The sequence below is a fragment of the Psychroflexus torquis ATCC 700755 genome, from assembly GCF_000153485.2.
GTDB classification, from domain to species: domain Bacteria; phylum Bacteroidota; class Bacteroidia; order Flavobacteriales; family Flavobacteriaceae; genus Psychroflexus; species Psychroflexus torquis.
On the sequence record NC_018721.1, the window covers coordinates 3,113,693 to 3,229,035 of the forward strand.

At 34.0% G+C, this 115,343-nt stretch carries 107 protein-coding genes and 8 pseudogenes (2 of these 115 running past the window's edge); 50 read left to right on the forward strand and 65 right to left on the reverse strand.

All coding sequences use genetic code 11. The features are described 5' to 3' along the window. From gltB to trxA, 5 genes are all read left to right on the forward strand, one after another. Nucleotides 1–579 carry the 3' portion of a glutamate synthase large subunit gene (gene gltB / locus P700755_RS13350; RefSeq protein WP_015025181.1) on the forward strand. Its footprint begins 3,939 nt before the window's first position, so only the last 579 of its 4,518 coding nucleotides appear in the window; the start codon falls outside the window, past its left edge; it ends in the stop codon at nucleotides 577–579. Beyond that, the gene (locus P700755_RS13355; protein ID WP_015025182.1) at nucleotides 579–2,036 is read left to right on the forward strand and encodes a glutamate synthase subunit beta; all 1,458 of its coding nucleotides are present in this window, start codon (nucleotides 579–581) and stop codon (nucleotides 2,034–2,036) included. Before gltB ends, P700755_RS13355 begins: the two co-directional genes overlap by 1 nt. A 23-nt stretch (nucleotides 2,037–2,059) precedes the next feature. Continuing rightward, nucleotides 2,060–2,449, forward strand: a complete 390-nt coding sequence (locus tag P700755_RS13360) for a hypothetical protein (RefSeq protein ID WP_015025183.1) — start codon at nucleotides 2,060–2,062, stop codon at nucleotides 2,447–2,449. Nucleotides 2,450–2,520: 71 nt separating this feature from the next. Next, the gene (locus P700755_RS13365; RefSeq protein WP_015025184.1) at nucleotides 2,521–3,804 is read left to right on the forward strand and encodes an acetyl-CoA hydrolase/transferase family protein; all 1,284 of its coding nucleotides are present in this window, start codon (nucleotides 2,521–2,523) and stop codon (nucleotides 3,802–3,804) included. A 44-nt stretch (nucleotides 3,805–3,848) separates the two neighbouring features. Beyond that, a complete protein-coding gene (gene trxA / locus P700755_RS13370; protein WP_015025185.1) occupies nucleotides 3,849–4,148 on the forward strand; it encodes a thioredoxin in 300 nt (99 codons plus the stop codon). A gap of 30 nt (nucleotides 4,149–4,178) precedes the next feature. Here the strand turns inward: trxA and P700755_RS13375 are convergent, their stop codons facing one another. From P700755_RS13375 to P700755_RS13385, 3 genes are all read right to left on the reverse strand, one after another. Then, nucleotides 4,179–4,811: a hypothetical protein gene (locus tag P700755_RS13375; RefSeq protein WP_015025186.1), complete on the reverse strand. Its 633-nt coding sequence runs from the start codon at nucleotides 4,809–4,811 to the stop codon at nucleotides 4,179–4,181. Nucleotides 4,812–4,974: 163 nt separating this feature from the next. Next, on the reverse strand, nucleotides 4,975–5,391 hold the full coding sequence (locus P700755_RS13380; RefSeq protein WP_015025187.1) for a hypothetical protein: 417 nt from the start codon (nucleotides 5,389–5,391) through the stop codon (nucleotides 4,975–4,977). A gap of 35 nt (nucleotides 5,392–5,426) precedes the next feature. Next, nucleotides 5,427–6,260: a universal stress protein gene (locus P700755_RS13385; protein ID WP_015025188.1), complete on the reverse strand. Its 834-nt coding sequence runs from the start codon at nucleotides 6,258–6,260 to the stop codon at nucleotides 5,427–5,429. A gap of 245 nt (nucleotides 6,261–6,505) precedes the next feature. Here P700755_RS13385 and P700755_RS13390 point away from each other — a divergent pair, with 245 nt between their 5' ends. Then, a complete protein-coding gene (locus P700755_RS13390) occupies nucleotides 6,506–6,961 on the forward strand; it encodes a methyltransferase family protein (protein ID WP_015025189.1) in 456 nt (151 codons plus the stop codon). A 49-nt stretch (nucleotides 6,962–7,010) separates the two neighbouring features. Next, nucleotides 7,011–7,880: a sterol desaturase family protein gene (locus tag P700755_RS13395; protein WP_015025190.1), complete on the forward strand. Its 870-nt coding sequence runs from the start codon at nucleotides 7,011–7,013 to the stop codon at nucleotides 7,878–7,880. Nucleotides 7,881–7,886: 6 nt separating this feature from the next. Here the strand turns inward: P700755_RS13395 and P700755_RS13400 are convergent, their stop codons facing one another. The 11 genes from P700755_RS13400 to mnmH form a co-directional block, all read right to left on the reverse strand. Beyond that, nucleotides 7,887–8,111 carry a DUF6095 family protein gene (locus P700755_RS13400; RefSeq protein WP_015025191.1) on the reverse strand — a complete coding sequence of 75 codons (225 nt, stop codon included), beginning with the start codon at nucleotides 8,109–8,111 and terminating at the stop codon, nucleotides 7,887–7,889. Next, nucleotides 8,095–8,916 (reverse strand): N-acetylmuramic acid 6-phosphate etherase, encoded by an 822-nt coding sequence (murQ, locus tag P700755_RS13405; RefSeq protein ID WP_015025192.1) that lies wholly within the window; start codon nucleotides 8,914–8,916, stop codon nucleotides 8,095–8,097. The genes P700755_RS13400 and murQ overlap by 17 nt, the downstream gene beginning before the upstream one ends. Continuing rightward, nucleotides 8,913–9,725 (reverse strand): DUF4249 domain-containing protein, encoded by an 813-nt coding sequence (locus P700755_RS13410; protein ID WP_015025193.1) that lies wholly within the window; start codon nucleotides 9,723–9,725, stop codon nucleotides 8,913–8,915. The genes murQ and P700755_RS13410 overlap by 4 nt, the downstream gene beginning before the upstream one ends. Before the next feature lie 2 nt (nucleotides 9,726–9,727). Then, a complete protein-coding gene (locus tag P700755_RS13415) occupies nucleotides 9,728–12,106 on the reverse strand; it encodes a TonB-dependent receptor (RefSeq protein ID WP_015025194.1) in 2,379 nt (792 codons plus the stop codon). Between the two features lie 71 nt (nucleotides 12,107–12,177). Continuing rightward, nucleotides 12,178–12,819 (reverse strand): O-methyltransferase, encoded by a 642-nt coding sequence (locus P700755_RS13420; protein ID WP_015025195.1) that lies wholly within the window; start codon nucleotides 12,817–12,819, stop codon nucleotides 12,178–12,180. Continuing rightward, entirely contained in the window at nucleotides 12,819–13,904 is a 1,086-nt protein-coding gene (locus P700755_RS13425; protein ID WP_015025196.1) for an amidohydrolase family protein, read from the reverse strand. The genes P700755_RS13420 and P700755_RS13425 overlap by 1 nt, the downstream gene beginning before the upstream one ends. Before the next feature lie 181 nt (nucleotides 13,905–14,085). Further along, on the reverse strand, nucleotides 14,086–15,477 hold the full coding sequence (locus P700755_RS13430; RefSeq protein WP_015025197.1) for an FAD-dependent oxidoreductase: 1,392 nt from the start codon (nucleotides 15,475–15,477) through the stop codon (nucleotides 14,086–14,088). Then, nucleotides 15,470–16,738 carry a kynureninase gene (kynU, locus tag P700755_RS13435; RefSeq protein ID WP_015025198.1) on the reverse strand — a complete coding sequence of 423 codons (1,269 nt, stop codon included), beginning with the start codon at nucleotides 16,736–16,738 and terminating at the stop codon, nucleotides 15,470–15,472. Before kynU ends, P700755_RS13430 begins: the two co-directional genes overlap by 8 nt. Nucleotides 16,739–16,741: 3 nt before the next feature. Beyond that, nucleotides 16,742–17,434 (reverse strand): hypothetical protein, encoded by a 693-nt coding sequence (locus P700755_RS13440; protein ID WP_015025199.1) that lies wholly within the window; start codon nucleotides 17,432–17,434, stop codon nucleotides 16,742–16,744. A 358-nt stretch (nucleotides 17,435–17,792) separates the two neighbouring features. Next, nucleotides 17,793–18,836, reverse strand: a complete 1,044-nt coding sequence (selD, locus tag P700755_RS13445) for a selenide, water dikinase SelD (RefSeq protein WP_015025200.1) — start codon at nucleotides 18,834–18,836, stop codon at nucleotides 17,793–17,795. A gap of 4 nt (nucleotides 18,837–18,840) precedes the next feature. Then, entirely contained in the window at nucleotides 18,841–19,863 is a 1,023-nt protein-coding gene (mnmH, locus tag P700755_RS13450) for a tRNA 2-selenouridine(34) synthase MnmH (protein ID WP_015025201.1), read from the reverse strand. A gap of 1,003 nt (nucleotides 19,864–20,866) precedes the next feature. Here mnmH and P700755_RS20065 point away from each other — a divergent pair. The 3 genes from P700755_RS20065 (at nucleotide 20,867) to P700755_RS13460 (ending at nucleotide 25,310) form a co-directional block, all read left to right on the forward strand. Then, nucleotides 20,867–21,028 (forward strand): hypothetical protein, encoded by a 162-nt coding sequence (locus P700755_RS20065; protein ID WP_015025202.1) that lies wholly within the window; start codon nucleotides 20,867–20,869, stop codon nucleotides 21,026–21,028. A 1,785-nt stretch (nucleotides 21,029–22,813) separates the two neighbouring features. Next, on the forward strand, nucleotides 22,814–24,097 hold the full coding sequence (locus P700755_RS13455) for an agmatine deiminase family protein (protein WP_015025203.1): 1,284 nt from the start codon (nucleotides 22,814–22,816) through the stop codon (nucleotides 24,095–24,097). Between the two features lie 649 nt (nucleotides 24,098–24,746). Continuing rightward, nucleotides 24,747–25,310, forward strand: coding sequence for a DUF6642 family protein (locus tag P700755_RS13460; RefSeq protein ID WP_015025204.1), 564 nt, complete (start codon nucleotides 24,747–24,749; stop codon nucleotides 25,308–25,310). Here the strand turns inward: P700755_RS13460 and lplA are convergent. The 8 genes and pseudogenes from lplA to P700755_RS13495 all read right to left on the reverse strand — a co-directional run bounded on the left by lplA (nucleotide 25,307) and on the right by P700755_RS13495 (nucleotide 31,464). Further along, on the reverse strand, nucleotides 25,307–26,296 hold the full coding sequence (gene lplA / locus P700755_RS13465; RefSeq protein WP_015025205.1) for a lipoate--protein ligase: 990 nt from the start codon (nucleotides 26,294–26,296) through the stop codon (nucleotides 25,307–25,309). The genes P700755_RS13460 and lplA overlap by 4 nt on opposite strands. A 377-nt stretch (nucleotides 26,297–26,673) precedes the next feature. Then, nucleotides 26,674–27,378: a TMEM175 family protein gene (locus P700755_RS13470; protein WP_015025206.1), complete on the reverse strand. Its 705-nt coding sequence runs from the start codon at nucleotides 27,376–27,378 to the stop codon at nucleotides 26,674–26,676. A 320-nt stretch (nucleotides 27,379–27,698) separates the two neighbouring features. Further along, on the reverse strand, nucleotides 27,699–27,938 hold the full coding sequence (locus P700755_RS21360) for a PH domain-containing protein (RefSeq protein ID WP_051007971.1): 240 nt from the start codon (nucleotides 27,936–27,938) through the stop codon (nucleotides 27,699–27,701). Between the two features lie 171 nt (nucleotides 27,939–28,109). Then, nucleotides 28,110–28,817 carry a ZIP family metal transporter gene (locus P700755_RS13480; protein WP_015025207.1) on the reverse strand — a complete coding sequence of 236 codons (708 nt, stop codon included), beginning with the start codon at nucleotides 28,815–28,817 and terminating at the stop codon, nucleotides 28,110–28,112. A gap of 609 nt (nucleotides 28,818–29,426) precedes the next feature. Beyond that, on the reverse strand, nucleotides 29,427–30,143 hold the full coding sequence (locus tag P700755_RS13485) for a hypothetical protein (RefSeq protein WP_041758377.1): 717 nt from the start codon (nucleotides 30,141–30,143) through the stop codon (nucleotides 29,427–29,429). Further along, a pseudogene (locus P700755_RS21365) lies at nucleotides 30,116–30,265 on the reverse strand (hypothetical protein); the annotation flags it as partial. The gene P700755_RS13485 and the pseudogene P700755_RS21365, both read right to left, overlap by 28 nt. Nucleotides 30,266–30,638: 373 nt before the next feature. Then, nucleotides 30,639–31,034, reverse strand: coding sequence for a hypothetical protein (locus P700755_RS13490; RefSeq protein WP_015025209.1), 396 nt, complete (start codon nucleotides 31,032–31,034; stop codon nucleotides 30,639–30,641). Next, nucleotides 31,027–31,464, reverse strand: coding sequence for a UPF0158 family protein (locus tag P700755_RS13495; protein ID WP_015025210.1), 438 nt, complete (start codon nucleotides 31,462–31,464; stop codon nucleotides 31,027–31,029). The genes P700755_RS13490 and P700755_RS13495 overlap by 8 nt, the downstream gene beginning before the upstream one ends. 411 nt (nucleotides 31,465–31,875) lie before the next feature. On the opposite strand from P700755_RS13495, the pseudogene P700755_RS13500 reads away from it, so the two are divergent. Then, nucleotides 31,876–32,844 (forward strand): annotated as a pseudogene (locus P700755_RS13500) (IS110 family RNA-guided transposase). A 127-nt stretch (nucleotides 32,845–32,971) separates the two neighbouring features. On the opposite strand, the gene P700755_RS13505 reads toward P700755_RS13500, so the two are convergent. Together P700755_RS13505 and P700755_RS13510 are read right to left on the reverse strand one after the other, a co-directional pair. Beyond that, entirely contained in the window at nucleotides 32,972–33,463 is a 492-nt protein-coding gene (locus tag P700755_RS13505; RefSeq protein WP_157609304.1) for a hypothetical protein, read from the reverse strand. A gap of 230 nt (nucleotides 33,464–33,693) precedes the next feature. Beyond that, nucleotides 33,694–34,962, reverse strand: a complete 1,269-nt coding sequence (locus P700755_RS13510; RefSeq protein ID WP_015025212.1) for a serine hydrolase domain-containing protein — start codon at nucleotides 34,960–34,962, stop codon at nucleotides 33,694–33,696. A 425-nt stretch (nucleotides 34,963–35,387) separates the two neighbouring features. Between P700755_RS13510 and P700755_RS13515 the strand changes: the two are divergent. Together P700755_RS13515 and P700755_RS13520 are read left to right on the forward strand one after the other, a co-directional pair. Continuing rightward, nucleotides 35,388–35,981 (forward strand): annotated as a pseudogene (locus P700755_RS13515) (IS110 family transposase); the annotation flags it as partial. 211 nt (nucleotides 35,982–36,192) lie between these two features. Further along, nucleotides 36,193–36,573: pseudogene (locus P700755_RS13520) on the forward strand (transposase); the annotation flags it as partial. Nucleotides 36,574–36,577: 4 nt separating this feature from the next. Here the strand turns inward: P700755_RS13520 and lgt are convergent. The 9 genes from lgt to P700755_RS13565 all read right to left on the reverse strand — a co-directional run bounded on the left by lgt (nucleotide 36,578) and on the right by P700755_RS13565 (nucleotide 44,027). Further along, on the reverse strand, nucleotides 36,578–37,423 hold the full coding sequence (gene lgt, locus P700755_RS13525) for a prolipoprotein diacylglyceryl transferase (protein ID WP_015025214.1): 846 nt from the start codon (nucleotides 37,421–37,423) through the stop codon (nucleotides 36,578–36,580). A gap of 169 nt (nucleotides 37,424–37,592) precedes the next feature. Continuing rightward, nucleotides 37,593–38,153 (reverse strand): hypothetical protein, encoded by a 561-nt coding sequence (locus P700755_RS13530; protein WP_015025215.1) that lies wholly within the window; start codon nucleotides 38,151–38,153, stop codon nucleotides 37,593–37,595. 208 nt (nucleotides 38,154–38,361) lie between these two features. Next, nucleotides 38,362–38,550, reverse strand: a complete 189-nt coding sequence (locus P700755_RS13535) for a hypothetical protein (protein WP_041758381.1) — start codon at nucleotides 38,548–38,550, stop codon at nucleotides 38,362–38,364. A gap of 74 nt (nucleotides 38,551–38,624) precedes the next feature. Further along, nucleotides 38,625–39,787, reverse strand: a protein-coding gene (locus tag P700755_RS13540; RefSeq protein ID WP_086000788.1) for an IS3-like element ISPto4 family transposase whose coding sequence is annotated in 2 segments (ribosomal slippage) — nucleotides 38,625–39,550 and nucleotides 39,550–39,787 — 1,164 coding nt in all. Because the reading frame shifts where the segments join, the coding sequence is not laid out codon by codon here. Between the two features lie 16 nt (nucleotides 39,788–39,803). Beyond that, the gene (locus P700755_RS13550; protein ID WP_015025216.1) at nucleotides 39,804–40,313 is read right to left on the reverse strand and encodes a hypothetical protein; all 510 of its coding nucleotides are present in this window, start codon (nucleotides 40,311–40,313) and stop codon (nucleotides 39,804–39,806) included. An 86-nt stretch (nucleotides 40,314–40,399) separates the two neighbouring features. After that, a complete protein-coding gene (locus P700755_RS13555; protein ID WP_015025217.1) occupies nucleotides 40,400–41,890 on the reverse strand; it encodes an RNA-binding domain-containing protein in 1,491 nt (496 codons plus the stop codon). Next, complete coding sequence (locus P700755_RS13560; protein ID WP_157609305.1) at nucleotides 41,887–42,444, reverse strand: DUF4062 domain-containing protein; 558 nt, start codon at nucleotides 42,442–42,444, stop codon at nucleotides 41,887–41,889. The genes P700755_RS13555 and P700755_RS13560 overlap by 4 nt, the downstream gene beginning before the upstream one ends. A 207-nt stretch (nucleotides 42,445–42,651) precedes the next feature. Continuing rightward, on the reverse strand, nucleotides 42,652–43,413 hold the full coding sequence (locus P700755_RS21030) for a reverse transcriptase domain-containing protein (protein WP_281013725.1): 762 nt from the start codon (nucleotides 43,411–43,413) through the stop codon (nucleotides 42,652–42,654). Further along, complete coding sequence (locus P700755_RS13565; RefSeq protein ID WP_281013727.1) at nucleotides 43,407–44,027, reverse strand: reverse transcriptase domain-containing protein; 621 nt, start codon at nucleotides 44,025–44,027, stop codon at nucleotides 43,407–43,409. The genes P700755_RS21030 and P700755_RS13565 overlap by 7 nt, the downstream gene beginning before the upstream one ends. Before the next feature lie 243 nt (nucleotides 44,028–44,270). Here P700755_RS13565 and P700755_RS20070 point away from each other — a divergent pair, with 243 nt between their 5' ends. Further along, complete coding sequence (locus P700755_RS20070; protein WP_157609306.1) at nucleotides 44,271–44,432, forward strand: hypothetical protein; 162 nt, start codon at nucleotides 44,271–44,273, stop codon at nucleotides 44,430–44,432. A 123-nt stretch (nucleotides 44,433–44,555) separates the two neighbouring features. On the opposite strand, the gene P700755_RS13570 is transcribed toward P700755_RS20070, so the two are convergent. The 3 genes from P700755_RS13570 to P700755_RS13580 all read right to left on the reverse strand — a co-directional run bounded on the left by P700755_RS13570 (nucleotide 44,556) and on the right by P700755_RS13580 (nucleotide 46,065). Further along, complete coding sequence (locus tag P700755_RS13570; RefSeq protein WP_015025219.1) at nucleotides 44,556–44,978, reverse strand: hypothetical protein; 423 nt, start codon at nucleotides 44,976–44,978, stop codon at nucleotides 44,556–44,558. A 147-nt stretch (nucleotides 44,979–45,125) separates the two neighbouring features. Further along, a complete protein-coding gene (locus tag P700755_RS13575; RefSeq protein WP_015025220.1) occupies nucleotides 45,126–45,728 on the reverse strand; it encodes a hypothetical protein in 603 nt (200 codons plus the stop codon). A gap of 82 nt (nucleotides 45,729–45,810) precedes the next feature. Continuing rightward, nucleotides 45,811–46,065 carry a tyrosine-type recombinase/integrase gene (locus tag P700755_RS13580; RefSeq protein ID WP_051007973.1) on the reverse strand — a complete coding sequence of 85 codons (255 nt, stop codon included), beginning with the start codon at nucleotides 46,063–46,065 and terminating at the stop codon, nucleotides 45,811–45,813. Between the two features lie 225 nt (nucleotides 46,066–46,290). On the opposite strand from P700755_RS13580, the pseudogene P700755_RS19470 reads away from it, so the two are divergent. Continuing rightward, a pseudogene (locus tag P700755_RS19470) lies at nucleotides 46,291–46,614 on the forward strand (transposase); the annotation flags it as partial. A 268-nt stretch (nucleotides 46,615–46,882) separates the two neighbouring features. On the opposite strand, the gene P700755_RS13585 reads toward P700755_RS19470, so the two are convergent. From P700755_RS13585 to P700755_RS13615, 6 genes are all read right to left on the reverse strand, one after another. Then, entirely contained in the window at nucleotides 46,883–48,205 is a 1,323-nt protein-coding gene (locus tag P700755_RS13585; protein WP_041758855.1) for an agmatine deiminase family protein, read from the reverse strand. A 249-nt stretch (nucleotides 48,206–48,454) separates the two neighbouring features. Further along, entirely contained in the window at nucleotides 48,455–51,733 is a 3,279-nt protein-coding gene (locus P700755_RS13590; protein WP_015025223.1) for a DEAD/DEAH box helicase family protein, read from the reverse strand. A gap of 9 nt (nucleotides 51,734–51,742) precedes the next feature. After that, nucleotides 51,743–52,783 carry an Abi family protein gene (locus P700755_RS13595; protein WP_015025224.1) on the reverse strand — a complete coding sequence of 347 codons (1,041 nt, stop codon included), beginning with the start codon at nucleotides 52,781–52,783 and terminating at the stop codon, nucleotides 51,743–51,745. A 201-nt stretch (nucleotides 52,784–52,984) separates the two neighbouring features. Next, nucleotides 52,985–54,265: a restriction endonuclease subunit S gene (locus P700755_RS18830; protein WP_015025226.1), complete on the reverse strand. Its 1,281-nt coding sequence runs from the start codon at nucleotides 54,263–54,265 to the stop codon at nucleotides 52,985–52,987. After that, nucleotides 54,262–56,343 carry an HsdM family class I SAM-dependent methyltransferase gene (locus P700755_RS13610; RefSeq protein WP_015025227.1) on the reverse strand — a complete coding sequence of 694 codons (2,082 nt, stop codon included), beginning with the start codon at nucleotides 56,341–56,343 and terminating at the stop codon, nucleotides 54,262–54,264. Before P700755_RS13610 ends, P700755_RS18830 begins: the two co-directional genes overlap by 4 nt. Continuing rightward, complete coding sequence (locus tag P700755_RS13615) at nucleotides 56,343–56,642, reverse strand: helix-turn-helix domain-containing protein (RefSeq protein ID WP_015025228.1); 300 nt, start codon at nucleotides 56,640–56,642, stop codon at nucleotides 56,343–56,345. Before P700755_RS13615 ends, P700755_RS13610 begins: the two co-directional genes overlap by 1 nt. 1,002 nt (nucleotides 56,643–57,644) lie before the next feature. On the opposite strand from P700755_RS13615, the pseudogene P700755_RS20840 reads away from it, so the two are divergent. Continuing rightward, nucleotides 57,645–57,854 (forward strand): annotated as a pseudogene (locus tag P700755_RS20840) (IS110 family transposase); the annotation flags it as partial. A 103-nt stretch (nucleotides 57,855–57,957) separates the two neighbouring features. Here P700755_RS20840 and P700755_RS13620 read toward each other — a convergent pair. From P700755_RS13620 to P700755_RS13635, 4 genes are all read right to left on the reverse strand, one after another. Beyond that, a complete protein-coding gene (locus P700755_RS13620; RefSeq protein WP_015025229.1) occupies nucleotides 57,958–58,725 on the reverse strand; it encodes a hypothetical protein in 768 nt (255 codons plus the stop codon). A 119-nt stretch (nucleotides 58,726–58,844) separates the two neighbouring features. Then, complete coding sequence (locus tag P700755_RS13625) at nucleotides 58,845–59,384, reverse strand: hypothetical protein (RefSeq protein ID WP_015025230.1); 540 nt, start codon at nucleotides 59,382–59,384, stop codon at nucleotides 58,845–58,847. Nucleotides 59,385–59,722: 338 nt separating this feature from the next. Next, the gene (locus tag P700755_RS13630) at nucleotides 59,723–60,079 is read right to left on the reverse strand and encodes a hypothetical protein (RefSeq protein ID WP_015025232.1); all 357 of its coding nucleotides are present in this window, start codon (nucleotides 60,077–60,079) and stop codon (nucleotides 59,723–59,725) included. A gap of 176 nt (nucleotides 60,080–60,255) precedes the next feature. Further along, nucleotides 60,256–60,723 carry a DUF695 domain-containing protein gene (locus P700755_RS13635; protein WP_041758382.1) on the reverse strand — a complete coding sequence of 156 codons (468 nt, stop codon included), beginning with the start codon at nucleotides 60,721–60,723 and terminating at the stop codon, nucleotides 60,256–60,258. Nucleotides 60,724–60,970: 247 nt separating this feature from the next. Between P700755_RS13635 and P700755_RS13640 the strand changes: the two are divergent. Then, a pseudogene (locus tag P700755_RS13640) lies at nucleotides 60,971–61,252 on the forward strand (hypothetical protein); the annotation flags it as partial. On the opposite strand, the gene P700755_RS13645 reads toward P700755_RS13640, so the two are convergent. Beyond that, on the reverse strand, nucleotides 61,245–61,742 hold the full coding sequence (locus P700755_RS13645; protein ID WP_015025235.1) for a hypothetical protein: 498 nt from the start codon (nucleotides 61,740–61,742) through the stop codon (nucleotides 61,245–61,247). The pseudogene P700755_RS13640 and the gene P700755_RS13645 sit on opposite strands and share 8 nt — an antisense overlap. Before the next feature lie 395 nt (nucleotides 61,743–62,137). Then, nucleotides 62,138–62,800: a hypothetical protein gene (locus P700755_RS13650; protein ID WP_015025236.1), complete on the reverse strand. Its 663-nt coding sequence runs from the start codon at nucleotides 62,798–62,800 to the stop codon at nucleotides 62,138–62,140. 518 nt (nucleotides 62,801–63,318) lie between these two features. Here P700755_RS13650 and P700755_RS20845 point away from each other — a divergent pair. The 3 genes from P700755_RS20845 (at nucleotide 63,319) to P700755_RS13660 (ending at nucleotide 66,141) form a co-directional block, all read left to right on the forward strand. Beyond that, nucleotides 63,319–63,567, forward strand: coding sequence for an SOS response-associated peptidase family protein (locus P700755_RS20845; protein WP_245535943.1), 249 nt, complete (start codon nucleotides 63,319–63,321; stop codon nucleotides 63,565–63,567). Nucleotides 63,568–63,632: 65 nt separating this feature from the next. After that, on the forward strand, nucleotides 63,633–64,052 hold the full coding sequence (locus tag P700755_RS20850; RefSeq protein WP_245536057.1) for an SOS response-associated peptidase: 420 nt from the start codon (nucleotides 63,633–63,635) through the stop codon (nucleotides 64,050–64,052). Nucleotides 64,053–64,599: 547 nt separating this feature from the next. Beyond that, on the forward strand, nucleotides 64,600–66,141 hold the full coding sequence (locus P700755_RS13660) for a DUF4842 domain-containing protein (RefSeq protein ID WP_015025237.1): 1,542 nt from the start codon (nucleotides 64,600–64,602) through the stop codon (nucleotides 66,139–66,141). 447 nt (nucleotides 66,142–66,588) lie between these two features. Here the strand turns inward: P700755_RS13660 and P700755_RS13665 are convergent, their stop codons facing one another. Further along, the gene (locus P700755_RS13665) at nucleotides 66,589–66,945 is read right to left on the reverse strand and encodes a WG repeat-containing protein (RefSeq protein ID WP_245535944.1); all 357 of its coding nucleotides are present in this window, start codon (nucleotides 66,943–66,945) and stop codon (nucleotides 66,589–66,591) included. Between the two features lie 257 nt (nucleotides 66,946–67,202). Between P700755_RS13665 and P700755_RS20080 the strand changes: the two genes are divergently transcribed. After that, on the forward strand, nucleotides 67,203–67,343 hold the full coding sequence (locus tag P700755_RS20080; protein WP_157609308.1) for a hypothetical protein: 141 nt from the start codon (nucleotides 67,203–67,205) through the stop codon (nucleotides 67,341–67,343). Nucleotides 67,344–67,671: 328 nt separating this feature from the next. Further along, a complete protein-coding gene (locus tag P700755_RS13670) occupies nucleotides 67,672–68,484 on the forward strand; it encodes a T9SS type A sorting domain-containing protein (RefSeq protein WP_015025238.1) in 813 nt (270 codons plus the stop codon). 867 nt (nucleotides 68,485–69,351) lie between these two features. Here the strand turns inward: P700755_RS13670 and P700755_RS13675 are convergent. The 3 genes from P700755_RS13675 to P700755_RS21035 form a co-directional block, all read right to left on the reverse strand. Then, nucleotides 69,352–69,888 carry a 1-acyl-sn-glycerol-3-phosphate acyltransferase gene (locus P700755_RS13675; protein WP_015025239.1) on the reverse strand — a complete coding sequence of 179 codons (537 nt, stop codon included), beginning with the start codon at nucleotides 69,886–69,888 and terminating at the stop codon, nucleotides 69,352–69,354. A gap of 466 nt (nucleotides 69,889–70,354) precedes the next feature. Continuing rightward, the gene (locus P700755_RS20310; RefSeq protein ID WP_015025240.1) at nucleotides 70,355–70,528 is read right to left on the reverse strand and encodes a hypothetical protein; all 174 of its coding nucleotides are present in this window, start codon (nucleotides 70,526–70,528) and stop codon (nucleotides 70,355–70,357) included. Between the two features lie 410 nt (nucleotides 70,529–70,938). Further along, nucleotides 70,939–71,061: a hypothetical protein gene (locus P700755_RS21035; RefSeq protein WP_281013744.1), complete on the reverse strand. Its 123-nt coding sequence runs from the start codon at nucleotides 71,059–71,061 to the stop codon at nucleotides 70,939–70,941. A 156-nt stretch (nucleotides 71,062–71,217) separates the two neighbouring features. Here P700755_RS21035 and P700755_RS13680 point away from each other — a divergent pair, with 156 nt between their 5' ends. The 4 genes from P700755_RS13680 (at nucleotide 71,218) to P700755_RS13695 (ending at nucleotide 76,817) form a co-directional block, all read left to right on the forward strand. Next, nucleotides 71,218–73,242, forward strand: a complete 2,025-nt coding sequence (locus P700755_RS13680; protein WP_015025241.1) for a lectin-like domain-containing protein — start codon at nucleotides 71,218–71,220, stop codon at nucleotides 73,240–73,242. A gap of 118 nt (nucleotides 73,243–73,360) precedes the next feature. Next, complete coding sequence (gene yjjX / locus P700755_RS13685) at nucleotides 73,361–73,888, forward strand: inosine/xanthosine triphosphatase (RefSeq protein WP_015025242.1); 528 nt, start codon at nucleotides 73,361–73,363, stop codon at nucleotides 73,886–73,888. Nucleotides 73,889–74,101: 213 nt separating this feature from the next. Next, nucleotides 74,102–75,595: a sodium/proline symporter gene (locus P700755_RS13690; protein ID WP_015025243.1), complete on the forward strand. Its 1,494-nt coding sequence runs from the start codon at nucleotides 74,102–74,104 to the stop codon at nucleotides 75,593–75,595. Between the two features lie 175 nt (nucleotides 75,596–75,770). Then, the gene (locus tag P700755_RS13695; protein WP_015025244.1) at nucleotides 75,771–76,817 is read left to right on the forward strand and encodes a glycoside hydrolase family 26 protein; all 1,047 of its coding nucleotides are present in this window, start codon (nucleotides 75,771–75,773) and stop codon (nucleotides 76,815–76,817) included. Nucleotides 76,818–76,881: 64 nt separating this feature from the next. Here the strand turns inward: P700755_RS13695 and P700755_RS13700 are convergent, their stop codons facing one another. Continuing rightward, nucleotides 76,882–77,724: a mechanosensitive ion channel family protein gene (locus tag P700755_RS13700; RefSeq protein ID WP_015025245.1), complete on the reverse strand. Its 843-nt coding sequence runs from the start codon at nucleotides 77,722–77,724 to the stop codon at nucleotides 76,882–76,884. Between the two features lie 58 nt (nucleotides 77,725–77,782). Here P700755_RS13700 and P700755_RS13705 point away from each other — a divergent pair, with 58 nt between their 5' ends. From P700755_RS13705 to P700755_RS13725, 5 genes are all read left to right on the forward strand, one after another. After that, nucleotides 77,783–78,127, forward strand: a complete 345-nt coding sequence (locus P700755_RS13705; RefSeq protein ID WP_211206084.1) for a hypothetical protein — start codon at nucleotides 77,783–77,785, stop codon at nucleotides 78,125–78,127. Further along, nucleotides 78,128–78,397, forward strand: a complete 270-nt coding sequence (locus P700755_RS13710; RefSeq protein WP_211206085.1) for a group III truncated hemoglobin — start codon at nucleotides 78,128–78,130, stop codon at nucleotides 78,395–78,397. Between the two features lie 274 nt (nucleotides 78,398–78,671). Beyond that, nucleotides 78,672–79,013, forward strand: a complete 342-nt coding sequence (locus P700755_RS13715) for a cupin domain-containing protein (protein WP_015025246.1) — start codon at nucleotides 78,672–78,674, stop codon at nucleotides 79,011–79,013. Nucleotides 79,014–79,025: 12 nt separating this feature from the next. Beyond that, nucleotides 79,026–79,403 (forward strand): hypothetical protein, encoded by a 378-nt coding sequence (locus P700755_RS13720; protein ID WP_051007974.1) that lies wholly within the window; start codon nucleotides 79,026–79,028, stop codon nucleotides 79,401–79,403. A gap of 647 nt (nucleotides 79,404–80,050) precedes the next feature. Beyond that, the gene (locus tag P700755_RS13725; RefSeq protein ID WP_015025247.1) at nucleotides 80,051–80,833 is read left to right on the forward strand and encodes a DNA-formamidopyrimidine glycosylase family protein; all 783 of its coding nucleotides are present in this window, start codon (nucleotides 80,051–80,053) and stop codon (nucleotides 80,831–80,833) included. Between the two features lie 620 nt (nucleotides 80,834–81,453). Here the strand turns inward: P700755_RS13725 and P700755_RS13735 are convergent. The 3 genes from P700755_RS13735 to P700755_RS13745 form a co-directional block, all read right to left on the reverse strand. Then, nucleotides 81,454–82,164: a hypothetical protein gene (locus P700755_RS13735; protein ID WP_015025248.1), complete on the reverse strand. Its 711-nt coding sequence runs from the start codon at nucleotides 82,162–82,164 to the stop codon at nucleotides 81,454–81,456. 1,350 nt (nucleotides 82,165–83,514) lie between these two features. Beyond that, complete coding sequence (locus P700755_RS20085) at nucleotides 83,515–83,670, reverse strand: hypothetical protein (RefSeq protein ID WP_015025249.1); 156 nt, start codon at nucleotides 83,668–83,670, stop codon at nucleotides 83,515–83,517. 157 nt (nucleotides 83,671–83,827) lie between these two features. Continuing rightward, nucleotides 83,828–84,943, reverse strand: coding sequence for an ISAs1-like element ISPto5 family transposase (locus P700755_RS13745; protein ID WP_083858537.1), 1,116 nt, complete (start codon nucleotides 84,941–84,943; stop codon nucleotides 83,828–83,830). Nucleotides 84,944–85,450: 507 nt separating this feature from the next. Between P700755_RS13745 and P700755_RS13750 the strand changes: the two genes are divergently transcribed. The 10 genes from P700755_RS13750 (at nucleotide 85,451) to P700755_RS13795 (ending at nucleotide 95,652) form a co-directional block, all read left to right on the forward strand. After that, nucleotides 85,451–86,239, forward strand: a complete 789-nt coding sequence (locus tag P700755_RS13750; RefSeq protein ID WP_015025250.1) for an MlaE family ABC transporter permease — start codon at nucleotides 85,451–85,453, stop codon at nucleotides 86,237–86,239. Beyond that, nucleotides 86,236–86,973 (forward strand): ABC transporter ATP-binding protein, encoded by a 738-nt coding sequence (locus P700755_RS13755; RefSeq protein ID WP_015025251.1) that lies wholly within the window; start codon nucleotides 86,236–86,238, stop codon nucleotides 86,971–86,973. Before P700755_RS13750 ends, P700755_RS13755 begins: the two co-directional genes overlap by 4 nt. A gap of 5 nt (nucleotides 86,974–86,978) precedes the next feature. Beyond that, on the forward strand, nucleotides 86,979–87,968 hold the full coding sequence (locus tag P700755_RS13760; protein WP_015025252.1) for an MlaD family protein: 990 nt from the start codon (nucleotides 86,979–86,981) through the stop codon (nucleotides 87,966–87,968). Between the two features lie 491 nt (nucleotides 87,969–88,459). Continuing rightward, complete coding sequence (hpf, locus tag P700755_RS13765) at nucleotides 88,460–88,771, forward strand: ribosome hibernation-promoting factor, HPF/YfiA family (RefSeq protein ID WP_015025253.1); 312 nt, start codon at nucleotides 88,460–88,462, stop codon at nucleotides 88,769–88,771. Nucleotides 88,772–89,670: 899 nt separating this feature from the next. Next, complete coding sequence (locus P700755_RS13770; protein ID WP_015025254.1) at nucleotides 89,671–91,179, forward strand: sensor histidine kinase; 1,509 nt, start codon at nucleotides 89,671–89,673, stop codon at nucleotides 91,177–91,179. A 9-nt stretch (nucleotides 91,180–91,188) separates the two neighbouring features. Then, nucleotides 91,189–92,238 (forward strand): response regulator, encoded by a 1,050-nt coding sequence (locus P700755_RS13775; RefSeq protein ID WP_015025255.1) that lies wholly within the window; start codon nucleotides 91,189–91,191, stop codon nucleotides 92,236–92,238. Nucleotides 92,239–92,304: 66 nt separating this feature from the next. Beyond that, nucleotides 92,305–93,138 (forward strand): universal stress protein, encoded by an 834-nt coding sequence (locus tag P700755_RS13780; RefSeq protein ID WP_015025256.1) that lies wholly within the window; start codon nucleotides 92,305–92,307, stop codon nucleotides 93,136–93,138. Nucleotides 93,139–93,341: 203 nt separating this feature from the next. Further along, entirely contained in the window at nucleotides 93,342–94,187 is an 846-nt protein-coding gene (locus P700755_RS13785) for a universal stress protein (RefSeq protein ID WP_015025257.1), read from the forward strand. Between the two features lie 16 nt (nucleotides 94,188–94,203). Then, nucleotides 94,204–95,052: a universal stress protein gene (locus tag P700755_RS13790; protein WP_015025258.1), complete on the forward strand. Its 849-nt coding sequence runs from the start codon at nucleotides 94,204–94,206 to the stop codon at nucleotides 95,050–95,052. A gap of 129 nt (nucleotides 95,053–95,181) precedes the next feature. Further along, nucleotides 95,182–95,652, forward strand: a complete 471-nt coding sequence (locus P700755_RS13795; RefSeq protein ID WP_281015281.1) for an NAD(P)-dependent oxidoreductase — start codon at nucleotides 95,182–95,184, stop codon at nucleotides 95,650–95,652. On the opposite strand, the gene P700755_RS13800 is transcribed toward P700755_RS13795, so the two are convergent. From P700755_RS13800 to P700755_RS13815, 4 genes are all read right to left on the reverse strand, one after another. Continuing rightward, nucleotides 95,649–96,491, reverse strand: a complete 843-nt coding sequence (locus P700755_RS13800; protein ID WP_245535946.1) for a universal stress protein — start codon at nucleotides 96,489–96,491, stop codon at nucleotides 95,649–95,651. The genes P700755_RS13795 and P700755_RS13800 overlap by 4 nt on opposite strands. Nucleotides 96,492–96,944: 453 nt before the next feature. Beyond that, nucleotides 96,945–99,278 carry a DUF2309 domain-containing protein gene (locus tag P700755_RS13805; RefSeq protein WP_015025260.1) on the reverse strand — a complete coding sequence of 778 codons (2,334 nt, stop codon included), beginning with the start codon at nucleotides 99,276–99,278 and terminating at the stop codon, nucleotides 96,945–96,947. After that, complete coding sequence (locus P700755_RS13810; protein WP_015025261.1) at nucleotides 99,275–100,762, reverse strand: proton-conducting transporter transmembrane domain-containing protein; 1,488 nt, start codon at nucleotides 100,760–100,762, stop codon at nucleotides 99,275–99,277. The genes P700755_RS13805 and P700755_RS13810 overlap by 4 nt, the downstream gene beginning before the upstream one ends. Before the next feature lie 69 nt (nucleotides 100,763–100,831). Continuing rightward, nucleotides 100,832–101,140 (reverse strand): hypothetical protein, encoded by a 309-nt coding sequence (locus P700755_RS13815; RefSeq protein WP_041758387.1) that lies wholly within the window; start codon nucleotides 101,138–101,140, stop codon nucleotides 100,832–100,834. 91 nt (nucleotides 101,141–101,231) lie between these two features. On the opposite strand from P700755_RS13815, the gene P700755_RS13820 reads away from it, so the two are divergent. Together P700755_RS13820 and P700755_RS20455 are read left to right on the forward strand one after the other, a co-directional pair. Beyond that, nucleotides 101,232–102,161, forward strand: coding sequence for a LysR family transcriptional regulator (locus P700755_RS13820; RefSeq protein WP_015025263.1), 930 nt, complete (start codon nucleotides 101,232–101,234; stop codon nucleotides 102,159–102,161). Between the two features lie 196 nt (nucleotides 102,162–102,357). Continuing rightward, nucleotides 102,358–102,573, forward strand: a complete 216-nt coding sequence (locus P700755_RS20455) for a flavodoxin family protein (RefSeq protein WP_051007976.1) — start codon at nucleotides 102,358–102,360, stop codon at nucleotides 102,571–102,573. Between the two features lie 2 nt (nucleotides 102,574–102,575). Here the strand turns inward: P700755_RS20455 and P700755_RS13830 are convergent, their stop codons facing one another. Beyond that, nucleotides 102,576–103,610, reverse strand: a complete 1,035-nt coding sequence (locus P700755_RS13830) for an IS630 family transposase (RefSeq protein WP_015022720.1) — start codon at nucleotides 103,608–103,610, stop codon at nucleotides 102,576–102,578. Between the two features lie 56 nt (nucleotides 103,611–103,666). Here P700755_RS13830 and P700755_RS13835 point away from each other — a divergent pair. The 7 genes and pseudogenes from P700755_RS13835 to P700755_RS21370 all read left to right on the forward strand — a co-directional run. Further along, a pseudogene (locus P700755_RS13835) lies at nucleotides 103,667–103,966 on the forward strand (flavodoxin family protein); the annotation flags it as partial. A gap of 537 nt (nucleotides 103,967–104,503) precedes the next feature. Continuing rightward, on the forward strand, nucleotides 104,504–105,493 hold the full coding sequence (locus P700755_RS13840; RefSeq protein WP_015025264.1) for a 2-hydroxyacid dehydrogenase: 990 nt from the start codon (nucleotides 104,504–104,506) through the stop codon (nucleotides 105,491–105,493). A gap of 304 nt (nucleotides 105,494–105,797) precedes the next feature. Then, the gene (locus P700755_RS13845) at nucleotides 105,798–106,133 is read left to right on the forward strand and encodes a hypothetical protein (RefSeq protein ID WP_015025265.1); all 336 of its coding nucleotides are present in this window, start codon (nucleotides 105,798–105,800) and stop codon (nucleotides 106,131–106,133) included. Nucleotides 106,134–106,357: 224 nt separating this feature from the next. Beyond that, nucleotides 106,358–107,287, forward strand: a complete 930-nt coding sequence (locus P700755_RS13850; protein ID WP_015025266.1) for a class I SAM-dependent methyltransferase — start codon at nucleotides 106,358–106,360, stop codon at nucleotides 107,285–107,287. An 85-nt stretch (nucleotides 107,288–107,372) separates the two neighbouring features. Beyond that, complete coding sequence (locus P700755_RS13855; RefSeq protein ID WP_015025267.1) at nucleotides 107,373–107,951, forward strand: GNAT family N-acetyltransferase; 579 nt, start codon at nucleotides 107,373–107,375, stop codon at nucleotides 107,949–107,951. 123 nt (nucleotides 107,952–108,074) lie between these two features. Further along, nucleotides 108,075–109,085 carry a hypothetical protein gene (locus P700755_RS13860; RefSeq protein ID WP_015025268.1) on the forward strand — a complete coding sequence of 337 codons (1,011 nt, stop codon included), beginning with the start codon at nucleotides 108,075–108,077 and terminating at the stop codon, nucleotides 109,083–109,085. A 281-nt stretch (nucleotides 109,086–109,366) separates the two neighbouring features. Further along, the gene (locus P700755_RS21370; RefSeq protein WP_425357622.1) at nucleotides 109,367–109,627 is read left to right on the forward strand and encodes a GldL-related protein; all 261 of its coding nucleotides are present in this window, start codon (nucleotides 109,367–109,369) and stop codon (nucleotides 109,625–109,627) included. A 371-nt stretch (nucleotides 109,628–109,998) separates the two neighbouring features. Here P700755_RS21370 and P700755_RS13870 read toward each other — a convergent pair whose 3' ends face one another. The 4 genes from P700755_RS13870 to P700755_RS13885 all read right to left on the reverse strand — a co-directional run. Beyond that, the gene (locus P700755_RS13870) at nucleotides 109,999–110,211 is read right to left on the reverse strand and encodes an HAD family hydrolase (protein WP_041758391.1); all 213 of its coding nucleotides are present in this window, start codon (nucleotides 110,209–110,211) and stop codon (nucleotides 109,999–110,001) included. A gap of 93 nt (nucleotides 110,212–110,304) precedes the next feature. Then, nucleotides 110,305–111,093, reverse strand: coding sequence for an SDR family NAD(P)-dependent oxidoreductase (locus P700755_RS13875; protein ID WP_041758392.1), 789 nt, complete (start codon nucleotides 111,091–111,093; stop codon nucleotides 110,305–110,307). A gap of 214 nt (nucleotides 111,094–111,307) precedes the next feature. Continuing rightward, the gene (locus tag P700755_RS13880) at nucleotides 111,308–112,342 is read right to left on the reverse strand and encodes an IS630 family transposase (protein ID WP_015022720.1); all 1,035 of its coding nucleotides are present in this window, start codon (nucleotides 112,340–112,342) and stop codon (nucleotides 111,308–111,310) included. 204 nt (nucleotides 112,343–112,546) lie between these two features. Further along, nucleotides 112,547–115,343: the 3' portion of an ExeM/NucH family extracellular endonuclease gene (locus P700755_RS13885; RefSeq protein WP_015025271.1), read on the reverse strand. Its footprint extends 851 nt past the window's final position; only the last 2,797 of its 3,648 coding nucleotides appear in the window; the start codon falls outside the window, past its right edge; the stop codon is at nucleotides 112,547–112,549.

Genomic DNA, 115,343 nt, shown 5'->3' on the forward strand with positions numbered 1-115,343 from the left:
GTAGAAGGGGAGTCTAATGATTACTTCGGAAAAGGACTATCAGGTGGTAAATTGATTATTTACCCACCACAACCGTCTGGATTTAAATCCGAAGAAAATATTATTATCGGTAATGTTGCTTTCTATGGAGCAACTTCTGGTTACGCCTATATTAATGGAATGGCAGGAGAGCGTTTTGGAGTAAGAAATTCTGGAGTTAATGCTGTGGTTGAAGGTGTTGGAGATCATGCTTGCGAATACATGACAGGAGGTAGATTGGTTATTTTAGGAGAAACAGGCAAAAACTTCGCCGCAGGGATGAGTGGAGGAGTCGCCTATATTTTTGATGAAAAAAACACGTTTAGATCCAATTGTAACAAAGCTATGGTGGGATTAGAATCTCCTTCCAAAGATGATTACAAGGAACTAAAGACCTTAATCGAAAATCATTATCACTACACTAAAAGTGAAAAAGCAAAATCAATACTAGATCGTTTTGATGAGATGTACACTCAGTTTATTAAAGTGATACCAACGGATTACAAGCGTATTTTAGAAGCAAAAAAACAAGAAGAACAAAATAAAAAAATAGTAGCATAATGGGACAACATGATGGATTTATGAAATATGATAGGGAGCTTCCAAAGACAAGGAATCCCAAGGATAGAGTTGGAGATTTTAAGGAAATTTTTGAGCCTTTTCCAGAGAATAAAACCAAAACTCAAGCTGCAAGATGTATGGACTGTGGAGTTCCATTTTGTCATTCGGGATGCCCCTTAGGAAATATAATACCAGAGTTTAATGAAGCTGTTTACGATGAGAATTGGGAAGATGCGGTTTCGATATTGTATTCTACCAATAACTTTCCAGAATTTACAGGTAGGATTTGCCCTGCTCCTTGTGAAGCTAGCTGTGTGTTAGGCATCAATAAATCTCCAGTAGCCATAGAACATATTGAAAAAACAATAGCTGAAAAAGCCCATGAACTAGGGTTTATGACCTCCAATACGCCAGAAGTAAGGACAGAGAAAAAAATTGCAGTAATTGGATCTGGTCCTGCTGGCCTTGCTGCTGCAGATCAACTTAATAAAGCAGGACATTGGGTGACTGTTTTTGAAAGAGAATCTAAAATTGGAGGATTGCTTCGTTATGGAATTCCAGATTTTAAACTTGAAAAATGGGTAGTGGATAGACGAATTCAAATTATGGATGATGAAGGTGTCCGTTTCAAAGTCAATGCAGAAGTAGGCAAAAGTATCAATCCTGAAATGCTCAAGGAAGATTTTGATGCGATTGTTGTTTGTACGGGGTGTACCTTACCTAGAAATTTACCTATTCCTGGACGCGATTTAAAAGGTATCCATTATGCAATGGATTTTTTAACGCTTCAGAATAAAGAAATCTCAGGGATTAAGTGTGATGATAAACTATCTGCTAAAGGTAAAAATGTAGTTGTTATTGGTGGTGGTGATACAGGCTCGGATTGTATAGGAACCTCTCATCGACAAGGTGCTGCTTCGGTACTTCAGCTTGAGCTTATGCCCAAACCACAAAGCAAACGAGGCGAAAAAGACCCTTGGCCTATGTGGCCTATGACCTTAAGAACTTCCTCTTCTCACGATGAAGGTGGTGAACGTAAATGGAGTACTCTGACCAAAGAATTTGTAGGAAATGATAAGGGAGAACTTGCTCATATCAAACTCGTTGATACCGAATGGGTAAACGAAGGAGGTAGACAACAAATGAAAGAAATTGAAGGGACAGAGCGATTACTACCTTGTGCGTTGGCTTTGCTAGCTGTAGGATTTACACAACCAGAAAATGCTCTTCTAAAAAGTTTAGGCGTAACCCAATCTAAGGCAGGAACTGTTGAAGCTAAAGAGTATAAAACTAGCGTAGAATCGATTTTTGCAGCAGGAGATGCTCGAAGAGGGCAGTCTTTGGTAGTTTGGGCGATTTCTGAAGGAAGAGAAGCCGCTAGAGAAGTAGATCAATTTTTAATGGGGAGTACAGAATTACCTTCAAAAAACGATTCCTTTTTAAATCTTGAAGTCTAAATTTTATTTAACTTTGATCCTATATGGAACATAAACCCTACGCCGTTATTGATAATTCTGCTTTTCCAATAGTGAAAGTTAGCTTTACAGGAGAGAAAAGTACAGATTTGAATTTTCATCACTACTTAAAAGCCCTTAAAGAATGCTATTCTCATCAACAACCTATTGCTATTATTTTTGAGGCGACTAAAGCGGTTACTCCTAAATTCTCTCACCAAAATCAACAGGCAAATTGGATAAAAGAAAATTGGACCCTTATCCAAAATCAGTGTCAGGGAACTGCATATATAATTCCAAGTCTCATTATTAAAATAGCTTTAAAATCGATTTTACTACTTCAGAAACAACCTGTTCCTTATAAGGTGTTTTCTATTGAAAAGGATGGTAAAGACTGGTTAAAATCATTGTTATAAACTTTTGTTTATTATAAATTATAACCTTTATCGAGTTGTATTTTTGCACTATAACTTGAAACCTTTTACATATGAATTACCAACTCAATACCGTTTCTTTAGAGGAAGCGGTTTCAACAGTAAAATCTGGAGATAGAGTATTTATACAAGGTGCTGCCATGACTCCGTACAAACTTATTACTGGTTTGGTATCCCGTTATGAATCGCTTAGTGATGTTGAAATTATTCATCTTCATACTGAAGGTCGAGCTGCTTATACAGAAAAACCTTATTCTCAAGCTTTTAAAATGAATAGTGTTTTTGTTGGATCCAACGTAAGGCAATCGGTGAAAGAGGGGCACGGGGATTATATACCGATTTTCTTAAGTGAGATACATCTGCTGTTTAGGCGATCCATATTACCATTAGACGTTGCTTTTATCCAAGTTTCACCACCAGATAGTCATGGTTACTGTTCTTTAGGGACATCAATTGATATTACTATTCCTGCTATCCAAACCGCTAAATTGGTGATAGCACAAGTGAATCCTCGAGTACCTAGGACTCACGGAGACGGGTTTATTCATGTGAGTGAGCTCGATTTTGCAATTGAAGAGGATGCTCCGATTTACGGTCATGAACTCCCCGTTGCTTCAGAAATTGAAAATAAAATAGGGGCTAACATAGCCAGTCTTGTCGAGAATGGCGCGACCCTACAAATGGGTATTGGTGCCATTCCTAATGCTGCCTTGGAAAACTTAGGGAGTCATAAAAATTTAGGTATCCATACCGAAATGTTTTCAGATGGTATTTTACCTTTGGTAGAAAGTGGTGTGATCAATGGAAGTCAAAAGGAAGTAAAAACAGGAAAGATCGTGACTTGTTTTGCTGTAGGCTCACAAAAGTTGTATGATTTTATGGATAATAATCCGTTAGTCCACATGAAAGAGGCTGCATATACAAACGATACAGCCATTATAAGACGAAATCCTAAAGTCACCGCGATCAACTCTGCCATCGAAATTGATTTGACAGGTCAAGTTTGTGCTGATACTATTGGGCAAATGCAATTTTCTGGAGTTGGTGGTCAAATGGACTTTATTCGTGGAGCTTCTCTGTCTGAAGGAGGAAAAGCGATTATTGCTATGCCTTCGGTTACTAAAAAAGGAATTTCAAAAATCACCCCGTTTTTAAAGGAAGGTGCCGGAGTAACAACAACTCGCGCGCACGTTCATTATATAGTGACAGAATATGGTGTGGTAAATCTTTATGGTAAAAATTTAAAACAGAGAGCAAAAGCTTTGATATCAATTGCACATCCTGATCATCGTGAGAGTCTAGAAAAAGCAGCTTTTAAACGTTTTAACTCTTACTAAGTTTATCTTTGTATAAAGTTGAGTCTAATAAAAAATAGTGAATTATGAGTCAAAAATTTAACGAGTTAATTAAAAGTGAAACGCCAGTTCTTGTTGATTTTTTCGCAGATTGGTGTGGACCTTGTAAAGTGCTTGCTCCTATTTTAAAAGAGGTTAAGAGTGAATTGGGGGATAGTATCAAAATCATTAAAATTGATGTAGATAAAAACGAAAAGCTAGCCGCAAAATATCAAGTGAGGGGAGTGCCAACTATGCTTATTTTTAAGGGCGGCGAACAAAAATGGAGACAGAGTGGGGTACTTCAAAAACAAGACATAGTTAATATCATTAAATCACATTCTTAAATGAAAACATACCTTAATCTTTTCGTATTGTCAATTCCCTATCACTATCCCAAGGTTTAAGGTTGAAAAAATATTTTTATTTATAAAATTTTGTTCTGCGGGAGCTGTCTCTATAGTTTCTGAAAGACTGAAGTGAACATCTGCCCCAAAACTAATTCCAATTACTTTTTTATCACTTAAGTAGTAAATTATATTTAGTCCAGTTACAACACCACTAAGGTTATATGTTAAATTACCAGTTTTTAGGGTACCTCTATTTTTAATGGCGGAGTCAAAAAATCCAAATTTTAATTCAGCTGTCAAATTTTTATAAATGGGCTGTTGGTAATATGCAAAAATCATAAAAGAATGGAATCGACTTGAGGGGAAGTTAGATCCAAAAAATCTTGAATCATCAAGCTTAAACTCATATCGATTATAATTTAAACCAATTCCTATAAATTCTTTAATTCCAAATCTTCCTACCAAATTGAAACCAATATTTTGAGAATAGGCTTGGCTTATAAAATTATCATCTAAAGAAGTGAATATTGAACCTTGAAGGCCAATTTGAACAGTGATAGGATTATTAATTCTACGTTGTGTTAAGCTATCTTTTTCTATTGATTGGCTATAACCAAAAGAGGATAAAAGTATGAAAATAGAAATTGTAAAATTTTTCATTCAGACGGTATTATACCAAACTATATTTATAATGTCGTATAGATAAATTGAATTATTTTTTGATTGATTGAAATTAAAAATAATTAGCATAGCCTTAGTTACGGTAATTATTTTTTGATGAAAAACAGGCGAAAAAGAAACGATCTATTTCGACATTATAGGTTTAATTTGGTATTAGCATCAAATCTTCAAAGTTGAGGTCTAAAGAATTTGAATCTTCGATAATCAAAATAGGAAAATTTTCATCTGGTTCTATAGATTGAAAATATAAACCTTGGTCCAGATCAATGAATAGAGCAAACTTAAGACTTGACCTTGGAAAGAAAAATTTAAATTCTCCTCTTTCATTTGTAACATCAAAAACATCAATACGGTTTATTTGATTTAGATTGAAACCAAAGTTTTGAAGTTCTTGAGAAGACTCTATTTCGGAAGAAATCAATTCAATTTTCAAACCTTGAATTGGATTGATTTCTTGGTCAACAAGAACTCCTTTTATAGTAATTACAGTATTATCTTCTACAGCAGTACATCCTAGGACTATTAAGATTAAAGTTATAAATAGCAATATTCTTTTCATACTTTAAACATAGTAATATTCAAGTTACCTAAATATTAAATCTTAAGAGTAAGCACAGGAAGTTCAGAATGATTAACGACATCTTCACCTACACTACCATTAAAAAAATGAGAAATTCCTTTTCGACCGTGTGTAGGAATAATGATGAGATCTGCTTTTAAAGATAGTGCTCCATTTAGAATTCCTTCTCCCAGAGAATAATCATTATAAATCTCGATATTATCTCTTGACAGAGGGGCTTCCATCTTATTCAGAAAGTTTTTTATATGATCTCGAATTTCAGTAGTGCTATAAAATTGGTTTCCAGGTAAATTTATATACAAGAGTTGCATTTTAGCCTTAAAGCTATCAACAAAACCTTTTGCTGTTTGATAAGCCTCCATAGTCTCTAACTCAAAGTTTGAAGCAAAGACAGCATTTTTAAAATCAACATCTTTTAATTCGTTCTTAATCACCATGACCGGCACTTCAGAAAAACGGACTACTTTTTCTGTATTGGAACCCACTACAATTTCTTCAAGGCCAGAAGCTCCACTAGACCCCATAACAACCATGTCGATGTCATTTTTTTCTACGACATCTCTTATAATTCTTGAGGCGGATCCAGGTTCTACGTGTTCTATAATTGAAATATCTTTGAGATAATCCTTGTCTAAAAATTCAACAAATTTCTTACTGGCCATCTTCATGAAAAAAAGTATTTGCTCATTATCAACATTAAATTGTTCAGTGCCGAAAAGCGACTCAGCTAACTCAATTACATGAAGAATATGGAGCTCAGCCTTGTTTTTTATCGCCAGCTTAGCTGCAACTTTAAGTGCATTTTCTGAGGGAATTGAAAAATCGATAGGAACTAATATCTTCTTCATAAATTTAGATTTTAACTGGTTATTGAAATAATTTTTTTCAAATTAAATGGTTTACTAATCTTAGTGTAAACCCTGAAAGCTTCAACTCTATGGCTTTAATTGAAAGCCTCAAAGTGAACTTAAAGTTAATATTTTTTTCCGAATATTTAAAGTGAATTATGAAAACTTCAGGTGAATCGTGTAGACAATTCTGGGTTTTATAAAGCTTGTCTTAAGTAGAATATTAACTTTGAAAAAAACGAATTATGCTTAAGTTGAAAGACGTTGTCTTAGTTATTATTCAATTTATATGTCTCATAAGTTTTTTTCTAAACATCATCTGGTTTAAGATAGAGGTCTTAGAGCATTTTGTTTGGTTTTACATAGGTCTAGTTGGAGTAGTTCTAATCGTCATTGCCCTACTTCAATTAAATATAAACTTATCTCCATTTCCTCCTCCAAAAGCAAATTCCAAATTAATAACCAACGGTGCTTTTAAATATATAAGGCACCCCATCTATTCGGGGATACTCCTATTTATGTTTAGCTTTTCTTTATGGCTTGGCGATGGGTTTAAATTGTGTATAAGCATAGTTACACTTTTACTTTTCTATTATAAGTCTAGTTATGAAGAATCCCTTCTGGAGACTGCTTTTGAAACTTATGGTGGATATAAAAAAAGGGCAGGTCGGTTTTTACCAAAACTTTATAGACTAGTGTAATAAATGTTACTGAAAGTGAAGGCTCGAAACTTCAATTTTGTTTTTAATTATGGAAAAGTATAAAGACATATTTCTGAATTCCTTTAGTGGTTATTTCAATTACTTAGTTAACGAAATTCAAAACCCTTCCTTGACTAATTATTTTTGGTGGCTAGTTGGCCTATCTCTTTTAGTCTTATCTATAGAAATCATTAGTCCGTGGAGGAAAAATCAGAAAATAATTCGAAAAGGGTTTTGGTTAGATCTCTTTTATGTGTTCTTCAATTTCTTCTTATTTTCCTTAATTGGTTACAATGCCGTTTCCAATATTGTCGTTGAGCTGTTTAATGATGTTTTAGGACTTATAGGCATAGAAAACCTTGTGGCTTTTCAAATTCAGAATTTCCCTATTTGGTCTCAATTCCTTATCATGTTTCTGTTGGCCGATTTTATTCAATGGAACATTCATATTCAGTTGCACAAGCAACCTTGGTTATGGAAATTTCATAAGGTACACCATAGTGTAAAAGAAATGGGCTTTGCTGCACAATTTAGATTTCATTTTATGGAGACTGTTATTTATAAAGGGGTGCAGTATATTCCTTTGGCAATGATAGGGTTTGGTATCCAAGATTTTTTTATAGTCCATATGTTTGGAGTTTTTGTAGGCCATCTTAACCATGCCAATGTGGGCTGGGACTATGGCCCACTGAGGTATATTTTTAATAACCCAAAGATGCACATCTGGCACCATTCCAAAGCATTGCCAGAAAACCATCCTTACGGAATGAATTTTGGCTTATCGCTAAGCGTTTGGGATTATATCTTTGGAACGGCTCACGTTCCTGAAGATGGAAAAAATATTGAACTTGGTTTTGAAAAGGACGAAGAGTATCCTCAAGATTTTTGGAATCAACTCAAAAAACCCTTTAAAGAATGAATTTATTTATTCATCAAATAAGGCTTTTACGATAGTTCGAATTCCCTTAAATATAAAATATCCTGCGGCACTACTTAGCAAGATTCCTCCTATAAGAATAGGCCAATAAAGAGGTTTGTCTTGATTGTTAAATGCACTGAAGATAACTGAAGGTCCAATAAAAATTAGGGGTATGGCTCCAGCCATAAATCTTACTCCTTTCGCTAACGTATCTTTATTGGTGTGTTTCATGTTCAATAGCTTTTCTAACACTTCCGTGTTGTTTTAGGAGTTCTATGGCTTTTTGATCAGAAATCCCTAAGGCTTTAGAAATTAGAGAGCTTCCACGTTGCTTCAGTTTATCATTACTCAATTGCATATCGACCATCTTATTGTCTTTTACTCTTCCGAGTTTTATCATCACAGAGGTGGATATCATATTCAGGGTTAGTTTTTGGGCAGTACCCGCTTTCATTCTAGAACTTCCCGTTAAGAACTCAGGACCCACGATCACTTCGATAGGATAATCTGAAACTTTAGAAATATCAGTATTGGGGTTACAGACCATACAGCCTGTCACTATATTTTCTAACTGGCATCTGCTTAAACCTCCAACAACGTATGGTGTGGAGCCTGAAGCAGCGATTCCAACAACAACATCTGCCGAGTTAATGTTATGGGTTTGCAGGTCTTTCCAAGCTTGTTCGAAATCATCTTCAGCATGTTCAACTGCTTTTCTAATGGCTTTGTCTCCTCCAGCAATAATTCCGTTGACCATCTCTGGAGAAACCCCAAATGTAGGGGGGCATTCACTAGCATCCAAGATGCCTAAACGCCCACTGGTCCCCGCTCCAATATAGAAAAGTCTACCGCCTATCTTCAATTGTTCTACAATAACATCTACTAGCTTTTCAATGGATGGTATTTGCTTTTCAACGGCTAACGGAACACTCTGGTCCTCACTATTGATAGATTTCAAAAGCTCTGCAGTCGACATCTTTTCTAGGTGTCTGTAGTTTGAATCTTGTTCGGTTATTTTTGAAAATGTTTTACTCATTCTTCAATGGTGTATAGGACTTCATCGACTTCTGACAAACTAAAGTAACCAAAAATTAATTCATCCTCATCTGTAGCATTGCCAATATTACCTCTAACAGTAGCAGGCTCAGTTTCAAAGGGTCCACCCGCACTTCCAGCTTGAGCTAATAGTATATTTAAAAAATTATAGTAAGCCTGAGAAACCCCATGATTTTCTATAACGATATCCATTCCAGGCTCTAAATCTTCATCTGAATATAAACCAAAAATAGAATTTCCATCATTGAATTCATCATCGTAAATTTCAAATTCTGGGAAGGCCGTAAAAGGAACGAAAAACTTAAAGAGGTAGTAGTTTTCTACGTTTGCTGGATCTGTGTAAAATGCTTTCAGTTCAATGTTTTCACCACTAAATCCTCCTTCATTATTTTGTTGTATTGAGTCTATGGAGACAACGGGTTTTAAGGTCTCTTCAGCAGTATAGAGCTGGTTATCGACTTCTATGGATAAGATATAATCCATATCGATTTCTGGTATAAAATTTTGAGTTCTATATTCACCTGGGTTTTGTTCTTCAAAATTAAATGAAGTACCATTAGCATCGACCACTGTTATATTCGCATTACTAACAGTGACAGGTTCTTGTTCAAAAAAACCTCTTGTTCGGCTAAGTTTTATCGTTTGTTCTTCCCCTGTTGTTCCTTTCTTCCACTGCAAAGCAGCATCCACGACTAGTCTTGGTTGAGCTTCTGCTAGATTTATTTCCACAACATCTTCACAAGAGATAAGAAGAAGGGCTAGGCACAGAAATGTTAGTATTTTTTTCATGCTCAAAATTTAAAATTATAACTCACAGAGGGTACTATCCCAAAAATTGAAAATCTTACGGCTTCATTCTGACCTGAGGTAGGGTTTTGCTCAAAATTCAATGAAGCGGCATTTCTTCTATTGTACACATTATAAATACCAAAATTCCAAGAGGTAGACCAATTTTTGTTTTGCCGCTCTGGGGTGTAAGTTGCAGAGATATCTAATCTGTGAAAACTGGGTAACCTATTTAAATTCCTACCTTCAAAAACAGGAATGTTGAGATCTTGAAATTCAAATTGTCCCACTGGAAAATTAACAGGTCGCCCTGTTTGAAGTACAAAATTGGCATTTAACTGCCACTTGGGGTTAAGTTCATAACTGCTGGTTAATGAAATGTCATGTGTTCTATCGAATCCATTCAAATACCAATTGCCGTTATTTACACCTATTTCATCAGGGGTTCTTCCTGGGGTTCTTTGCTCGCTTCTGGATAAAGTATAAGATAGCCAGCCCGTAAGTCTACCCGTATTTTTCTTCAGATAAAATTCCAATCCATAGGCTCTGGATTCACCATTTAGAATAGAGCGCTCTATAGCATCATTGGCAATTAAATTGGCACCATCTATATAGTCAATTCTGTTGGCAATGCTTTTATAGAATATTTCAGTTTCTAAGGTGAAAGGTAGGTTTTCAAAATCTTTAAAAAACCCTAAAGCATATTGATCTAATTTTTGTGGCTTCACATAAGCTCCGCTGGGAGTCCACACGTCAAATGGAGTGGGAGAGGACGTATTGGAAAGCAGATGTAAATTTTGAACCATACGATTATAGCTCGCCTTTATAGAGGTGTAATCGTCTAGGGCATAAGAAATCCCTAGTCGTGGTTCAAAATTGATAAAACTTTCACTGATGGATGAGGTATTGCCTTCTTGTGTATCTATAGGTTGAGCTTCTACATAAATGTCTCGAGTCTCGTCATATAGCAATGGATTATCGTTGGCATATATATCTATGGTCTCATCCTCCATTCTTAAAAATGCACTGACTCTTAATCCATATTGAATATTGACATTATCGGTTAAAGATTGATTCACAGAAATAAAGGCGGCATTGTCGAAGGCATATTTATTATCTAAATCTCTAGAGTTGATCCCAGAGTCTGCGCTGGTAGGTATAATTTCTCCTGGATCGATAGTGTACTGAATGCTGCTCAATCCATAAGTTAGACTCAATTCTGAATTGATCTGGTGATTGATCTTATAGCTTAAATCGAAATTGGAAATGCTATTTTGAAAATTAAATCCTACTAAAGATAAATCCAATTCATAATTATATCGACTAAAAGAGAAGTTTAATTTTGAATTTATTTTATCATTAAATTCATGTCTCCAGTCCAAAATTCCAAAAGCATTACCGTAGATGTTGGTAAAACTATCGTTGATGTTGACGTAATCGCTTCCGTAATACCCTGAAAAACTCAGCGAGTTTTTATCATCAATATTGAAATTTAATTTGGTGTTTAAGTCGTAGAAATAGGCCGAATTTTGGTTGTCTGCCAATTTTAGAAATAAATGTGCGTAAGTCCCCCGACCACTTATTAGAAATGAACTTTTATCTTTTTGTATAGGGCCTTCCAAAGTTAATTTACTAGAAATAACACCAATACCACCCTCGCCTTTTAAAGACTGGCTATTTCCTGTTTTTTGCTGAATATCCAGTACAGAAGAGACTCTTCCACCATAATTGGAGGGAATACCTCCTTTGTAGAGTTTTAGATTTTTGATTGCATCTGGGTTAAAAATGGAGAAGAAGCCAAACAAATGAGAGGAATTATAAATAAGAGCATCATCTATAAGAATTAAGTTTTGATCTGTAGATCCACCCCTTACATTAAACCCTGAAGCCCCTTCACCTGCATTGGATACGCCTGGCAATAGAAGTAGAGATTGGATGACATCTACTTCTCCAAAAACCACAGGTATTTTTTTAATACTAGACGCATCGAGTTTACTTACACTCATTTCTGGATCCCTAATATTGATACCTTCAATATTATCTGTGATTAAAATTTCATCGAGGCTTTCAGTTTTAGAAAGAAGGGTGAAATCTATGATTTTGTCACTGCTCAATTTCAGCTCCATTTCGATATTTTGGAAGCCCACATAAGAGACTTTCAGTCTATAAGTCCCTTTCGCAAGTTGAAGTGAGTAGTTTCCATTTTGATCAGAAACTGTTCCCCTATTTGGATTAATGATCTGGACAGTTGCTCCAAAAACTGGTAAACCAGCGTCATCGGTCACTTTACCAGATAGCTTATAGCCTTGGCTAAATAAAAATTGAGTAATGAAAAGCGTAAAAAATAGTATGGAAGGCTTGATAGTTTTTTTTTTTTTAGCCAAATATATTTAACCTATTGGTCTTAAACTCATTTTAACTTTTAAATAAAACCAAAAACTTTTATCTTAAAGTATTAGCGTTTTCTAGATAGGGTAAGACCGTCTCTAATGGGTAGCAAAACGGTTTCTATTCTAGGATCGTCTTTTAAAACTTTATTGTATGCCAATAAGGCTTTGGTGTCTTCGTCTTTTGGGTGCAGGGTTTCAATAACTTTACCACTCCAAAGTACATTATCGGATAAGAGTAAGCCTCCTGGTTTTAACTTATCAATAATCAGTTCGAAATAGGTTGGATAGTATTTTTTATCTGCATCCATAAAGATTAAATCAAACTGCATATTCATCTTCGGAATAATACCTCTGGCATCTCCCGTGTACTGAATAATTTGAGGACCAAAACCACTTATATCAAAATATTTACGTTGTAAATCGCATAATTCTTCATTTCGATCTATAGTGTGGATTCTCCCCTCTTTTGAAAGACCTTCTGCTAGACATAAAGCCGAGTAACCTGTGTAAGTTCCAATTTCTAATATTGACGTTGGCTGGATTAATTTTGAAATTAAACTCAATAAACGACCTTGGAAATGGCCGCTTAACATTCTAGGTTGTAAAACTTTCTGCCAGGTTTCTTTGGTTAACTGCCGAAGTAATTCAGGTTCCAGTTCTGTATGGGATTCCGCATACGCCTGAAGTTCTGAGGGGATGAAATCCATTAACTTATTATTTTTTTGACTAGCTTTTCTTTTTCAGCTTCATCATCCCCAAATAGCCATTGTAAGACATTATCCGACCAGATTTCATTTTTTTCAGATTCAGTGATAATCTTTTCGTTCAAGGCCAGATCTAAGATTTTGCCAGGATAAGAAGATTGAGGTTCACTTTCCATCTCACCCAAAGGGTATGGATCGTCCAATCCTGCTAAAATTTGAGAACTGTTTTGATTTTCTAACAATAGCTTTAAAGATCTGGTATCATGAACCAGCGTGTCAAAAAAGATATTTTTATGCCCTACCGACTTTCTTGGGTGGATTTTACCTTCAAACAAATCTGGTCGACCGTCAAAGCCTTGGATTCGTCTCCCTAAATTGATTTGTGCCAATTGTCCGCCATGAGCAAAACAAACCCTCATATTGGGGTATTTGTCGGGATATCCATTTAGGGTTAAGAAATGGTAGGCGTCTGCACATTGAGCCAACATCCAGATAAGATGAAAACGCCAAGAGGTATTTTCCAACTTGATGAATTTTTCACCATCGTAAGGATGAATCTCAACAGCTAGATTATATTTGCTCGCCAGTTCAAAAATAGGTTCGTTTTCTTCATCAAAAATACATCGCCAGGTCCCAATAGTATCCATGTAATGAGTGGGAAGGCAAAGCAATTTTAAACCTAGTTCCTCCACGCACCGTTCTATTTCCCACAAAGCACCATTTACAAAGCCTGGGTGAACAACAAAGCCACAAGTGAATTTGTCTGGATGATTTTGTTGAACTTTAGCATTAAAATCATTTTGAAAGCGCAAAGCTTTCTTCATTTCCTCTACACGTAAGCCATTGCCATAAAGTTGAGACAAATTTAGAACTACCGCATGATCAATCTTGTAACGCTCCATCCATTCCAGTTTTTCTTTTAAGAAAAAACTAGAATCGGTGACAGGACGTTTCCACCCTTTCTGCAGCATGAATTTTCTATCCTCATCTATCCAAAAGATTTCTTTTTCCCTCATAAAATCAGGGATCTCTTCCGGATAGGGAAGTAGGTGAGAATGTCCGTTTATTCTAAGATTTCTTTTCGTCATCACTTTTGGTTTAAACAAACTGAGCTATAACCTTTATAAAAAAGAAATGCTCAGTCTTTCGGTAGAACTACCGCAATCTAATTATAAAATAAAGTATTTTACCCTTACCAAGCTTACTAAAATAAAGGTTTATTTTTTCTTCATGGGAATAGTTTAATCTCAGTAATAGCAAAAAAAGAAATTAGACTTCAAATAAGAGTTCCCCCTCCAAAACCTGTTGACTTACTTTTTGAATCAGTGTAAGCTGGTCTCTTAAACTTTGATCTCCATTCAATTTATGGTGCTTTAAGAGTCCCAAAATGGCTTTATCCTGAGCGCGGCCTTTGTCCATAGCCTCCTTATAGGAAACTTCTTCACTAAAGGTGACTAGAGAATATTTAGAAAAATACTCTTTAGGAAATTCTTTTTCTAGAGCCAGTTCAAGCTTACGCTTTTCCAAAAATAAATCTTGAGCCGTGTGGGATTTCATTTCATGAAAATTATCCAAAGCCAAGTCAGCAATGGCATCTGCATTTGGTTTTCTAGACTCGCTAAACACCTTAAAAGCTGTTTTTAAATCGAAATTGCTTTCTTCTAAAATATCATCAAATTCCACAACATCTTCAAACGAGGCATTCATCCCTTGACCGTAAAACGGAACAATTGCATGAGAGGCATCTCCCATAAGAAGTGCTTTTCCATAAGTCCACGGATCACACCTCACAGTACCTAAAGGCGCCGTAGGATTTTCAAAAAATTCAGTCCCTAAATTAGGCATCAAAGCGAGGGCGTCTGGGTAGTCGGTTTTGAAGTAGTCTTCAACGCTTTCTGCAGTGGTTAAGGAATTAAAATTATTCAGGCCACCTTCATAAGCCAAGAATAAGGTGACCGTGAAGCTCTTGTCTTGGTTGGGTAAGGCAATCAACATATTTTCTCCTCTTGGCCAAATGTGCAATGCTCCTTTTTCTGCTGCATACTCACTTTCAGCACTGGGAGGAAACGTCAATTCTTTATAGCCATGAGTCAAGAAATTTTGAGAATGACTGAACAAGAAACCTCGTTCTTTTTCCATTTGTTGCCTCACGACAGAGCCAGCACCATCAGTACCAAAAATCACATCTGCTTCTATGGTATATTCTGAATTGGAATCTGCTGTCTTAAAACTCGCGTGGGCTTGCTTCAAATCTACATGAACACAAGAGTGATTGAATTTAAGATCAACATTTTTGAAGGTATCCAACTCATCCAATAGAATTTTATTGAGACCGCTTCTAGAAATGGAGTTGATGTACTCTCCATCTCTTCCGCTGTATTTTGAAAGCTGAGTATGGCCTTCTTTATCGTGGAGCATACGTCCTAACATAGGAATGCAATAGGCTTCAATTTTATGTTCCAAGCCTACCCGTTTTATACCTTTTAGGCCTCTATTCGAAAGGGCTAAGTTGATAGAGCGACCTGCGGATAAAGCGACAGTCCTCATGTCTTCTCTTTTTTCGACTAAAGTCACTTGGTAGCCACGTTGAGCAAGGCGAAGAGCTAGCAGCGATCCGCAAAGACCGGCACCTATAATAAGTACAGATTCAGTTTTAAGCATATAAGCAGTTTTTTAAAATTTGTACAAAGGTGAATACATCCGTATAAGAATTATAGAGTGGAGCAGGAGCGATCCGGATCACATCAGGTTCTCTCCAGTCTGCCACCACACCTTTGTCCATCAATTGATGGAATAGTGATTTATTAGCATTTTTAACTTGTATAGACAATTGGCAACCCCTTTCTTCAGGGGACCTCGGGGTTAAAATTGAAATCTCCTCCATGTCTAAATCATCGATGAGAAATTCCAGAAAACCAGTTAAAAGCACAGATTTTTTTCTAATGTTGTCAAAGCCTGCTTTATCAAAAAGATCCAAAGATGATCGAGTCCCCGCTAAAGATAGAATTGGCGGATTGCTCAATTGCCATCCGTCAGCGGTTGGAATAGGGTCGAAGTCTACCCGCATATTAAACCGCGAGTCTTTGTTATGCCCCCACCATCCTACGAAGCGATTGATATGCTCATCGGCAATATGTTTTTCATGTATAAAACAACCGCCTAAACTTCCAGGCCCAGAGTTGAGGTACTTATAGGTGCACCACACGGCAAAGTCGGCACCAATGTTGTGCAAATTGGGTTGGATGTTTCCAGCTCCGTGCGCCAAGTCAAAACCAACGGTGATGTCCTTTGTTTTCGACACCTCTGTAATTCGTTTTAAATCATAAGCTTGACCAGAATAATAATTGGTACTGCCTATCATCACCAAAGCAATCTCATTGCCGTGTTCCTTGACAATGTGTTCAAAATCTTCTGTTCTGCAGAGATGCTCACCAGGTCTCGGTTTCCATAATAGCAGTCCCTCTTGAGGATCTATATTATGAAATTTTAATTGAGATTTTACGGCATATATGTCAGACGGAAAAGCATCACTTTCTATGACGATCTTAAACCTTTTGGGAGTTGGCTTATAAAAAGAAACCATCATGAGGTGTAGGTTCACCGTGAGGGTATTCATAATGACCACTTCTTGGGGTAGAGCACCAACTATTTTAGCCATTGATCCAGCGAGGTCCTCATTAGAGGTCATCCACGGATGTGTTGCATGGCTATGACCTTCTACGCCTAGATTTGCCCAGTCTTGTAATTCTTGCTGAATAAAAGCAGAGGTTTGTTTAGGTTGGAGTCCTAGCGAATTCCCACACAAATAAACTTTTGTAGAGCCATCTTTCGCCTTAGGAAAAAGAAACTCAGATCGATAGGCTCTCAGCGGATCAGCCTCGTCTAGTTGTTCTGCAAATACTTTAGTGTTTAGATATTTCATATATTAATTAACACTGATGTTTGTAAAATACAATCTAAAATTGCCGTCTTTGGTCTTATGATTTTTGGCCAATCGTAGACCCTTAAAATCTTCGTAATCTTCCCAGGTAGTCACCAATACTGGTTTTTTACTCCCATTTGGAATATAAGACCACTCTTGAATTCTCATGGCATCATCCAAATAGATTTTATAAGTATCTCCTGGTGTGTAGCCTGCTGTTTCTGAATACATTACCGTGACTTCTGTTAATTTTTCTTTAGAAATAGGAGCTTCTACATTTTCTTGAGTTTCGTAATCAAAATTTTCATCCCAAACCAACTGAAATGGAAAGACTAGCCAATATTTATCATTGATAAAAGCTTGATCTATCGACTTTAATTCTTCCGTCATTTCACTTCTTTTATACGTGACGGTGGTGTCCTTGGTCGTCATACTCACTTGGTCAATTTTTGGATTCCATTCCCAAGACCGCTCGGAGTGGTTTTCTCCAGCATCTACATTGAAGGTATATTTAAAAGTTTCTACATCCGACCAGTTGCTATAGCCATTGGCATTGGCAATTTCTTCAAGTAAACTAGGCTCTTCCATTGAGGTTTCACCAGCTTCTGGGGAAGACTGATTTTCTTCTTTTTTATCTTTCTGAGATTGGCAGCTCCAAAGGACTACCGATAATAGAATAAATGTAAAGATTTTCATGATTTGTTTTCCACAAAGTTAAACTTTTCAATGAGCCTCTACAAATTATGTCTTTTGGAAGTCTTATTTATTAACATTTGTAGGATGTAAAAACACAGGACTTCCTAAAGACTTTTCCATAAACTCAGTTATATCCCTAAAAAACGTCAATCTCTAGGGTTTTTCACCGATAGTTATAAAATCCACTAACCCATACCAATCATCGCACTCCCTTTCAAGAAGCGACTGCACGAATTACATTCAGTATGAGTAGTTCTAGAGAAGAATATTAACTGACATGGGAAAGCAATCAATCCCACCTTCATCTAAACTTTTAAAAATATCAAATGAGTAGAATACTACTTATTAGTTTAGTTCACTATTCTTTGTCATTTATATAAATTGGCGATTCCGATTTTTCTATGAGTTCTCCTATCGGTTCTGCAAAAAGACCCTTACTTTTTAGAATCGATTCAACTTTTTGAGAAGCCTCTTTTTTGACAGCAATTAATAATCCTCCACTGGTTTGTGGATCACATAAGATATGTCGTTGCTTTTCATCTTCGATGTTAAGCTTGTGACCGTAACTTTCCCAATTTCTCAGCGTTCCACCGGGGATACATTTTTTGTCTAGATAACCATGAATCTCATCGAAAATTGGCACTTTATCATAATTAACAATAGCAGATACATCACTAGCTTCACACACTTCAAGTAAATGTCCCATGAGTCCAAATCCAGTGACATCGGTTAAAGCTGTTACCTCGTTAATCTCTGAAAGATCCATTCCAACATCATTTAGAACCATCATCGAGTTGGCAGCAATATCTTTATGGTCTTCCTCTAGAACACCTTTCTTTTGTGCTGTAGCCAAAATACCAATACCTAAAGGTTTGGTTAGATAAAGAATGCTTCCTGCCTCTGCTTTATCATTTCGCTTTAAATTAGAGAGGGTAACCGACCCTGTAACTGCAAGCCCAAAAACAGGTTCTGGATTATCAATACTATGACCACCTGCAAGCAGTATTCCTGCATCAGAGCAGGCTTTTCTCCCACCTTCCATTACTTGGGCAGCAACTTCAGGGGCAATTTTATCAATAGGCCAACCTAGAATTGCAATCGCCATTAATGGCTTTCCTCCCATAGCATATACATCGCTTATAGCATTGGTAGCCGCTATTCTTCCAAAAGTGAAAGGGTCGTCCACAATGGGCATGAAAAAATCTGTGGTACTGATGATACCAATTCCACTTCCCATATCGTATACCGCAGCATCGTCTCTAGTATCGTTACCCACTAGAAGATGTGAGTCTTCAACTTGAGGAGAGCTAGACGCTAATATGGTAGTTAATACCTTAGGTGATATTTTACAGCCACAGCCTGCACCATGACTAAAACTTGTTAATTTTATACCTTCGTTCATTTATTTAATTTGTTAAGCTCATTAAAAATTTTGCTGTTTCTTCTGGATTCACTGTTGGAATCTCAAATTTTAGAATTGTAGATTCCTCACGCTTTTGTAATCCTCCTAAGTAAGCTTTGTCGTAATAAAAAAGTGTGATCTCTACGACTTTATAATAATCTCGGCTTTCAAGTGCCTCTAAGGCGAATTTAGCTTTATCGTATCCAAGCCTTTTAGTTATTTTACTAATGGCCTCTTGTAATTTATCATGGGTTAAACTTGCATACGTATCCACAAGGTGTTTTGTTCTTTCCTGAAAAGGAACATCTAAAAAATAGACAGGCATAGTTCTTATTTTAAGATAAAATGCATCAGGAATTATCACCTTTCCTATGGACTTACTTTCATCTTCAACCCATATTGGTAGCTTAGGATTTAAACCTTGTACTACTGAAAACAGATTATTTTGAAATTGTTCTGTAGTTGGTTGAGGTGGAAGATCGATACCTCCAAAAGCAGAACCTCTATGGTTGGCTAGCCCTTCTAAGTCGATTATCTGTTGTCCTTTCTGTTCTAAAGAGTGTAGTATTTCAGTTTTACCAGAACCGGTATACCCACTTAAAATTTTAAGGTTTAACGGGTGTTCAAAAAATTGGAGCACATAATTTCTAAAAGCCTTGTACCCTTTTTCAATAACATACACTTTTTCAAAACCGTTATCTATAAGATGATCGGCAAAAGCATTACTTCTCATTCCTCCACGCCAACACTGTATCACAACTTCCTTTTCAGGGGCGATCTCAATAGACTTGCTTATAAAATCATTTAGTTTGGGTTTTACAAATTCATACCCGATTTCAAAGGCCCTTTCTTTTGACTCCTTTTTATAGGCCGTGCCGACTACGGCACGTTCTTCATCAGTAAATAATTCAAGATTATTAGCATTGGGAATATGTCCTTTTGCAAATTCTCCAGGTGATCTGACATCGATAATTGGTATATGCTTTAGATTGTGAAAGTAGAAGTCTACGGTAATAATTTGTTTCATCTTAACATCTATATAAAGTATTAAAAGTAAACTCACAACATAACATTGGCTGCTATATTTAAATGAGTATACTCAATGGTTTTTTAATTAGCAGAATAGTCTTATCAGCGGAATTAATATGGTTTTTAATGAGACAAAAGTACAGCTAATCCATTGGTTATTTAAACCACTTAACATTAATCTCTATAAATACTGTACAACAATTGTATGCTGATTGTTCATACATTTTACTTAAGTACCGTGTATGTTGAATATATCTTTGGTATTTAATCCCACTAGTTGTAATTTTCTAAAAAGGAAATAAAAATGACCCTTTGTTGAACTTTCTAAAAATTTTCAGAACGGTATTATAACAGCGAACTTTATGAAAAAGCACTTAAGTATAAGCATAAACACCATTGTATTGATATGAGACTGTACACATAAACTTTAATAAATGGAGTGGTATTAAACTTATCGATAATGTTAACAAGCTATCCTAAAAAAGCTTTTTCTGTAAAACTAAAATATTAAGGATTTGGAGATTTACAAGCGGTGGAGCTGTATTTTAAAAAAATTGGAATTCTAAGTTTCAATTTTGAGTTGACTTTTCACTTATATTTACTTTAGGATTATGAAAGAGAAAAAGAATGGTCTGAATTGAACTTTTCTAAAACCATTAAGGAGAAAGAAATCATTAAGACTTAAAATCTATTACTTACAACTCATATTTTATGGAGACAGAAGTCAGTAGAAAATAGTGTAAGCCATTTTGGGGTTGTGCAGATTTATATTTTATTGAGTTTAAAAAGAAAAAGATAAAACAAAATGCAAAAGCCTTGGCTAAGTGCTTAATCGGAAATTCAATGTTTTTAATTCCCTTAATAACTAGATACAACAAGGTAATAGCAAGCAGGGTAGGGTGAAGGATGTCCCTTTACCTTTGTTAACATCACCTTACCAACAACTACACTTACAGTTGTTATAAATAGTTGAATACCCGAAATTTCGTACATTTGTATTTATGGGTACTAAACAAGATATACTGATACATTTATCAGAGCTTAAAGAGAGACTTGCACAGGAAATGCCTAAAGTTCGTAAAGAAATTCGTCTATATGAGGAAAAACGAACCAAAGGGCAATTAACTGAAAAACCTGTTCTTGGGCCTCAGTTTAATGTCTAAATCCATATTATTAATAGTTGCCTGCTGTAACGGTTCTGGAAAATCATCATTCTCTAAGGCTTTATCTCCAAACAATTCATTTCCGTACGATTACGACTTGGTATTCCTTGATTTTTATAATTCACTAATTGACAGTGAATTGAAATAAAAAATCGCTCATAATTTGTCATCTAATAATTTACAAACAAGTATTGAAACTGCAATAGCACAAAAGGAGAACTTCTGCTACGAAACTAATTTTAATACCACACCACTTTATTGGCCGACAATTTTTAAGCAATAAGATTACCGATTAGAACTTGCTTTCTTCTGTTTAGATTCTATCGATACAGCAAAAAAGCGAGTAAGAATAAGAGTGAAGAACGGCGGACATTTTGTGCCTGAATAAGAAATTGAAGAAAGATATAGATCAGGCTACAAACACTTAAATGAAAATTGGAAATTTTTTGATGCAATCCATTTACTTGAAACTAGTCAATATGATCGTGAACCGAAGCACCTGTTGACTATTGAACAGAATGATCTTGTTATACTTGAATATTTTCCAAAATATTTGTATAAATTGATTCCGAATATTGCAAACAGAGTGAAATAAAACGGTGGTAACACATACTATATCCAATGCGGTTTTCAATTTTGAATGGAACATTTTTAGATTAGCAAATCTATTTTTATGTTCGAGAAAACAAACATGGTGGAGAAGCGGGCTGTATATAGAGTATGACGTTGTAAAGCATTTAGGTAAGGTAAAGGGAGATAGTTTGCACTTTTAAAATTTATAAATTGCTTGAAAAATAATTTATCATAGTCTGGAAAGCAAAAACTAAAATGGAATAAAAAGTATAATTTATTCACGAGTACTTAACTCAGAAGTACACTATCACAGAACTTTGTTGGTCATTTAACATATCGCAACCTACTACTTACAAGTTGGTTTATCGGTTTGAAAAGATGGGGTTGTCGGGCTTATACCAATTTAGCATTCAAATGTCGTATAAAATCAGTTTCTTTTTCACTTATTAATCGTCATAAAATAGAACCGTAACTATGGCTATGCTTATATTTTTTTCCTCAACTAAGTAAAAAACCTGTGCTGAGTTACGTCGTAGTATAATTCAAATTTTTAATGCAACATTTAAAAATTAAATTGGTATTAATTAAGCAAGAAAGAGTTCTGATTAACCACCCCAACAGAACTGATCATAAAGCTGATGATTCAATTTTTAAATTAAAAAACAAACACATGCTTTGGGGTGCGAAGAAAATTCGCAGATTGATATGATTTTTCCAATAGACCATAGCCTGAGAAAATACCAAAATAGGATTATACCAATTTAGCATTCAAATGTCGGACAAAATTAGTTTCTCTTTCACTTATTAATCGTCATAAAATAGAACCGTAACTATGGCTATGCTTATATTTTTTTCCTCAACTAAGTAAAAAACCTGTGCTGAGCTACGTCGTAGTATAATTCAAATTTTTAATACAACATTTAAAAACTAAATTGGTATTACCCATGAACCATGATAGTGTGCCAAAATCAAGCTATGCTGCGGAAATCATATTATTGAGTATATTTAACTGCTGGCCTTAAGAGAAAATACGTCAGTTCTGAAAATCAAGGAGATGGGAGTTGGGGAGTATTTTATAGAGATGTATTTTTAGGTTACTGTAATGAAAATAAGAGACAAACAAGTATCAATTAGGCTAAGTCAAAATCTAGTATAAAGCATGTGCCTTTAACTTTGTAAACATCTGCCTTAACGAACATTTAAATACACAATATGAAATCAATTTTAACCAGCTTTATAATTGCCTTATCTTTCATTTCATGCTCTTCTCCAAAGACAACGGACAATTTAATTGTTGTAAACCAACCGGCAGAGTTTGAAGCCCAAGAAGCGATTTGGTTGATATGGCCCTCTACGAATCATAAAGAAGGAGAATCGGTTGAAAAGGTCACCCTTTCTATTATTGAAGCATTAATCGATGATATAAGCATAGTGGTAACGTGCAAGGATAAAGAACTTCTTAAGCAAGCAAAACAAACAGTGGAAAATCACTTTGGTAATCAGCCTAGAATCACATTTCTTGAAATCCCGTCTTTAGAAATTTGGACAAGAGACATGGGGCCAACATTTGTAGAAACAAATAAAAATACCTTAGCCGTTGCAGACTTTAATTTTAATTCTTGGGGGTACTCAGATACTTTAGACATCGGTACTAAAACAGAAGAAATGTATGATGTAAGAGTAGCTGAACACTATAATTTGCCTGTGATTTCGAGTTCAATGATTAGTGAAGGTGGAAATAGAGAAGTAAATGGAAAAGGGATATTGATGACCACAGAATCAGTTGAAATGGGTAGAAACCCAACCATGACCAAAAAGGAGATGGAAGCTGAATATAAGCGACTTTTAGGAATTAAAAAAACCATCTGGCTGAAACAAGGTTTAGTTGAAGACGACCACACTTTCCTTGGGCCTGTTGAAACTTTAGACGGAACAAAAGCCTACACAGTAGTTACTACAAATGGTCATATTGATGAATTCGCTCGTTTTGTAAATGAGTCTACAATCCTTTTGGCACAAATAGATAGCACAGAATTTAACGATCCAATTGCTTTTGAAAATCACAAACGGATTGAGGAAAATTACCAACTATTATCCGCAGCGACTGATCAAGATAATAACCCATTTACTATTATTCGTATGCCGCTTCCAGGCCCTATTTTTTCGACAATGAAACCCGGTGATTATGTTTATGATTACATCAAAACACTCGATTATAAAGAGGGGAGTACTTTTCCAAATGGCGATACAGTAAAGGTTATGGCTGCGTTTAGTTATCTCAATTTTATAATTACAGACAAGGTGGTGATTGGGCAAACTTGTTGGAGAGAAGGAATGCCAAATGAGTTGAAAGTGAAAGATGAAAAGGCTGCACAACTATTGCAATCTGTTTTTCCCAATCGAAAAATAGTAATGATTGATGCCCTTGCCGTCAATTTAGGCGGTGGTGGGATACATTGCATTAGTATGAACCAGCCCACATTCTCAAACAATTAGATTTTGAAAGTTAACAAAATAACGATGTTCAACATATTGTAAAAAGGCATCGAAACACATCTTAGACTGACTGTTATTTTAAATGCCGAGCAAGTCAATGAGTGATTTTGAGAGATTCGACAGAAATCTATTGAAATCGTATTGAGAACTTTGTATTACTTTCTATGTATAAGTTTAGGCTTGTAGTACTTATACCAAATTAAACCCATAATGTCCTAATAAATCGTTTTACCGAAACGAATTCGGCACAGGCTTTTTTCACCTGCTTTTTGTCAAAAATAATTACTGTGACTAAGGCTATGCTAATTTTTTTCCTCAACTATGTAAAAAACCTGTGCTGAGCTACGTCGTATTATAATTCAATTTATTTATAGGACATTATAAATTTAATTTGGTAATATAAAAAGAGATCTTAGCCATTTCGATTTTTTTTTAATGCAATAATAGCCTTAATGCAAAGCAACCAAATCCTCTTGGATAGTTTGCTTATTCTGACTCAGAGACTGGAACTATAGTCTTTTGGTAGTTGATTTTTTAACCTATTTCAGAAAAGTGAAGACCATAGTCTTAATGTTTTAATAAGTTACTTGTTAAACACAGGCAGAATGAACAGTTTCGTCTCCTCCAAATAAATTGAAAATACATTGTTATGGAAATTGAAAAATTTATTTATTGTCTTGAAGCCGTTCCAGATATAGAGACTACCAACACTACTGAAGTTGTAAAAATCTTAGAGGATATTGCCTTAGTACAAGATATTACGAGTATTTACAAAGCTTGTGATACCATAGAGGGATTGGAGGAGAGCTTGAGTTATTTGCTGTATGAAGATCATAACTTTAAAGATTACGAAATTATTTACCTCGTTATACCGGGGGAGGCGAACAACATCCTGATGAATGACTATTATTATAGCATTGAAGAGATTGCAGAACTTTTTGAAGGGAAGATGACTGGGAAAGTCATACATTTTGCTAACCAAAAAGTCTTGGATCTCACTGATGAGGAGTCACAGTATTTTTTAGATGTTACTGGCGCACGAGCTATCTCAGGTTATGGATCTACCACTAGCAAAATTTCAAGTACAATTACTATAGACAGAGTTTTCTTCAGTATGTTTCAGGAAAATGATGATCTTGCGGAAGTTGTGGAATCCATGTTTCAAAAGCATTATAATCTCTGTAAATTACTCGACTTTAGGTTGTATTATTAGAAAAAAGCTTGCACCAATTCTTCTTCAGAAATAGCATTAAAATAGTCAGAACTTTTCAAATCCTGCAAAGCAGCTAGGAGTTTATCTTTCTGATGTTCTTTCCCTATCAAACCCTTAATTAGTGGTTGCAGATCTTTATTGACAAAGAAATCTCCAAAAATTTCTAAATCGGTAATTATTCCTTTTTCTACATTAAAGTGAACTTCCACAAAGCCCCCAGGGGTTTTTACGCCATTCTTAAAACCGTAATTAGGAGAATAGCCATAGTTCCAATTCCATTGGCTGTACTTTTCGTCTGCTAGTTTTTGAATAGCCGCTTTATCAAAAGCGTTGATTTCATAAGGAATTGCATCGGGATACAAATGTGTGATATGCTTCAGTACACGTTCGCCAAACTTTTCAACGCCGATGTCCTCTTTTAAATGATTGGAAATATTGGTAACTCTACTTTTTACCGATTTGCGCGCTTTACCCTCAAACTTTAAGGGATTTACGTTCAGCGCATCCGATATATCTTGAATTTCCGAGGCGTATAATAAAGTACCATGATGTAAAACCCTTTGTTTTTGGTGGTGAATATGCTCTGCATTTCCAGAAAACTTCTGACCATCGATTAAGATATCATTCCGACCAGAAAAGTTGGCTTCCACACCAAGTTGGGACAGCACATCTATAATAGGCTGATTGTATTTTTTAAAATCTACTTTAGCGCCTTCTTCACCATAACCCATTATAAAGGTATAATTGAGGTTGCCCAAGTCATGATATACCGCGCCGCCACCTGTAAGCCTCCGTACTACACTCACGTCATTCCCTTTTACATACTCTACATTTATCTCTGCTAAAGTGTTCTGGTGCTTTCCTACTACAATGGTATTGTCGTTTTGCCAAAGCATAAAAACGTTTTCATCAAAATTCTTCAGAAAATATTCTTCCGTAGCTTGGTTGAAATAGGGATCGAGGCTTTTATTGAGTATACAGAGCATCTAATTATATTTTAGAAGTGATTTTTTATCATTCCATAAATATAAAATTCATCCGCCAAATAACATGCTATTTTGGCATTTAACTTTAAAAACTAAGGGATTCTATATTTTATAAATCTTAAAATACTAAAACAGTTTTCTCAATAAAAGACGTGTTAAAAACGAAAATAGATAACAACATAAATAGACTTCTCTACTTGGTACATATGAATTTCACCTCTTTTTAAATTTAAAATGACAGGGAAAGAAAGCTGTTTTAGTATTAAAAAAGTCTTAGATCTCACTCATGATGAATCATAATTTTTTCAGATGTATGAGCTATCTTGGGAAAGGAGGTGAAATGTTTTTGAACCTCACATCACAAAAGGAAAAGGTATTCACTTTTTATAAAATCTATTTATAAAAATGGCGAAGAATGGAATGGTAAGATAGGTTAACGCTGACCATGACGCCAAATCTTCAGATAAAATTAATGCTAAAATTGCAGCGATAAAACCAGTAAAAGAGACAGCTCCCAAAAATATTAATTTAGATTTTGTTTTATTAATTTCAAATTGATTCAATTTTAGCAGATTTCTTTTCGAAAATGCACGGAAGTATAAAAGAAACAGTATTCCTGCCATTACAAAAAGTCCTGAGCCGTAAATAGCATATAGTCCAATCAGCTCACTAGTGCTTGTAACATTAAATTTTGAAGGTAACCATCCATTGCTTAGCCCCGTAAAAAGAGCGGAGAAAATTAACCGAAGGGGATACATGAATACGAGTAAAATAAAGATGAGACCAATACTTAAAACGATGGTGTACATATCTTCCAATCCATATCTTCTACTCCATGTTCGATGGCTGAACCAAAAAATCATGATGATAAAAAAACTACATAAACATGCTGGGATTTCCTTTAATGAAATAATTAATTCGGAATAATTTTCTGGTATTGTTCCAACAGAAATAACCAACATGGTAATTGCAAAAGCAAAGGCAGCATCCATAAATGTTTCTAATCGTGTGATTTCAATTCCACGCATCGTGAAACCTCGATCTATGGGGAAGTTTGCTTTTTCACTTTCTGTTTTAGTCATGATTGTTTTTTTGAATTCTATAAAAGCTGAAATAGTCAACTTTTAGTATAAAATAATTGTATCTAGATGACCTAAATCTTATAATATATTTTTACACAAATACGTTTACTTTAAAAACTCTATTTCGCTTTTAGCTGCAATAAGGTTTAAGCTTTTTATTTCTTGAATGATTTAGAGCCTTGTTGTAAAAGGTTAATTTGTTTAAGTATTAAAGTTAGTCAATAAATCACAGATATGAAGTCCGTGAGTCCCGACGCTTTGGGATTTGTAAATTGGCTAAAACCAGCGCTAAATTTTGTAGGGTGTTGTGTAACGTTTTTTTAGTCTTCAGTTATGTTATTTTTTATTTTCGGGTTTAATTTTGTCAAATACTTTGCAAACTCAAATTTGTCTTTCGGTGAAATTATCATCTCTTGAAATTTTCCATATTTAATTTCAATTCGGTCAAACGAAGCTGCTGGAGAAGAAATAATAGTATTTGATTTTGTTATTTCCTTAATGTCATTAATTCCAATGTAGAAGATATTTTGGATAGGGTAGAGTATGAGGTTTAGGCTCAAAACAAGACCATAGATTAAAGAAGGGGCTGTCAGAAAAGTCTCTTTAGGGAAAATTGAAGCCTTCTTTTTTATAGTTAATCAAATAATTGAGCAAAAAAATAATTACAATAAACCCAAATGATAAAACATATAGACTCTATGTGTGATAAAGAAGTCTTTCATTCATTATTTTTAAATAATCTTTTCGCCTACGATTCCTACTAAAAAACCAAGAGTTGCGCCAAGTGATGTTAGATAATTATTTTCTAATTTACTCTCGGGTATTATATCATTTATCAATAAATACAATATACCTCCACTAGAAAACGTCATAAGGTGAGCAGTAATTACTGGAAAATCAGTCAAAAAATAATGTCCAATTAGAGCACCTCCAATTCCGAAAAAACTTAAAAAGAAAAATATTATAAGGGTCTTTTTTTCTGTAAAACCACTTAGTACTAAATCTCTATAAGCATTAAAAGCCTCGGGTAAATTTTGAAGACCTATAAAAACTGCTAGTAAAATTGCCAGGTTTGGTTCTATTGCAAATGTTGCCCCTAAGGCAATAGACTCTGGAATAAAATCCATCAACATGGCTAACAACGCTGCATTTTTTCCTCCTTTCTTAGCTAAATAGCGATCAATTTGCAAAAAGATAATCACACCTCCTCCAAAAGATAATGCCATAGGTAAAACTTTCAATTCTTCCATCCCTTTAGGAATTAATACGAAAGTAACAGCAGACAAAATGATACCTGCACCAAATGACATTAACGTGTGTATTATTTCATATTTAACTGGTGTTTCCTTAATATGGTGGTTAAAATACTTCGCTAGAAGCCCACCAATGAATACTGTGACTCCAGCAAGTCCTGAAAATAAAATGATTTCTTGTAGCAAAATTTTAAGTGATTTTAAATATGATTATTTATACCAATTTAGCATTCAAATGTCGTATAAAATCAGTTTCTTTTTCACTTACTAATCGTCATAAAATAGAACCATAACTATTGCTATGCTTATATTTTTTTCCTCAACTAAGTAAAAAATAATTCAAATTTTTAATGCAACATTTAAAAACTAAATTGGTATTAAAACGTAGCAATTTTTACTTTTAGTACCCAGACTATTTCTTCGGGTTCTTTTAATAATCCAGTTATAAAGCTAGCAGTTACTTCGTTTTTAAAATTACACTTTATTGCAGATATGGACGACCTGATATATTAAATTATTGTGTTGTGAAAATTCAGTTTTTGGTTTTCAATTTAGCAGCGATTCCGAGGTGATTTTCATTTAATCTTCAGAAATTTTTTACTTAAACACAAACTTTAAAATCAACAGAGCAAAAAGTATAATTGCTAAAGTTATTCCTGTTATTTTTTTAGTGCTTTTATTAAAAAATGCTCCCATAGTTTTATCTCATTACTGTTTTCGGTTGTGTCCCTCCAACGAATGACAACGACTAAATAAAAACTGTTTTCAATGGGTTTTATTTTTTGTGTGTGCCAGTTATTTTTTTATTGCGTTCATATAATCGTTTAATATCTTTGAAAATTCAGAAACCATATCAACATCCATTGATTTTCCAATTGAATGTGTGCCTATTAGAAACTGACAAGGATTCCTAAGTTCTAGTGAGTTTCCAATTATTCCAGTCGCAGAGTTTAAAAAAGTTTTATCAATAGATGGCTCATTAAAGCTCAATTGATCCACGATTTGATTTCCAATAAATAGAAAAAGCTTCTTTTCTTTTGGATTAAAATCTGCGTGTAAAAATTGTTGTTCTCCTACCGACCAATCTGAGATATCTACTGATATTGAAATTTTGTGGTAATCAGAATCTATTACTTCAAAGTGTATTCTGTTCTGGTAATAAATAATTCTTAGTCGAGAATGAAATACATCTTTGTTTCCAAGGTCAAATAAAACTTTTTCAAATTGTTGATTAGCGAAATTTGGAAAACCAATTGACATTGATATAGAAAACCCTTCATTTAGTTTATCTTCTTTTCTTTCAAATCCATGTTTCAAATAAGATAATTGGCCCTGCTTTCCGATTGCTTCAAAAAGAGCCTGGGATATTTTTTCCAACCCTACTGAACTGTCTATTCCTTTAATGTCAGCTAATAATTGATATTTTTCTGCAACTTGAGAATGGTCAACCTCATGATAGATTATGAGCATCTTAAATTCCTTCTTTATACTTTTGTTGAATAATGCCTGCAATTCAGCATTTGTCCAGCCCTTTTCAAAAAGAATTTACTTAAAATGATAATGGCATGGTTAGAATTAGAAATCTCTTTATTTATTGAATCTGATAAGGAATCACCGAGCTTAATACTGTATTCGTCATAAAAAACCTACGCTCCATTCAACATAAAATTGTTTGCTAAATCCCTAACTAAAGAGTTTTTGTCTTCCGATGCATGTGATATAAAAAAATCTGCTTTGTTCATTTTTTATTTGGACTATCGTTTTTTTTATTGTTCTGAAAATCAATTATTAGTGCTTTGGTTTTCAGTTTCCTTTTTTACCTTTTCTCCGTTAACCAAACGTCACCTCTGAGTAATTAATTTCTGCCTCGGATTTGGGGAATTGCCCCTAACGTTAGTATAAGTTTTCGTTATGGATTGCAGATTGCTTTCCTCTCGAGCCTCAACTTTGTTGTTAGGGGCTAAATATTTGGTTGTCAGCACAAAAACCACATTGAAATTTATATTGTTACATGCTGGTTTTATTTTTTTTCAATTCATCAATTCTTTTTTTGTCAATGTAATGGGTTGCGTAACTGTCCTCAATACTCTTTTTTCCTGATTTACTAAATCTCAATTTACGCTTAATCCCTTTACCAAATTGGTTATATCCTGTCCATGAACTTTCTAAATTTAAATCCATTGAGTATTTTCTAATCAACTTGTTAATTAAAGTCAGCTTACTTAAGTTTATGTTACATGCTTTCTCTAAATATTCAATTCGTCCAAACCTCCAGTTTTCATAGTCTTTTTTTGTCAAGTAACCAAGTTGTAACATAATATCTACAGTGCAAACAAGTCCTTTTTCATAAGAATTTAAATGTACCAGTCTTTTTACTTCTTTTTCTAAATCTGCATTATTCATTGAAATCGTCCTTATTTAAATTAATTTGCTTTTTTACCCAACGGATACAACGTAATTTTTTAAAATCAAACCACAGCTGTCTATACTCTCCTGAATTATCAATCTGCCATTTAAAGTTTCTAAATGGTTTTGGTCTGTTTAGTGCATCAATTAATTTTTCCTGTAATTTAATATTATCAATGTTCTCTGAAAAGTCAGCCATTATCCGAAATGATTCATGTGAATCAAGTCCAACGAATTCAAAATAATCATCCCAGTTTTTATCAATTTCCTTTGATTCCTCCTCCTCCCAAGATTCTTCATCAGCAGCATCCCAACTATCAAAATTGAGAATAGTTATAATCTTGCCAGCCTTGTGATGATAAAAACACCTCATTCCTGCATCTAGATTGTCTGCAATTTCTTCTATTTGATTTTCAGTTAGTTTCATAATGTTTATTTTTCAGCTTGCATATAAGGTTTTGGCTATGTGGAGTGCGGGAATTCGAAGCACTTCACTTTCAGTTTATCTCTATCTTCATTAAAAGCACTAATCTTAATTTAATTACTTATTGCCCAATGACTTATATACGTCTTAAGTTTGATTTCTAATATAATACTTAGTTTTAGTTATTAATCAGAAAGAACAAAAGAGAGAATTAAGGTTACTTTATACGGTGAAGCTTCAGACTTCGACAATCCCGAAGCCTCGGGAATAATCCTCTCTCTTTTACTTCTTTAATCACGTTCTCCCGATACCTATCAGGACTATGAGACATTAGATCTCATTTTCAAGTTTGTACTGAGCTTGTCTAAGTGTTGTTTTAATACTAGTAGCTGGTTCTTTCATAAATCAATTTTTATGTATGAATATAAAGAAACTATTGGAGTTGACATCAGCAAAGATGTTTTTGATGTTCACGGCATTACTACAGGTCATAATTAGTATAAAAATGATGAGTCAGGTTTTAAGGGGTTTCTTAAAAGATTACCTGCTCATTGTTTAGTAGCCATGGAAGCTAGAGGCTATTATCATTACGGACTCGCTCAGTTTCTTTACAAGAATGAAGTGGTAGTCTCTGTCATAGACCCTTTAATAATAAAGCGTTTTATACAAATGAAATTAGCAAAAATAAAAACAGATAAGAGTGATGCTAAAATGATTTGTGAATTTGCCTTAATTAACCAAGTGCCCTTATATGCTGATTTAACAGATGTACAAAGTGAATGTTTACACTTATTTAGAGTGCTAGATAATTTTATAAAACATCGTACTGCACCCAAGAATAAAATGCACGGAGAAGAAGTATTAGGTATTCCATCAAAGTTCACATATCGATCTTTAAGACGAAACAAGAAGCAGTATGATAGTGAGATAAAAGCTATTGAAGAAAAGATTCTTTCTCTAGTAAAAGAGGACCAGCAACAACAACTCACATTGCTTATTAGTGTAACTGGTATAGGCCAGAAAACAGCTTTTTTTTTAATCCTAGTTACTGATGGGTTTTCTAAGTTTGAAACAGCCTCGCAACTTTGCAGCTATGTCCGCATCACCCCAACGACTAGAGAATCTGGGAGCAGTGCGAGAGGCAGGCCACCTATAAGTAAGATGGGTAATAAAAAACTGCGAAATCTGCTGTTTTTATGTTCTTTTTAGGTCTGTAAGTACAACAAAGCATGTCGGGAACTTTATGAGCGCATAGTAAATAAAGGAAAAAGCAAGAAACTAGCCTTAATTGCCGAAGCCAACAAACTGCTCAAGCAATGTTTTGCTATCGCAAAATCTGGTAGGCTTTATAATGAAATGTACATTTCTGTTTTACCTAAATAGGTAGAAAAAATCAATTAAAAAAGCTCAAAGAAACAGTTTTACGAATCTCTGAGTCTAGAATGCTAGTGTCTCAAAATTAATAAAGAAAAGAGTTGTTTTTACCTCAGTTCTTTGTTGGGTACAGTAATTATTTTTTCCAAAATTTTTCGGCTATTTCCGCTGTTCCTATTTGGATTGTATTATTAATTATACATTTAAATCTTGATTCACTACAACCCCACATTCCGCCTTGATTTATTTCGTCTGCTACAAATTCTCTTTTTATTAAATATTCTTTCTTTTTAATGTCAAATAAAACAAGTTCAAAACTCAAATTTAGTTTTCTGTCTTTATTTTCAGAGATATTCAAGTTATTATATTCTATCAAATAGTCAGAATTTTTCTTTTCTTTAGTTTCAGAATCCATGTTTTTTTCTACCACAGAATATTTATTTTTTGGGAAATTTTCGTAGAGATAGAATTGTAAACTTTGCAATGTTACATTTCCTATAATTTTTTCAATAGTTAACTCTTCGATTTCCTTTTTCAGTTTTTCGTCTATTTTTCCGTTTGAACTTTCCAAACTTCTGTTTTTTTCGTAATCTAAATATTCAGTTTTTTCAACATTTAGATTTTCCAACGTCGTAATATTCTCTGGATAAATAATTAAAAAACTACTTTTCTTACTCTGACTAAATAGAATAAAAGGTAGAAATATAAAAATTATGATTGTTTTCTTCATTCAGTTTTTATTGTGCTCAACGATTAGTAAAGAAATAGTAGCCAACTGCATGGATTTTTCCTCTCAAAATACAAGAAAGTTAAAGTGGGTTACAACACTTGAATTTAGAACTGTCTTGGCTATTATTTTTATACATTGTTAACCACAGTTGTTCTCTTTTGTTTATTCTTTTTTCGGATTATGAAAATGGATAAACTGATAACAACGGCATAACCAATTAACAATAAACTTAAAATATATGATTTGTTACGCATTATTACAACATAGTCAGCAATCCCTGCTTTCCAGAAAATCCATTCATCTGCAATTGATGAAGCAATATTATAATTTCCTGTTTCCAAAATTATGATTCCATTTTTTGATTTAAGGTCAATTCTTGCTGCTGTATTAATTGCGTTATTTCCACTTCCATCGTGTCCAATTATATTAGAGTTTTGGTCATTTTGACTATAAAGATGAGAACCTAATCCATAAACGTCAATATCATTTATAAAAGTTTCAGGTTTACTCATTTCCGTAATAGTTTCTTTGGAAAGAACCGGGTTGTTTGAAACATTTGCTTCTAAAAATTTGGATAAATCTGCTGTAGACGTAAATAATGAAGCCGCTGCAAGTGCGGTAAATTTGTTCGGTTGTCTTGTTGTTCCGTTATCTTTATAAATTTGTGCTAACTGAACATTTGGTTTGTCAGTCAATACGAAGGTCGAATTTTCCATTTTCAAAGGTTCAAAAACCTCTTGTGTCATATATTCCTGAAAGGATTGACCGCTAATTTCCTCAATCAATAACTGCAATATTGTATAGCCAGCTCCCGAATACATATACTTGCTACCAGGTTCATAACCCACTATTGCAACTCCATCAGAATATTCTGAATCTGAAGCTTTGGTTAATGATTCTTCAATTGTCTGAACGGTTTCATCTGGTGCAAAACCGTCATATCCAAGGTCGTCTACTAAGCCTGATGAATGAGAAAGCAATTTTCTGACTGTCACTTTTTTATTATCAAATCCACTTTCAGGTAGATGCCATCTTGTAAGGTAATCATCAACTGGTTTATCCAAATCTAATTTACCTTGTTCTACCAATTTTAAGACTCCAAAAGATGTAACCCATTTACTGACAGAAGCAACTGGGAAAACAGTGTTTTCATTTACAGGTTGGTCAATAGAATGAAAAAAGTCTTTTGAAATTTTCCCATTTTCTATTAGCGCCATTGCAAAATTTCCAACGAACTCTCCATCTATTTTTTCTTTGGTAGCCTCGATAAATGCATCAGAAGTGTTTTTGGAAGTAATGGATTTTAATAGAAATCCATTCATAGAACCATAACCGACAAAGGCTGTCCAAATTAAAATCGCCAGAATTATAAGAGCGATGTGTTTAAATGTTCTCATTCATATTGTTTTTTTTCTTTTTTAATTGTGGGCAACGTTGTTGTACAAGATTAGTTGCGTGGTTTAGCAGGTAATTTAGTGAATAAAAACTGAGTAGAAAATCCGCGAGTCCCGACGCTTCGGGATTCATAAGTAGGCTAGAACTAGCAATAAATTATATACGGCTTAAGTTTACAATTCATTAAATTTAGATATAAATCAGAAAGCACCAAAGAGAGGAATAAGGTTATTATATACGCAGAGACTATGATCTCGTCAATCCCGAAGCCTCGGGATAAATTCCCTCTCTTTTCTACACAGATTTCGAACTCCCGATATCTATCGGGAGTATCAGGCTTTAGACCTCGATTTTAAGCGTTGCACTGAGCTTGTTGAAGTGTCGTTGAAACTCGTGTAGTATGTACTTTCAAAAAAAACATTTTGTTATGATTAAAAATATTAAATATTTTGGAATTGACATTAGTTATTTAGTGTTTGATGTTACAGATTCTGATGGTAAATAGTATCAGTTTAAAAACAATGTATCAGGCTTAAAAAAGTTCACAAAGCTCTTAAAAACAGATAGTCATTGTGTTATGGAAGCCACCGGTTATTACCACTACCAACTGGCTTACCATTTACTTGAATCTGGTATAAAAGTATCTGTAGAAAACCCATTAGCTGTAAAACGTTTTATCCAGATGAAGTTGTCAAAAATCAAGACAGATAAGAGTGATTCAAAACTTACTTGTGAGTATGCTCAAAAGGTAGATCTAAAACTGTGGAAGGGTAACACTAAGGATGAGATGGAATGTCTTCAAAACACCAGAGCCCTCTCTGTATATACAAAGCAGAGCACTATGTTAAAAAACAAATTACATGGTGAGGACGTATTGGGTGAGCCGAGTAAAGCAGTTGTAAGGTCTTTAAAACGAAGTTTAAAACAGCTTATAAAAGAGATGAAAACCTTAGAAGATAAGTTGTTGGTTTTAGTAAAACAAGAGCATCAAGACCTATTAACTCGTTTAAAAACTAGTCCAGGTGTTATACTAAATTAGACCTATAATGACGCAATAAATCGTTTTACCGATACGAATTCGGCACAGGCTTTTTTCGCCTGCTTTTCATCAAAAATAATTACCGTAGCTAAGGCTATGCTAGTTATTTTTGATTTCAATCAATCAAAAAACCTGTGCTGAGCTACGCCGTAGTATAATTTAATTTATTCATACGGCATTATAAATATAATTTGGTATTGGACCTAAAACATCCATTATGTTAGTGGTTTTAACAGGTGGTTTTGATCGGTTTACAAGTGCAGCAGAATTATGTAGTTACGCAGGTTTGACACCAGTGATTAGGCAAAGTGGAAGCAGTGTAAAAGGACGACCTCGAATTAGTAAAATTGGCAATCAAAAACTTCGTAATTTATTATTTATGTGCAGTTTTAATGCTTGTAAATATAACAAGGCTTGTAAAGATCTTTACGAGCGGATAGTAGCCAAAGGGAAGAGTAAGAAATTAGCACTTATTGCGGTATGCAATACCCTCTTAAAACAGGCCTTTGCCAACGCAAAATCAGGGTTGATATATGACAAAGAATATAAAAGTACTCTAGTGAGAAATAAATAAGTTTTTACTTGTTTTTCGCCACAGTACTTTGTTGTGCATTGGGCTTTTTCCTCACAAGTATTAAAATCAGTCCGATAATAATAAAAGGAATACTTAAAATTTGTCCCATATTAATCATCATTCCGCTTTCAAAATCAACTTGATTTTCTTTAAAAAATTCGATTATAAATCTTGCGGAAAATATTAAAATTAAAGCAACGCCTAAAATCAGTCCGTTTATTTTTATTTTTTTCTTCTTATAGATTAGCATTAATATTCCAAATATTAAAACATATGAGAAAGCCTCATAAAGTTGAGTTGGATGTCTTGGTATTAAATCATCTCTTTGAAAAACAACTCCCCAATTTCCGTTTGTTGGTTTTCCATAAATTTCAGAATTCATAAAATTCCCAAACCTTATAAACGCAGCTACTATAGGTGAAACAAGTGCAATTCTATCTAAAACCGATAAGAAATTTGTTTTATACTTTTTACAATAAATTCCGATTGCAATTAAAACTCCAATTGTTCCTCCGTGACTTGCTAATCCTTGAAATCCGATGAATTGGTATGTATCTCCTATTTTTTTAATTGGCAGTAAAATTTCGACTGGGTTTGCAAAATAATATGAAGGGTCATAAAATAAACAATGTCCGAGTCTTGCTCCCAGAAGTATTCCCACAACAACGTAAATAAATAACTTTTCTAAATTTTCAATTGGTATATTTTCTTTAATGTAAATGCGTTTCGCAACGTAATGTGCCAAAATAATTCCGGTCATAAAAAATAATCCATAATACTTTAAAGGAAAGGTTTCTGTTATCCAATAAATTACTGGGTCAAGATTCCAATTTATAATTCTATCGTTCATTCGTTATCGTGAGTTTTTTTAGCCTTGTGTACAACGAGTTTGTGTAAGGTTATTTGCGTGTTTTAAGCAATTAATTTAGCAAATAAATCACAGATAGAATATTCCGCTGGAATGTTCGTAAGTCGGCAGTGACCAAGCAATTAATTATACACCGTGTTATGTTTAGTTTTTATAATTCAGTTAGTTCATTAAATATATCAAAATAATGCTTTTCAGTTCTCAATTCAATTTTTAGTCTGTCATTCCTATGGTCAATTATATAAATTTCTCCAGATTTAAAAAGAGGTTCTAATATTTTATTCAGTTTAGAAATCAGTTGAGATTTATTGTTTTCCGATTCGATAATATATTTGTCGTAAATATTAAATTTTGATAATGACTTATTGAACATTAATTTAATGAAATCAGTTTTTGTTTTTTTTCTAATGAGAAATTCAGAATTGTGTGTTCCTGCTCTTTCTGTTTCCCATTCAGCCAATACGAGTAAATTCTGATGTTTTGAAGAAAGCCATAAATTTCCTGAAGAAAAAGTTGCTTTTTTATATTTCAGAGTCCAATTTTTAGGGTTTAATGTTTTTCCAAAAATTGAGTACGACCAAGCATTATAATTTCCTTTTACTTTTCCGTTTTTTTTTGCAATAAAATGCTCAAATTCAGAACAAAATTCCTCATTCTTTATGTAGAATGGCGAATCTTTTTCGTCTGGGGAAGCATTTGGTTTTATTATCATTTTATCGTTTTGGATAATTAAACATAACGTTAAATATATGGCAAGTTGGGCAGAAAATAAGCGATTACTTTCGGTTTACCACAAGCCAGATCTTTTTATTTTGTTTTAATTTTTCTCTTTTAATACCAAATCAAAAGATTTGGCGACTTTGCAAATAGACAACAACCATTGGATTAAGTACTAATCGCCCAATTTGCTATATATAGTGTTAGCTATTGTATTTTAAGCCTAACAGATTTTCAAATAGCTTTTGAGATTGATTAATCAATTTGTCAATTAATTTACTGTTGACTATTACGAAGGTCACTATGTCTTCCTTTTTATCTATAAATTCTTCATATTCACAATCAAAAGAGTCATTGTTTTTTATAAAGTTGACTAATTTTTTATTATCCATTTTAATTATATTACCTGAATGGACTAAATTATTTCTAAGAGATTGGAATAGCTAGTAAATTTGTGACTAATTTTTTAAGCTATTTTTTTAATAAATCCTCTCAATTTTATTTCCATTTCTAGAGGTGAGGAATATCCTAAACTAGAATGTAATCTTTCGGTATTATACCAATGAATGTAGCTATCAATAGACTCATATAATTGATTATATGAGGTAAATTTAAATCTATATAGCCATTCGTATTTGATTGTTTTAAAAAAGCTTTCAGCTACAGCATTGTCCCAGCAATTCCCCTTCCTACTCATACTTTGAGTTATTTTAAGGTTAAAATTGCAAATGTTAGTCATTTTATTCGAAGCATATTGCACACCTCTATCTGAATGAAAAATAAATTCTTTATGAATACTTCTTGTTTTTCGAGCATCAATCCAAGCCTTCAGAACTGTATTTTGAGTAGTCATATCTTCACTTAAAGACCATCCAACCACCTTTCTATCTGCTAAATCTATGATGGTTGTTAAGTAATTCCAATCATCATTAACTCGAATATAAGTGATGTCAGACACCCATTTCTCCCCTAATTTAAAACTAGAGAACTCTCTATTTAACTCATTTTCCTTAGTTAAATATGGATGATTAGAGTTTGTTGTAAGAACGAATTTTCTCTTTAGAACACTTCTTAGCCCCATATCTTTCATCAGTAAACCGATGTAGGAACGAGAGTAAACCAAGCCTTCTCGTTCTAACATTTTTTGAACCCTAGAGCTACCATAAATTTCTCTACTTTGCTCAAAAATAATTTTGATCCTCTCTTTTAGAACCGCTGTCGCTGTTTTTAAAACTACAATGTCTTTGTTTTTAAACCAATGATAATAAGCGTTCTTGCTAACTCTCATGGATTTGCACATCTTCTCTACTGGATACATATCAACATTCTTTAAAATGAATTGATATCTTATCAGTCGCTCTTGGAGAAGATGCTCACCGCCTTTTTTAAGATGTCACGTTCCATCGTTACATTCTTTAACTCTTTCTTTAATGCTTTGAGCTCTTGAGCTTCAATAGATAACTCCTTCTTCTTTGAAAAGTCTCCAGATTTGAGCTTGTATTCTCGTTTCCAACGACCAATCATATTAAGGCTTAAATCATAATCCTCACTAACTTGTTTTGTCTCAATACCAGAATTTAATAGTTCGACGATCATAACTTTAAATTCATTGTCATACTTTTTTACCATAACTCAAATATAAAATTTATAAACTCATAAAAATCGTCACATCAAAGGTAGACACTCCAGATTTACATTGTAAAATATATTCCCATTCGGCATTTATTGAGTTAAAATCAATACTTGAAATTTTTTTTAAATACTCTTTACATTTTAGAAAGTCGTTACTCCCTTTTAAATCAGCAACCATAAAGGTTTGGTTTTTTATGTTTCCTAAATCATTACATAATCTTTTTAACTCTTTTTCAATTACTGAGATAACTTGAGTCAAAAAAGAAACTCTAAAGTTATGGGGAAATAGTCTAGCTATATCATGATACTTTTCAAATTTCTCATAACTTTCTGTACCAATCAAATCTAAATATTTTTCGTATTTTTCACTATCATTCATTTGGTCATTAACGTCAACTTCATTGGTGTTTTCTTCAAGCTCTTTTTTTTGAGTACTTAAGAAAGTTTCAATTAGGTTTTGGTATTTTCTTAAATCTCCAAAAATTATATGATAAAGTGATATGTCGAATTCTTTACGTGTCATTTTATATAATAGCCAACGACCCCGCTATGAAACGTGTCCTGAAGGGCATGTTTTATAGCGATTGTTGTGCTTTCGTGCTTTATTTTTCATTTCAATTTTGCTTTCACTTTCTTAGTTAAATAATAACCGCCAGTTTGTGCAGCTTCTCCTCTAAATTCAATTAATTCTGCTTCTTTTAATTGTTGCAGATATCTTTCCATTGTTCTTTCAGAAACACTAATTGCAGTAATATATTCGGGCGCTCTATTTCCTTCATGTTTAGCAATAGCTTTAAGAAGAGTAGATAGTTTTTCTTTAACTTTCTTCGTAGCTCCGTCAATAGCTCCGTCAATAGCTCCGTCAATAGCTCCGTCAATAGCTCCGTCATTATCTTTAGTTATAGCTCCGTCAATTGTTCCGTCACTAGCTCCGCCAATTTTACTATTACCAAAGAAAGTAAGTTTAACAGTTTGCTCTCCAATATCCCAAACAGGTGCTTTAAGACCTGCTTTCTTACATTCATCTGAAATCATAATAGTTCCCCTACCTATTTTCTCAATAAACCCTCTTAAAAACACCATATGAGCTATGTCTGGATTGTAAGGCATGGAAAGATGACTCTTCTTGAGCTCGCTCTGCTTGTATGGTGATTTCCCCGTATTGCCCACTTCAATTTTGTCCGGATAGACAATTACAGCCATAGCACTAGAAGGAATAGAATATTCACGATGCACTAGTGCATTCATAACACCTTCACGTAATGCTCTCATTGGTATTTCATAATCGTCTTCTCTTTTCCATTCTTTTTTGTCAAATTTTCTCTGTAATTGTAAGTGTTTCTCGAAAAAGTCGAGAATGGCAATCCTGTTTTTGAAAAGATTACCATCTAATAATCGATCATCAGTAAATTTACTTCCAGTTTTTCCGCCTTTCAAAAGCGCAACTCGAACACGAGATTGAGGAATAAATCGTGCAGGATTTTTAGCAAACAACAGCACCGAAGCATTGGTGAAATTACCCTTTTGATAAAGTCCATAATGAGATAAAAAGTCTATTGGCTCTCGCTTATTCTCACTAAAATTATCGTCAAATCTTGCAGCCTCTATAGTCTTTTGAATTTCTTCCAAATCAAAATCACTAAATTCTACACCAAGGCATGCTTGTCGCTCCCAATGAATTTCAGTTTCTTGCCGTTTGTGTATAAGCGCTGAAATTTCTTTTGATGAGGCCTGAATGGTTCTATCATTTCTGCGATAGTAAATGCTTCCATTAAAAATATATGGCTGTTTTGAACCTTCCCATACTTTAATGAGTAGCAATTGTTTATCTCCATAATTTTCAATAGAAACCATAACAGGAGCTTCTGGCACCAATTCTTTTAGTAAGTATTGTTCCAATTCTCTTTGGCGTTTCTCCGCGTTTATAATGCCTTTGACAGTTTTGTTATCAGTAATACCAAGCAGCAATTGACCTCCTTGATTATTTAAGAAGCCGCAAATAGTTTTACCGGTGGCGTCTTTGCGAACAACTTCTTTGAACTCAAGCTGTCCGCTTTCTTCTTGCTTCAGAAGATCTTTTATGAGTTGTTCTGATTTCATTGATCTAGATTATTTAAATTGGCTAATTCACGCTCCACTCTTTTTATATCTCTGAACAGCGTTTCTATGTGTCGCATTGCTTCATCAGGTCTGAAAAATTCCTGAACCCAATGGTGCTTTCGTTCTTCGTAAGGCAAGTCTATTTGGACGGCGTCATTGTACATATCAATTACCCGAACACTATCCATAACAGAAGTAGTTTGAATTTCAAAGTCATTCCGCTGAGTATTGGCAGCATCTGCATACATATACTGTGCTAGTAGCTTTCTTGAGAACGTAACGAAACTATGTGCTATATATCTTCTCGGTTTATTGATAGCAATAGCCCTTAGAAACTCCTGATGAGTAATTCCAGTACTATACATTGGATTTATAATCCCAAAGAAAACATCACACTCTTCAACAGCAGCAAGACATGCGTCAGTATTATTCATTCCAAGTGGTGGATGTAAAGTCCCGAACTCTGAATTGATTACGTGATAGCCGTAAGTATTCAGTATCCCACAAATTTGCAGCAGCAAATCACGATTTTGGTAAACCGTGGATGCAACCATTAGCTTTATTTTTTGTTTTTTAGCCATTCTTGTCTATATACGGTATCTTTTTTTGCATGAAGCAGTAGAGTAGAGCCTGATTGTTTTATTATATTCTCTATACGAATATAATAAAACAATCAGCACCCCCTTCATCAAACACTTCGACAGGCTCAGTGCAGCGCCGTGCATGAAGTTTTCCCTCACACGGCTTACCGATAGATTTCTTTATTGAGCTTTCGCAAGGGTTTTTAAACGTGCATACTTTTCTATGTCAAATAGGTTGTAAAATTTAACCAAATTCTCATAGGGTCGCTGGCGTAGCTTCCGATGCGCTTTCCTTCCTTTGCACTTCATCCATTTAAATAATTTGTAATCCAGATGCTTTTTAATGATTTTTATGGTTTCCCAAATATGTGTAACCTTACTGATAGAAAAGTAATTTAGCCAACCTCTTAATAATTGATTGACCTTCCATACTATCCACTCAATTGTCCAATGTTTTCGATTTGCAAATAGTTCTCGCAATTTTGAAAACAATTTAGACCGTGACTTCATACTGGGTCGTACATTGGTGTAATTCTTGGCATTCCATCCAAATTTGGACTTTATACTTCTAAATTCAAACCCCAAAAAGAATAAACTGCTCTTGCTACTATGCAAAAGTTTTGTCTTTTCTTTATTTAACGTTAATCCCATATTATCCATTATACTAGTGATATAGTCCAGTATCTCTTTGCTGAAATACCATTTACCCATCAATAGAAAATCATCTGCATAACGAACTATGCGGATGTTTGCCTTGGCAAACTTCCCCTTCGGATTGTTTACAATCTGGTCAAATGCATGGAGATATATGTTGGATAATAATGGCGAGATAACTTCCCCTTGTGGACTTCCTTTGGTACTCGCTACTAGCTTTCCGTTGGGTAGCCGTACAGGCGCAGTTAACCATTGATGTATCAAACTTAAAATACTATGATCTACCAACCTTTTCTTTTCTTTAGTAAAATAAATAATTTAGTATGCGGGATGGTGTCAAAATACTTCGACAAGTCCGCATCATAGACAAATTGATGCCTATCATAAATATTTTGTTTTACTTGCTTTATGGCGTCTTTTGCTCCTCGTTTGGGTCTAAATCCAAAAGAGGTATGCTCAAAATCTGCCTCCCAAAGTGGCTCTATTAGCATCTTTACTGCCATTTGAACCACGCGGTCGCGAATTGTTGGTATTCCTAATACCCTAAAATCTCCTTCCTTTTCCTTGGGGATGAGCTTTTGCTTTACTGCTTGGCTCCTGTAGGTGTGACCTTGTAAGTCTTGTTGAATCTCGCCAAGAAAAATAGATATTCCTTGCTTTTCAATAGCGTCAAAACTTTGATTGTCTACACCTACCCCTTTAGAATAGTTGCTCCTAACTCGTCGAAAAGCTTCTATAAGCGTATTGCCCTCACAGAGTTTTCCGTAAAGACTATAAGCCTTGAAGCCCTTATCTTGCTTGGCTCTAATATATAGCTTCCTCTGAAAAACACGAATAGCTGCATCGCTTTGCGATGGACTTGTTAATAGATTTACATCAATACTTGTCATTCTGTCTTTCATATAAGCATATCTAAAGTAGTGTCCCTTTCCTAATTAGAGTTTTGTTGTCTCTAACATCATAGGTACTATGAACACCTCCGACTTCTCTTGCTACAGCTAGTAATTTCGTAATACTTATGTACTAGCTTTTATAGTTGCCACCATTTGTAACAAGAGACCTCCCACGTTTCGTAGTTTTCCATCTATAACCACGCCATCCCTATGACTCCGGTAGATTGTTACACTTCATACTACTGTTTATCCATGCAACATAACAGGGTTCGAGAACGTCGAAACTCTCCCCAATCTACAGATACACTTATCGAAGCTACTACGGGTTCACACTTGCGTATTACAGCTTGGTTATTTGAACATGCCAAGCTTCAGCGAAATCCTCACAAATTTAACTGTCGGCAGCTCTTCTAAATGAACAGCAAATTATTTAGGTAGGATTTACACCTACTGGAAAACCACAACTTCGTGGCGCACCAACGTTAAGAATATGAAACGGCTTTTTTGCTGTTTTATATTTAGTGTTGTACTCAGTTTTTACTTATATCTTATTCCAATAGAACTTGATCCCCCTTTCGGATCGTTGTCTGCCCAAACTTCTCCCCAATTAAAATCCCTTTCTTTACCTATTTCTTGAGTTAACCAGTCTTGATACTTTTTTAATTTTTCTTTTTTGCTCTTCTCACTCCAAGAGTCCCAACCAGAGTTTAAATCAAATGGGTTGTCATTTATCACCATTGAGAGTTCAGATAATTCTTCTTCTTTAAAGCAAAGAGACATTATGAAGTACTTGTCACCAATTTGAATGTTTTTAATGTCTAGCCATTTATAACCGTTACCCGTATCTCGGATTTCTTGAACTTCTCCTAATTTCTGACTTTCAATCAAGTAAAAGTTTGAGTTTGGTGTCAACTCCAGTGAATCATTCAACTCAATATGTCCTTTGTTTTTATCTATCATTCTAATTGAGTACAACGTTGTTGTATATGGTTTGTTGCGTGGTTAAGCATCTAATTTAGCAAATACAAACCGAATATAAAATCCGCGAGGATTTTCGTAAGTAGGCTAGAACTAGCAATAAATTATATACGGTGTTACCACACGTTTTTATTTTTCCTTTTTATAAGTTAATATATTTCCTCTCGGAAAGTACATTAGATTTAAAAACTCTTTATTATATCCAAGTATTTCATATTTCAGAGTATCCGATTTATTTGTCAATATTAAAAACTCTCCAGGTTTTAATTTAGTATCAGCAAATTCTGGCAATTTATCAGTCACTTTGTAGTCATAAATATCGCTTGAGTCAGTTTCCGTTCCTTTATAAAACATTATCCATCTCCGATTTTTAATTTCAATTCCAGCGAGTGTATCTTTTTCGTCAATCCAAATTTCATTTTTAAAATATGTTGTATTCTCTTTAATTGAGTTTTGAACATTTGAATCGTATTCGCTATTGCTATTTACAATTTGCATATAAATGAAAAAAAAAGTTACGGGAATCAATCCAATAATTATTTGCCAATATTTATAATTCTTTAATTGTTTAGTCGGTTTGTTCAGGAACAAAAAAAGTATTCCAAAAACCATTGAAATGAAGAATAAATATGTAGGCCACATTTGTTCTGTAAACATTCGAATATTCATCACAATTCCGTAAATCAAATACGAAATGGCAAATAGTCCAAGAGGTGTTTTAAGGTTTGTCATTCTTGAATTTAGGTTTTTTTCAAATGTGTGGTAACATCCTTATAAACCCTATTCAAATCTTCGTTATAGGGTATATATCTATTTAGGACGTTGTTTTATTTTCATCTAAACTAACACTTTCATACATATTATCCAATGGACTTTTTATTGTTTTGTTATTAATCGCTAAAACTCGAGTGTAGATTTCTGTTGTTTTTGAGCTATTATGACCTAAAGCGGCCTGGATATGTCTTAAACTTGTCCCCCGTTCCATAAGGTGTGTGGCAAAACTATGACGTAAAGTGTGTGGGGTACTCCAAGGGTTTCCGTTGGTCTCTTTCACAGCTTTTCGATACATACTTTGATCTTTAGATGCTTTCGTTATTTTTAGTCATAAATTAATTATGCCTTGGTCACCTAAATTAGTTAAAACAGACTTTAAAAAACTACTTTTTTAATCATTTAAAGGTATTTAACCGTTAAGAACGGATAGACTTAAGTTATGTCCTTGCCGAGATGTTGTGAAAAATAAATGCAAACTTTGCTTAGTAGCCTATCGACTTATGATTGTTGTAAGATTATCAAAAAAACCACAGTAACACTCTCCACTAAAGAATTTATACGGCGTTTTCAACTCCATATTCTTTCCAAAGGCTTTACCCGAATAAGGCATTATGGGTTTTTGAGCAGCAGTTGGAAAAAAGAGAAGTTGCCGCTATTACAACTGCAATTAAGAGATAAAAACTTGGCACACATATTAACCTTTGCCACTCAAGAGAAGTCCTTACATCGCTGTTGTCCGAGTTGTAAAAAGCAAACCTTGATCACACTTTTTACTTTTGACAGTTGCGGGCCGCCAAAGGATTACAAAAAAATTATAAAGGATACACTGGAATACAAAAATTAAAAAATAGTTCTAAAAAGAGCCTTGACTTACTAGTGCCCAAACTGAAGCAAAATGATAAAAAAAAGCAGATTCTCACATAAAAAAAGCATGATCTCCCTAAAAAGTACTCTATTCAGATAAGCAACTGAATAAAAAGGGATGCAAAGCACTCTGAAAAAAACCTTCTCCTCTTGTAAGGTTCCTGCCAACTCATCGAATTCCCCCTTATTTAAAAATACCGGATCAGTCAACAAATCATATAGCTTTGGCCTATCGGCAAGCCATATGCTTAGTTATTTTTCACGCTTGGCTGTTGTTGTGTTGAACAGTGAATACCTCCTCCATCCCAATTTTGTGGCATCGCATTGATAAATACAATTTTTCTATTTGGAAATTGTTTTTCAAAAATGTTGCGAACACGATTTTCTTTTTCTTTTGAAGAGCCTTCGTCAACATAACTTGAAATCAATACAACTCCATTGGTTACCAAATAATTAAGATAACTTGAAGCGGGAACGCGCAATAACGTATCGCCAACTTTTGGTGCTTCTGAAATATAAAATCTGTTTGCAGGAATATCAAGAGAAGGTTCTTTAGAATATTCCTTTGTTGCAATTATTTTTCTTGGTTTTAAATCAGGTAGTGGGACTTTTATAATAGTGAATGGTTTACCGTCTTGGTCTGTTGCGTTTTTTAATATTTCAAAACTTTCATTGAGACGCTCATAATTCATTTTGTTTATTGGATTTAAGTCTTTTTCTGATTCATCTACCCAAGCCAATAAAATGGTATTTGCATTTGAAAATCGCACAAATTCATCAGAATGTTGCACACCTCCACCAACATAATCGCCTGTGATTCGTCTAAAAAAACCATTTGGGTCGTCTGCTAGACCTCGTTTTAGCCAAATTACTTTTGAAACACCCAAAACTCTTTTGAATTCACTTTCAATATAGTCGTTTGTTAAGTTAGGATTTCTGTGCCTGACCGCTGATTCACAAACGATAAGTGTCCCTTTACCGTTTACCTCAATATTACCACCTTCGTGAACTACGTTTGTTTTGAAAATTTTAGCACCTTCTACTTTTGCCATAAGGCTATCGACTTTACTCGTTCTAATAATAGACGGCAATCGTTCTTGCATGTATTTGTTCACGCTGTCTTGATTGTTGTTGAACTTTTCCTTGAGAAATACAGGATATCCAAATAGATTCCAGTCAAAGTCAGCAACTCCCAAATCTCCTTTGCCATTAACTAAAAAAGCTGCACCATGGTCTCTTATCCAATAACGGTCTCCAGGCATTACATAGAATTTGATATTTGTGGTATCAATTTTTTGACGGATTAAGTATCTTTTTGCTGTGTGCATAAGGCTGTCAGAGTCAAATGCCATTTTTACGGTTACGTTTGGCGTAAGTGTTTTTATCATCTCAATTACTACTGGATAAAAGCCATATCTGCTATCTGATTCCCAACCAAGCCAAACAGCATCTTGAGGTTCCCATTCGGCGGGCATATAAAAGTTATCAGAAATTAGATTTGAGTCCGCAGACTTGTCATTTTTACAACTAATGAGTAGAAAAATGATTATTGTTAATGTTATGTATTTCATTTTTTTCATAATTAATGGCAACGTTGTTGTATATGGTTTGTTGCGTGTTTTAAGAACTAAAGTTATTAAATAAAACACAGATATAAAGTCTGCGAGAATTTTTCGTGAAGAAGCTAAAACTAGCAATAAATTATATACGGTGTTAGGTGTCTGGCTTTTCTTTCCGCAAACTTGCTAGCGTTGGCGTGAATGCTCTTTTAAATTTGTGAGGCACGATCAAACTTTAAATGTGCTCGAACTTGCGTTGGCTTATCTCGTTCTTTCCATTTTTACTGTTCTTTCAAAATCATCACAAAGTTGAGATAGAATGTCTTTTGTTTCTTTAATGAAAAACTTACCTAAGTCTTTGTTCTTGATTGTATATTTTCTATATAATTTTGAAAAGTCATTGTAAATTTCATCTTGTGTAAACACAGAGCCTTCATCTCTTATTTTTGCCATTAATCTTTTGCCGTTATTGTCTGAATGAATATATAAAAAGAAATCTGTTATCTTTTTCTCAAATTCTTCTATCAATTCTAAAATGGTTTCTTCTTCTTGATTCCGTTTTTCTATGACTTTTAATATATCATATTTGTATTTTTTATATTCGCCTTGTGGTTCGCCAACAATAGATGGTTTAGATTTTACTTTTTCTTCATAATCTTTTGGTGCTAAGATTCCTATTTTATTATCAAAGTATATTTCTACATCATCAATAATTTCATCTTGTCTGTTTAATCTTGCATACTCTTGGTTGAATTTACGCCAGAAATCTAAAAATAATTTTTCGCTGTATTTAGCATCTAAATCAATGACAAACTCTATTAGGTTTAATATTTTGAAATAAGAATTAATGATTTTCTTTAGGTTCTTTGCATCTTCTTTTTGATTTAATATGTAATCTTCAAAACTATTTTCAAGATTGAGAATGATGTTTATATCCTTATCATTAGAAAGATGATATTTTTTAAACTCATTAAATAAATTTTTGAATAAAGTATGCTTTTTTAAATCGTTATAAGACTCTATCAGTCTCTCTTCATCACCCAATGGGTCAAAGTCAGAAACTACTACATTACTAAAATGTGCAAAGGCTTCTTTTATGTTTTCTACGTTTTTGTTTTTGTATGAAAAGTCAATGATTTTACAATCATTTTTGTATTTCATAGTTCTATTTACTCTTGATATTGTTTGGATTGCATTAATACCTCTTACTTCTTTGTCAAGAAAAAGGGTTTGTAATTTAGGTTCATCAAATCCTGTTTGCAGTTTATCTATTACTATGATTAAGCCGTTTTTACATAATTTGAAATTTTGCAATACTTTTTCTTCACTCAATCCATTGTTAAGACTGCTACATCTTTGATGTTCTTGACTATCTGAATAGACTATAAAAACTGGCGTGTCTTTGTATTCTTCATATTTCTTATCTTGTGTAAGTTCTTTGAAGTATTTGTCAATAAACCCTTTATATTTTATTGCAGATGAAATAGCCGAAACGGCTAACATTGCCTTTGCTTTTCTTCTTATTTGAGGATATACAACTGTTATTAATCTTTCTACCACAAATTTAGAAATAGCCTCTATTCTGTTTGTATTGGCATAAATCTTCTTTTTACGGATAGCATATTTTTTACCATATTCATCTACACCAGTTTCTGTATTGTCAGGAATGTTATGCTCGTAACCCAAATCGTCTTCAAAGCCCTCTATTTCACTATCTGAAATTTCAAAGAACATTTTGGCAGACACAGGAACAATACCCTTTATTGGGTTTAATATGTAGCCATCTTCAATAGCATTGCGCATTGTATAGCTATCAAATGGAATCCATATTTTCTCGGCTTCTGCATATTTGTTAAACTCACCAAAACGTGCTAATGTATGGTCGCTTGGTGTTGCTGTAAAACCTACTATTAAGTTTTTTTTATTGTTTGATATGTATGTTTTACTTTTATCAAAACTACTTTGTAGTTCATCAAAAACACTTATCATTTGTTCGTGTTGCACTCCACTATTGCTACGGTGAATTTCATCTATTAAAAAAGCAATTCTTAACGTAGAAAGGTGCTCCACTATTGATTCGTCTAATATGTCATTTACGGTTGCAAATTTTTGAACATTTACAATTACAATTCTTATGTCAGAACTCATTGCTTTTAAAAAACTGTTGCGGTCATTGGCTTCTAAAAACATACCTTTTTGAAGATTCATATTGTGCATCTTAGAGTCTAATTGGTCTCTAAGTTGCAACCTATCTACTACCAGTATTACTTTGTCGTAAATATATTCTCCATCACGTCTAAGGTCTTTTAGTTGTAAGGCAGACCAACCTATAATATTACTTTTACCAAAACCTGCTGCATATTGTAATAGTAAAGAATACACATTTTTATTGTTTTGGTATTTTAATCGTTTGTCGATTAATTCTTTTATTTGGGCTTCTCCAATGCCTTTAAATTTTAATTCTTCTTGTAGTTTATTAATAAAATAATCTGGCTCGTTTTCGTGTTCTAAAAACTCATCTATTTTACTCAATATCTTATCTGTACCGAATTTCTGTTTGGGTCTTGGTGCTATTAATCGACCATCATTATGCTTGTATTCTTTTGTTTTACTATTGTCTTTTTTAATTAACTCACGCTCAATAAAGTTATAATAGAGTATTTCTTTCTCTATCATTTTTTTATCAAACAAGGCTCTAAATACTTCTTCAAACCGTTCAGTTTTATTCCCTTTTGTGTTAACTACAGGATAGGTTTTAAAGTCTTTTTCTGTTTTTTTATAATAGTCTTCAAAATCATAACTACCGTTATTTACTGTGTTTTTTATTTCATCAAACTGATTGGAAATATTACGAATAATATAGGTTTCGCTTACATCTGTAGAAGTAATATGTATTGCTTTTTCAAATATTTTTAAAAAGTCTTTTCTAACAGTTTGTGATAAATCATTACTTCCTGCAATTTGTAAATACTCTTGCACTGCTTCTAAATAATCTTTGGCTACTTTTTTACGTCCGTTATTACGAGCATTTTGATTGTTGTAGTTGCTTTTAAGTTCATTATAGCCTAAAAACATACCATTTAAAAAGAATGATAAATCTGGACGAAAAGAAAAAATCTGTTTGCCTTCAAAACTAAAACGGTACGGTAATTCTTGTACTACTGTAAATATGTTTTGGTCGAACAATGTGTCGCCTTGTGTAACAGAATCACTTGGATAAAACAGATGTAATTTTACTCCTTTAAATGTAACCGATTTATAAGTATTTATAAACAAAGCCATATTTGCAGAAGCCTTTATTTTATCGTTTAGAAAGCTTGTAAATTCTGATAATAACTCCTTTTCTGAACTGAATTTTTTTAATAATTTACGGTAATTGGCTTTGTTTAAAGAGGTTTCAGAAATAAAGTTCTTTAAATCTTCATTAATAAAAAAATCTTTGGAAACAGTATTTGCTTTTGCTTCTTTGTATTGTAAACCATCTGGTCTTTCGCAAAGAAAGTGAATAATGTATTTGTCTTGTAGGTCTAGTTCTTTCATAATGCTATTTTATTTCCAAATTGCTTCTTCTTTCCATTCTAATAAGTTGCCATCTTCATCTGTGGGAATACCTATGTATTGAACAGGAATGTTTGGGTATTTAGCAATTAATGCTTCTAATTTTTTGGTTAAGCTATTGTTTGGGTTTACTCTTGCCAAAAAATATTTAATTACACTTAATAAATAAAAGGTTCTTTTGTTATTATTTGAATATCTATCACTCAACCAATCGCCAACAGGCTTTTTTAATCTTTCGGGTTCTACTGCTAAATCTTTATTCCATAAGCGAGAATGATGTGCACAAATATTACGAACATAAGTTAATGAATGTAACCAGGAGGTAAATATGGTTGGGTGTAAATCAAATTCACTAGCAATACGCTTTTTATCATCTTTATTTTTTAAGCCTCTATAAATATTGGATAATTCACCAATGGTTAATAATTCAAAACACATCCAAGAAGGTGGGTTTGAAGGTGTATCGTAATTATCTAAATAATGTTTAATAAATACCTCTGGTCTTTTTTTTTCTTTTGCCCTTGAAATAATATTTTGAAAATCTGAGTATGGGTCTATAGTAAAACCTGCCTTTACTGTAAAAGGTTGTATAAATAAATTTTGGTCGTCTTGCCAATGGCTGTTATTGTGATGTGTTGCCATACAATAAATTATTTGAGTACGAATAGCAACTTCTATTCGTTCTATAGCATCAAAAACTAATAAGCGTAATTCTCTGTCAAAAGAATACGTATCAATAATTTGCTTAAAAGTAGTGCCGGCATCAAAAGTATCTTTTGTTTTTTGATACGGTAAAAAATAAGCGCTTAGCCTATAATAACTTATTTGAGAAAGATAATGCAATGCCTTATCATCATCTGAAATGGTAAGTTTACGGTCTTTTAATTTTTGTAATTGCTGGGTAAAAGACAATGGCTTTTTATCGTATATTTTTCCTTTGTCATCATCTGAAACGATACCTTTTGTGTCTTTTAAACTTTGTAATTGGTCGGCTAAAGACAATGGGGTTTTATTGTAGGCTTTCTTTTTCATACCCCTGTATAAAAAGAGAAACCTCCTAAGTGTGCTACCGGAGTAAGCCTAGGAGGTGTATTATTGTTACTATAAAATAGTGTCTTGTTGAATAATCTGAAGTTAGTTTTAACAACTATACTAACAGATAACAATACTGCAAAAGTACGATATAAATTGACATTCTGCTGAATTATGGTCATTATTTTTTGTTTCATAGTTTTATATGACTTTTATTTTACCCGTAACCACATCATTTATCACCGTTTTACGCAACTCTTTTAGGTGGTTTATTTGTCTTTCTATATTGCTTACTATCGCATCTATTGTACTCGTTTTTTCATCTAAATAGTTGGCTATGGCTGTTTGTTCTGCTTTAGTTGAAGGAATAGTAATTGAAAAGTTGTTTACTTTTTCAATTTTTAAATTAATTCGTGTAAAGCCTTTTCCTTGAATAACCATTTTGTTTCTATTATCATCACTTAATAAAAGGTAATTGATAAAGAAAGCATCTACATTGGTGTTTGTAATTCTAAACCCTTTGCAAAAACTGTTTAAGTATGTTTCTGGTATATCTTCTTTAAGTACTGCTGACTTTCCAATATCTTCGTATCCTTCTGAACTCATTAAAAAGAATAAGTCGTTTTTTTGTACTTTATTTTGATTTTCTGTTGGGCTAATAATAACCTTGCTCAAGTGCTCTACATCTAAATATGTGTTGTTGGCAATATTAGTAAATGGTATAAAACCTCTATTGTTAGGGTCTTTTTCTTTTTTAAAATCATCACCGTTTTTCCCTGATAAACCGCTATAAATTTGCCCAATATCTTTTAACCTATAAGTTTTCCAAATGGTGTTTTTATCTAAACCATCTGTAACCGTTTGGTTAATTAAAGATTTTCTTAACTCTTTATATTTATCAGTTTTTTTGGTAAGTAAGTTTATCTTTTGGTCTATTGCTGTTGTTTTTTTGTCTAAGTAGTTTGCAATGATTGTTTGTTCTGAAAGTGGTGGGCATATTTTTAACAAACTATTCAAACGCTCCAAATTAAGGTTGTCTTGTGTATTTGTAATTTTAACTGTATCAAGTTCACTTTTAGTAACAGATAAAAGGTAATAGTAAAAGTTTATGTTGTGTTTTGTATTAAAAGCAACTAAACTATCAGGAAAATAAGCATCAAACCCAAGTAAGGCTACATCTCCAATATTTGCAGCAATAGTCATCACTAAAGTTCCTTTTTTAAATTGCCTACTAACTTTAATACCATTTTCATTTAACACTTGTTTGTATTGTAAAACGTATTTAGAAGATTTTGCTACATCACCTGTTTGTAAAAAAGGAAATGTGCCATTATTATACATTCTTTGGTCATTTCTTGGTCTATGCGTAAATTTCCCTCTAACAAGATTAAATATTTCTTTTACTCTTTTTACTTCCCAATGCACTGGAATCTCACCCAACCATTCAATACCACTATCTTTATATGTATCATATTTTATCATAGTGCTAATTCTTTTTCTAAGTCTTGCAAATCATTTTCTAAACTATTTAAATCGGCAGTAATTGTGCTAACTGTTCTTAGTATTTCGGATTTATAAAACACTTTGTTAAAGTTGAGTTCTACACCTACTACATTGTCTATATACTCAAAAGGTTTGGTAATATATTTTGCCATAAAATTGGCAATGTTTTGTTGGTTGGTTGCTTCTATGGGTGCGTAGTTTATAATCTCATAATCTTTTTGTAGGTCTTTGGTTAAGGTTACGGCTACTTCTATTTTTGCTTCCCTTGTTTTGGTGGCTTTTTTATAACTTGCTTTTACTACTATTTTGCCATTTCCTAATTCGGTTTCTACTTGTTTTTTAGTCGTTTCTATAATGGTTTCTATGCTTGTGTTATAAGTATATGCATTACCATTGGTATCTAATACTGCAAAAGCATCTGCTTTGTAATTGAACTCGGCTACATAGTTTTTGTAATGTTTATCGTAATATTCTTTTAGGTTTTGGTATTCGTCTTCTGGGTATTCGGTAGTTTCCATTTGGTTAATGGCTTTCATTCCATTTTCTTTAAATGAATCTAAAATTAGTACACTACTGGCATCTATTTTAATGCTTTTTTGCTCAACCAATTCGCCTTCTCTATTTTCTTTGGTAGGCATTGTTATCGATTTTCCGTTTTCATCTACATTGGTAAGCATTATACTTTGTTTGTTGAAATAGAACTCCCATTTGTCGAATATTTTGGTGTACTCATTCTCTTTATAATCGGTAAATGCTTTTACAATTTCGGCTCTATTATCGGCATTCATTTTCTTACGCTTTTTCCCTTTCGATTTTTTTAATTTTTCAAATAAATCACTGGCATTTAAAAGCATTACTTTGTCTTTTCTGTCTGCTTTTTTATTTTTATTGAATACCCATAAGTAGGTGTAAATACCTGTATTGAAAAACTCGTCTGTAGGCATTTGTATAATTGCTTCTACCCAATCTTGCTCAAAAAAGTGTTTACGTATATTACTTTCGCCACTTCCTGCATCACCACTAAATAAAGTAGAACCATTGTGCACCACTACTGCAAAACCATCATCTTCTAATTGATATAAAATGTGTTGTGTGAATAGAAATTGCCCATCAGAAATAGAGGGTAAATCAATAAATCGTTCGGTAGTATCGTTTTCTATATCTTTTTTAAACCCTTTCCAATCAACACCATAAGGAGGATTGGCTACAATAACATCAAAACGTTTTTCTATAAAATTAATATCGGTTAAGGTGTTCCCATATTTTATAGTAGAATCTTGTCTAAATCTACTTTCTATTTTGGCTAAAGCGTATAAACTATCGCTCCAATCTTCTCCGAAAGTAGAGGTAGGTCTGTTAAATTCTTTGTTTATTTTATCTTCTACACCAAATAGTAAGTTACCACCACCACAAGTAGGGTCGTAAATACTTAAAAATTGTTCGTTATCTTCTATCCGTGTAGCAATGAGTTCTGTAATAAGCGAGATAATATCGTCTGGTGTATATTGTTCTCCTGCTGTTTCGGCAGATATGTCTGCCCATTTACGTTTTATATGTTCTTCAAGCGTAGTAATCTCGGAATTGTTATAAGGTGTTAGGTCTATAGCACTCCAAGTTTTAACGGTATTAAAAAGTATTCTTTTCTTTTTGAGCAAACCACTAATTCCAGAAATATCTAAAAACTTTTCTTCTTCAGTTCCTTTATCTACACCCAATAAATATTTGGTTTCGGCATCAAAAGACTTAATGTAAGATTGAAAATCTACATCAAAGGTTTTATCGTTTTTACAAATGTCTTTTAATGATTTTCCTTCACGAATTACAAAATCGTTATAGCCTAATCCTTCTAATTGAAAAATCTCTACAAACTCATCCATATTGTCTTGACTTTCGCCATCATCAACCATTCTTTTAGATTCTCTTATTAATCTACTTTCTACCATTAGTAAGGCAAAGAAAGGCATCATATATTTAGGGAAATCACTTGTTTTTATTCCTGCACCCCTTAGTAGGTCAGCAGTTTCCCAAATTTCTGATTCGTGTTTAAGTATGCTCATTATTTATTTTTTATAGTTTTGTTTACCTTTTTGATAGCAAGGTCTAAAATTTCTAATCCGGTTTCTTCTTTATTCGCCATATCAAAAATCTTATCTGCCAACCAAATACTTTTTAGTTCTTGTAAATCAATTTTTAATACCTCTGCAATTTTTTCTACTTGTTCAATTCTTGCAAAACGGTCACCTCTTTCAATTTTACTTAATAAAGCCATATCCATATCTAAAGATGCGGATAGGTGTCTGAGAAGCATTTTTTGCTCTTCTCTTTTTGTTCTGATTAATTCTCCAAAAGATTTCATATCGATTGATTGTTATGTTATTTATTGACTTGTCAGTATGTGAATAGACACTTACTGACAAATATACAAAAAGTTAACAGATGAAAAAGATGATTATGTAAATATTGTAAAGTAGAGTAGAATCTAATTTGTCTTTTTGTAAAGTCCAAAAATGTTGTTGTACAAATGTAGATTATGAAAGTTTATTTGAGTGGGTGGCGTTGGTAAGGGCAAGCTCTTTTTATTTTGTGAGGCACGAGCAAAATGAAATGTGCTTGACCGTGTGGTGGGTTTTTCTTTTTTTTCAGCTTGCACCTAACATCCGTATAAACCCTATTCAAATCTTTAGTACAGGGTATATATCTGTTAAGTACCATGTTTTATTTTCAACTAAATTAGTACTTTCATATATAGTATCCATTGGACTTTTTATTATTCTCTAAAACTCTATTCTATTATACAACGGTTATTTGTAGAGCTAATGATTTATGGGTTTATCTCCTTATGAGGGTTTAAATGAATTGATTTTAAAATAGCTAAACAGTTAAGGCCACCTATAACAGCTATTGAAATGATTGTTTTTCAATTAGAGAAAGATATTTTTAGATTTCTAAATAATCACTTTTCTAAATTTGAGAAGCTATAAAATTAAGGCAGTCAGTAAAGAAATTGACTTTAGTTTCTATTAAATTTTAAAGATGAGTAATTTGATTAAAAAAAGGAATTTTGAAGAATGAAAAAAAGTAAATTTTAGCTAAAAGTGTAAGATCTTTCAAAGTGGCACCATCACTCCAAAATAGCTAAGCAATCTGTTATACCAAATTAGACTTATAATGACGCAATAAATCGTTTTACCGATACGAATTCGGCACAGGCTTTTTTCGCCTGCTTTTCATCAAAAATAATCACCGTAGCTAAGGCTATGTTAGTTATTTTTGATTTCAATCAATCAAAAAACCTGTGCTGAGCCACGTCATAGTATAACTCAATTTATTCATACGGCATTATAAATATAATTTGGTATTATTTTTATGTTCGTTTAATGCCTGCAAACCTACCTGCCGGCAGGTACAACAAATCTTGCAGAGATCTTTATCAAAGAATAGTAGCCAAAAGGAAGAGAAAAAATTAGCATTAATTGCGGACTGTAATAAGCTGTTGAACCAAGCTTTTGTAATTGCTAAATCAGGCACGCCGTATGATGAAAGTTACGTTTCTGTGTTGCCTAAATAAATAGAGAAAAAAAATAAAAAAAGCTCAAAGAATCAGTTTTATGAATCCATGAGCCTAGAACAATAGGACCTCAAAATTAATGGAAAAAAGAGTTGTTTTTACCTCAGTTCTTTGTTACGCGTTCGTGTTTTTTTTTAATTATCGTCTTCAAATCCGAGTAGAGATAAGTTGAAGCAATTGCCATCGCACCTATTCCTGCTCCAGCTGATTTCCAATTGACTGGATTGAAAATCATGTAAATACCAAAACCAATGAGAAACAAACAGAAGGGATAAGCGAAAAATCGAATTAGAAATTTCTTTAAAGTCCACTCTTTTTCTGCTTTCTCTGTCTTTTCTTGAAGAGGAATATCTTTCTTGAGGTCAACAAGGTTTTTGAGAAAAGTGTCAATATTTCTCTTATTCCAACCAAATGAAGCTACAGAACTTAACTTGTTAGGGTCGCAAATACTGTTCAATAGAAGTCGGTCTTTGTCTTTGATTATGGTAATCATTTCTCCCCAACTGCCTGGCCAATTCCAAGGTCGATATGCTCGGAAAATATTTTTGTTGTTGGGTTCAATTTGCCATTCATATTCCTTGGCTGTTCTTTCAATGGCTTCGTAAAATTCTTGGTCTGTGTGTTCAACTTTTACTTCTCTAAATCTCAGTCTTCTTTTTTGAATAAAGTAAAATACTATAGCAGGGATTAACCATGGCCAAGTTGTTGAAATGAGTTCGTCTGCAGATCTCACACCGTCATAACTGTCCGTAACGTAGATTTCAAATAATGAGAAAAGAGTAAGTCCTGGAATTAGAAGAATGAAGATCACAATGAAATAGTGGTCAATAGTTTGCCAACGACTTAGTTTCAGCCGTTTTGTTTGTTTCATTATGTTAATACACTCTTTGTTCATTGGTTTATTTTCATGAAGCACAATGTTTAGCTAAACGCATGCGTCCCGTAGGGCATGGTGTTTAGGTTTTGTTGTGTGGTCGGCTTTTATTTTTTTCAATCTATTGGTTTCCATTTTCCTTTCTTGAAAAATAAGTTGTGAAATTTTGGCGAGTTAAACACCAAATAAAAACTCCAAGCATTTCTGTATGTTGTCGGATTACTTGTCAAAATATGTTGAGTGGGTTGTTCCATTTCAATTATAAGTCGTTCTGAGTTATAATTCTTAGGGTCGGTCGTTTTGATAGTCCCTTGATAGGTTTTTAATGTTTTCTGTTTGTCCGTGACGTAGAAATAAATAGAGTCTGCATCAGTAATTTCAAATCTAAAATGGTTGTATTGCCAATCAGTTTGTTCGCCTCTAAAATAATCTCTATTAACTACATATTCTCCATAATAGTCATCTTTGTTTAACTCTGTTTTTGAGGTCAACCAATTAATAATACCTACGAGCAATATAAGTCCAAATATTCCTAGCCAAATAAAACCAAGTATTTTTCCAATCAACAATTTTCTGGATAGTAACCAAGCTATTAATAGTATTCCTGTTAATGGAACAAGAATGAAAATCAAGAATAAGTTAAATCCAAAGCCCATATCAATTTCTTAGGTGTCTTTTTTTAGTGGCAGCATAACGACCTGGCTATGGTTAGTGCTGGGTTGAAAAGTAGTGAACTTTTGAAAAAGCACTCAGCCAAACTTTTTATTTTATCTTCTTATCGGTAAAGTCAAATCAAAAAAATGGCGGTCTTCTCAAATCTACCCTAGCTTTTAAACTTAACACTTTCCGCCCTATTTGTTTAAGCCGTTGTTGAACATAGGCTTTTGCGTTCTGCTTATCAATTCCCTCGTATTGAGTGGTATATTCGCAATTCATTATTTTTGGAAATTAATAATTCGTCAAGCTAAATTCGACAGTTGGATTTTCAACTCCCTTAAATGCCCTTTAGATTTTGTTTTTTTCCGTTTAGTATCTCAATAACTTTTTTCGCTTTCTCAAAATCCGCATCTATCAGCCATATTTTTAAATTCTGATTTGCCATTTCGACTTCCAGATTTGCTTTATCCTTAAACTTTCCACCTCCTGCGATTCCAGTAAATAAGTCCACAATAATGGTGAAAGTTGAAAATAACCAATTCGTTTTTTCTGCATTTAATTTGACTTTTTTTATATGTCCGAATGAGTAGATTCCACTGTTTTTGGGTTCGGAAGCATCAATAATTTCAAACTCGTTCTGATTCAGAATTATTTTAAGTTCAGGTTTATTTCTTAATTCAACAGTTTCTTTCATTTTGCAGTCTTTTAGCTTATGCACAACTTGATGTGTATAATCAGGTAACTAATTTAGTAAACAAATACGGACTAGAGAAAATTCGGAAGGAATTTCCAGATAAGCAGTGTCCAAAGCAACTCGCCAGAACGACCCTATCGGTCTGGTTAATTATATAACGAGTTACCTGCTGTACTTTATTTTCTTTTTTTCAGATGCCACTCGGTTAATTTCCAATCTTCGTCTTCATCAATACGATAATCAAAATTCCGAATATGGTCTTCTCGTTCTATTAAGTCAGTAAGAAAGTCATTCGTAATTACTGGGTTAAAAATCCGCCATATTAATTCGCGAGTTTTATTCCCCGTAATTCTTGCGAGAAAAAGTCCGTTTGGTTTTTTCTTATCAGCTCCTTTTATTTTGTCATCGAGAAAATCGCCAAATTTGTCCAATATTTCAACTTCTTCTCGTGATGGCATTCCATTTTCGATTAGCTTTTCACATTGCACCATTACCGAACAATGCCAAACAAAAACTTCTTTCGGTTTAAATTCTGATAAACTTTTATTCACAACTGCAATACCTGGCAATCCATCTGTATTAAAATTGAGAACTTGATACTGTTGCTTTGGAATTATGACTCTAAAATCTTTGTCTTTAACCATTCTGATAGGTATTTCAGGTAACCGTATGGATAACACAATAAGTTGCGCTATCCATTTTATCAAATAATTAACATAAGAACTTTTTATCGTCTTACTATTTTTAACATTAAAGACATGCTTTAATAAACTATGAAATCTCAGGAGTAATTAAACTACCTCTCAAATCACAATATTAGAGTACACTCTATTATAAATGCTTAAAGAATAACCTATTAGCACTTATAGATACGTTGAATTATAGCAACTAATAGGCAACCAAAAACTTTGCAATTTATTATTTATGTGCAGTTTTAATGCTTGTAAATACAACAAGGCTTGTAGAGATCTTTATGAAAGAATAGTAGCCAAAGGAAAGAGCAAAAAAACAGCACTAATTGCGGTATGTAATATGCTATTAAAACATGCCTTTGCCATTGCAAAATCAGGGTTGATGTATGATAAAGAATATAAAAGTACTCTAGTAAAAATTAATGAGTTTTTACTTGTTTTTCGCCACAGTACTTTGTTGGCAAATCGTTATTTTATGTAGTTTGTCCGTTTAAAATTCTTTTCAGGTCATTAATAGACTTTTCCTTTTCGCTATTAAATCCGTAATGGACTAATCCAATTCCAAACGCAATCATAATTAAGGGAAAAATCAATAGAAAAGGATTCGTTCCTTGATTTACAACTCCTATAATCCCCATAACAAATGCAAATCCGATGAAAGTCAGCCAAAATATCATAAATACAATTACAAAAGTGTTAACTTTAAGATTCGCAATTAATTTTGTTCCGTTTATATTTGATTGAATTTGACCTTTAATTTGAGGAAGGAATGAATTTCGTCCAGTTATTATTCGTTGTATTTCAAACCTGTCTTGCTCAAAAATTCCTTCAAAAAGTTTGTTTTCTTTCGGTTTATTAAATCCAATAGTCAGTCCTTTTTTTGCTCGAATATTTTCCGTCAAGATTTTTCTAACTTCCGGATTGGAAAGTGTTGTCAATATTTCAATTTTATCTGATGGAATTATCTTCATTTAATTTTTCTCAAATGTTTGCCAACATCAGTATAAACCCTATTCAAATCTTCATTATAGGGTATATATCTATTTAGAACGTTGTTTCGTTTTCATCTAAACTAACACTTTCATTTATAATATCCAACGAACTATTTATCAATCACTAAAACTAGAGCATATCATCCAGCGTTTATTCGTAAAGCCATTGTATTATGGGTTTATCTTCTTATGAGGGTTTAAATGAATTGATTTTAAAATAACTAATCAGTTAAGGTCACCCATAACATCTATCGAAATGATTGTTTTTCAGTTTAAATTTTACTTTTCTAACACTATAAAAACTTTGGATTTAACATTTAGTAGCTATTTGCTCCGCTAGATGTTACCCACTGTTATTTCGTTATATTGATCTTTTAATTATTTTTTATCCTTCTATTTACTTCTTTTTTAAGTCCATCATTCTTAATATTAATATCGTACCCATATTTATCAAGCCAATCCTTTTTAGCTCGTTGATATTCCCTCATTACCTCTGGCAAAGTTGACAAATAGGCCCGTATTAAATTTCTTAATCTTGGCAAGCCCGTTAACCCTTCGGAATCCGTTATGATAGATTCGATTAACGAGTTATCAAGACGCTCGATAATAGATTGCGCATAGTAAACCCTGGTTAATGACTTTGCAAATTCAAATTCTACGTTATCTATTATATTTGAGTTGAGATATGTTTGATATGCCGTTGAACGTAGGAGCGGTGTCTGTAACCCTTTCCAATTTGTTAAATCACTACCATCTAGTTGCATCCAATTGGAATCGCTTAGTTTTCTTAAGCTATCAATTTCTGTCAGCAAATTAGTATGATATTCAAATATAGATTCAATTCTGATATGATTATACCTCATTTCGGAAGCAATATATTGTATGGAAATTTCCAGAGTTTCTGCATCTTTTTGTGTTTCTCGATATTCTGTAAGCCAGAAAGCAAAAAAGACACTTAGAAAAATTAGGAAGCCTTGGATTAAATGATCGCTCACCCTTTGGCTTATCTTCAATTTAATTTTTTTATATTTTGTCATAAATCAATTTTGTTTTTGCCTGTGTTGAACAACCTAATTTTTAATAAGGGGCAACTTGATAAGTATGGTTAGTTTACGTGGTTAAGTAACTAAATTAATAAACAAAGATGAACTAGAGAAAATTTTGAAGGAATTTTCAAATTAGACGACAACAAACAATGACTCACAGACATTGTTATGCATTTTTATTTCATTTAAATAGTATTTTACATGTTTGTTTTTAGGGTTTTAAATAGAGTTCTATTTGCAAAAGGGGGACTAAGTTTATAATCCTCCATTTCAAATGCGCATTCAGTCAAGTATGATCGTAAATATATTCACCCTACATATACGCTTCCGATTATTATTTTTGATAAAAAGCAGGCGAAAAAAGCCTGTGCCGAATTCGTTTCGGTAAAACGATTTATTGCGACATTATAGGTTTAATTTGGTATAAAACTCTATTCAATTATCCAAATTCACAAAACCAGTCTAATGGGTAGTCAAAATTTAATATCTTGGGTTTAAATTTAGGTTTCATGTGTTTCCATACCTCTCAAATCCAAAAGGTAGAGCAAATCGAAAAGCAATATAAGGTCAAACTCAGCGATGAAAGTCAGCGTGGGCTTTTCGACCAGCCCTGTTACCATATCAATGGGTTTACACATTCGCAATTTCTTATCATCCCACAAGAGAAACCTAGTGTCCTAGCTGTAGCGACTTGGGGCATTGCTCCAGAAAACAAAAAAGTAAGTGAGCTAAAAAAGCCTATTATAAAAATGCGGTAAAGTTTGGAGGTGGCCTTAATGCAAGAGCTGAGAAGGCTTTTGAGCACTTTCTATATAGACCATCCATTTATTCAAAGCGTTGTATTGTTCCTGTTTCTGCCTTTTTTGAGCCTCACGATCTTAAAGGTAAAAAGTATCCATTTGTGTTTAAGCCTAAGTTAAAAGGTTCGTTATCCCTTGCAGGGTTATATACTCGCATAGACAATAAAGTCACCTTTACTATACTAACTCAAGAGGCTTCTCCTTTGTTTGCTAAAATCCATAACAAAAAGAATCGTCAACCTGTTATTTTAAATATTGAGCAAGTCAATCAGTGGTTGGATGATGACTTAAAGGAAGAGGGGATTTCAAATCTACTAAAAGCTCACTTTGGTGAGGATCAACTTGAGACCCATACAGTCAGCACCGATCTCTTTCATCCAAAAGTCAATTCTGATGTGGAAGAGATTTTGGATAGGGTAGAGTATAGGGAGTTGAAAGTTTAGGTTGAAAATAAGACTATAAGACCCTCCTCTACATAAATCAACGGCTTATTAATGGGTAAATATAAAAGCTGATGAAAAAAATTATTCCACCAATTAAATTTACTCGATTTACTTCAAAAATAATTCTTTAGGAATAAGTGGATTTTATAAGTTCATAACTTTCATGATAATTCTTATAAAAAAATAGAAGTTCATCATTATTAACTATTAATACTTTATTATTGCTAATTAAACGTTAAAAAAATAAAATTATTTTATACACATTTATTTCATTTATTTTAAGATTTTTAAAACCTATTTTTAGTGTCTATTGATTGATTTTACTGATAATAACAGTAATAAACACTTATTTTAAAGTAGTCTATAATTATATTTATTAATTGTTAAATTAAATATATTGTGTTAAAATTTATTTAAGACTAATTTCTGGTTTTAAATTTATGGAAAATAAAGCATTAATCATGAAAAAACTCATTAGAGCACCTTCGAACAAAAATAGTGTTGGGCCCTTATTAAAAAATTTTAAAACCTAAAAAATAATAGAATTATGAAGAATTTACTTAAAACTTTCAGTTTTTTTACGGCTTGTATTGCAATGATTTTCTTATACTCCTGTGATCAGGATGATACTGATGCAATAGAACAAGAACAAGGTGGTATTGAATTTTTATTTACCGGTGACAGAGTAAGTAATGGTGATACTGGTAATAGAGTAGGCGATGGCAATAGTGATGATGCTAAAAATGGTGAATCTTGTGATTTGGCTTTAGCCTCCTATGCCGTAATTGAAATGGCTGGTGTTAGCTACACCATCGACCTTAGGGAATGGGGAGATAATGTTAAAACAGACTTGATAGAACTCGATCCGGGTAGCTATGAAGTAACTAGTTGTCAGCTTTATGACGCAGATGATAATCCGCTCTACGCTACACCTACACAAGGTAGTGAATTCGGTCAATTTGTTGATAAGCCGTTACCTTTCGACGTCATTGTAGAAAATTTCAGAAAAATTGAATATGAATTGGAAGTGCTTTGTGTGGAGGAATTCACACCGCCTCAATTTGGTTTTGTCTTTTGGGATATAAGCATAAAAGAAGTGAAAAATTTATGCATATTTGCTAACTTTTGTGATCCTGAAGATGGACATGAAGTAGCTACATTAGAGGCCTTTATTTATCCAAATGAAAATGAAACTACAGAATCAGATTTAATCTGGAGTGGCTCAGCTGATGGTGATTTTAATACTGGAGATGTGTCTAACGAACTTCTTTGCTTGAAATTTCCTTATGACCCTAGTATACCTACTGTAGATCAGTCTTATTTCATAGAGCTATTTGTAAACGGTGTGCCATTCCAAGGAACTATGCCGCTGGATAGAGTTGACATGGTCAATGATGAAAAAGACTACCTTCACCTCAATGAAAATTGTGTTGGAGATTTTGACGTATTTAGTAATTCCTATAATATTGCTTGGGAGGACCTCAATGATAACGATGGTGGCAACGATTGTGATTACAATGATTTTATTATAAACACAACGACTTCTACTGATATCAATACAGGTTTCTTGAATTTCAAATTTGAGCCAATGGCTAGAGGTGGTGGTTATGACCACGCTTTCAAATTTTGGTTACCTGGTACAGGCTATGTGATTTCAGGTGACGCTGCAAGTGTACAAGAACAATCTGGGAATACAATGGTAGTTGTTTATACAAATACAAATCAAGCATTTAACCCCAATCAAAATTTCATAAATACCCGTTGTAATGGGGTTGTTGGTAGTGGTGTTGAAAAAAACGTTACTATTGAAAGTGCACCATCAAATTTCACTTTTTATCTACTCAATCCTTTCGACGCCAATCTCAATGTAACTGGTGGCGGATCCAATTATGATTTAACTATTGGAAATCTTTTCGATCCATCCACTTTTATAAAAGATGGGCAGGAAATGCGAAATGGGTTGATAACTGATATGAACTGGAAATGGGTTAAAGAAGGTATTGACATAAGAACTGTGTATGGAACTAATTTCGAAACTAATTTCATTCCTGTAAACAATATACAGGATCTATATGAAAATTGTCCATAAGACATAGGGCAATACGATAGATTATAGAAGAGGCTGTCAGAAAAGTCTCTTTAAGGAAAAAAGAAGGCTGCTTTTTTAGTAGCCTTCTTTTTTTATAGGTTTAAATTGGCATTAACCAAATAATGGGGCAAAAAAAATAGATATAAACCCAAATGAAAAAACATATAGACTCTATGTGTGATAAAGAAGTCTTTCTTTCTTTCATTTATTATTTTTAAATGATCTTCTCGCCTACGATTCCTACTAAAAATCCAAGAGTGGCACCAAGTGATGTGAGATAATTATTTTCTAACTTACTCTCGGGTATTATATCATTTATCAATAAATACAATATACCTCCACTAGAAAACGTCATAAGGTGAGCAGTAATTACTGTGACTCAAGCAAGTCCTGAAAATAAAATGATTTCTTGTGGCAAAAGTTTAAGTGATTTTAAAATATGCTTATTTAAAACATAGTAATTTTTACTTTCAGTCCCCACATTATTTCTTTGGCATCTTTTAATTTTAATGCGATAACCTTTTCATCTTTAAAATTGCTAGCATTTAAAAATTTTGGCTCAATGACTGTATCGCCTAGAGTGTTTATATCACCAAAATAAACAATACCATCCTTTTCTTTTTCTATTAAGCACAGACCGTCCCTAAAAATAGGATAGGTTGCATACTTAAATACTGTGCTTACTAAATCACTTTTAAAGTTGATAATAATGCCATCACCAGTGTCAATAATCGCCCACTGATCTCCTTTTTGGATAGCGGCTAAATCTTCATGAAATGGAAAAATGTAATCCAAATTTTCCAATGTTTGTGCTACCCCTAGAAAAAGTAAACTGAAGATGATGAAACTTATAAATTTAATTTTTACTATGATTTATATATTGTAAGAATCATATTCTAAATATAGTAGCCTCCATAAAGTTTCGAAATGATATTTGTCATGCTTAACATCAAAACTGATCATATACATCAAAAGACAATGGTTAATTAGTTATAAGATATGGGAGCTTGTTAAGTTGAAAATTCTACTAAAAATAGGATAATGATTCGATTGAAAAATTAGTGGAAAATCCTTTAAACCTCTACTACGACAAAGATCAACTTTACACCCATACACTCAGCACCGATCTCTTTCATCCAAAAGTCAATTCTGATATGGAAGAGATTCTGGATAGGGTAGAGTATAGGGAGTTGGAAATTTAGGTTGAAAATAAAACTATAAGACCCTCCTCTACATAAATCATTAGCTCCATCAGGGGTGATCAATAGGTAAGTTTAAAAGCCATTGACGATATGTTTAAAATTTGGCTGATAAGTTCTAAATGTCCGAATTTACTTTGTGATTATATGGCAAAACTATTCAATCCAATAATAAATTCTGTTGTACTCTTTTAGTACTAATTGTTTATCCCTTCATTTAAGCATCTATGGGTAGGCGGTTTTTATATCATTTGATCAAGTCCATACGCTTAAAACGGACATCTTAAATGCAATTGTTTTTTTGTAGCTTGCAACTTAAAATAAACGATTTATGAAAAAAATTACTCTAGCACTTGTACTATTAACTTTTAGCGTTCAGGCCCAAGACTTCCCGTTACCGTATTGTGAGATTACAGATTCTAACGACGTTTCTGTGGAAGAAATAACATCAGTTGATTTTGCAGGAACCAGTATATCAAATGCAGACTTGGCCAATGTTTTAATCGATGAAACAGCGAATGTGGTAGATATAGCTCAAGACGAAACCTATACGATTGAAGTTTCCGGTAATACATTTGGTAATTTTGACAATGATATTGTTGCTTTTATTGATTGGAACCAGAATGACGTTTTAGACGATACGGGTGAAATTTATGAAATAGGAACACTTACCAACTCCACAGGTAGCGATGGTGTTTCAGTTTCTATTGCTATTACTGTCCCAGCTGATGCGGTATTAGGCACAACACGCATTAGACTTACAAAAACATATCAAGATGCTGATTCTCCTGCCGAAATAAACCCTTGCGGTATACAATTCAATCCTTTTGGACAAGGAGTTTTCTCTGGCTTTGGACAAGCTTTAGATTTCACCTTACAGATAGACACGTCTTTAAGTACTGGTGAGTTCGACACTAATGCCTTAACCGTATATCCAATGCCAGTAAAAGATGTTTTAAATGTTTCCTACAAGTCTTTAATAGATAGTATAAAAATCTATAATCTTTTAGGGCAAGAAGTATATTCTAAAAATACCAATTCAGATAGTTTACAACTAGACCTAGCTTCGCTTACTGTTGGTACTTATATCATAAAATTATTTACGGAACAAGTGCAACATAGCTTTAAAATTATAAAGCAATAGAAGTTGTTTAACAACATAAGATTAGTGTTTAAAACTGAGCAATGAAATACTCTAGCTCAGTTTTTTTAGTTTTTTAAAATTCATAAAAGTGGTTGTCAAAAAGCAAAGCTAATGTTGCAATGTTTATAAGGTTTCTACGAAATAAAGAATATTGGAATTTTAATATACTCACAGACTCTAAAAAGGATGAGTTACACCAAATTAAATTTATAATGTTGTATAAATAAATTGAATTATACGACGACGTAGCTCAGCACAGTTTTTTTGATGGATTGAAGTTAAAAACAACAAGCATGGCCTTAGTTACAGTAATTGTATTTGTTAAAAAATAGGTGAAAAAAGCCTATGCCGAATTCGTTTCGGTAAAACGATTTATTGCGACATCATATGTTTTAAAAATTTAAACATTCGTAAAATATCTTGTGCATCATTTCATTCACTACATTTATTCAAAATTTAAAAACAAAATTTAAACTATAATACCATGGCCAAATCTCAAGATTCAAAGAAAAATGTAAAAAAAGAGGCAGCATTAACTCCTAAAGAAAAAAAGGCTGCAAAATTGGCTAAAAAAGCAAAGCGTACCTAAGGATTAAAGCGTTTATAAAAAAAGCCTCTTTTTAGTGAATAGAAAGACGTAATCAATTCATTATAAATGCTTGAGTCAACTTTTATTTTCACGCTACTAAAGATAAATGCGTTGGCTTTAGTAGCGTGAAAAAACTAGTTTGGAATCTGTAGATCGTTGTATCCATAAACGTCGCGATCGTTTCAGCTCCTGAGTAGTATATCTCCTGTTAATGTGTCAATTAGATAAGTTCAGGTAGACCATTTAAAACATGTCAACCTCAATTCTAACCTGATAAATCAAGTGTATTCCGGAACCTTACCGACTACTCCCACATAAAATTTCTGTAACTCTTTTAAATCCTTTTCATAATCGCCTGTCGTGTAAAAGGGTTTTGAAATCTTGACCGTTTTTGTAGGGTAATCAAAGGCAACTGCGGTAATTGGGACTTTTGCATCTTGAGCGATGTAGTAAAATCCACTCTTCCATTTTTCTACCTTCTTTCTTGTTCCTTCGGGAGCTATAGAGAGATGGAATTTTTCTTTAGAGTGAAACATATTTACAATTTGTTCCACTTTATTTTGCTTGGAGGACCGTTCAATAGGTACTCCACCCATCCATTTGAAATACCAACCCAATGGAGAATCAAAAAGTTCCTTTTTGCCCACAAAACTAATGGGCACTTTTATAATATTCCTCGTGAATATACCAACAAAGAAATCATGCCAGCTTGTATGAGGGAAGACTATAACAACAGTCTTTGGGGTGTCTTTATAAAATTGACCCTTAATTGACCAACCTAGGATAGTTTGAAATATAAATTTAGCTAATAGCATTGTAAAGTAGTATAGTTATTAAGGTGATTAATTTTCTATAATCCTGTATATCTTGTAGACCGTATATGGTGTTACCTTGGTAAAAATACACCTCTAATTTATTATTATTAGAATTTATAGAATAAATTCTTTACTTACTATTCACCATTTAAGTCCTTATTACAACTAACTTAAGCTTCAGGGCGGTATTCAATAAATTGAAGACTAAATTATCAATCAAAAAAACAACTAAAAATTTAGCTTATAAATCCGTAAGCCTAGAGGGATACTATCAAAAAATAATAGAGAAAAGAGAGGTTTTTAGCTCGGTTTTTTGATTCAACTCATTTCATTCTAATGTGTCTCAGGCATTTCTAAAAAAATTCATACCAACCAAGGATGTAGCCAAAAAAACAAATAGGCATGGGTTTTTACCTTGTAAGTGAAGTCATTTATTTCACAAAAGTTTTAGTCACAATGTCAAAGCCTATGTGTTTTCTAGCTCTTCCTTTTTATTGTATCCAATGCGACCAGCGACAACTGAAATTAATAACATGACCGGCATAGCCAACTTCCAGTGGGGACAAGAAAAATAGGCACAGACCATAAGCCCAAAAGCTAGTCCGCTTATCCAAAAAAGTATGATATGAAGTTTAAGCATAATATTAAATTTAAAAGGTGTTTTCTAAAAACAAAATATCAAAACGTTTATTGTCTTTGGCTTATGGAAATCATTTGTAAACAATAATTTCAAATAAAAGTTTGATTATAAAAGTTTGAAAATTATAAGTTTATTCAAAAATACTGAAGAAAAAAGCTCTTTTTCACTTCAGTTCTTCTTAATATCCTCAATATTTAGATCGTGATCAATTGCTGAAAAAAGTTGACCATTAGGACCATCATTTTCGATTAAAACTGAAAAAATTGCCACTGGTAAAACTTATTCTAAAGCATAATCGGCATTTGAATTTCCTCTAAACCAGTCCGAAACCAACTAGGATCAAGCCTATTTATTCTCACACTATTATTTTTAAGATCTACGGCGATATCATCAGTAAGCTTATAAACCGCTCACTTTGAAGCATCATAAGGGGTGAGTTCTGGCTTGCCTTCTATTCCAAAGATAAGATTGACTTCACGTCCAAAAGCATTTTCTATCAGTGTTGGAATTAACACGGCAGTCAATCCATACATCGCGTAGACATTTAGTTTAAAACCAATTATCCAATCATCAAAACTATATACAGCATTGCTTTTTCGAATTACTAACTGTTTTACACTGTTTTTGTGATATTTTGCACAGCTATTTTAAAAGTAATATCTTGTTCAGGAATTAATAAAAGTAAACCCTTGCACTTAAAGTCTTATCTTTTTCTGTTAGTTATATTATGTTGTGTTAATCAAGCTGATGCACAGTTAAATGCTCAAGTCACAGGTGATGCGATCGACCAAGGTAATAATTGCTACACCATCACTCAAGACCAAGAGTTTCAAGTTGGTGGGGTGTGGTATAACAACCCTATTGATTTTGATACAGATTTTACTATTTTCTATCAAAATAATTTTGGGTCTAGAGATCTCGATGGAGCAGATGGTATGGCATTAGTATTTAAGGATAATCCTACTCCCATTTTAGGGGATCCAGGAGGAGGTTTGGGGTATTCAGGAATAACTCCTTCTTTGACTATTGAATTTGATACTTTTCAGAATGCCGACTTTGGCGATCCTGCAGGGGATCATATTTCCATAATGCGCAACGGAAATCCCAACCATAATTTAAGTACTAATTTAGCAGGACCTGTCTTGGCTATCGATACGAATCCAGATATAGAAGATGGTATTGCACATGACGTAAGAATCGAATGGGATGCCTCTACCAACACCTTAAGTGTATTTTTTGATTGTCTGTTGCGTCTTACCTTCACTGATAATGTTAAAGACACTATTTTCTCAGGTGATAATTCAGTATTTTTTGGATTTGTGGGCTCTACAGGAGGTGATACTAATATCCATGAGGTATGTTTTAATCGGGTTTCCTTTGTAGATAATCTACAATTGGATGATGAGGTTATTTGTGAAAACGGGGAGGTCCAAGTAGATGCTACTATTCCTAGCGGAATTACCTACAGTTGGTCTCCAACTAATGGGGTAAGTGATCCAGATAGCCCTAACCCAATCTTGTCGCCTGCCGAAACTACAACCTATACAGTTACAATTAGCGATGTTTGTGGAGAAACGACCACAGAAGAATTAACGGTTACAGTAAAGTCACTCATCACTACGGAACCTGTTTTTAACCCTGTTTCACCCATCTGTGAGGGGGACACCTTAAATCCGTTACCCCCAACATCAGAAGATCAGATTACTGGAACATGGTCACCTGAATTGAATAATTCTACAACTACGACCTATACATTTACGCCTTTAGCTTTGGAATGTGCGCCTGAAACCACTCTGGTTATTGAGGTTATTCCTTCTGAGATTCCTACCTTCACTCCTGTTGATCCCGTTTGTCCTGGTGAGTTTTTAGCAGATTTGCCTACAATTTCAAACAACAATATTACGGGGACTTGGACACCCGCTATAAATAACACGGTTACAACAGTCTACACCTTCACACCAGACTTAGGACAAGGCTGCGCGACGTCTACAACGCTTGAAATTCTTATAACCGATCCTGATATTCCCACATTTAATCCCATTGATCCTATTTGTGTAGGAGAAACCCTCCAAGATTTGCCTATAACTTCCAATGAAGGCATTACAGGATCTTGGTCACCTGCCTTAAATAATATGGTCACCACCCTCTATTTATTTGAGCCAGATCCTGGTCAGTGTGCTTCAGATAACGTAAGCCTAGAAATTCAAGTCATTCCCATAAGCCAACTTTCTATAGATATCGATCTTAGTTCAGAAGCGTTTAGTCAAAACCAAGTTGCAGTTATTAATGTTTCAGGAGGAACTGGCGCTTATGAGTTTCAGTTGAATAATGGCGATTGGAGAAAAGAGAATACCTTTAGTAACCTTCAAGGTTGCGAAGACTATGAAATAAGAGCTCGTGAAACTTCAGGCTGTAGTAATATAGCTGCTGTTAACTTCCGGGTTTTAGATTATCCAAAGTTTTTTACACCTAATGGAGATTTTAGAAATGACAGTTGGAATATTGAGTGCCTAAAAGACCAAGCAGAAGCAAGGATTAGTATTTATGATCGCTATGGAAAAATGCTGGCTTTTATAAATCCCAGTAGTTTGGGCTGGGATGGCACTTACAATGGTGCTTTTATGCCAACAAATGACTATTGGTTTAGAGTGGAATACCTCAACAAGGAAGGCCAGCCAAAAGTCTTTACTTCAAATTTCACCCTAAAGCGCTAATCGGACCTAAGCCGTATTCCTTTTTGAGACTTAAGTTTGATTTTTATTCCTTTTAGTTGCAAACAGAAGAACAAAAAAGATAAATTTTAAGTAGTTTCATCTTTTAATTAGCACTCTTATGAAAAAGGTAATGATCGCTTCAAAGAATCCCGTCAAAATCCAATCTGTCAAAAATGGATTTGAAAAAATGTTTCCTGATCAAGAATTCGAGTTTACAGGAATGTCCACGCCTTCAGGTGTTGCTGATCAACCTTTTAGCAATAGTGAAACTTTTCTTGGAGCCAAAAATAGAGCAAATACTATTTTTACCAAATTTAAAGACGCCGATTTTCATGTTGGAATTGAGGGTGGAATAGAACATTTTGATAATGAAATGGAGGCTTTTGCATGGGTTTTCATCATATCTAAGGACAAGTGTGGAAAAGCGAGGACAGGAACTTTTTTTCTTCCCAATGAGGTAGTTAACCTCATAAAAGAGGGGAAAGAACTCGGGGATGCCGATGATATCGTTTTTAACCGTCGCAACTCCAAACAAGAGAGTGGGGCTGTAGGAATTTTGACGGGAGATGTTATCGACAGAACCAAGTATTATACCGAAGCTGTAATTTTAGCTCTAATTCCATTTAAGAACGTGGATTTGTATTAGATTTTTTTTGTCTTTTTATAACTTATTTTCTAGAGCTCAGTGCACCTCTAGGCTCTCCCTATTTCAGTCATCGAGACCAATATCGAGAGGTAAACAATTTGGTAATTGGGTAAGGTTTGCTTCTGGTTTTTCAGAAAAACTCCTTATATCTCTGTGGTTTTACAGCATAAAACAATATTTTCGAGGTGATTTTAAAATTCTAAATAGAAAAAAATGATCACAAAACTTATCGTCCTATCCGTTTATGTAGCTATTCTATTTTTAATCGGAATACTCGCTTCACGGAGAGTAAAAAGTATGAGTGATTATTATTTAGGAGGTAAAAAAATGGGCTTTTGGGCGGTTGCTTTTTCGGCTAGAGCAACTGGTGAATCTGGATGGCTATTAATCGGTCTTACGGGAATGGGAGCGATTGCTGGTTATTCTGGTTATTGGGTGGTTGCTGGTGAAGTCCTCGGTGTTTTTCTGTCTTGGCAGTTTATGGCCAAGAAATTCAAAAGGAGAACAGACGACTACAATTCTATTACCATTCCTGATTATCTCCAAAGTCATTTCAAATCCTCCACCAATACCCTCCGAATTTTATCGGCTTCTGTTCTCGTGGTTTTCGTCATCATTTATGTCGCCTCCCAAATGGATGTTACAGGAATTGCATTTGAATCCATGCTCAATATTGACTATCGAATTGGCGCCTTAGTCGGTTTTAGTATTGTTCTCCTCTATATTTTTGTCGGTGGCTTTGTTGCTGCAGTTTGGTCAGATATGTTTCAGGGTGTTTTAATGTTCTTTGGCTTGGTTTTAATCCCTATTGTGGTTTGGTTTTCTATGGACCATGGTGCTGGAGTTACCGAAGGCTTAAATGCTATTGACCCCACTCTCACTCAAATAATGGGCAGAAGTGAAGACGGATGGTTGAACTTTTTTACAATTCTTGGTTTCTCTATGATTGGGTTGGGCTTTTTAGGATCACCTCAAGTTTATGTTCGCTTTATGTCTATTGAAAGTGAGAAAGAGATAGATAAAGGGAAGTGGGTAGCCTTGCTTTTTACGCTCTTAACCGATGCTGCAGCAGTAACGATAGGTATTTTAGCCCGAATTTATTTTACAAAGGAAGGGCAAGACCCTGAAGCCATTTTGGGAACTGGTGGTGAAGATGTTCTGAGCATGATCACTCATGAGTTTTTACCCACTATTCTAGTAGCGATCTTTATTGCTATTGTGCTTTCAGCCATTATGTCGACTATCGACTCTCTTCTCATACTGGCCTCTAGTGCCGTGACTCGTGATTTCTATCAAAAAATATTCAGACCAGATTTAAAAGATAAAGACTTAACGAAACTTTCAAGACTCGTCACTGTTGCCATGGCTATGGCTGCCCTTGGCATCGCTATTTTATTATATAACCTGTATCCAGACAGACAGGTTTTCTGGATTATGATATTTGGATGGTCTGGAATTGCTGCCACATTCTGTCCTGTCATTATTCTATCTCTTTTCTGGAAAGGCTATTCAGAACAAGGTGCGATTGTTTCCATGATTACCGGGTTTGTCTCAGTGATTCTATTCAAATTTGTATTCGCCAATTTGGAAGGAATAGGAGTCTATTTTCAAAAATTAGATGTCCTAGCGCCCTCTTTTGCGTTGGCAATGATAACAGGATATATCGCTTCAAAAATATATCCACCTAAGCCTAGTCATGTCAAATAAAAGGCTCCTCATGAAAGGCTTTCAAGTGATGAAAATTAAAATCCGAAGATTCTATTGTGGACTTTATAATGTAATATAAACATATATTCACAGCGGTTTACCTAAAATATTTACAGCTAAACGCCTATTATTGTTTAATATAATGAGTTGTGACTGATATTGACCATACTGAGAAATGAAATTCAAAAGCTTTATACTTACTCTTCTGTTTTTTTGTTTTATTTCTAATGCGCAAAAGTTTGAACCAGAAGATGGTAAATGCCTAGTTTTTATTGGACAAGATTTAGAGGCAACGGGCGGTTTAAATGATTATAACGAAGGATATACAGATACCTTTGATACTCCAGCAGGAGTAACCCTATATACAAACTTATCCCCTGGAAATGAATCCTATGGACACTACAATGAAGGACTAGATGGTATTATAACTAAAGCCAATTGGGGTGCTGGGGATTCTTGGGCTAATCTATATTTACAAGATTCTACTTATCAAAATAGTGCTATTGCCATTGGATTGTCTTTTGTAAATAATGAAAGAAACGTTTCTAAAGGAAAGCATGATTCCTTAATTAAAGATCTTGCGGGTTGGATTAAACTTTCAAATCGACCTGTGTTTTTGAGAATTGGATATGAGTTTGATGGTTGGGATTGGAATCATTATAAGAAGAAGCATTATTTGAATGCTTGGAAAAGAATTCACTCAATTTTCAAAAATTTGCAAGTAGATAATGTCGCCTTTGTATGGCAATCTAAAGGAACAGGTTCTAATCAAAAGACTTTAGAAGAATGGTACCCTGGTGATGATCTTGTAGATTGGTGCGCATATTCTTACTTTGGACAACCAGACCAAGAAATGCTCATTTTTGCAAGAAAACACAATAAACCTGTATTTATTTCAGAAGCAACACCTGTAAGGCAAATAGATAATTTGTACTTTGATAGTAACTTGAAAAATCAAAAATTAGAAAAGAAAATATGGAAGGACTGGTTTGTACCTTTTTTCAAGATCATAAATGAGAACTCAGACGTAATCAAAGCCTTTAGTTACATAAATTCAGATTGGTCTTCCCAACCTATGTGGGTTACTAACCCAACATTCAATAAAGTGGACTCTAGAATACAAGTAAGTACATATGTTTCTCGAAAATGGAAAGAAGAAATGAAAAAATCACAATACCTGAAAGCATCTGATGTATTATGGGATAAAACAGTTAAAAACTAAGCCTTTCTCTGGTCTTTTCTAAAAATAATCGACTAAAATTAATATCACTAACTGTTTCACAGGATCAATCCCCTTTTGGATTAGATTTAATGTACACATCCATCTGAGGGAAAGGAATAGTTACCTTATTTTGAATGAATTTCTTGGTAATAATTCTTCTTATATCGCTTTTTACTTTATTAATTCTAAAGATATTTTTGCTGAAGAATAAGATTTGAAAATCCAGTGATGAATTTCCAAAATTAACCAATCTAACCTCAACCAAATCTTTTTCAAAAATATCGGAATGTTCTAAAGCACTTTCTTTAAGAATTTTCAGGACTAAATCTACATCACTTGCATATGAAACACCAACATCAATTCTAAAGCGAGTTTTCTTTGTTTGATGGCTCCAGTTTATCACCTTATTTGTAGTGATTAAAGAGTTTGGAATTATAATGGAGATGTCATCTGTGTTTAAGCCTTTGGATGATCGTAAACCAATCTCCTGGATTTTAACTACATCGCCATCTATTTCTAATATATCTTCAATTTTAATAGATCTTTCTGAAAGTAAAATTATTCCTGAAATGATGTCATTAAAAGTCTGCTGCAATCCTAATCCAATTCCAACAAGTAAAGCGGCAGAACCCGCAATTAAAATGGTGACTTTAACTCCAAATGTTTCCAGTATGAAGCCGGCTGCAATTACCCAAATCACATATTTTATTAATTGGAATGAAGCATAAGAATTTCCCTCGTTGAATTTTGCTAGTTTCTTTTTACGAAAAATAGACCTTTTAATTAACCATAAAACTATTTTAGTTACGACTATAATTAAGAATATGACAAACAGCGAAATAATCTTTAAATTATATTGTCCGATACTTATAATCTCAAATTCTAAAATCTTCTCAATGTCCTCCATATCATCGCTTTATTTATTACTTATTTAATATAGACATTCTAGTAAATTTTTATCTATTATGATTAATAATTATTTGTATTATTTTTTCGTGAATTCATTACTTGGGTTTGATTGTATCTTATGTCATGTGTTTGAAGGCGCGCGTATCATCCCTTTTGAAGTACGGAATGGACCAGAAATTGCGGTGGTTGGCCTTAAGGAAAATGAAATCATAGAATCGAATACAGTAATAACCATAAATGCCTACGGAAGCGAAACTTCAGAATCCTTTATCATTCGTGGTTCGAAAACCCAAAAGGCAGTTCCCTCTTGGGTTTGGGCGTGTATTATAGCTTTTGTTGGCTTTGCTATCTTTTATTTTATAACCCATTGGACGATGGATACTTATAAATCATTTTTTTAGATGAACGACATTAGAAACAGAAAGGATATAGAATTAATGGTAGATACTTTCTATGGTTCAGTTCGGGAAGATGATCTTTTGGGTCCTATATTTAATAGGGTGATAAAAAATAATTGGCCCAAACATCTGGATACTATGTACCGCTTTTGGCAAACAGTGCTTTTACACGAATTTGCTTATAAAGGATTGCCCTTTGTCCCACATAGAAAATTACCAGTTGAAGCCCATCATTTTGAGCGCTGGATATATTATACCAAATTAGACCTATAATGACGCAATAAATCGTTTCTTTTTCGCCTGCTTTTTATCAAAAATAATTACCGTAGCTAAGGCTATGCTAGTTATTTTTGATTTCAATCAATCAATTAAAAAATAATTCAATTTATTCATACGGCATTATAAATATAATTTGGTATTATTTCAATTCTTCCATGGATGAGAATTTTACTGGCAAAATAGCTGAAGAAGCAAAACTGAGAGCTCAGAAAATGGCTGAAATGTTTATGTACAAATTGAATACTAACAGTAACAAAAAAAGAAATACATGAAAACCGCATCACTTACAGAGAATCTTGTTTACAACGAAAAAAAACCTAATATATCTATTTTGATAGAGACAGAAACCTCTAAAGAAATCCTGATTATTTTCAAAAAGGGCCAATTGATGAAAGAACACAAAACACCCTTCCCTATTGTTGTTGAGGTCTTTAAAGACGCCATAGATTTTGGTGTAAATGGCAATAAGCATCACCTCAAAGCTGGAACTCTTATCGCGTTGGAAGGTGGAGTGCCGCATGATTTAATTGCCACAGAGGAGAGTACAGTTAGACTATCTCTTTCTAAAAAAGATAAGCTTGAACGTGTGCAAAATGTTGAAACGTCTTAAATAGAATATGATATGTCTTTTAATCAAAGAGTAGCGGTTACCATTCCTATCTTATGGCTTTGCTTTGTGCTTTCTATTTCATTTATGGAAGCTTGGCTTAAGTTTCAAGCAGAAGGTGTTACACAGGTTATTGGGTTGAGTATTGGAAGGCTGGTCTTTGGAGTATTGAATAAAGTCGAGCTATTTTTTATGATAGTTATTCTTATTTCAACCTTAAAAGCTTACGGATATAAAATAAATAAAACCCTAAAAACTATATTGATTTCGTTGTTGATTATTTTGCTAGCGCAGACCTTTTATTTACTGCCTATGCTAGATCAACGAGCAGTAATGATAATCGATGGCACAATATCTGATTCAACATATTTGCATTTTATTACGTTTTTTTAGAACTGCTTAAAGTTATATTATTAGCTATTTTTTCACATCAAATGTTATCCAAATAAAAAGGGTGATATTAAATAAATTGGGCTGAAAGAAAATAAATAGTTTTTTCAAAGAAGGTTCTGAAATATTAATTCCAATCCATCAGTTTACCTACAAAACTTTAAAACAACTCCTGTAAAGTTCAGGTTTATAATGTTTCTATTTCGAGTGATTATTAAAAAATAGGAGAGGGAACTAACCAATTGAGTAAAATAATAAGTAAAACACCTAAAAAAAGCTAGGAGTAGGTAAAACTTAAGGTCTTTTATTTTATCCATTTTAAAATGTTAAGTTCGTGAAGTTGAACTTGATTGATGCCTTAGGCTTTTCATTCAAAATATTGAAAAGTCTTAAGTTAACTTTACCCAAATCCGGAGTTATTTTTACCTGTTTAATTTTACGTAGAATCTTCAATGCAACTATCGCAGGTCCCCAAACTTCTCATCTAAGAAGTAAACTTATCCACTCTGTTTTACAAATTAGCTAGAAGATGACATTGCGTATCGCTGAATTTACATAAGAAGAGCATCCATTGAGTTTTAAAGTTTGTTATAACTATCAAAAAGGTATAAGCTAGAAATATGTTTTTTTATTAACTTTAAAATAAAACGATGCCAGAACTACCAGAAGTACAGGGTTATAAAACCTATATAGACAGCACCTCATTGCATCAACGCATTACCGAAGTAGATTGTCGGGATACCAAATTACTCAAAAAGCCCAAGGCAGATTTCGACGCTTATCTTTATAATCAAGAACTTATAGAGACCCAGCGCATTGGAAAATATTTGTTTCTTAAAACCACAGGGAAAAAAATACTGGTCATGCATTTTGGGATGACTGGCCGCCCACACTATTATAAAAATGAAGAAGATCGACCAAAATTTGGTCATTTGGAGCTAAGCTTCGAAAATGGATTTCATTTTGCCTTTGAGAATAAGCGAAAGTTTGGGTGGTGGGACCTTATAGATTCTATTGCCGATTTTAAAGCATCGCATAAACTTAGCGACGATGCTAGAGATTTAACGCTTGAAGATTTTAAGCAGTCGTTTAATGGTCGTAAAACAGACATTAAGAAAATTATCATGGATCAAAGTGTTGCTGCGGGAGTGGGGAATTGGATGGCAGATGAAATTTTATACCAGTCGAAAATCCATCCTACCAAAAAAGTGATAGAAATGACAGACACGGATATAAAAAGCGTCTTTGATGCTATGAAAAAAGTCATTGAGGTTGCCATTGAAAATCACGCCCATTATAAGGATTTCCCTAAAACCTTTTTGATGCACTTTAGAAAAGAAGGAGCGACCTGTTACCATACGGGTGCCCAAATAGAGAAGATAAAAGTTGGTGGTAGAACGACCTATTTTTCGCCTCAGTGGCAGGAATTATAGATACTAGAACGGTCTAGGATTCCGCAAGTTGAGGTAGTAGGGGCGAAGATAAGACGGCCTATATTTAATTTGTTATTTGATCTTTAAACTATCACTTTTTACTTAATTGCCCGATATTTAAGCTTGACTAAAGTTGGCAACGTGTTTTTTATAGATCCAAAATCCCGAATGCTTCTGTGTGAGGAATATCGATTGAGATAATTGAGAATTTTGGGGAAATACCTCTTTTAAGAAGCTCTAATGTATTTTTGGATCTTACATCGGATGTAACGAAGTGAGATATCGTTTTATCAAGGTCAGCTTGCACGAATAGCTTAGAGTCATTTGGAATAATTGCTCGAGGAGTCAACTTTTCAATTTCCACTTTATTCTCGCTAAAAATTATATTCGCAAAAACTCCTGTTCTTTCAGCGTCTTTTAAAATGATGGGTAATATCTGAAGATTTTTTAAAGGTAAATCTTCAGATATTACCCATTACACAGTATTCTGCAACCGAAATAGTTGAAATTTTTATAATGATTTCATTTTCCAAAAATACCTATAAAAGCCAACTGCATTTTTATGAAGAGGATCTTTATCGTTTAGAAGTCTAATAAAGAAACTTGTATCAAGAAGAACACTATGCTTCATACCCGCCTCTCATATTTAATAACCATTCATCTGCATTTATTCCTTTCCAGTTATTTTTAGCTTTATTAATTAAAGTTTTCAGATAATCATTATCAAATTTAGGATTGTAGTCTATTAACTCAACTAGTTCTAATGATTTAGTATCAACCTCTCCTGTATCAATATTTTGCTTGCCAGTTGCTCTTACACCGTAGTTTTTATATAGTAAATTATCTTCTCTTTCTTTTAAAAATTCTTCTCCAGTTTCTATAGAAAGATATCCATAGTCAGAAGTATCTATTTTGATATTTGCTTTACTTTTCCCTCCGGCATCTTTTAAAATACCATAGAAGTAAAATTCAGCATCAACCCATATATTTTCAGTTCTGAAGAATTTCGTAGAAGGATTTATTTTCAATTCAGCATCTTTTTCTAAAGACGTTTTAATTTGGAATTCATAATTCTTTTGACGAGATATTTTTTGAATTTCTTCTATTGCTCTTGCAGTCTTTAATTCAAGAAAATCAATATTATTTTGTGATTGGATTTGCGATAAAAGAGCACTAAATCCTATGACTGCTTGAATGGATGTTTTGAAAATATGTCGAACAGACCCTTCTTGAATATCGTAAGTAATAATAGGTCTGTCTTTTTTTTTTATGAGTAGGGTATAGCAAATCTTCCACATTTTGCAGTAAATATGCAATTTGTTTAATATCATAATTATCCGGACTTAAATTAAGATTCCCGGATTTTCCTACAACTCGAATTTCTATGTCACCAATTTTTTCCACAAATCAAAAATACAATTATTTTAAATTGGAGTTAGAATTTTGTTGAAATATGTTGCTCAGCAATCATGGTTAGCTTAAATGGAATGAGTTAGGAACTCGGATTTGTAGACTTTGTCTAAGTTTGATCTGAGTTTAATTATTTCCTTTAAAACTTAACCGCCTATTTGTGATATGGGTTGTAACGTTCTAGTTACTTTGAAGAATATAATTTTGAAATAGATTCTTCAAGCGTTCTTTCATCCATTCTTTCTTTTAAATCATTGGATTAATTAATTAATCTATTTTCATTGAAATTATATAAGTCAGATTCTATTTTTCTCAATAATGAGGAAATAAATCTCATTATTGAAGATTCAACTCTTGTATAAAAATCTAAAAAATCTTGATATTTTAAATTTTCTTTGTTTTGAAATTCTCGTATATTTTTTTGGTACGAAGGTTTAGCTTTAATAGAATGTTTAATGGAATTATTTAATATTCTCAATTCATTTATTTTGTTGTAATTATCAATAGAAGAAAGCTGTATATTTTTAGATATCAAAAAATATTTAATTGTTTCCTATTTGTAAATTCTCTTGTTATGTTCTGATTTATATGAAGCTTTTAGAAGCCAAATCAGATGAGTTTCAAAATTTTTAAATGCATAGATTATTATCATTTCAGAGATTGCTAAAAGCTCTCTTTCTGAAAAATAAATTTCCAGTGTACAATCTGATAATTCTTGATTTCTTAGATTTGACTTTTAATAGTTCAAATCAGAAAGTTTTGTTTTGATTTGAACTATTAAATTGTTATTAGTTATACTATCATAATTGTTGTTCTCCACATCTACGAAAAATGTTTGTAAACCAATTTTTCTAGTTTCTCTTAGCTGATAATAATCTTTTTTGTTCAAAATATCGATTTAATAATTACATACAATGTTGTTGTGTATCAATATTAGCTGGCATTAAAGCACTATTTTTTTTCGATTTTTAACTGACTTTTGCTACATATTTTATAATTGCAAATTTTTATATTCAAGTCGTTTTATAACTGTTTGTTACGTTGTTGTTTAAGGTTAATTGAATGTTTTAGGCACTTCTATTAGCAAACAAATCACAGATAGAAAATCATAGTATCTAGATGCCCTAGGGTTTGAAAATAGGCTAGAACTACCAGTTATTATAGCCGGTGTTCTGTAGGTTTGATTTCTATATAGTCGGCAAAATGTATATCTATAAGAATGATTTTGTTCCATAATACATATTTTACACTGTCCAAATTTTTAATTCGCTTTATTGAAATATCTCCGTCACTTCACAACCAATTTTCTTTCCTTCTCCTTTTAAGATAAAATCAGGAGATTCAAAATCTTCAATTTTATAAGATTGATTGGACGCTTGAAGATACTTTTCAACTGCCAATCTCTCTATTTCTTTTGCTGTTAGCATGATTTGTAAATGTCACACAACTCGTTATATCCATTCAACAATACACATTTATCTGAAACTACTCTTGGATAAACTAATACCAAATTAAATTTATAATGTCGTATAAATAAATTGAATTATACTACGACGTATCTCAGCACAGGTCAGGGCAAACGCATTAAACTTTCATTAGATTCAGCACTTTTATCAGATAGTGATTGTCCCATCCCGCTTGAAGTCTTCTGCTCTTCACCCCTGTTTTTAATGATTTTTCATTTTTCAATAAATTTAGTGCAATTTTATTGAGTATGGAGAAATTTTGAGTGGAGTTACCTGTTCTTTTTCTAGAAGCATCTTCTGAAAAAGCAACATCTAAAGTCCAGTGTAACTTATTTTCTATAGACCAATGAGAACGAATGGCTTTTTGAAAATCTTGGGAGCTAGCCTTTATACTTGAAATATAATATCGTATTGCGTGTTGTGCAGGCTTTTGTGAGTTTTTAAACTCACGTTTGCTTTCTATTTTTATAACACTTGTTAGGTTTTCCCAGTTATTGTTTTTTAAAATAAACTTAAAGTTGCTTATTACACTGCACGTCCTGGTTTCTATTCTGCCATGGTCTAATTCTTGGCTAAGGTTTGATTCCATAGTTTTTCCAAATCTAAATTCATCTTCAATATGCTCTAGTAACTGAGGTTGATTCTCTTTTACAGCCAAGATATAGTCTGCATTTTTTTTAACGATGGCCTTAGCTATTTTAGTTTGACATCCCATAGCATCAATAGTTACAATAGTATTTTCTATGGATAAGACTTTTAATAATTTTGGAATGGCAGTGATCTCATTTGACTTGTGGGAAACTTTCACTTGTCCTAAAACCAAATTATTGTCATTTGCCCAAGCACTAACCATGTGTACTGGGGATTTTTTACCGCCAGCTTTAGCACCTCTAATTGTTTTACCATCTATAGCAATGATTTCTCTGGGCTGTAGTTGTGCAAGAGCACTAACCCATTGTATAAAGCATTTTTCAAATTGATTACTGTCAATATTAGAAAAAACGCGATTAAATGTGTCGTGCGAGGGGATACCATTAGGCAAATCAAGGAAGCTACGAAGAAATTCTTCTTTTGAGTTGGCGTAGTTTTCCATTTCATTCCATGAATCTGCTCCACAAATCACTGAAATAATCCCGATGAGAAGGATGCTTTCTAAATCGTAAAGTTGCTTGTGAGAACGTCTAAAGTCGGGTATTTGACCAAATATGGTCTTTAGCTTTTGGGTAGTTTTCAAAATGTATAAAGTATTGGTTATCAATATAATATACAATATTTTAAACTAAAAAACAACAAATAATATGATGAATTTTAAGTGATTAACACTCATTTTTACCCAATTAACTTAAACTTTTTTTAATGCGTTCGCCCTGCAGCACAGGTCTTTTGATTGATTAAAGTTAAAAATAATTAGCATAGCCTTAGTTACGGTAATTATTTTATGACGATTAATAAGTGAAAAAGAATTTGATTTTATCCGACATTTGAATACTAAATTGGTGTAAGACCCTCTTTAAAACAGAGTGCTATTAGTTTGCTCTTGTTTGCCCCCCCCCCCCCCTTCGACTCGGACTTATTTTTAAAAGCCTTGTCGCATAACCTTATTGCACAAATAGGCTTGAGGCGCTTGGTTACTAGCTTCTTACTTTAAATAAAACAGTTGATTATCATTTAAGAATCTTAACTACTGACCAATATCATTTCTTGTTGAGCTAAGGCCATTTACTTTTAACCCAGATAAAGGATGATAGTGGAGAAGACAAATTCTATAGCGGTCAAATCGAAACGCTTTTTCGAAGAAATAGGGGATATGACCTATTTCGCAATTCGTTTTTTTAAAGAAGTAGTCACGTCTCCTTTTGAATGGAAGGAGTTGATTCGGCAATGCTTCCAGATGGGAAACCGTTCCTTCCTTCTGGTAGGGGTGACGGGGTTTATTTTAGGACTGGTTTTCACCCTTCAGTCCAGACCGACTCTGCTGGAATTTGGAGCTGTTTCTTGGATGCCCTCTATGGTGAGTATTTCTATTGTTCGCGAGATTGGACCTGTTATTATTGCTTTAATTTGTGCAGGAAGAATAGGGTCTAGCATTGGAGCTGAACTCGGGAGTATGAAGGTTACCGAACAGATTGATGCCATGGAAGTCTCAGGGACCAATCCGTTTAAATACCTTGTGGTGACCCGTATTTTAGCAACCACCTTAATGCTTCCTTTACTTATTATAATGGGCGATGCTGTGGCTCTCTTTGGATCGGCCATTGTTGAAAATTTAATGGGAGAAGTGTCTTATCTGCTTTACTTTAATAAAGTTTTTGACGCTCTTAAATTTAGCGATATCATTCCCGCCACCATCAAGTCATTTTTCTTTGGCTTTGCTATTGGATTGGTGGGGTGTTACAAAGGGTATAACTGCTCAAAAGGAACAGTTGGTGTTGGAGAAGCTTCTAATGCTGCTGTGGTTTATACCTCTATGTTGTTGTTTGTTATCGACTTTATCGCTGTTTTTTTAACCGATATATTCTTTTATATATGAAGCAGGTTGTTTTAGAACTGAAGGATTTACAAAAAAGTTTTGGTGACAATCATGTGTTGAATGGTTTTAACCTAAAACTCTATGAAGGAGAAAACCTTGTTGTCATGGGTAAATCTGGATCTGGAAAATCGGTAATGATAAAATGCTTAGTCGGTTTGATGGGTGCTGATAGTGGATCTATTAAAATAAAAGATGATGATATTGTCTCTTTGGGCCAAAAAGAATTGGACATCTTACGGACCGAAATTGGATTTTTATTTCAAGGAAGCGCTTTGTACGATTCTATGACGGTTCGAGAAAATCTCGAATTTCCTTTAAGAAGAAATAAAGGAAAGATAAAAACCGGACAGACGACAGAAGAGCTTGTTGTTGAAGCTTTAGAAAATGTAGGTTTAGTGAGTGCTATCGATTTGATGCCCGCAGAGCTCTCGGGAGGGATGCAACGCCGGGTAGCTTTAGCCAGAGCCTTGATTTTAAAGCCAAAGATTATATTATACGATGAGCCAACCACAGGTCTCGATCCTATTACCTCTAAAGAAATTATTCAGCTTATGCGAACTATACAAAAAACCTATAAAACATCGTCTTTAATTATCACTCACGATGTGGATTGTGCTCGAGTGATTAGCAATAGGATGATCTTGCTCGTTGATGGTATTAATTATGCTGAAGGCACTTTTGAAGAGCTTTCCGCGTCTGAAGATCCAAACATTAAAGCCTTTTTTAAAAATTAAGTTATATGAAACAGACAGCCCCCCATAAAGCTCGTGTTGGATTATTTATTGTTCTAGGTACCATTATTTTAGTGGCTGCTCTTTATTTTATAGGGAATAGGCAACATCTCTTCAGTAAAAATATGGAGGTATATGCTGTTTTTCAAAATGTGAATGGCTTGCAATTGGGCAATAATGTTCGCTATTCTGGAATTAATGTGGGGACTGTAGCTACTATTGAAATGATGGACGAGGCTACTATTGTTGTACAAATGATGGTGGAAGAAAAAACAGGAGCATTTATTAAAAAAGATGCTACTGCTACCATTGGCTCCGATGGTCTTGTGGGAAGTATGGTGGTGAATATTCTTCCAGGTAAAAAGAATTTATCAACGATAAAGTCTGGAGATACCATAGATACCTATAGCAAGATAGGTGCAGACGATATGCTCTCAACCCTTAATGTGACCAACAAAAATGCAGCCTTACTCACCGCAGATCTATTGAAAATTACCAATAAGATTCTGGAAGGAGACGGAGCCTTAGGGGCGCTGATTACAGATTCCTTACTTACTCAAGACCTCCGCGCAACTTTCCGGAATTTAAAACAAACCACAGACGATGCTGGTGGACTTATAAGTTTCCTTCATTATAAATTTTCGAAAGTCGATATGGAAAAAAGTGCTGTAGGGATTCTTTTGAGCGATACTTTGGTAGGTCGCCAAGTCGGCGGTTTAATCACAAATTTACAGCAGTCCAGCGTAGATATTTCAGAAACAACTCAGCAACTGAATCTTATGATCTCCGAACTACAAGATAAAGAAAGTACCTTCAATTATCTCACGAAAGATGAGACTTTGCCAAAAACCATAGATTCTACTATGGTTGAAATAAAAGAAGCTTCTCGAAAGCTTAATGAAAATATGGAAGCCTTAAAGCATAATTTTTTATTTCGGGGCTACTTCAGAAAACAGGAGCGCGCAGCGAGGAAGGAATCTAAATCACGTAAAGAATAGAACGTATAAAAATCGAACATCTAGAAGAGGACATTATAGATGACAAGCTTTCTATAAAAACTGTTGTTGACAAAAAAACAAAGTGGAAGGAACATACAAAGCCGTTTCTGCTCAACACCCTAAAGACTATTGTTGAATGAGTATGGAGTTATCTCATAGAAACAGTGGGAGCAGGTCGTAAACAAAATTTATATTGAGGATGATTTGCCAGGCCCTTTTCTATCGATCTTTCTTACCGATAATTGGGTGAAATTCAATTTGCAATATATCGTCGATCATAAAAACGTAGAGTAATTAAGCATTTGCTAAACGAGGTAATTTATAAAAAAATAGAAGAGACAAAAGGTCAAGTAGAAACGGCCTCTATCCCCTTAGAAGTGATTAAGATTCCTGATACAAAGAGTAGATCATAAGCTTCACTTTAGTTGAGATATGTCATAGGATCCTACAGAATTAATGATTAAATTTAAATTGAAATAAAAACAAAAGCTATGAATATCAATATCCAGTTTGTCAAAATGGAGACTAGTGAAAGTTTGAGTGAGTTTATCACCGAGAAACTTGAAAGGATTTTTAATAAATACGAATGGATAATTCGAATTGACGTCTTTATTAAAGTCGAAAATGATCCTACCGAAATGGGGAATATCTGCGACATGGAGGTAAGTCTTCCTGGTCCAAAACTATTTGCCACTTCCAATGAAAAGAATTACGAAATGGCTGTAAAAGAAACTATTAGTGATATTGAGAGACAACTCAAAAAACGAAAAGCAAAATTTACAAATCAAAATATATCCTCTTAATTAAAACCAATAGTTAAGTTTTAATTATAAATACCTAAAGGAGCTACTGAATACTAAGTTTTAGAGTATTCAGTAGCTCCTTTTTAGTAAAACCTAGTTTTTGATGCTTCTGGTTGGTTTTAGCTATTCTATTTAGGTAATGATACCAAATTAGACCTATAATGACGCAATAAATCGTTTCTTTTTCGCCTGCTTTTCATCAAAAATAATTACCGTAGCTAAGGCTATGCAAGTTATTTTTGATTTCAATCAATCAAAAAACCTGTACTGAGCTACGTCGTAGTATAATTCAATTTATTCATACGGCATTATAAATATAATTTGGTATGACTTATTTTTTAAGTGAATCTTTAAGACTTGTTTTTTGAAAACTCAATTAGTAGGATGTCTAAGCATCCTCGACTCCCTAGTCCTATAAAATCAACTCTTTTCAAAAAGCAGCCTTAATTTTGTAATCATGATAAGTTCGCTCTTATTTCTCCCCCACACGGCATTGGTTAAGGTTTGAGCTATTTTTAAAATGAGATTTTTCTCTCTATATAAACAGAGTTTTATGCTTCAAATAAAAATTTTCAAAGTTTTTATAATACTCTTAAGCATCTATGCGCTCATAATCAAACTACCTAAACACAATAAAGCATCGGTATTGAATTCATTATCGCAGTGCTCTCGTTTTCCTATTCTTTTTCAACGATTTAGCTAAGGGTTTATACTCTTCTTCTTTTAAAAGCTGGTCTGATGTAAAATCGAATAAAAAAATTCACTGAGTTTTTGGTAAAGAAATAATTCTGTCACATTTGTATTTTCCATTAGTTCAATAAGCTTTAGGATAAACACATCTTTAAAAATTGTTAATAAATATGATATTCATCAGGTTTATATTTGCGTATCTTTAAAAAATGGATGCATTTAAAAAGGGGAGTAATATTTTTAAAATTCTATCTGAAGCAGTTTCAGAAGGTATAATTATCGTAAATACCTCTCACATTATAGTGGAGACCAACGACTCCGCCAATCAAATTTTCGGATATGAAAAAGAAGAATTGATTGGGGAGCATTTGGATATTCTCATCCCCAACCAATACCGTCACGGTCATGATAAACACGTGGCTGGGTTTATGGAAAAAGGGCAAAAGCGGCAGATGGGCCGGGGGCGAGATTTATACGGCTCTCGCAAAGATGGTAGCGAATTTCCAGTTGAAGCGGGTTTAAACCCCTTTAGTGTCTATGAGAATAATTATGTCATGGCCTTAGTCATAGATATTTCGGTAAGAAAAAAAGCTGAACAGGAGTTGCAACATTGGGCAAACATCTTTAACGAATCTCTAAATGAGATCTTTATTTTTGATTCTAAAACGCTTCAATTTTTAAATGTAAATAAAGGGGCTCTAAAAAATATAGGTTATTCACTTGAAGAGCTTAAAACCATGACTCCTCTAGATATCAAGCCGGATTTTGATAGAACTCAGTTTATTGAAAAAATAAAACCACTTCTTAATGATTCTTTGGATAAGTTGAAATTTTATACTATCCATAAACGCAAAGATGGCACTATATATCCTGTGGAAGTTCACCTTCAAAAATCATCTTTGCGAGAAAACGACATGTTGGTAGCGATTATACTCGATATTACAGAGCAGGAAAAATACACCCAGAAACTAGAGGAAACTGTAGATCAACGCACTCATCAACTCCAAAAAGCTTTAACGAAAGAAAAGGAGTTAGGAGAACTGAAAACCAAGTTTTTGTCTTTGGTTGCTCATGAGTTTAAAACCCCTCTTAGCGGTATTATGACCTCTGCGACTTTAGCTGGAAAATATACCAGGGAAGAACAGCAATCGAAACGTGAAAAACATTTAAAAACGATTCGAGGTAAAGTCAAGTATTTGAATAATATCATCAACGATTTTTTATCTATAGAGCGTTTAGAAAGTGGAAAGTTTAATTATACTTTTTCAAAATTTCCTATAAGCAAAGTGGTAAATGAAGTTATTTATGACGCAAATATGCTTTTAAAAGAAAACCAGCATATTGAATATCCAGACCATATAGATTCAATTTATTTGAACTTTGATGAAAAGATTTTAGAACTTATATTAACCAACCTCATCAATAATGCTATTAAATATTCTTCTGAAGATTCTACAGTTTATATTGTAGCCGAAGAAATTGATGATAAATTAGCTTTCTCTATTCGCGATGAAGGCATTGGAATTCCTGAAGCAGAACAAAAACATATTTTTAACAGATACTTTAGAGCAGAAAACGCTCTATTGAATCAAGGAACAGGCATTGGTCTAAATATTGTAAAAACCCACTTGGAAAATTTAGGGGGGACTATCACTTTTACAAGTACTGAAGGTGAAGGCTCAGTATTTAATGTGAAGATCCCATTGAAGACGTCTTAATAAATAACTATGAAAACAATACTTTTAATAGAAGATGATAGTGCATTGAGAGAGAATACAGCAGAACTGCTAGAACTTTCAGATTATATGGTACACTCAGCACCTAACGGAAAAATAGGCATTGAAGTTGCCAAAAAACAACTACCAGATCTCATTGTTTGTGATATCATGATGCCACAAGTCGATGGTTATGGGGTTTTAGAAGCTATTTCCTTGGAGCCTACCACCACTCACATTCCCTTTATTTTTCTCTCAGCCAAAACTGAACATAAAGAAATAAGAAAAGGAATGGATCTTGGGGCCGACGATTATCTTACCAAGCCCTTCGAAGAAGAGGATTTACTAAGTGCTATTGAGAGTCGTCTCGCTAAAGTTAAAATTCTTTCAACGATGAAAGAAACTCCATCTCATACTAATGAAGCTGAAGGAGATGTTCGAAATCTAAATGAGTTAAAAAATCTTTTTGATGATACAGGAGAGATTTTGAAATTTAAAAAGGGAGAAGTTATTTTTAAAGAAAGTGCGCCGTCTCATAGAATTTTTCTTATTCTTAATGGGGTTGTTAAAAGTCATAAAATGGAGGAAAATGGTAAAGAGCTCATTACAGCCTTGTACAAACCTGATGACTTTTTAGGGTTCACCTCTTTTACAGACAATATTCCATACCAAGAAACGGCAACTGCTGTGGAAGAAGTCGAATTGGCGGGTATCTCAAAAAATGAGTTAAACACTATTTTAGTTCAAAATCAAAATGTCTCATTGGAATTAATGAATGTCCTTACAGAGTCTGTTTCTGAAATAAAGAAGCAGTTATTGCAGATGGCTTACAGTTCAGTAAGGAAAAAAACAGCACAAACCCTACTTCAGTTTGCCCTTCTTTTGAATAAAAAACCAGAGGACGCTATAAATATTTCTAGAAGTGATTTGGCAAGTGTAGCTGGCATAGCTCCAGAAAGTTTGATTCGAACTCTATCTGAATTCAAGAAAAAAGGGTTGATTGAAATAGCAGGCCGGAACATAAAAATCCTTCAATTAGAAAGTTTGGCAGAAGTACAATAATCCCTTAGTTGATTTTTATCATATTTAAACCTAGCTGACATCGATACTTTTGTTCACACAAAAAGGATGATGCAGCATATTTTAATACCTACAGATTTTTCTCAGCATGCGTGGAACGCTACGAGCTATGCTTTACAGTTTTTTAAGAGTGTAAATACCACCTTTCATTTTTTTCACATCGAAAAGCCAAACGACTTAAGTGAAAACCCCCTACACTTGGATAGTCTTGTCACCTCAAAGACAGCGTCAGAAGGGAGTTTAAAAATGAAAGAATGGAGGCAAAAGGTGACTGCTTATGATACGTCTACCAATCATTATTTTAAAGAGGAAAGTGTGGAGTCCTCTTTTGTAGAGGCTATAAAAACCTATATCATCAAGCATTCTATAGATTTACTGGTTATGGGTTCTAAAGGAAGTTCTTGCTTTACAGGAAGGGCCATTGGCAGTAAAACAGCTAGGGTTATTACACGAGTAAAGTGTCCTGTACTTATAATTCCGGAAAAGGCTGTTTTTAAGAAACCAACCCGTATAGGTCTTTTAACTGACTTCAATTTGGTTTATAAAAATAAGGTTATTAAGACTTTACTGGCTGTGGCAGATATTTATAAATCGTCAATTAGTGTCTTACGCGTAGCACAAGCCGAAAATGCATTAGAGGATTCTCAAAATAGCAACAGGGAATTACTTAAAAACCAATTAAAAGAGGTTTCTCATAGTTTTCATGTGATAGAGAATCCAAATTTAGAAACAGCTGTGCAGTCCTTTGTAGATAGTATGCAGATAGAAATGATAGCCATGATTGCCAAAAATTTGAATCTTTTTCAGCGCTTGCTTTTTAAGCCCCAAGACCCAAATAAGAATTATCCTATGCATATTCCATTTTTGGTTTTGCACGAATAAAAAAGGCATAGAATAGTCGATTATGATATTTATCATTTTACAATCGACAGAGGTGCTTAATTTTAATGTCTTATTGAGGGTTTAAGCTGTATGCTATTAATCAGGCTTTCCAAGGCTGAGCTTGAAATTGTGAAATTATTTGACGAATTCATCCCTCATAGGGTCATCTTAAAGTTCTTGAATAATCTTAAAAAAACGACAATATGCGAAAGATATTGATTCCTACAGACTTCTCTAAAACTGCAAAAAATGCAATACAATATGGCTTGGAGCTATTCAAACATCAGGAGAGTGAATTTATAATTATGCATGCTTATGCAGATGAGGTGTATAAGAATGGGATGGAACTGGATCAAGAATCGTTCAATGTGTTTAAAGAAAACACCTGTCTGAAAGTGGAAAGTCAGCTACAAAACGAGGTGATAGAATTTTCTGAGCACTCTCCAAACCCTAAGCATACTTTTACCTACGAAGCCTGTTTTGGAAGCTTAGTGGATGAGACCAATGATCGTGTAGAAAGGGAAAATATCGATCTTGTAATTATGGGGACCAAAGGGAAAACCAACAATAAAGAGATCACTTTTGGTAGCCATACGCTCCAAGTTATAAAATATATTAAATGCCCAGTTTTAGCAATTCCAACAGGCTATAAAGAGACCACTCTCAACACTATCGGTTTTGCAACAGACTATATGCTTCCTTTTAAAAAGCGAGAGTTAAGATTACTGAGCACCTTGGCGATGCAGCTCTATGCTGTTATTTATATGGTATTTATCTCAGATTACAAAAGCTTATCTCGAAGACAACTAGACAATCGTTCCTTTTCAGAATATTGTTTAAGAGAAAACAAAACGGACTTTATCCAAGACACTGGAAAAAACATTACTGAAGGGATAAATAAAGTAGTGCAAGAACAGAATTTCGACATGTTAGTGATGGTGAATCAAAGGCATTCGTATCTAGAAAACTTGCTTTACCATTCTACTATTGAAAAAATAGGCTTACAACTTAAAATTCCCTTTTTAGTCTTACAAAACCTAAATCGCTAACCAAACACTAAATATCATGAAACGAATACTCTTGCCTACAGATTTTTCTGATAATTCCTTCAACGCCATACAGTATGCATTGCAAATATTCAAAGAGGATAGTTGTGATTTCTTTATTTTACACACCTATACTCCTGTCATGATCTCATCAGGCAGTATGTTGGATAGCGATACAGCATTATCCCTTCATACTATAGCGGAAAAAAGTGCTCAAAAAAAGATGAATGCTCTTATGGATAAAATTCAGAGTCAGTTTCCAAACCCCAAACATAGTATTAAAGGGCAGGTTTCCTTTAATTTACTGCTTACTGAAATGGAGACCTTGATTACCGAAAAGAATATAGATGTTGTGGTGATGGGTACTCAAGGAGCTACAGGGGCTAAAGAGGTCTTTATCGGAACTCAAACCATGTATGCCATCAAGAAATTGAATTGTCCTTTATTAGCAGTGCCTGCAAATTTTGACTACGAAGCTCCCAAAGATATTTTGTTTCCTACAGATTTTAATCTAAGGAAAACCAACACATATTTAACTATGCTTCGCGAACTTTGTAATAGTCACATTTCTCGTTTGCATATTTTAAATGCATATTATGGATATCCACTCAATGATGCTCAACTTGAAACCAAATCTTTTTTGGACGATTATTTCACTCATACAGCACATTTGTTTCACCTAGGTAAAGGCGGAGATGTACTTGAAGTTATAGAGCAATTTCAGATAAAGACTAAGATCAATCTATTGGTAATGATTCATAATAAACATAATTTTTTAGAAAATATGCTATTTAGACCTGTTATCAATCAAGTTGTATATCACACTCAGGTTCCCTTTTTAGTGATTCCTTCTGAAGAAAGACAATAAGCTCAGTTTTTAATCTCAGAACGCTATTTTTAAATACCTCAGTATTCCTAGAAATCAATTGATATCACTAATGGAGACTGATAAATATCATAGTTCGCAAGACGTATCTATTATATTTTAACAAATGATATACATAAAAATGAACAGTTGATTAAGGATTATAAGGTTCAATACGTTTCCAAAGAGGTCATTGCTGAAAGCGCAGATATCATTTTTATATGTTTCCCTCACAATAGTAGTACTCGCTATCTTATTGATAAAGATTATTTATTTCAGTTAAAAAAGAAACCAGTTCTTATAAATATTGCGAGGGGAGGCATCGTGCATACAGAGGAACTTTTAAAAGCTTTGGACGCCAATGTGATAAGCGGTTATGCCACGGATGTATATGAATTTGAACACGGGGTGTTTTTTTATGACCGTTCCAAGGAGATACCCAAAGACCCAATATTACATCAACTGCTTTGTCATCCTAAAACACTAGTCACCCCACACCAAGGCTTTGCGACTAATGAAGCTTTACAAGCTATTATTTCAACAACTTTTGAAAATTTGGAAGCTTGGAAAGCTGATAAAGATTCTGCTCATGAATTGTCCTAATTATCCTTGTGAAGAAATAGTAATGGGATATGAGTTCCGTAAGCTAGTTGCGATGTGTCTGAGCCAAAGAGTAAGCGCTTAAGGAAAGTTTCCTTTTCAATACTTACAGCATGAAGGTCTATTTTTAGTAATTGTGTAGTCGTATTCAAGGCGATCAATCCAGGGATGGTGTTGAGGTGAAAGTAGGTGTAGGGATAATCTAGAAAAAGCTTGTGGATACTTTGGTTATCTACTTTTTCACTTGCTTGTGTTTGTCTGGTATCATCTAATTCGAGAACATTTAGTCGACACTTATGCATAGTTAAGATGTCCTTGAAAATATCCATCCCCTTAAAGGATAATTCCTCCTCATTTTGCATAGAGAACAAGATTTCTTTGATACGGGAGTATGAATAATGTTCTGGGACCGTAAGTGCTGGGCAATCAACGTGTCTTATCACTTGTAATGTATTACTCCCGAAAATCACCTCTGAAGTATCTGAGGCGCCGTTGTTACCCATTATGATGAGATCTATGGCATTAATCTTTACGGCTTGCTTGATGGCAGATACAAAATCGTCATAATCAAACAATTCATGAAAGGTATAGGCTTGAGATTTATTTTCTTTGCTCAAAGCTTTGACCAAATTGTGAATTAGTGTTTTACTATCTTTTGCAATGCTGTCGTAAACGCTATCACTTTGAGAACCTGCAACGAGATCGGCAGTTATATACTCAGATGACTTTTGAATATTGAGGATGTAGAAATGGCACTCTTCATTTTCGAAAAATTTCATCGCATATTCTATTGCGTTCTTAGAGTTTTTTGAAAAGTCTGAAGGTAAAAGGATATTTTTCATTTGTTGAAACATTTATACCTTATAAAAATAATATTTAAAATTTAGCTACATATGATAATAGTCAGTGAAGAATAGAATCTTAAATCGAAATTTACCTTCAGTATATAATACAAATTTGAACTTATAATGTCGTAATAAATTGTTTTACCGAAATGAATTCGGCACAGGTTTTTTTCGCTTGCTTTTTATCAAAAATAATTACCGTAACCAAGGCTATGCTAATTATTTTCAACTTCAATCAATCAAAAAACTTGTGCTGAGCTACGTCGAAGTTTAATTCAATTTATTTATACGACATTATAAATTTAATTTGGTATAATGTAAAACCCAGATAGATTACGTTCTATCTGGGTTTTTGTTTGATCCTGTGGAGAGTTTGGCTAATTCCAACATGAATCATAATTAACAATAAATAACTCTGGATAAAGGATATTCATAATAGAGAGTATTTTGCTAATTGAGGATTGCTTCTTGAGTCGATGCGACCCAATTCATACCTTTTTGGTAACGAACAATACCATTTTTATCGGTTGGGTCCATCACCAAAAGGTATATCCATTCATTATCTAACAGGGATTTTAAATTTTTATTTTTGTTTAAAATTTCTTGTATTCTTTGCTTCGGAGCTTGAATTAAGACCGAAAGTCTTAGAGGTTGATGGTAGGCTTTTTCATCGGTTTCATTTACTGACTGTAGAGGAAGACCAATCTTCAGATCTCCTCCGTTTCCTTGAACCACACCAAACGTACCTGTTATATTATGAGTAATTTTAGAGCCTCCTCCGTAGGTTTCATTATCAACAGATGAGAAATAATAGTGATTATTGATCCATTGTGTAACAACCATAGGCCCTTGCATAATCTGTTCTAAGGCATCACCTGTTGTATCCAGTTTCCAGTTATAAGAATGGAGAAAGCAATTGCCGTGTAAGTTCATTGTTTTAGTAAGTGAACGAGGACCTACAATAAATCCTGCGTTTTTCGCTAAACCCCATTCTGGGCGTGTTTCAGACCAATCGTTTGTTTTTTTATGTGCTGCTTTTATACTTTTCATTCCTGAGCCTAGGCGCTCCTGAGTGGCGGTTTGCTGAGCAAAATGCAAATCGATTTTTAATCGATCTAACTTTTCTTTATGAGAGTTTGGAACTTCAGAATCGAACATTACGATTTCGTCTGTGGTTGTGTTGTGTTCTGCTCCGATGAAGACGGTATCTTTTGGGATAGTTATCCCTTCTTTATCTTTTAATAGAGTTCTAACTTCAGGAAGATTAGCTAATTTAGCCAGCATCCTTGCATTATGTCTGCCTGGACTAGCTGCACAGGCGCCGCAATCCAGACTTGACCCAAATGGATTATTAGCTGAATGGCTGCCGTGTCCCACAAAAAGAATTAGTGGTGAAAACTGTTCCCATCCCATTAGAGCGAAGGCGGATTTTACAATAGCAGCTTTTTCTTTTATGGGAATCCCATCGTCTGAATTATTTTTATTTTCAATAGGCTCAATCTTAGGCTCACAGCTTCCCTCGTGGGATAGTTTGTTATTCTTATTAGGACGGTATAATTGTCCTGGAATTAGAGTGCGAGCTAGAAGAGACATTCCATAGAAAACGCCTGAACCGTCTACATATCCGAAAGCTGAGGGAAGCATGTTTTTCATGCGCTTCAAAAAGTGATTTGTGAATTTTTGGATTTCCTGTTGTTTTTTATAGGCCGTCAGTTTATGCTCTTTATCGACTTGAGCAAATTCTGATACCGAATATGCAGAATCCAAAATAGGGGGGCATGATTTTCTAATGATCTCATTATTCAAAGGCTTATAGTTCATGGGGATTCCAAAAAAACCAGCGTAACCAAAGGTTTCATAATGGCCTTTAGATTCTACGTTTCTCCGTATTAGCTCCGACCGTGTATCGATACAAAAGACCAGTTGAGCCTCTGGAAGGTCATCCACTTTTTTGTTTTTGGGTTTATTTTTCAGGCTATTTTCTAGTTTATTTTGCCAGCTTTTTTCCCAAGCTTTTAGCCATAAATAGGAGAGGTCTATCGACGAATTTTCAGTCTCTTGAGTGGGTTTAATTGGAAGTATTTCTGCATCTATGTGGTTGGCTAGCCATAAACGAACTGCTAAGTAATCTTCGAGTGTGATTTTACAATTTTGATGCCAGATCGAATTTTCTTCTGCTCTATATTTTATATATCCAGTCCACCCAGGTAACGCGGCTAAGTGACTTTGAACAATTGTAAGACACTCTTCTTCAGAATACTTTTCTAAAATTTGAAACAGAACCTCTTCACCAGACTTAGGAATTTCAGATATAGATCGTAAATGAACTTGGTTATCGTATGGAATCAAATGTCTCCAAGCATCAAAAAAGCCTTCGCTTTTATTAGGGAGTTCCCATTCTGCTAAGCCTTCATCGAGGAAAGGTATGAGCCATTTTAAAACCATCCGGTCCAAGTCGCCATTGTTATTTCTAATTGGCTCGGACTTATAAGAAGACATTTCAGTAAGGCACTCTTCAGGAGATTGTGTTATATGATGCTCAGTTAGAAGTGCGATTAATTCTTCGTTGTCTATTTCTCCTTGTTCCCAAGCTTCTCGAAATACTGATGCCCTCGGAAAGGATTTCCCACCGAGTAAGTGTTCAGCATCTGCTGCAGCTTTTTTGAAGTGAGCCTTCTCATAACCGGATAATGGATTTGAAGTCACAAAAGAATATAGTGGCCAGGTTTTACCCACTACTCTTGAAGCTGTCTCAATGATGTCTTGAAGCTGTTCTTTTGTCATTTGATTACTTTTTTATAAGTAAGGACTGTTTTATGATGAGGCTGAGATAAGTTGAGAAGCTTAACGTAGAGCCATGGTATTTTTCTGTATACTCCCAATTTCATAATAAAAAAGCCCAGCAGGAAGATGATACCAAAAGTGATTTGTAACACGGTTAGAGAATGTGGGACTTGAATCATTGGCATTTCTTTCATAATTGAGGTGACTGCATTAAGTAACAGCGCATAAAGCCCTATTCCAGCTATAAATACTGCGCTTGGTACAATTACTTTTTGTACAAGTGTGAGACTCTGTTGTTTAACAATATTATAGGTGGCTTGCCCAACGGTAATGGCGACGATAAGCGTTAAAAATATACTGCTGTCGGTTAAGTTGGTTTTTCCCGTAAGTAGGGTAAATAACCCAGCACCTAAAGCTCCAAAAATCAATACCACTATAATTTGCATAGCGTTTATTTTAAGGTCTAACTGCTTTCGAGGGGCGTTATTCGCAATTTCTTCTCCAGAAGATAAAAAAAGATAAGCTTTATAGAAGCCGTGTAAGATCAAGTGGACCACTGCAGCATTAAAAAAACCGAGTCCGCACTGCATAATCATAAATCCCATTTGGGCGATGGTGGAGCAAGCTAATTTCTGCTTAACATTTGCCTGAAGTAATTTTGCGAACTGCGCTATGATGGCAGTCAATCCTCCTATAATAAAAATAAGAGTTAAGGTGTTGGAGGTAATAACCACTGTAGAAAACAGGGCCAATAAAATCCCAGAACCATTCACAAAACCTGCATGCATCAATGCAGAGGCTGGCGTTGGAGCAGTCATAGAAGAAAGTAGCCACCGGTGAAAGGGATAAATGGCGGACTGTATAATGGCAGCTGTGATAATAAGTAGTGCGGCAATAAGAAGAAAATAAAAGGGAACCGACTCTAGATTGTCGACAATGCCTGATAACGTAAAGTGATTGGTTAAGAATGCAAGTATAATAACCCCTATACTCAAAAGTAATGTTCCTGCTAGAAAAAATTTTTGAGAAAATTTTTGGGCCTCTCTTGCTTCTCCCCAATCTGAATTGACACCTATCAATCTTGCCATAAAAACACCCATAGCAAACCAGGATAGCAATAAAGCTAAAATATGATCCGACATGACGAAGACCATAACAGATCCTGTAAATCCTAAGCTCAACAAGGTGAAGCGTTTGTGAAACTTAAAGCCTTTGAGGTAATTTTTGGAATAAGTGCTTACAATAGCACTGAAAAAAGTGACAGTCATCCAGATAAGAAGTGTAAATCCGTTGATTCTGAAGGAATCAGTCAAATTCCATTGAGGTGTTTTGATCTGGTAATAGATAAGCGCACCCATACTGGTTAAAAATGAGAGCCAAAGTAGGGGAGTAGCAATTTTTGAAATAACAGGATTTGAAAAGGCTTTAACAGGAGGGGTTAAAACTGATGGTGATAACGTGTTGGTGGTGTTATTCAAAGCCATTTATATAAAATATCAAATTAAAGATGAGTATGAAAGTGGGGCAAAGGTTTTGCCCTTTTCTTATTTAAGCTAATCAGCTATACTCAAATTCAAAATACCGTTAATTTTTAAATTCTTTCCTTTAGCTTTTAATTCAGCAATAAATTCTTCAGCATGTCTTTTTTCTTCTTCCAATTCGTTTATGCGATTGCTTAGCGGCTTTGGGTCATTGTTATGATCTCTTTCCCAAAGTTGCAGACCTTCTATCTTGTGGTAGTTGATCTTTTGGTTAATCAAAGCAGATATAATGTCAGACGCTTGAGAGGGTGTAAATTCGCCATCAACCAACTGGATGTTTTGTACTTTGATTTCCTTTGAAGTTATGCTTTTTGTTTCCATAGGTTTTGAGATTAAATGATTACTACAAATATTATATTTTTTAAACATTTATTTTTATTTACATTTGCAATAGTTTATATAAAAATTATTTATGAAATATACTTTACATCAACTCCAGTTATTTTTGGAAATATCACAGTGTAAGAGCATAACGAAGACAGCAGAGACTCTTCATTTATCTCAACCCGCAGTATCCATACAGTTGAAGAATCTACAGGATCAATTTTCTATTCCTTTAACTGAAGTTGTTGGCAGGAAGCTTTATGTCACTGAATTTGGAATGGAAATCGCTGAAGCCGCTAAGAAAATTATCGAGGAAGTGGATGCCATAAATTATAAGTCTTTATCCTATGCAGGCAAACTTTCAGGTAAGATTAAAATTTCTGTGGCCTCTACGGGTAAATATGTGATGCCCTATTTTTTATCGGATTTTATGAACAAACATAAGGGCGTAGATCTGATTATGGACGTGACCAATAAAACTAAAGTACTAAGGAGTATGGAGCGCAATGAAGTGGATTTTGCCCTTGTGTCTGTACTTCCTAAAAAACTAAAAGTAAACTCTGTAGAGCTTATGAAGAACCAATTGTACTTTGTAGGAGGGAGTCAACTCGAACTAAAACAAGTTCCTACCCAAAAAGAATTGTTTACTAAGTTGCCACTCATCTTTCGAGAAGAAGGATCTGCTACACGAAATGCTATGGAGCAATTTACTTCTAAACATAGTTACCAAATAAGGAAAAAAATAGAACTTACTTCCAACGAGGCCGTTAAACAAGCTGTTCAGGCAGGCTTGGGATTTTCAATTATGCCTTTGATTGGGATTAAAAATGAACTTAAGGAAAAAGAGTTGCAAATTATTCCTGTGAAAGGTTTACCAATTTCTACCACATGGCAAGTCATTTGGTTAAGCTCTAAGAATCTTTCTCCTGCCGCTACCGCTTATCTAGAATATCTAAAAATAAATAAAGAGCGCATTATTGATTCTCATTTTTCTTGGATTAAAAAATACGAATCATAAGAAGGTGGTGTAAGGGTCTTGGTTTTTTTTTGATTATTAAAATAAAACCTAAACAATTATGGATCATAACTTTAAGGGTTAAAAGGTCATTTTTCTAAATTGTACACTTAAAACATCACCTCAAAAAAGCCATACTCGTTTACTGATGGATGTCTCTTTGAATAGTATGAAAAGGGAAGGAGTTGAGGTTTAGGTATTGAGGCCTGTAGATTTTGACTTGCTTGTTGGTGTGCTGCCTAATATCGAAGAGTACGATGCAGATAAGGACGATTGGCTTCAGCTTTATAAAAAAATTATAGATGCCGATATTCTAATTCTAGGAACCCCGATTTGGCTTGTAGAACGATCTTCAATTGCCTCCAAAGTTATAGAGCGCCTTTATGCTATTAACCTCGCACTTAAAGATCTTTAATTTTATGCAGCATATTTGATGCTCTCATGTTTAAAATATTTTGCTACCCTTTCGCTATCATTTTGAAGCATTTTCATATGATTCTCTAAATTTTCTTTCATTTTTTCTTGTGTTTTTGGTGCCGGTTTATCCGAGAGTCCATACTTTAAATCGCAATTCAGATATTCATCTGGGTTTCGCTCAGGTGAGTATGATGGCAGGTAAAATAGTTCTATGGTTTCGCCATTTTCTTCCGCCCATTTCTTTACAACTTTACTATGATGGACTCGTAAATTATCAAGGATTAAGAATACTTTGGTTTCTTGCGATTTGATGAGCTGTTCTAAAAATTGAATAAATACATCTGAGTTCATATTTTCTTTATATATCATAAACTGAATTAAACCCTGATTTGTAACTGTAGAAATCATGTTGATTGAAAACCGCTTCGACATATGTTTTTTAACAGGAGTTTTTCCTTTTGGAGCATAGGAACGTCCATGATGATTATTGTTTTTTACACCCGTTTCATCCCCCCAATGGATAGTTGCCTTCTCTTGTTTTGCCTTCCCTTTTATTGCTGGGTATTCTTCGTCTAACCATTTTTGAACTTTTTTGGAACATTGTTCATAAGCTCTCTTTTTTGGCTTTTGAGGCGTGAATCCCCAAGCGTTGAGATAATTACCGACAGCTCTTCTTCCGATTGTAATACTAAACTCTCTTGCTATCAAATCCCTTACTGCCCTTGTAGTCCACAAAGCATAATCTAACTTTAGTTGATCGGGCATTACATCAATAATCATTTTTTGGATTGCAGCTTCTTGATCTTTATTGAGTAGTTTTCGATCTTCTGATTTGACTCCTCGTTTTTGATATGACAAAGATTTATGACCTTCTTTATTGTAAAGCTTCCACCAATCTCTAACAGTATTTACATGAACACCGTAAAACAGAGCTATGTCTTTTTTTTTATCTCCACGTTTTATCATTTTTACAGCATCCCTTCGAATTATACCTCTTTCCTGATCAGAAACACTCCTTAAGTCTATTTTTTCCATCTATAAATATACGAAATATTTAACTATAAATAAAGAACTATTGATTCGAAGTTAATATGAGTCGTTATCACAACGATAAAGGTCAATATATTTATCATGGTAAAGCAGGGGGTTATGTGATTACGGGGAATGAATATGGAGTAAAACATTGTGCAATGGGCATGCTTTTCGCTTTGCAGCATCTTGGATATAGCATCCCACCACAAGCAGATGCGAGATGGATAGGTGAAGTGGGATTAGGCCCAAGTTATGGAGATACAGAATGGGATGGAAAAACATTGGACGAACCACAAAAGGTAAATTCCAATTTCACCAATTGGAATATCACCTTTATGACTTATACCAATTTAAACCTATAATGTCGCAATAAATCGTTTTACCGAAACGAATTCGGCACAGGCTTTTTTCGCCTGCTTTTCATCAAAAATAATTACCGTAGCAAAGGCTATGCTAATTATTTTTGATTTTAATCAATCAATTAAAAAATAATTCAATTTATTCATACGGCATTATAAATATAATTTGGTATTACAACTTATTGCACCTAGCCAAAATGCTTAAAGATCAAGGCGGGTACCCTTCTTATGGGAATTCACGTAAAGACTGGGATGCTGGAACCCGTTGGAATTTTGAAAACCCTAAATGAAGAAGGTATTAATTCTGTTTTTAGGTAAGAAAAACGTATGATTTATAGAAATTTAAATTTAGGTGTTAAAAATTAATTAGTTAAGCTTCTTAAGCCTAGATATGAAACCGAATCGGAAAACTTTGTTAAAGATATTCATAAGCAGTAAACCTAATAATGCTTATCAATTAAAAAATATCGATATTAGTTTTTATTCATAATTCAATTGTCTAACTCTTTTAGAGTGAGACAGCAATACAATAACAAAATGAAAATAGCGATATTTAGCTCAAAAACGTATGATCAAGATTATTTTGAAAAATATGAAGAAGACTACAACTATAAGATTTCATTTTTCGAAGCGGCTTTAAATAAGGACACTGCTAACCTAAGCATTGGGTTTGAAGCAGTTTGTATTTTCGTTAACGATAACATTGACAAGGAAACAATAAAACGGCTATCTAAAAACGGCGTAAAACTTATTGCTTTGCGCTGCGCAGGTTTTAATAATGTAGATGTGGAAGCTGCAAAAGAGCATGATATCAAGGTAGTTCGGGTGCCTGTCTACTCACCACCAGCCGTGGCTGAACACTCTATGGCACTTATTTTAACTCTTAACCGTAAAACACACAAAGCTTACAACAGAGTGCGGGAAGGTAACTTTTCTTTAAAAAATCTTATTGGCTTTAACCTGTCTGGTAAAACGGTTGGCGTTATAGGAACTGGACAAATTGGGGCGGCCTTTTGTAAAGTTATTAAAGGCTTTGGATGTAAGGTTATCGCTTTTGACATTTCAAAATCTGACGAATTGATGAATTTAGGAGTAGAGTATTTGCCGTTGGACGACGTATTTAGACAGTCTGATGTTTTGTCTTTGCATTGCCCTCTTAATACTCATACACATCATATGATCAATAAAAAGTCGATAGCCTTGATGAAAAATGGGGTGATGATCATCAACACAAGTCGAGGAGCCCTCATCAATACTGTGGATGTTATTGAGGGGCTTTCCGATAGGAAAATCGGGTATTTAGGTATTGATGTTTACGAACAAGAAGAAAACTTATTTTTTGAAGACTTGTCTGAAAGCATTATTCAAGATGATCTCATCTTACGATTGAATGGCTTCCCAAATGTTTTGATTACGTCGCACCAAGCGTATTTTACAAAAGAAGCTATGGACCAAATCACGATAACAACTCTTGAAAATATAAAAGCTTTTGAAAACCATCTGGAATTAACCAATGAAATCAAATAGGGCTATGCATAAAGGAACAGAGTCTACACATAAAGTTTTTACTCGATCTGATATAGCTTTTGTAGCACGACCCTTTTCAATCTAAGTTAATGCTTTTCTAAATTGGCTCTTTTGAAATTCAATAGAAAGTCTTATTTTTATAACTATATCCATAATTGTAATCACTATCAAAATCAATTCTATATCACTTAAAAGTTTAAATAAAAGACCTGATATTCAAACTGATAGCAAACTCAATGCCGCCTTTATTCAGTTTGAAAAGCTCATAGAGGCGTTAAAAGATAAATCTCTACCTGACTCTATTGTGGATTCCATCAATGCAAGTATTGAAGGCTTAAATTTAATTTCCGACTCTGCAAAAGACTTAAAATCTCAGATAAAAGCCAAGCAATCTAACCTGATTAAGTTACTGGAAAAGGAGATTAAAATTGTACCTAAAAACTACTATCGCACTATGTGGTTGAGTCTTGGAATGGCAGCTATTGGGATTCCAATGGGTGTTGCTTTTGGAGCGATTTTAGGCAATATGGCTTATTTGTCAATTGGTTTGCCCATTGGATTAGGGATTGGAGTTGCTATTGGTTCATCCATGGATCAAAAGGCATTGAAAGAAGGACGGCAACTCGATGTTGAAATTTAAGGTTACACCCATTCTTTACCATATACTTTTGTCTTTGACTTTTGCAAATGCGACGCATGCTAAAAGAGTGATAAAAAATGTAATTAATGCTTATGCCGACATAAGATTACACTTATATTTGGGCTTTTAAATACCTAATATGGTTTATAAAAACACAGTGCAATTCCAACGTTTCATGACTTTATTAATCTGTAGCCATATTTCAGGACTAGATCTTTAAATCTATGCAACAACTTACCAGTTGTCCTATTTGTAATTCTACCTCTATAGGTTTTTTTATTAAAACACCAGCTCAGATGCACTCAGATAAGGAATTGTTTAATTTTGACCAATGTGCTGACTGTCAACTTGTATTCTTAAACCCCAGAGTGCCTTTAGATCAACTTAAAAACTACTACACGTCTCATTATTTACCTTACAGAGGAGCAAAAGCCTGGGGGAGGTATGAGCAACTGGTAGAGAACAGTCAGCGAAAGTTAGATGCAAAACGGGTGAAGCGAGTCAAAAAGGCTCACAGTATATCTCCGGAGTCTTTAGTCCTAGATATTGGCTGTGGCAAGCCAAGCTTTTTAAAGGCTTGTCAAAAAGAGTTGAAATGTAATACTATGGGTATTGATTTTAGTGATGAAGGGTGGAAAGAGCAACCAAGTCATTTCGACGGATTAGACTTACAAGTAGCAGAAATTAAAGACTTACCCAGCAGTTTGAAGCCCGATGTCATTACCATGTGGCATTATTTAGAACATGATTATACTCCGCTTGAAAATCTAACTTATCTCAAATCCATTTCGAAACCATCCACAACACTCATCATTGAAATTCCCAATTTCGATTCCACGAGTAGAAAAAAATATGGTGAAAACTGGGCAGGTTGGCATACACCACGTCACATTTCATTGTTCTCACCGAACAATGTCGAGTTATTACTTCAGAAAAGTGGTTGGAAAGTCACTAAACTAATGGCTTACGGAACTATGAATCATTATCTGCTTTATTGGATGAGCGAGATGGAGCAAAAAGGAATCAAGTGGGATAAAAATATGCAAGATGAGTTTTGGGAGTTTATGCGGGGGATGATACTATTTATGCCGAAAAAATGGAATGAGAAAAAATCTTCTCTTGGAATTATGACAGTCATTGCAACTCCACAGTAGAGTCTTATTTCTAGATAGATGATTATTTTAGAGAGATATAACTAATTTTAGAAGATACATTTCAATCAAATAGACCACAAAGATCATGATTAATGAAACTTACTTTAAGCATTTTCCAACCTTAGAAAGTGAAAGACTTTTATTAAGAAAGTTAGAATTGACCGATGCTCCAGAGATACAATCTATTCGTTCGGATGAAAGTGTTATGGTATATATGGATTCTGAAAGACAATCGACGGTAGGACAATCTGAGCGATTTATTTCTATGAAGCTAAAAATGTATCAAGAAAACACCGGAATTTTTTGGGCTATTATTGAGAAATCGACTAATGCATTTATAGGGGATTTTGCATTTTTTAAAATGGATCATAAAAATTCTAGAGGGGAGGTAGGATATACTTCAAAATCAGAATTCTGGGGAAAGGGCTATATGCAGGAAGCCATGACTTCTGTCTTTAATTTTGGCTTTAACGAGTTAAACCTCCATAGCTTAGAAGCCCATATTAATCCTGAAAATGATAAATCTCGAGCGATATTGACAAAAATGGGATTTCAAAAGGAAGCCTATTTTAGAGAGAATCATTATTACGATGGAAAGTACTTAGATAGTGAAACTTATTCGCTACTCGCCTCCGAGTTTAAAATTGATAAAAATAAAGGCTAAAATGTGAATCTAGTACTTACCTAAATATCTTCGTTCCGAAATAAGGGGCAATTCGTTAAGAGTTAGAGTTAAAGTCTTATTTTTATGTTTTCATAACAATAGGGCTATCTAACAATATAACTTATGACTTTAGATTTAAAGCTTAAGAAGAACTTGATTATATTTGGAATCCCATTTTTAATCATAGGTATAATGGTAGCCATTGCGGAATCTTCCATTTTTATTGCAAACCCGAATAGTTTATCGGTTGGAATTACTTTTGATTTACTTCTAACTCTCCCTTTTGTTTATTTTTTGCTCATCAGAAAAACAAGTATTCCAAAGACAACGGTAGTTCCTTTTTTAATATTTGGAGTTATCATATGTTCATTCATACTTCCAATTGAACATCAAAATTATCTCAGCCTTTTTAAGATGTGGGTGCTCCCTGTTGTTGAATTATCGATTTTATCATTTGTTATTTTCAACGTCCGTAAGGGAATAAAACGCTACAGACTAAACAAAAACGAATCTTTCGACTTTTTCACAACTTTGAAAAGCACATGTTATGATATTCTTCCCAAAGGAATAGTTATGCCACTAGTCACCGAAATTGCAGTTTTTTATTATGGATTTTTGAATTGGAGAAAAAGAGAATTAAAGAATAATGAATTTACTTACCATAAAGACAGTGGTACAATTGCCTTATTGATTGCAGTCATTTTTATCGTAGCTATTGAGACTTTTGTCATTCATATTTTAGTGCAAAGATGGAATAATACCATCGCTTGGATCTTGACTTTTTTGAGTATTTATTCTGCCATTCAAATATTAGGGCTTTTAAGATCGATGTCTAAAAGACCAATATCTATTGAAAATGCTAGGCTTTATCTTCGTTATGGAATTATGAACGAAACCACTATCGAACTCAATATGATTGAATCGATTATACTTTCATCTAAAGATATCGAACTCAATACAGAAAGAAGGAAATTATCGATTTTAGGAGAATTAGAAAGTCATAACGTAGTTATTCGTCTAAAGGAGGAAAACACCTTGTTTGGGCTCTACGGCATTAAAAGAAAATACAAAGTTTTAGCTTTATATGTTGACAATAAAAAAGAGTTTCAACACCAAGTGAATAAATACATTTAATAACTAAGTATTTGTATGATTGGTATAACCCGAAAATTACCACCTCTGGGAACCTAACTTTGATAACCAGCAGGTGTCCCAATCTTGATCGCAAGAGTAAAACAGAAAAATTAAATAACAAATCTAAAAATGCATTTTTAAGATATTTTCATTAACTTAATTTTTTAATAATGAGAATTAATCAGTAAATGATCTATCAAAAACATAATCTAAGCATCAAATAATTTATAACTGTGGAAAACCAAGACTTTAAGATTAGTATTAAGACAGTTTGGGTTTTAGTGATAGGAAATTTTTTACTAACTATTCTAGGGGCATTTGCCAAAGTACAGCATTGGGAATTTTCTCAAGTCCTTTTGACAATTGGTCTAATTATTTTTTTCTCAACTTGGATAATTGTTTTTAGTGATATGGCAAAGAATAGAATAAACAATAAGTTTTTTTGGATGATTTCTATGTTCATTCTTCCAACCATTTCACCTCTAATTTATTTGATACAACGAAATAAATTAATTAGACTTGAGAACAGTTTTGGTCTGTAAAAAACTAATTTATGCTAACCTCTCAACCAACTCCTTTAAATCCTTGATTACCAAATTAGGCTTTGGCAACTTAGAATAGAAAAACTTTCCTTACCGTTGGACAAAGGCGGTTTGTAAACCCAAACGTTGAGCACCAATACTATCCCAAGCATGCAGCTACTGTCGCCTTCATTAAGCAATTTCCTCTTAGGATAAGACATAGCCATTGGTCTTAGGATGGGGTTAAAACGCTTAAAGGCTTCTACGCTATAAAGACCAACATGATATTTCAACCTGAGGAAACTCCATCTGTTGTTCCAACTTGCTTTGTCCACCATCGGCTAAAGCCACGAGTCTAAAGCCTTGTGCGGGTAATTGCTCCAAACCATCCATCACACATCTGGATGAGGCTGGAGTTGAGTGAAGACTAAAAAGGTATCTTTAATTTCTTGCTCAGAGAGGGAAACCGACAGTTGTTGGGCTGTCATCTCCAACTTTGCTGCACCAATGTCTCCAAAATCTCGGTAGTTATCGGTAAGCGTTTCAACCATAGCATATTGCAATAACTTAGGAAACCAAAGGTCAAAAGTGTAAGTATAGTCCAACTTGGCATTGATGCATTCTTTTAAAGGGTAAGGTTTTGTTCACGTCAAAGATGAGAAGTTTTGGTGCGGTGTCCATGAATTTGAGTCTCGCGTTCACATCGCTCTGTGATTATTGGTTTGGGTTTTATAAGCCTTATAACTTTCTTTTACTTTTTTATCGATCTCTAGTGGGCGATTCAAGTTAGTTTCCACATCCTTTAAGCGTTGTTCACCTCCCAAAATCACATCTATCTTTTTAAGTAAGAGGCCTTCGATAGATTTTTGAGCTACCAGCTCAGCACTATCCATATTCTTTATGTTGGACGTGATCATCATATCGGTATCCGTAGCGGTTGGGTAAACCGTCATCACGTGGATATTTTCAAAGATAAGCTCCCTGCGCATGGCTTCAGAAAAATGTCTTACGCCAGCTTTGGTAGCGGCATAGACAGAATAAAAGGGTTTGGCGATATAGCCAAGTCCAGAGGATATATTCATCAAGCCTGCCTCTTTGCTTTTTAGTAAAAGTGGCAAGCTCTTCTTCGTTAGCAAAATTAGCCCTGTAAAGTTGATATTGATTTGGTTGACGATGTCGGCATCAGACAAGTCTTGTAGTGCTCCAGCACTTATCACACCAGCATTATTGATCAATAAATCAATATGATCCCATCGTGTGCAGACGGTCTCTATAATACGTTCGACATCTTCGAGTTGAGAAACATCGGCAGTGATAAGGATAAATTCAGCTTGTGGAAAATCTATCTTAAGCTTTTCTAGTTTGTCCTGACGTCTTCCTACTACTGCAAAATCTTTTACACCCCGCGAAATTAATTCGCTAATGAGCGCTTTTCCTATGCCAACACTTCCGCCGGTGATGAGCACTTTTTTATGATTCAGATCCATGAACATTAAGTTTGATGATTATACCAATTTAAATATTTAATGTCGTAATAAATTGTTTTACCTAAACAAATTCGGCATAGGCTTTTTTCGCCTGCTTTTTGTCAAAAATAATTACCGTAACTATCGCTATGCTTATATTTTTTTCCTCAATTAAGTAAAAAACCTGTGCTGAGCTACGTCGTAGTATTAACCTCGCACTTAAAGATCTTTAATTTTAGGCAGCATATTTGATGCTCTCATGTTTAAAATATTTTGCTACCCTTTCGCTATCATTTTGAAGCATTTTCATATGATTCTCTAAATTTTCTTTCATTTTTTCTTGTGTTTTTGGTGCCGGTTTATCCGAGAGTCCATACTTTAAATCGCAATTCAGATATTCATCTGGGTTTCGCTCAGGTGAGTATGATGGCAGGTAAAATAGTTCTATGGTTTCGCCATTTTCTTCCGCCCATTTCTTTACAACTTTACTATGATGGACTCGTAAATTATCAAGGATTAAGAATACTTTGGTTTCTTGCGATTTGATGAGCTGTTCTAAAAATTGAATAAATACATCTGAGTTCATATTTTCTTTATATATCATAAACTGAATTAAACCCTGATTTGTAACTGTAGAAATCATGTTGATTGAAAACCGCTTCGACATATGTTTTTTAACAGGAGTTTTTCCTTTTGGAGCATAGGAACGTCCATGATGATTATTGTTTTTTACACCCGTTTCATCCCCCCAATGGATAGTTGCCTTCTCTTGTTTTGCCTTCCCTTTTATTGCTGGGTATTCTTCGTCTAACCATTTTTGAACTTTTTTGGAACATTGTTCATAAGCTCTCTTTTTTGGCTTTTGAGGCGTGAATCCCCAAGCGTTGAGATAATTACCGACAGCTCTTCTTCCGATTGTAATACTAAACTCTCTTGCTATCAAATCCCTTACTGCCCTTGTAGTCCACAAAGCATAATCTAACTTTAGTTGATCGGGCATTACATCAATAATCATTTTTTGGATTGCAGCTTCTTGATCTTTATTGAGTAGTTTTCGATCTTCTGATTTGACTCCTCGTTTTTGATATGACAAAGATTTATGACCTTCTTTATTGTAAAGCTTCCACCAATCTCTAACAGTATTTACATGAACACCGTAAAACAGAGCTATGTCTTTTTTTTTATCTCCACGTTTTATCATTTTTACAGCATCCCTTCGAATTATACCTCTTTCCTGATCAGAAACACTCCTTAAGTCTATTTTTTCCATCTATAAATAAAGAACTATTGATTCTAAGTTAATATAATTCAAATTTTTAATGCAACATTTAAAAACTAAATTGGCATAACCTATTTAGGTGTATTGAGACTTCATTTAAAATCCTATTATTTAAAAGCATAAGCCTGAAAAAACTTTAGCATAAAAAAAGCCCTGATCAGATATGATCAGGGCTTTTGAATTAAAAAAACTAAATTATCTCTTTATGAGACGTTTTATCACGATTTTTTGTTCTCCTTCAATAGTAATAATATAAACTCCGGCAGCAAGTTGCGAAATATCAAACTGTTTTTGAGAAGCCATGTCAGAAAGGTTTATGACTTGCACGGTTTTTCCATTTATATCTTTGATGGTAGCTTGTCGCAAAGCAGAATTATTTTTGTTTAAAAGAGTAACTAACTCACCAGCAGGGTTTGGGAACAAAATAATACTGTTATCCATAGACACATCGTCTATAGCTAGTGTAGAGCTTACCAAATCTAGACCTAACAACACGGGATCGTGATCTGATGCTCTAAAAGCATTTGCCTCGTAAATAGGAAGCGCACTAGATTCTCTTTGGAATGAAGCTTCTGATGAATCTTGGATATCATCATTATAATCAAAAAGACTTATTTCGTCTGCATTGATGTGCCAAACTGTTGTTCCAGTGATTTGTTCTGCTAAGTTGTCTGTAGCTAAAGCATAATCTAAATTCCCTAACTGTCCATCGAAGACATACCCATAACCATCTTGTCCTTGATAGTCTGCAATAAGATCGGTAAAGTCATCAGTAGTTCCCTCAATATCATCACTTCCAAGAAGAATATTATCGATGGGATCTTCCTTTTGATAAGAATTCAAATCTCCTATAATTAAGTAATCTGAATCTCCACTATCAGTAGGGTCTGTTGCCAACCAATCTACAAGTGCAGAAGCAGCTTCAGCTCTGGTAAGGTTACAGTTACCTGCACCATCATTTAGATCTTGATCTCCAGAACACGAAGAACCTTTTGATTTTAAGTGATTTACTACTATGGTAAGAATACCTTCTGTAGAAATCTCTTTAAAGGTTTGCGCTAGGGCAGGACGGTTTTTGTTATCATTAAAACGTGGATCTACAGAAGCATCTAGAATAGCATGTGTACCCTCTAAACTGACAGTTGCTGTATTATAAATAAAAGCTACAGCAATTTGGTCTGTGCCTATAACTCCAGCATCCACGGCTACATAAGTAGTTCCACATAGGGTGTTGATGCCATTAGGACCATTCAACAAATCGTCAAGAGCAGTGGTGCCATTGTTTTCAATTTCAATAAGGCCAACAATGTCTGCATTCAAACCACAAATAGCAGCAGCAATTTTCTCACGCTGGCGATCTAATTCTGCTGTTGAATTCGCTCCTCTTTCATTTAAAGTAGTAAAGTAATTTAAAACATTGAAGCTGGCTACTTTTAGGCTTCCTCCTACATCTTCTGGTGAAGCTATTCTTGGATTTGTACTTGTAAAGTCGTAAGTAAACGTATCTAAAACGGGTCTAATTCTCCAAGCGTTTGTACCATTTTGACCTGCAAAAGACCAATGCATAATACCCTTAAGATTGCTTATTTGGTCTCCACCACGAATTAAGTTGGTAGTGCTGAGTCCTGGGCGAGGCCAAAAATAGGACTCGTCGGTTGGGCCACTAATACTGCTGTTTTGAATATTGTTGTCATCATCCAAAATAACGCGTGAGGATTCTAATTCTTCAATATAAGCCGCATAGCTAGCAACACTTGGTTCATTAGCATCTGTGAATTGCTTTGCTCTATTATTTGCGGTCAGCACTAATTGGCCATAGCGTGCGAGTTGGAAATAATCACTCACTACTAGGTCTGTTGAGTAGGTGATGAGCATGTTTTCTACACTTTCGTAAGTAGCTTCCATGTTTGTGCCAGCAGGAGCAGGGAGTGTTAATGGAGCGGGCGTAGGTAAAGTGTTTCCAAAACTGATAATACTGATAGCTTCATCTCCAGTAGCCTCAATTTGTGTAGACCCAAAGGATTCTGTAATATTTCCAGATACTTCCACGCGATCTCCAACAGTGACATCGACAGGGCAAGTTTGGCAGAAGACAAATAAACCTTCTGAAGTCATTAGGTCGGCATCTGCATCTGAATCTTCTTCCTGAATAAAGAATCCACTTAACTGATTGTTATCTTGGTAATCTCCAATTACAATAGCATTTACAGATACATTTGTATTCTCTAAGGGACTTGTTTCTGTATTTCCTTGTACTTCGCTGATGAGTACTGTAACGGGTTCGACTACTCCGCAATCGTTCACCAACCCTGCAGTAGAGGGTGAAGTACACCAAGTGTCATTTAAATCTTCAGAGGTTTCATCATCCCCATTCACACCGTTTCCAGATCCAGATACTTCGTTGCCCTCCGTTAAATCTAGTCTTTGGTATGAATCTCCATTGCTGTGTCCAGAGGCCGACACTAATATTTGATTTGCAAGCGGTGTATCGTTGGCGTATGTACTGCCTAAGTCATCAGCATCTGGACCATCTATACTAACTCCTGTCTTATCTACTGCCTCATCAGAATCTCCCCAAAGGACATAATCGAGATCGGTAACGAGATCACTTTCACCATCCCAGTAAAAAAGAATAGCTACTTCACCGCTATTGGTTAAACCACCTTGGTTATTTACAGATCCTGTAAGTCCTTCAAGCATATCTGGGATATCATCTTCGGATTCACCATCTTCAAAAAGCTCATAGGTTGGAGCAATTCCATAGGTTAAATCGTAGCCTTCAGAACCGCTGATGGCTATGGTTTGATATTCTCCTGCTGCAATGGTGGCACCAGTTGGAAAACGAGCTAAGAAGTCTCCAAAGCCACCGCCTCCAGCGTTGGTTCCTGTAACAATATTATAATAATAAGTGTCATTTCCTGCAAATGTTGCATCTGTAAGATATATATCCGTTAACTCAACTGGTGTTGAGTTTGGGTTATAAATTTCTATA

What these genes read in the sequence shown, in the direction of transcription:
- P700755_RS13355 (WP_015025182.1), top strand. Translation starts at nt 579, where the DNA reads ATGGGACAACATGATGGATTTATGAAATATGATAGGGAGCTTCCAAAG.
- P700755_RS13360 (WP_015025183.1), top strand. Translation starts at nt 2,060, where the DNA reads ATGGAACATAAACCCTACGCCGTTATTGATAATTCTGCTTTTCCAATA.
- P700755_RS13365 (WP_015025184.1), top strand. Translation starts at nt 2,521, where the DNA reads ATGAATTACCAACTCAATACCGTTTCTTTAGAGGAAGCGGTTTCAACA.
- trxA (WP_015025185.1), top strand. Translation starts at nt 3,849, where the DNA reads ATGAGTCAAAAATTTAACGAGTTAATTAAAAGTGAAACGCCAGTTCTT.
- P700755_RS13375 (WP_015025186.1), bottom strand. Translation starts at nt 4,811, where the DNA reads ATGAAAAATTTTACAATTTCTATTTTCATACTTTTATCCTCTTTTGGT.
- P700755_RS13380 (WP_015025187.1), bottom strand. Translation starts at nt 5,391, where the DNA reads ATGAAAAGAATATTGCTATTTATAACTTTAATCTTAATAGTCCTAGGA.
- P700755_RS13385 (WP_015025188.1), bottom strand. Translation starts at nt 6,260, where the DNA reads ATGAAGAAGATATTAGTTCCTATCGATTTTTCAATTCCCTCAGAAAAT.
- P700755_RS13390 (WP_015025189.1), top strand. Translation starts at nt 6,506, where the DNA reads ATGCTTAAGTTGAAAGACGTTGTCTTAGTTATTATTCAATTTATATGT.
- P700755_RS13395 (WP_015025190.1), top strand. Translation starts at nt 7,011, where the DNA reads ATGGAAAAGTATAAAGACATATTTCTGAATTCCTTTAGTGGTTATTTC.
- P700755_RS13400 (WP_015025191.1), bottom strand. Translation starts at nt 8,111, where the DNA reads ATGAAACACACCAATAAAGATACGTTAGCGAAAGGAGTAAGATTTATG.
- murQ (WP_015025192.1), bottom strand. Translation starts at nt 8,916, where the DNA reads ATGAGTAAAACATTTTCAAAAATAACCGAACAAGATTCAAACTACAGA.
- P700755_RS13410 (WP_015025193.1), bottom strand. Translation starts at nt 9,725, where the DNA reads ATGAAAAAAATACTAACATTTCTGTGCCTAGCCCTTCTTCTTATCTCT.
- P700755_RS13420 (WP_015025195.1), bottom strand. Translation starts at nt 12,819, where the DNA reads ATGGATTTCATCCCCTCAGAACTTCAGGCGTATGCGGAATCCCATACA.
- P700755_RS13425 (WP_015025196.1), bottom strand. Translation starts at nt 13,904, where the DNA reads ATGACGAAAAGAAATCTTAGAATAAACGGACATTCTCACCTACTTCCC.
- P700755_RS13430 (WP_015025197.1), bottom strand. Translation starts at nt 15,477, where the DNA reads ATGCTTAAAACTGAATCTGTACTTATTATAGGTGCCGGTCTTTGCGGA.
- kynU (WP_015025198.1), bottom strand. Translation starts at nt 16,738, where the DNA reads ATGAAATATCTAAACACTAAAGTATTTGCAGAACAACTAGACGAGGCT.
- P700755_RS13440 (WP_015025199.1), bottom strand. Translation starts at nt 17,434, where the DNA reads ATGAAAATCTTTACATTTATTCTATTATCGGTAGTCCTTTGGAGCTGC.
- selD (WP_015025200.1), bottom strand. Translation starts at nt 18,836, where the DNA reads ATGAACGAAGGTATAAAATTAACAAGTTTTAGTCATGGTGCAGGCTGT.
- mnmH (WP_015025201.1), bottom strand. Translation starts at nt 19,863, where the DNA reads ATGAAACAAATTATTACCGTAGACTTCTACTTTCACAATCTAAAGCAT.
- P700755_RS20065 (WP_015025202.1), top strand. Translation starts at nt 20,867, where the DNA reads ATGGGTACTAAACAAGATATACTGATACATTTATCAGAGCTTAAAGAG.
- P700755_RS13455 (WP_015025203.1), top strand. Translation starts at nt 22,814, where the DNA reads ATGAAATCAATTTTAACCAGCTTTATAATTGCCTTATCTTTCATTTCA.
- P700755_RS13460 (WP_015025204.1), top strand. Translation starts at nt 24,747, where the DNA reads ATGGAAATTGAAAAATTTATTTATTGTCTTGAAGCCGTTCCAGATATA.
- lplA (WP_015025205.1), bottom strand. Translation starts at nt 26,296, where the DNA reads ATGCTCTGTATACTCAATAAAAGCCTCGATCCCTATTTCAACCAAGCT.
- P700755_RS13470 (WP_015025206.1), bottom strand. Translation starts at nt 27,378, where the DNA reads ATGACTAAAACAGAAAGTGAAAAAGCAAACTTCCCCATAGATCGAGGT.
- P700755_RS13490 (WP_015025209.1), bottom strand. Translation starts at nt 31,034, where the DNA reads ATGAATAATGCAGATTTAGAAAAAGAAGTAAAAAGACTGGTACATTTA.
- P700755_RS13495 (WP_015025210.1), bottom strand. Translation starts at nt 31,464, where the DNA reads ATGAAACTAACTGAAAATCAAATAGAAGAAATTGCAGACAATCTAGAT.
- P700755_RS13510 (WP_015025212.1), bottom strand. Translation starts at nt 34,962, where the DNA reads ATGAGAACATTTAAACACATCGCTCTTATAATTCTGGCGATTTTAATT.
- lgt (WP_015025214.1), bottom strand. Translation starts at nt 37,423, where the DNA reads ATGAACGATAGAATTATAAATTGGAATCTTGACCCAGTAATTTATTGG.
- P700755_RS13530 (WP_015025215.1), bottom strand. Translation starts at nt 38,153, where the DNA reads ATGATAATAAAACCAAATGCTTCCCCAGACGAAAAAGATTCGCCATTC.
- P700755_RS13535 (WP_041758381.1), bottom strand. Translation starts at nt 38,550, where the DNA reads ATGGATAATAAAAAATTAGTCAACTTTATAAAAAACAATGACTCTTTT.
- P700755_RS13550 (WP_015025216.1), bottom strand. Translation starts at nt 40,313, where the DNA reads ATGACACGTAAAGAATTCGACATATCACTTTATCATATAATTTTTGGA.
- P700755_RS13555 (WP_015025217.1), bottom strand. Translation starts at nt 41,890, where the DNA reads ATGAAATCAGAACAACTCATAAAAGATCTTCTGAAGCAAGAAGAAAGC.
- P700755_RS13560 (WP_157609305.1), bottom strand. Translation starts at nt 42,444, where the DNA reads ATGGTTGCATCCACGGTTTACCAAAATCGTGATTTGCTGCTGCAAATT.
- P700755_RS13565 (WP_281013727.1), bottom strand. Translation starts at nt 44,027, where the DNA reads ATGAAAGACAGAATGACAAGTATTGATGTAAATCTATTAACAAGTCCA.
- P700755_RS20070 (WP_157609306.1), top strand. Translation starts at nt 44,271, where the DNA reads ATGCAACATAACAGGGTTCGAGAACGTCGAAACTCTCCCCAATCTACA.
- P700755_RS13570 (WP_015025219.1), bottom strand. Translation starts at nt 44,978, where the DNA reads ATGATAGATAAAAACAAAGGACATATTGAGTTGAATGATTCACTGGAG.
- P700755_RS13575 (WP_015025220.1), bottom strand. Translation starts at nt 45,728, where the DNA reads ATGACAAACCTTAAAACACCTCTTGGACTATTTGCCATTTCGTATTTG.
- P700755_RS13580 (WP_051007973.1), bottom strand. Translation starts at nt 46,065, where the DNA reads ATGTATCGAAAAGCTGTGAAAGAGACCAACGGAAACCCTTGGAGTACC.
- P700755_RS13585 (WP_041758855.1), bottom strand. Translation starts at nt 48,205, where the DNA reads ATGAAATACATAACATTAACAATAATCATTTTTCTACTCATTAGTTGT.
- P700755_RS13590 (WP_015025223.1), bottom strand. Translation starts at nt 51,733, where the DNA reads ATGAAAGAACTAGACCTACAAGACAAATACATTATTCACTTTCTTTGC.
- P700755_RS13595 (WP_015025224.1), bottom strand. Translation starts at nt 52,783, where the DNA reads ATGAAAAAGAAAGCCTACAATAAAACCCCATTGTCTTTAGCCGACCAA.
- P700755_RS18830 (WP_015025226.1), bottom strand. Translation starts at nt 54,265, where the DNA reads ATGATAAAATATGATACATATAAAGATAGTGGTATTGAATGGTTGGGT.
- P700755_RS13610 (WP_015025227.1), bottom strand. Translation starts at nt 56,343, where the DNA reads ATGAGCATACTTAAACACGAATCAGAAATTTGGGAAACTGCTGACCTA.
- P700755_RS13615 (WP_015025228.1), bottom strand. Translation starts at nt 56,642, where the DNA reads ATGAAATCTTTTGGAGAATTAATCAGAACAAAAAGAGAAGAGCAAAAA.
- P700755_RS13620 (WP_015025229.1), bottom strand. Translation starts at nt 58,725, where the DNA reads ATGAAACAAACAAAACGGCTGAAACTAAGTCGTTGGCAAACTATTGAC.
- P700755_RS13625 (WP_015025230.1), bottom strand. Translation starts at nt 59,384, where the DNA reads ATGGGCTTTGGATTTAACTTATTCTTGATTTTCATTCTTGTTCCATTA.
- P700755_RS13630 (WP_015025232.1), bottom strand. Translation starts at nt 60,079, where the DNA reads ATGAAAGAAACTGTTGAATTAAGAAATAAACCTGAACTTAAAATAATT.
- P700755_RS13635 (WP_041758382.1), bottom strand. Translation starts at nt 60,723, where the DNA reads ATGGTTAAAGACAAAGATTTTAGAGTCATAATTCCAAAGCAACAGTAT.
- P700755_RS13645 (WP_015025235.1), bottom strand. Translation starts at nt 61,742, where the DNA reads ATGAAGATAATTCCATCAGATAAAATTGAAATATTGACAACACTTTCC.
- P700755_RS13650 (WP_015025236.1), bottom strand. Translation starts at nt 62,800, where the DNA reads ATGACAAAATATAAAAAAATTAAATTGAAGATAAGCCAAAGGGTGAGC.
- P700755_RS20845 (WP_245535943.1), top strand. Translation starts at nt 63,319, where the DNA reads ATGTGTTTCCATACCTCTCAAATCCAAAAGGTAGAGCAAATCGAAAAG.
- P700755_RS13660 (WP_015025237.1), top strand. Translation starts at nt 64,600, where the DNA reads ATGAAGAATTTACTTAAAACTTTCAGTTTTTTTACGGCTTGTATTGCA.
- P700755_RS13670 (WP_015025238.1), top strand. Translation starts at nt 67,672, where the DNA reads ATGAAAAAAATTACTCTAGCACTTGTACTATTAACTTTTAGCGTTCAG.
- P700755_RS13675 (WP_015025239.1), bottom strand. Translation starts at nt 69,888, where the DNA reads ATGCTATTAGCTAAATTTATATTTCAAACTATCCTAGGTTGGTCAATT.
- P700755_RS20310 (WP_015025240.1), bottom strand. Translation starts at nt 70,528, where the DNA reads ATGCTTAAACTTCATATCATACTTTTTTGGATAAGCGGACTAGCTTTT.
- P700755_RS21035 (WP_281013744.1), bottom strand. Translation starts at nt 71,061, where the DNA reads ATGTATGGATTGACTGCCGTGTTAATTCCAACACTGATAGAAAATGCT.
- yjjX (WP_015025242.1), top strand. Translation starts at nt 73,361, where the DNA reads ATGAAAAAGGTAATGATCGCTTCAAAGAATCCCGTCAAAATCCAATCT.
- P700755_RS13690 (WP_015025243.1), top strand. Translation starts at nt 74,102, where the DNA reads ATGATCACAAAACTTATCGTCCTATCCGTTTATGTAGCTATTCTATTT.
- P700755_RS13695 (WP_015025244.1), top strand. Translation starts at nt 75,771, where the DNA reads ATGAAATTCAAAAGCTTTATACTTACTCTTCTGTTTTTTTGTTTTATT.
- P700755_RS13700 (WP_015025245.1), bottom strand. Translation starts at nt 77,724, where the DNA reads ATGGAGGACATTGAGAAGATTTTAGAATTTGAGATTATAAGTATCGGA.
- P700755_RS13705 (WP_211206084.1), top strand. Translation starts at nt 77,783, where the DNA reads ATGATTAATAATTATTTGTATTATTTTTTCGTGAATTCATTACTTGGG.
- P700755_RS13710 (WP_211206085.1), top strand. Translation starts at nt 78,128, where the DNA reads ATGAACGACATTAGAAACAGAAAGGATATAGAATTAATGGTAGATACT.
- P700755_RS13715 (WP_015025246.1), top strand. Translation starts at nt 78,672, where the DNA reads ATGAAAACCGCATCACTTACAGAGAATCTTGTTTACAACGAAAAAAAA.
- P700755_RS13720 (WP_051007974.1), top strand. Translation starts at nt 79,026, where the DNA reads ATGTCTTTTAATCAAAGAGTAGCGGTTACCATTCCTATCTTATGGCTT.
- P700755_RS13725 (WP_015025247.1), top strand. Translation starts at nt 80,051, where the DNA reads ATGCCAGAACTACCAGAAGTACAGGGTTATAAAACCTATATAGACAGC.
- P700755_RS13735 (WP_015025248.1), bottom strand. Translation starts at nt 82,164, where the DNA reads ATGATATTAAACAAATTGCATATTTACTGCAAAATGTGGAAGATTTGC.
- P700755_RS20085 (WP_015025249.1), bottom strand. Translation starts at nt 83,670, where the DNA reads ATGCTAACAGCAAAAGAAATAGAGAGATTGGCAGTTGAAAAGTATCTT.
- P700755_RS13750 (WP_015025250.1), top strand. Translation starts at nt 85,451, where the DNA reads ATGATAGTGGAGAAGACAAATTCTATAGCGGTCAAATCGAAACGCTTT.
- P700755_RS13755 (WP_015025251.1), top strand. Translation starts at nt 86,236, where the DNA reads ATGAAGCAGGTTGTTTTAGAACTGAAGGATTTACAAAAAAGTTTTGGT.
- P700755_RS13760 (WP_015025252.1), top strand. Translation starts at nt 86,979, where the DNA reads ATGAAACAGACAGCCCCCCATAAAGCTCGTGTTGGATTATTTATTGTT.
- hpf (WP_015025253.1), top strand. Translation starts at nt 88,460, where the DNA reads ATGAATATCAATATCCAGTTTGTCAAAATGGAGACTAGTGAAAGTTTG.
- P700755_RS13770 (WP_015025254.1), top strand. Translation starts at nt 89,671, where the DNA reads ATGGATGCATTTAAAAAGGGGAGTAATATTTTTAAAATTCTATCTGAA.
- P700755_RS13775 (WP_015025255.1), top strand. Translation starts at nt 91,189, where the DNA reads ATGAAAACAATACTTTTAATAGAAGATGATAGTGCATTGAGAGAGAAT.
- P700755_RS13780 (WP_015025256.1), top strand. Translation starts at nt 92,305, where the DNA reads ATGATGCAGCATATTTTAATACCTACAGATTTTTCTCAGCATGCGTGG.
- P700755_RS13785 (WP_015025257.1), top strand. Translation starts at nt 93,342, where the DNA reads ATGCGAAAGATATTGATTCCTACAGACTTCTCTAAAACTGCAAAAAAT.
- P700755_RS13790 (WP_015025258.1), top strand. Translation starts at nt 94,204, where the DNA reads ATGAAACGAATACTCTTGCCTACAGATTTTTCTGATAATTCCTTCAAC.
- P700755_RS13800 (WP_245535946.1), bottom strand. Translation starts at nt 96,491, where the DNA reads ATGAAAAATATCCTTTTACCTTCAGACTTTTCAAAAAACTCTAAGAAC.
- P700755_RS13805 (WP_015025260.1), bottom strand. Translation starts at nt 99,278, where the DNA reads ATGACAAAAGAACAGCTTCAAGACATCATTGAGACAGCTTCAAGAGTA.
- P700755_RS13810 (WP_015025261.1), bottom strand. Translation starts at nt 100,762, where the DNA reads ATGGCTTTGAATAACACCACCAACACGTTATCACCATCAGTTTTAACC.
- P700755_RS13815 (WP_041758387.1), bottom strand. Translation starts at nt 101,140, where the DNA reads ATGGAAACAAAAAGCATAACTTCAAAGGAAATCAAAGTACAAAACATC.
- P700755_RS13820 (WP_015025263.1), top strand. Translation starts at nt 101,232, where the DNA reads ATGAAATATACTTTACATCAACTCCAGTTATTTTTGGAAATATCACAG.
- P700755_RS13830 (WP_015022720.1), bottom strand. Translation starts at nt 103,610, where the DNA reads ATGGAAAAAATAGACTTAAGGAGTGTTTCTGATCAGGAAAGAGGTATA.
- P700755_RS13840 (WP_015025264.1), top strand. Translation starts at nt 104,504, where the DNA reads ATGAAAATAGCGATATTTAGCTCAAAAACGTATGATCAAGATTATTTT.
- P700755_RS13850 (WP_015025266.1), top strand. Translation starts at nt 106,358, where the DNA reads ATGCAACAACTTACCAGTTGTCCTATTTGTAATTCTACCTCTATAGGT.
- P700755_RS13855 (WP_015025267.1), top strand. Translation starts at nt 107,373, where the DNA reads ATGATTAATGAAACTTACTTTAAGCATTTTCCAACCTTAGAAAGTGAA.
- P700755_RS13860 (WP_015025268.1), top strand. Translation starts at nt 108,075, where the DNA reads ATGACTTTAGATTTAAAGCTTAAGAAGAACTTGATTATATTTGGAATC.
- P700755_RS13875 (WP_041758392.1), bottom strand. Translation starts at nt 111,093, where the DNA reads ATGGATCTGAATCATAAAAAAGTGCTCATCACCGGCGGAAGTGTTGGC.
- P700755_RS13880 (WP_015022720.1), bottom strand. Translation starts at nt 112,342, where the DNA reads ATGGAAAAAATAGACTTAAGGAGTGTTTCTGATCAGGAAAGAGGTATA.